The sequence below is a fragment of the Cyanobium sp. Copco_Reservoir_LC18 genome, assembly GCF_009834675.1.
GTDB classification, from domain to species: Bacteria; Cyanobacteriota; Cyanobacteriia; order PCC-6307; family Cyanobiaceae; genus Cyanobium; species Cyanobium minutissimum.
In genome coordinates, this window is the sequence record NZ_ASAC01000014.1 from 110183 (window position 1) to 220299 (window position 110117).

The window sequence follows — 110117 nt, forward strand, 5'->3', positions numbered from 1 at the left end:
CGCGGGGCGCCGGACGGCTGTCGGGTTCGGCATCGGCCCGGCCCTTGTAGGCCGGGGTGCCGGCCGGCGCGGGCTGCACCAGGCAGATGATCAGCGGGTCCACCTGCAGCTCCCGGCGCAGGCGGCGCTGCAGGCCCACCTCCACCTCCCGCTGCACACCCACCCAGTCGACATCGGGGGCCTTGCCGCCGGTGTTGCGGGCCAGCTGATTCCAGCGGTTCTCCAGCACCCAGGTGATCTCCCGCTCGGCCCAGACCGAGAGTTTGCGGGCATCGGCGGCCGTGACCACGCCGCGCAGGTTCACCCGTGGCGGCGCCGCCATCACACCGTCGGTGGTGATGACCGCCAGCAGGGTGATGACGCCGTCCTCCGCCAGTTGCTGGCGCTCCTTGAGCACCCGGGCATCGACGATGCCGTTGCGGGAGGCGTCGAGCAGCTCGATGCCGGCCTTCACCGGCTCACCCTTGTGGATGGTGTCGGGGGTGAGTTCGACCACGTCGCCGTTGTCGATGATCAGGATGTGATCGGCCGGGATGCCCATTGACTGGGCCGTCTTGGAATGGCAGACGAGCATGCGGTGCTCGCCGTGCACGGGCACGAAGAATTTCGGCTTGGCCAGCGCCAGCATCAGCTTGTGGTCCTCCTGGCAGCCGTGGCCGGAGACGTGGATGCCCTCGCCCTTGCCGTAGACCACCTTGGCGCCCATCATCATCAGCCGGTCGATGGTGTTCACCACCGAGATGGTGTTGCCGGGGATCGGGCTTGCGGAGAAGATGATCGTGTCGGTGGACTTCACCTGCACCTGGGGATGTTCGCCGCGGGAGATGCGGCTCAGGGCGGCCAGCGGTTCGCCCTGGCTGCCGGTCATCAGCAACAGGGTTTCCCGGTCGGGCAGGTCCCGGATCTGCTTGATGGGAACGAACAGATCATCGGGGGCCCGCATGTAGCCGAGTTCGCGGGCCTTGGCGATCACGTTGAGCATGGAGCGGCCCAGCAGCCCCACCTTGCGCCCATTCTTCATCGCCAGTTCCAGAATCATCGACACCCGATGAATCGAGCTGGCGAAGGTGGTGATGATCACCCGGCCTTCGGCCTGGCTGATGTGGCGATCCAGGTTCGGGAACACGGCCCGCTCCGGCGGGGTGAAACCGGGGATCTCGGCGTTGGTGGAGTCGCTGAACAGACACAGAACACCCTGCTCGCCGTAATGGGCCAGGCGCTGCAGGTCGAAGGCCTCCCCATCCACCGGGGTGTGGTCGAACTTGAAGTCACCGGTGAAGATGACCACGCCGACGGGGGTGGTGATGGCCAGCGTGAAGCTGTCGGCCATCGAGTGGGTGTTGCGGATGAACTCCACCTTGAAGTGCTGGCCCACATGCACCACATCCCGCGGACCCACCGTCTGGATGGTGGTGCGGTCGGTGACGCCCGCCTCCTCCATCTTCCCCTGCAGCATCGACATGGCCAGGCGGGGGCCGTAGATGATGGGGATGTTGAAGTTCTTGAGGTGGTGCGGGATGCCGCCGATATGATCTTCATGGCCGTGGGTGACCACCATGCCGCGGATGCGCTTCTGGTTCTCGCGCAGGTAGCTGGTGTCGGGCATCACCACGTTGACGCCATGCATGCCATCGCTGGGGAAGGCGAGGCCGGCATCGACGAGCATCAGCTCATCGCCGTATTCGAAGACGCAGGTGTTCTTGCCGATCTCGTGCAGGCCGCCCAGGGGGATGACGCGCAGGCCCTGGTGCCTGGCTTTGGCGCCGTTGCCGGAGCGGACGATGGGATTGGCGTTCTGACTGGACATGTAGGGAAGCACTCAGGGGGTTGATGAAACGGAACGTGGAGCGGAAGCGGAAGTGACTCTGGACATCAGCCTTGGCGTCAGGTGGGACGCAGGGCAGCCAGAATCGAGGAAAGGCGCTGTCGCACGGCGGTATCGGCGGAAAGCAGGGGAAGTCGGGGGGCACCCACCGGCCAGCCGAAGATCTCCAGGGCGGCTTTGACGGGAATGGGATTGGTGGTGCAGAAGAGGGCCCTGCACAGGGGCAGCAGTTGCTGGTGCTCGTCGAGGGCGGTGGCGACGTCGCCGCTCAGGTAGGCCTGGAGCATGGCCCGGATCCTGGGGCCCACCAGATGGCTGGCCACGCTGACCACGCCCACCGCACCCACCGCCAGCATCGGCAGGGTGAGGGCGTCGTCGCCGCTGTAGATCGCCAGGCGATCGCCGCACAGCTCCCGCAGCCGGCTGACCTCCTCGGTGGTGCCGCTGGCGGCCTTGAAGCCCACCACATTGGCCTCATCGAGCAGGCGGGCCGTGGTGTCCGGGGCCAGGCTGCAGCCGGTGCGGCCGGGGATGTTGTAAAGCATCAGGGGCAGCTCAGGAGCGGCCCGGGCCACGGCGCGGAAATGGGCTTCCAGGCCCTCCTGGGGCGGCTTGTTGTAGTAGGGCACCACCACGAGAGCGCCGTCGGCACCGAGGGCGGCGGCCTCACCGGTGGCTTCCACGGCTTCGGCGGTGCAGTTGCTGCCGCTGCCGGCCAGCAGGGTGGCGCGGCTGCCCACCGCCCCCTTCACGGCGGCGAACAGTTCATGCTGCTCCCGCCAGGTGAGGGTGGGGGACTCGCCGGTGGTGCCGCAGAGCACCAGGCCATCGGAGCCGTGGCGGACCAGATGGTCCGCCAGCCGGGCCGCCAGCTCCAGATCGACGGCCCCGTCCGGCTGGAAGGGGGTCACCATGGCGGTGAGCACCCGCCCGAAGGGGGCCTCGGGGGAGGGAGCCGTGCTCGGCGCCTGCAGGGTGGCCGTGCTCAAGCGGCACCTCCGGCGGCGGCGGGATCCCGCAGCAGTTCGGCGATCTGGATGGCGTTGAGGGCGGCACCCTTGCGGATCTGGTCACCGCACAGCCACAGCTCCAGGGCGCAGGGATCGCTCAGGTCCTGGCGGATGCGGCCCACGGCCACCGGATCCCGGCCCGTGACGTCGGTGGGCATGGGGAAGCGGTTGGTCTCGAAGTTCTCGATCAGCTCCACCCCGGGGGCGACCGCCAGCAGCTCGCGGGCCTCCGCCACGGGGAAGGGCTCCTCAAACTCAATGTTGACGGCCTCGGAGTGGGCCCGCAGGACCGGCACCCGCACGCAGGTGGCCGTCAGGCGCAGTTCGGGCAGACCCATGATCTTGCGGGTCTCGTGGAGCATCTTGAGCTCCTCCTCGCAGTAGCCGCTGGGCTGCAGGGGGGAGTTGTGCAGGAAGAGGTTGAAGGCCAGCGAATGGGGCAGCACCGCGCTCACCGGCTCGCCCCCGTCCAGCACCGTGCGGCTCAGGTCGCGCAGTTCCTCCATGGCCCGGGCCCCGGCGCCGCTGGCCGACTGGTAGGTGCTGACCACCACGCGGCGGAGCGGCCGCCGGGCCGCCAGGGGGGCCAGGGCCAGGGTGAGAAGGATGGTGGTGCAGTTGGGATTGGCGATGATCCCGCTGTGGGCGAAGGCGGCCTGGGGGTTGACCTCGGGCACCACCAGGGGCACGGCCGGATCCATCCGGAAGGCGCTGGAGTTGTCGATCACCACCGCTCCGGCGGCCACGGCCACCGGCGCCCACTGCCGGGAGACCGAACCGCCGGCCGAGGCCAGCACCAGGTCGATGCCCTCGAAGGCGTCGGCGCCGACCGGCTGCACCCGAAGGCGCTCGCCCTGCCAGTCCAGGTCCTGGCCGGCCGAGCGCGGCGAGGCCAGCGGCCGCAGCTCCGCCACCGGAAAGCCCCGCTCCTGGAGGAGCACCAGGAGTTCCTGGCCCACGGCTCCGGTGGCGCCGAGGATGGCGATGCGCAACGGCCGTGAAGGCAGGTGGCGCGGAGGGGAGGGAAGGGTCGCTGAGACGGTCAACGGGGGGAAACGGGACAGGTGGCGGGGCGGGAGCGGGCCTGCTGACGGGAGACGGGGCCCTGAGGGAAACCCTGGAAAGGGACGTGGAACGGATGGGGCTGGAGGCTCCGGGAACGGGAGCCTGAGACAAAACCTCCAGCCTGGGGGCCGGACGGAACTCTTCAGTTGGAGATATGGGCGCGCCGGTGCGTCGATTGCACAATACGTGGCGGAGGCCCGGAACGGCCAGTTTCTAGGATGGGGGGCTGCCCCGAGCGAGCCCCGTTTCATGAGCCCTGCCGCCAGCACCGAAGCCAACCTCCGGGTGAGCACCTCCCCGCGCCCCGGAAGCCGTCTGGCGGGGGAGGTCGCCGTGCCTGCGGGGCGCAGCCAGAAGAGCTACGAGGCCGCCCTCGAGAAGCTGAGCCGCAGCGTCAAGCTGCCCGGCTTCCGCAAGGGACGGGTGCCCCGGCCGGTGCTCCTGCAGCAGATCGGCCCGCTGCGGATCCGCGCCACCGCCCTCGAGGACCTGGTCGATGCGGTCGTGCGGGAGGCGATGCAGCAGGAGGCCATCGAGGCCATCGGCCGGCCCGAACTCAGCGAAGCCTTCGAGCAGGTCCTGGAACGCTTCACGCCCGGGGAGGAGCTCACCATCACCCTGGAGATGGACGTGGAGCCCACCCCCACCCTGCGCAGCACCAAAGGCTTCAAGGCCGAGGCGGAGCCCGTCCCCTTCGACCCGGCCCGGGTGGACGAACTGATCGAGCAGTCGCGCCGCCAGCTGGCCACCCTGGTGCCGGTGGAGGACCGGCCCGCCGCCGAAGGTGACGTGGCCCAGATCGCCTTCCGCGGCACCTTCGTCGACACCGGCGAGGCCATCGAGGGCGGCAGCAGCGAAGGGATGGAGGTGGAGCTGGAGGAGGGCCGCATGATCCCCGGCTTCGTCGCCGGCATCCTCGGCATGGCCGTCGGCGACAGCCGCGACGTCTCCTGCCGCTTCCCCGACAGCTACCCCCAGGAGACGGCGGCGGGCCGGGAGGCCCTCTTCGCCATCACCCTGCTGGACCTGAAGACCCGGGAACTGCCGGCCCTCGACGACGCCTTCGCCCAGCAGGCCAGCGACAAGCCGACCCTCGCCGAGCTCCGCGCCGACCTGGAGAAGCGCCTGCGGGAGGACGCCGAGCGCCGCCATCGCGCCAACCGCCATGAGGCCCTGCTGGCGGTCCTGGTGGAGGAGCTGGAGGTGGAGCTGCCCGAGACCCTGATCCAGCAGGAGGTGCGCAACCTGATCGAGCAGACCGCCGGTCAGATCTCCCAGCAGGGCATGGACGTCAAGAAGCTGTTCACCCCCGATCTGGTGCGCAGCCTCATGGACACCTCCCGGCCCGAGGCCGAGCAGCGGCTGCGGCGCAGCCTGGCGCTCAAGGCCCTGGCCGCGGCCGAGAAGATCGAGGTGGCCGCCGCCGACCTGGAGGCCAGGCTGGTCGAGATCCGCCAGGGCCTGAGCGACAGTGCCGCCATCGACCCGGAGCGGCTGCGGCTGGCGGTGGCCGAGGACCTGCTGAAGGAGAAGCTGCTGGAGTGGCTCGAGGCCAACAGCACCATCACCGACAAGGCCCCGGCCGCGGACGGGCCCGAGGAGGCGGCGCCGGCCACCGGCGAAGAGCCGCCGAAGCCGGCCAGGGCCGCCAAGGCGAAGAAGGCCGCCACGGGAGCCGAGGCCCGGGAGGACGGCACCCAGCCATAGATTGAGCCCACTCCCCCGTCCGCCAGCGAAACCGCGTGATCGACGCCCGACCGCCCCTGATCCCCGACTGGCTGCCCGCCGCCCTGGCGGGCCCGTCGGGGGCGCTGCCCCACCCCGTGACCAACCTCTGGCAGGGGCCGATGCCCTGGAACGGGATGGTCACTCCGGGCCCCACCGCCGCTCCGGGGGTGCTGCCCACGGTGGTGGAGCAGTCCGGCCGCGGCGACCGGGCCTTCGACATCTATTCCCGACTGCTGCGGGAGCGGATCATCTTCCTCGGCACCGGCATCGACGACCAGGTGGCCGACTCCCTGGTGGCCCAGCTGCTCTTCCTGGAGGCCGAGGACCCCGAGAAGGACATCCAGATCTACATCAACTCCCCGGGCGGCTCGGTGACATCCGGCCTGGCCATCTACGACACCATGCAGCAGGTGGCGCCGGACGTGGTCACGATCTGCTACGGACTGGCCGCCAGCATGGGGGCCTTCCTGCTCACCGGCGGGGCGCCCGGCAAGCGGATGGCCCTCCCCAATGCCCGGATCATGATCCACCAGCCCCTTGGGGGCGCCCAGGGCCAGGCGGTGGACATTGAGATCCAGGCCCGGGAGATCCTCTTTCTGAAGGACACCCTCAACGGCCTGATGGCGGAACACACCGGCCAGCCGCTGGACAAGATCGCTGAAGATACGGACAGGGACTACTTCCTTTCCCCGGCGGAGGCGGTTGAATACGGACTCATCGACCGGGTGGTCGATGACGCCCCAGCCCCCGTCGTCCCCTAGCGCCTCTGGCCAGGACGTCACCGATCACCGCTCCGAACTTCAGGAACGACTGACAAATCGACGGCTGGGGTCGATCCTGGAGGCAGGTCCATCCCGCCGCCATTCCCAGGGCGACCACCGCCGCTCCCGCCGCCTCCTTGCCGATGGCCAAGTTCGACGCCCATCTGAAGTGCTCCTTCTGCGGCAAGTCCCAGGAACAGGTGCGCAAGCTGATCGCCGGGCCTGGCGTCTACATCTGCGACGAGTGCATCGATCTCTGCAACGAGATCCTCGACGAGGAACTGGTCGAGCACCACGGCCATGGCCCACCGGGCCGGCCCATGGCCGATGGGGGCCGCAAGGCCCCAGCCAAGAAATCGACCAGGCCGGCCCCCACCCTGGCCACCATCCCCAGGCCCCAGGAGATCAAGAGCTTCCTCGACCAGCAGGTGGTGGGCCAGGAGGAGGCCAAGAAGGTGCTGGCCGTGGCCGTCTACAACCACTACAAGCGGCTGGCCTGGCAGGGGGACGGCAAGGGTGAGACGGACCAGACGGCCACCCGCCTGCACAAATCGAACATCCTGCTGATCGGCCCCACCGGCTGCGGCAAGACCCTCCTGGCCCAGTCCCTGGCGGAGATGCTGGATGTGCCCTTCGCGGTGGCCGATGCCACCACCCTCACCGAGGCGGGCTACGTGGGCGAGGACGTGGAGAACATCCTGCTGCGCCTGCTGCAGAAAGCGGATCTGGACGTCGAGCAGGCCCAGCGGGGCATCATCTACATCGACGAGATCGACAAGATCGCCCGCAAGAGCGAGAACCCCTCGATCACCCGTGACGTCTCCGGTGAGGGGGTGCAGCAGGCCCTGCTGAAGATGCTGGAGGGCACCGTCGCCAACGTGCCCCCCCAGGGCGGCCGCAAACACCCCTATCAGGACTGCATCCAGATCGACACCAGCCAGGTGCTGTTCATCTGCGGCGGCGCCTTCGTGGGACTGGAGGACCTGGTCCAGAAGCGGATGGGCCGCAACGCGATCGGCTTCCTGCCGGCCGATGGCCGCAGCCGGGTGCGCGCCGGCAAGGAGAAGCACTCCAGCGAAGTGATGCGCCACCTCGAACCGGAGGATCTGGTGCGCTACGGCCTGATTCCCGAGTTCATCGGCCGGTTGCCGGTGAGCGCGGTGCTGGAGCCCCTCGACACCAGCGCCCTGGAGGCGATCCTCACCGAACCGCGGGACGCCCTGGTGAAGCAGTTCCAGACGCTGCTGAGCATGGACAACGTGCGGCTCGAGTTCGAGCCGGGGGCCGTCGAGGCCATCGCCGCCGAAGCCCACCGCCGCAAGACCGGCGCCCGGGCCCTGCGGGGCATCGTCGAGGAGCTGATGCTCGACGTCATGTACGACCTGCCCTCCCGCCGCGATGTCCAGACCTTCACCATCACCCGGGAGCTGGTGGAGCAGCGCAGCAAGGCCAAGGTGCTGCCGATCAGTGCCGCCGCCGACCTTGACGGCCACCGGGGGGAACAGGCCACGGCCTGAGCCGCGGCTGTGCTCGATCAGGCGGTCTACCTCGTCACGGTGCCCGAAGGGTCGCAGGTCTACGCCGATATGGCGCTGGTCTCGATCCTGTCGCTGCAGATCACCAATCCCTCCCTGCCCGTCCGGCTGCTCTGCGACAGCGAGAGCGCACGACGGCTCCAGGAGAGCGGCCATCGTCTGCCGGGACTCTGCGACAGCGTCGAGGCGGTGGAGACGCCGCCGGGGTCACTGGTCTACCGCCATCGCTGGATCAAGACCCAGCTGCCCCGCTTCCTGCGTGGGGGCGGCATCCATCTCGACGCCGACACCCTGGTCCGGGGCTCCCTCACGGCCCTTCCCCCAGGCGACTGGGACTTCGCTGCCGTTCCTGACTACAACCGCTGGGACATGGGCGAGCACCTGCGGACCCTTCCCCATGTCATCCAGGCCCAGGAGCTGGGCTGGCCGCTGGACCTGACGCGCTACTTCAACTCCGGCGTCTTCTGCTGGGAGGACACCCCCGCCGTCCATGCCTTCTTTGCCGAATGGCACCGGCTCTGGCACGAGGGCGTGGAGGCCGCGGAGCTGCTGAAGGATCAGCCCTCCTTCAATGCCACCCTGCAGCGCGGCCTGGTGACGAGCGCCACGCTGCCGCATGCCTTCAACACCATGGTGCTGCCGGCCTGGGAGCTCTCCCCGGAGGCCGTGGTCTGGCACTTCTGGTCGGCGGGAGGCTGGAGCGATCACTCCTTCGCCCAGCTGGTGGATCGGGCGAAGCACCTGAGCACGCAGCGGCTGACGGCAACGGTGCGACGGGCGATCCGGTTCTCGCGGCCCTGGCGGAACTCCGGCCGCGGTCTGGCCCGCCTGCTCGACTGGCGCGGCCACCGCTACGGCGGTTACCGGACGGTGGAGCGGCTCTGGCTCTCCGGGCAGCGGCGGGCCAGCCTTCTCCACCTCCTGAAACGCGTCCAGGGAGTCGTCCAGCGCGGCGGCCCACCCGGGCGAGCGGCTATCCCCACTCCCGGAGGGAAACCCCGGCCGCACCGGTGACGCGATGCTGATCCCATTCCCCTTGCTCCGCCCCACGCCTTGGCCGCCGCCGACCACCTGCAGGCCCCCCGCCAGCACGGCCTGTTCCTGCACCACGGCATCGACCTGGGGGACGGCACCGTGGCCCACTACCTGGAGGGTCGGGAAATCCTGCGCAGCCCCCTGCAGGAGTTCAGCCGCGGGGAGCCCGTCAGCGCCGTGACCTATCCGGAGGGGGCCTGCTCGCCGGTGGGGGTGACCCTGCGGCGGGCCATGGGCCGCATCGGGGAGCAGCGGTACAACCTGCTGTTCAACAACTGCGAGCATTTCGCCCACTGGTGCAAGACCGGTCGGCATCGCAGCGCCCAGGTGGAGGACTGGCTGCACACCGGCAGCCTCGGCGCCCTGGCCCTGGGCCAGTTCGTGCCGGCGGCCCTGCTCACCGGGGCGCGGGTGCTGCTGCGCCAGGGCCAGTCCCTCGCCGAGACCCTGGCCAGCGGCCTCGATCCCGAGCAGCTGGCCCGGGGTCGGGAGCTGGCCCGCCGCAGCCTGGAGCAGCTCGATGGCCTGCGGCAGCGACTGCAGGAGCGCCTGGAGGAGGAGCTCGCCCGGGCCGAACGGCGCTGGGGCGAAGGGGATCGGGATGGCAGCCTCGCCACCGGCAGCGACCCCTACGAGCGGCTGCGCCTGGCGGGGCAGAACCTGGCCGACCAGCTGGCGGCGGTGGAGGAGATGGAGGACCGGCTGCAGCGCCTGCTGGAGCCGGGGGGGCCCGCCGAGGGCCCGGCTCAGTCGTAACCCAGCGTCGCGAAATCCACCGCCCACAGCTGCCTCACCCGCGCCTCGGCCTCCGGCTCGAAGGCCTCGCCGGGCGGCAGGTGATCGGTGGCGTTCAGGTGCGGCAGGGTCAGCTGGCAGCCGAGCCGGCGGCTGACGCTCTCGAAGTCAGCGGCGAGGGTTTCGAAGCGGCCGATGAAGTCCACGATCACCTCGCCGTCGGGACTGCAGACGTAGGAGGTCTGGAGCAGGGTCGGGGCCATCGGCAGTCCCCGATAGCGGTGCAGCTGGCCGTGGAGAAGGTTGACGTCCTCCAGCGTGAAGCGTCTCCGGGCCACGGGCGGAGGCGGCTGGGCCGGGAGCGGGGTCGCCGGGCGATCGACCCGCCGGCCCGCCAGGCGCCGCAGCACCGACCGGGCCCTCCCGGGGGGCTCCACCGCCGGGGGCGAACCGCGGCGCGGCGCCAGGTTGTAGGCGAACTGGGAGGTGAACCAGTCGAGGGGATGGCGCACGAAGACGAACTTGAAGCAGGACTCCCAGACAGGACCGGGCAGCAGGGCGCGCAGAACCGCCGGCGGCATGTGCTTGTTGGCCCAGAGACCCGGCAGACCGGTGTTGAGTCCGTCCACATCACCGTAGGGGCCCAACTGATTCTCGATGGATGTTGTTCCGGTCTTGCCGTTGGAGATGAAGATGAACTTCTTTTCCAGGGAAATGATCGCCACCGGGAAAGACTCTGTCGGCCAAATGTCCTCGCCACCCTACAGGATCGACCCGGTTCCTTCGGTCTTTCTGTCGGCGGCCATGGCAACGCCCCCGCCACAGAACGGCGGCCGCCGAAGTGAGAACATCAGCATGGATGCGGCCCGATTGCGCATGCGATGTAGGATCAACCCAGAACCATCCTTTGGGATGCGTGAAGAATCTCATCATCACCTCTTCCTTCGGTTATCACCCTGTCCAGCTGATCCCGTTTCTGGAGTCGGCACAGCGGTCCTGCAAGGAAGCCGAGGTGACGATCATCACCTCGCCGTCCGATGCGGTGCGCTACGCCATCCTCAGCGAGCGCTATCCCAACCTCCGGTTCTTCCAGATCCCCGAAAGGAAGCGATCACGCCGGCCGGGAGAGAACGGAACGGCCAGCCAGCTCCGGCAACGCCTGAAGAAGGCCAAGCTCATCGCCCTGCTGCTGCTGAAGAGCAAGCTGGGCCTGCGGCCGATCATCCGCCACGACCGGCCGTCCGTTCTCGGCCTCAGCCTGCTCAACGTCCATGTCTGCCTGCGCCGTTACTTCGCCGCCCGGGACCTGCTGGCTGAGCGCGACGACGGGGACATCGGCTCCGTCCTGCTGGCCGATGTGCGTGATGTGATCTTTCAATCCGACCCGTTTGCCCATGTGGGTTCCGGTCGCTACACGGGAGACGAGATCCTCAGGGTCAGGGACTGCCACTCCAACGCGGTCTGGATCAGGGCGGCCTACGGCGAGGAGATCTTCCGGCAGCTCGCCGACAGGGTCTCGGTCTGCTCGGGGGTTTCGATCGGCACCATCGGGTCGATGCGGGAGTACCTCGACGCCTTCTGCCGGGAAACCATCCGGGTGATGCAGGACAAGTGCCTCGACACCCTGCCGGTCTGGGATCAGGCCTTTCACATCAAGATGCTTCTCCTCGACGGCTTCCCCTTCCAGACGGTGCCGTGGAACGGCTTCGTCGCCACCGTCGCCCAGGCGGGGGGGGAGCACCTGCGGGTGAATGGCGACGGGCTCGTGGAGGTGGATGGTCGGGTTCCGGCGATCCTGCATCAGTACGACCGCCATCCGCCGATCCAGGAGCACATCCACGCCACCTACCGCTGAGCGGCCCCGCCGATCCGCCCGCAGGCGGTCCGCCTTAGGCTCCCTGTCCGGTCAGGGCAGGGTGCATGGTCCAGGCCTACGAGCCCCTTCATCACAAGTACCGGCCCCAGCGCTTCGACCAGCTGGTGGGCCAGAAGGCGGTGGCCGACACCCTCAGCCAGGCCCTGCTGCAGAACCGGATCGCCCCCGCCTACCTGTTCAGCGGGCCCCGGGGCACGGGCAAGACCTCCAGCGCCCGGATCCTGGCCCGCTCGCTCAACTGTCTGGCCAGCCCGGGCCCGACCCCGGAGCCCTGCGGGCGCTGCCAGCTGTGCCTCGACATCGCCGCCGGCAACGCCCTGGATGTGATCGAGATCGACGCCGCCTCCAACACCGGCGTCGACAACATCCGGGAGTTGATCGAACGCTCCCGCTTCGCCCCGGTCCAGGCGCGCTGGAAGGTCTACGTGGTGGACGAGTGCCACATGCTCTCCACCGCGGCCTTCAACGCCCTGCTCAAGACCCTGGAGGAACCCCCGCCACGGGTGGTGTTCGTGCTGGCCACCACCGACCCCCAGCGGGTGCTGCCCACCATCCTGAGCCGCTGCCAGCGCTTCGATTTCCGCCGCATTCCCCTGGAGGCCCTGGTGGGTCATCTGGAGTGGATCGCCGCCGAGGAGTCCATCGGCATCACCCCGGAGGCCCTGCACCTGGTGGCCCAGCGCTCCCAGGGGGGTCTGCGGGACGCGGAGAGCCTGCTCGACCAGCTCAGCCTGCTGCCGGCGCCGATCGCCGCCGCCGCGGTGTGGGACCTGCTGGGGGCGGTGCCGGAGGTGGAACTGCTGCAGCTGGCCGAGGCCATGGCGCAGGCGGATCCCCTCCAGGTGGTGGAGGGCTGCCGGGAACTGCTCGACCGGGGGCGGGAACCGGCCGCCGTGCTCCAGGGGCTGGTGAGCCTGCTGCGGGATCTGCTGCTGGCGGGGGTGGCCCCCGACCGGCTGGAGCTCACCAGCGTGACGCCCGAGCTGCGGCCGCGGCTGCCGGAGGTGGCGCGCCGGATCGGCAAGGCCCGCCTGCTGCGATGGCAGTCCCAGCTGAAAGGCAGCGAACAGCAGCTGCGCCACAGCGTCCAGCCGCGGCTGTGGCTGGAGGTGCTGCTGCTGGGCCTGCTCGCCGAACCGGCCGCCGTGGCCGCCGCACCCGCCGCCGCCCCGCAGGCCGCGCACCAGACCGGAGCCGAAAGCCCGCGGGTCGCCCGCAGCCCGGAGCCCGTGCCGGCCACCCCGGCATCACCACCGCCGGCACCCCCGGATCCGACCCCGGCCATGGCCCCGGCGACCGCCCCGGAGGGACCGGGCCCCGCCGGCGAGGATCTGGCCGAACTGTGGCAGCAGATCCTCGCCGGGCTGGAACTGCCCTCCACCCGGATGCTGCTCTCCCAGCAGGCCCAGCTGCTGCGGCTGGATGAGCGGCGGGCGGTGGTGCGGGTGGCCGGAACCTGGATGGCCATGGTTCAGAGCCGCCTGCCCCTGCTGGAGAAGGCGGTGGCCAGCGCCCTGGGGAGCCCGCGCCAGCTGACCCTGGAGGCGGGGAGCGACGCCCCCGGCGCCCGGCCGACCAGCCCCCAGGCTCCACCGGCCTCGGCCCGCCCCCCCGTGGCCTCCCCCACCCGGCCCGCCACAGCCGCAGCCACCAGCAACGCCACCACCACCACCGCCAGCGTTGCTCCGGCCACCGCCGCTCCGGCCGCAGCCAGGCCCTCCACCCCCGGCCCCCCGGCGGCCGATCACCGGCCCGCTCCCCCGGCGACGCCGCCCCCGGCGGCCAGGGAACAGCCCGACGAACCCAGGGCCGTGCCGGCGGCCATCGATGCCCAGGCCACGCGCCTGGCCGAGTTCTTCAATGGGGAGGTGATCAGCGGCCTCAACGGCGATGCCGAACTGATCTGATCGCGAACGGCCGCACCGGCCCGGAGCCTCAGGGCCTCAGGGCCTCAGGGCGACGTCCGACCACCCCGCAGCCGCCGGGGGACATGGCCGGCCCAGCGCGCCAGCTTGCCGGTGAGCAGCAGCAGACGCACGACCGGGTTGATGGTGATCGGCGGGTTGCCGTAGACGTGGCCGGCCGGATCCCAGAGATACTCGACGATCATCAGTCGAATCGTCTCGCAGAGAGACAGAAACACCCTGGCCGCCAGCACGGGATGCTCCAGTCGGGCCAGCAGGGCCAGCTTGAACTCCAGCAGGGCGAACAGGCGACGCAGCTTGTGCCTGACAAAAGCGGTGGTCTTGGAATCGGGATGGACGCGGTAGCCGGTGAGGGGCTGGTCCAGATACAGAAAGCGGCCCCGCTGGGCCAGCAGAGCCCAGCACAGCCAGTCGCCGAAACCCAGCACCAGATTCGTCGCCCAGGAAATCGATCGCAGGGCCTCCGCCCTGACGAGAACCGAGGAATTGCAGATCCTGTTCCTGATCAGATACTCGGAGAGATGGGAGAAGCGATAGGGACCCTCCGGATTGTTGTTGAAGTGGGACTGGAAGTAGCTGGACCGGCTCGTGTCCCCCACCACCTCCACCGCCGTATGGCAGAGCACGACATCGGGGTGCTGGCCCAGGGCCTGCAGCTGACGCTCCAGCTTCCCGGGCCGGAACAGGTCGTCGGCATCGAGCACCGCGATGAACTGGCCCGACGCCCTGCCCAGCGCCAGGGCCCGGGCGATCGTCTCGCCCCGGTTCTCACGACCCGGGTGACACAGAACCACCAGCTCCGGAAACGTGCTGGCCTGAAGCTGCTCCAGCAGCTCCCAGGAACCGTCCGTCGAGCCGTCATCGACGACGATCACCTCCAGGGGTCGGTGCGCCTGCGCATAGACGGAGGCAATGGTGTCCTGGATGTAGCGAATCGCGTTGTAACTGGGGATGATCACGGACACCAGCGGTGCCGGTGACGGTGGGGCTGGACCCTCCTGCCGCTCGCGGTGCCACCGACCGCTGCTCACGGCGACCCGCCCGGCCAGCGGGCTGCCGGGCCCTCAGACATGGCTGGCTTCCGAGGCGAGTTCCGGATCGGAATCCGCCGCCCCCTCGCCGGGGTCGGCCGGGGCCAGCGGATCGCCATGGTCCTGGCCCAGATGCAGGGTCTTGACCCAGACCAGCTTCTTGGGCAGCAGGGCCATCTTCAGGGTCACCCAGGGGATCACCAGGAACCAGTGGACCAGGTAGAGGATGCCGAGACCGGCACTGAGGGGGTTGATCGCCGGCAGGGGGGGACCCTCCGACGGCCGGCGGCACCCCGTGGCGATCGCCATGCCCGAGAGGGCCAGGGCCACGATCGAGAACGGCCACATGGTGGGGGCCGTGCGGGTGAGCAGGGTGCCGATCAGATCGGCGCTGGCCACCACCGGCAGCACGTACTGCAGCAGGAAGAAGCAGGTGAGATCGAGTTTCTGGCTGAACCCGAGCCGGTCGGAGACCAGGCCGGGGCCGTAGTCGAAGAAGCGCTGCAGACCGCCCTCGGCCCAGCGCTGGCGCTGGCGCCAGAGGGCCGGCAGGGTCAGCACGGCCTCCTCCTGCACCGGCGGATCCCAGAGCACGCCGATCGGCAGGCCTTCGAGCAGCAGCCGGAAGCTCAGGTCGAGATCGTCCGTCACCGTGTCCTCGTTGAAGCCGCCGACCTTCAGCAGCGCCTCCCGTGACAGCAGCTGGCCGTTGCCCCGCAGTTCGGCCACGCCGCCGTTGGCCAGACGCCCCTCCTGGATCATGGCGTCGAAGGCCATCTCCATCGCCTGGGCGGTGGTGAGCAGGTTGGTCGGGGCATTGGCCACCGCCTTGCGCAGCTGCACCGCCGCCCAGCCCCCGGCCTCCGCCCAGGGAACGAGGCGCTCCAGCAGATCCGGCTGCAGATCGGCGTCGGCGTCGAGCACGAGCATCCAGCGGCCGCCCAGCTGCTGCAGCACCAGGTTCAGGGCCCCCGACTTGCCGCCGCCCGCATCCCTGGGCCGGCGCAGCACCCGCAGGAAGGGATGGCGACCCTGGAGATCGGCCAGCAGCTCGGGCGTGCGATCGTCGCTGCCGTCATCCACCACCCACAGGGTCAGCTGCCCCTGGGGCCAGCGCAGGGAGGCGATGCGCTCCACCAGCCGGGCGATCACCGCCTGCTCATCACGGGCGGCCACCACCACATCGACGGCCGGGCCGTCCGCCGTCGGGGCCGCCGCCGCGGGAGCCACGCTGGGGCTGCGGCGGAAGGCCTGCAGCAGAACGGTCCTGAGGCTGTAACCGCCGAGCAGGGTCGCCAGGGTGAGGGCCGGCACCAGGCTGCGGCCCGGTGGCAACCAGTGGGGGGCGATCCCCACCAGGCCGCAGAAGGCGAGGAACAGGGCCGCCTTGGCACGGCGGCGATCGCTGTCACTGCCGCCGGCAGCCATGGTGAACCTCATGCAGGCGGTGACTCTAGGGGGAATCGCCGCCGGCACCCAGGGGCTGCAGCGAGGTGCCCGGGTAGTAGTGCGCCAGGATCCGCCGGGCACTCCAGCCGCGACCGGCCAGATCGATCGCCCCCGCCTGGGAGAGCCCGGCCCCGTGGCCGAAGCCCCCGCCGGAGAGCTGCCAGACCCCCTCGCCGGCCGGCCGCAGGGTGAACAGGGTGCTGGGCAGGGTGCGCAGGGTGCGCCGGATCGCATCCAGCCGCAGCACCGTGCGGCCCGAGGTTCCCCGCACCTCCAGGGCCAGCACCCGGCCGCTGGGGCCCCGCGCCAGCACCTTCAGGGCGGTGGGACGCCCCACCGCCCGCCCCGGCCCGAGGGCGGCGGCAACCTGGTCCGCCGTGAGCCGCCGCTGCCAGCGGAAGACGGGATGGTCAGCCCCCCAGGCCGCCTGGCCGTCGCGCAGCAGCGTCGGCAGGGCCGTGGCGGCCAGGGGCACCGGGAACCGGGCCTGGAAGGGAGCAGGCCCGTCGGGGAAGGGGTTCAGGTACGGGACCGGCGGCCCGCTCCAGGCCTCCTGGTAGCCGGCACTGATGCCGCCGTTGCTGGCGTGGTAGACGGCGTGGATGGGTCCATCGGCGCCCATCAGCACGGCCAGCCGGGTGGCGGCGATGGCCCGGCGCACGGCGGCGCCGGCATCGCGCGGGTCGCTGTACACCTGGCACTGGGTGTCGGCGCAGAGGTGGTAGCCATCCGCCGCGAAGCGGTGCTGGTTGCGCACCGCCCAGGTGCGGGCCAGCACGGCCTGGGCCTCCAGGGCCGCCGCCGGCACCCCGGCCCCGATCTCATGGGGCACCACCCCCTCCAGGTAGCGCTCCAGGGGGACCTGCTCCACCAGGCTCCAGCCGCCGTGGGCGTCGCTCAGCAGCTGGAAGGGGCCGGCGTAGACCCCCTGGTTCCACAGCAGGCCGCCGGGGGCCTCGATCCGGATCGGCCCCGCCAGGGGCACCACCCCCTGGGCCCGGCGCAGCTCCAGGCCGACGCGCTCGCTGACCGTCCGTTCGTACGCCTGCAGCCGCAGCCCCTCGGGCAGCGCAGCGGGGTCGGGGGCCCCGGCCGGGGCCCACACCTCCCACTCGCGGGGCCGGGCGATCACGGCCGCCACACCCACCGAACGCCACAACCCGGCCGCCTGCTCGGCGCTCTCGAAGCTGGCGAACGGACCCAGCACCCGGCGCCGCAGCGCCACGGGCCCTGGCAGCGCCTGCCGGCGCCAGTGCAGCACCAGGGAGGGCGCCTGGAAGCGCTGGCCATTGGCGTCGATCAGGGTGAGCAGGCCCTCGTGGCTGCGCAGGCGCAGGGGCGCCGCGGCGGGGGCGTCTCCAGGCGCCGGACCCAGGCGGGCCGCCAGGGCCACCGCCAGCACCGGACGGGCCGCCGTGACCGGTTCCGGCCGGGCCACCGGCCAGTGCATCAGGCTGGTCTCCCCAGGGGAACGGGCGTCCGGAGGGGGTGGCGGCGTCAGGGCGGGCGGCCCCTGGTCGGCCCGGCAGCCGACCGGGAACAGGAGCGCCGCCGCCAGCAGCAGCCGGGGCAGGACGCGGGGACGCAGCGACATCGACGGGCAAGGGGGGGTTGGAGGAGGGTTCACCCGCGTCGTAGTGTGCTTGTTTGTGCTTGCGCCTACCGAGATGCCGAAGCTCAAGACCCGCAAAGCGGCCGCGAAGCGGTTCAAGGCCACCGGCACCGGCAAGTTCATGCGCCGGCGTGCCTTCCTCAACCACCTGCTCGATCACAAGAGCCCCAAGCGCAAGCGCTACCTGGGGACCATGGCGCTGGTTGACGATCGTGACCACGACAACGTGGCCCGGATGCTGCCCTACGCCGGCTGAGTCCGGTCGGACTCCCTTCGGAGCGTCCGCCTTCCCGTTTCTCCACCCCGTTTCCTACCCCAAGCTCACCTCCCATGGCCCGCGTCAAGAGGGGCAACGTCGCCCGCAAACGCCGCAACAAGATCCTTCGCCTCGCCCGCGGCTTCCAGGGGAGCAACGGCAGCCTGTTCCGCACCGCCAACCAGCGGGTCATGAAGGCCCTCTGCAATGCCTACCGCGACCGTCGCCGCCGCAAGCGTGACTTCCGCCGCCTCTGGATCGCCCGGATCAACGCCGCCGCCCGCATGAACGGCCTCAGCTACAGCAAGCTGATCGGCGGCCTCAAGCGGGCCGACGTGCGCCTGAACCGCAAGATGCTGGCCCAGCTGGCCGTCGCCGATCCCGCCAGCTTCACCGCCGTGGCCACCGCGGCAGGCCACTGACGCCGTCCCCCCAGCCCCGACCGTCCGGCCGGACACGATGACCGATCTGCTGCCCCAGGCCTACCTGCTCGGCCTGATCGCCCTGCTGGGCGTGGCCGCCATCGTGGTCGGCCGCCAGATCCTGCGGGTGCGGCGCGATGAGCTTGCGCTGGCCCGCCTCGGAGGCAACGACAAGGCCGCCGGCGGCCCCAGGGATGCCTCCACCCTCTATGAGCTCGCCTCGGTGCAGCTGCGCAAGCGCCTCTACAGCGAGGCCCAGGGCAACCTCAAGCAGGCCCTGAAGCTGGCCGACGCCGAGAAGGTGCCTGCCGAGGCGCGGGCCCTGATGGAGAACGCCCTCGGCTTCACCCTGGCGGCCCAGAACAACTACAGCGCCGCCGTGCGTCACTACCGGGCGGCCCTGCGGGCCAAGGCCGACTACCCGGTGGCCCTCAACAATCTGGCCTTCGCCCTCGAGAAGCAGTCGAAGGCCGACGAGGCCCGCAGCCTCTACGAGAAGGTGCTGGAGCTGGAGGCCACCAACAAGACGGCCCGCAAGCGGCTCGCGATCCTGGAACGGCGCAGTGGTCGTGAGGCGGGCGAGAAGGGCAAGGCCTCCTGATGCCCACCGGCCGGCCTGGCTGCCGGCCCCATGGCTTGGCTCACCAGAGGCCGCGCACCGGGGCCGGATCGGCGGCGGCGGGGGCCTGGGCAGTGCGCTCCGGCACCAGCTGCAGCCGGCCGCCGGGGGTGGTCAGACGGGGCGCGCGCCAGCCGCTCAGCGCCAGGCCCTGCACGCTCTGAAAGGCGCCACCGGGCTCCAGGGCGCCACCGAGGGGATCCCCCAGCAGCAGCAGGTCGAGCTGGTCGGACTTGGCGTTCAGGTTGCCCTGCACGGGGGATTCGACCCCGCCGACGGCCATCGCCCCCCGCAGATCCACCATCTGGCCGATCGGGGTGGCCCCGTCGATCCGCAGCTGGACGGGGACGGCGGGCCCGCCGCTGAAGGACTGGTAGCGGCCGCTCCAGCGGCGGGGCATCTGCTCGGCGATCAGCCGGGCCCGGGCGATGGGATCGAAGGTCTCCACTTCGCCGTTGGTGCCACCGTCCTGGCCGATCACCTGGGCCTCGGGGGCCGTGAAGGGCACGAATCCATCCGCCGGCAGAGGGCTGGAGGCAAGCACCGGGCTGGCGGCGACCAGCAGGGGCACGGCGGCCAGGGGCACCGGCATGGCGTGGGTCTCAGGGGCAGAAGGCAGACTAATCGGGATGCGCCCGTCCGCCGCAGGCCCCCGACCGTGACCGCCATCGCCCCCCTGACCTCCCGTGACGATCTGGTGATCGCCGGCCGCCACTTCCGCAGCCGCCTGATGACCGGCACCGGCAAGTACCCGAGCCTGGAGACGATGCAGGCCAGCCTGGAGGCCAGTGGCTGCGAGATCGTCACCGTGGCGGTGCGGCGGGTGCAGAGCGGCGCCCCAGGCCACGGCGGCCTGATGGAGGCAATCGACTGGAACCGCATCTGGATGCTGCCCAACACGGCCGGCTGCGCCACCGCCGAGGAGGCCGTGCGGGTGGCGCGGCTGGGCCGGGAGCTGGCGCGGCTGGCGGGCCAGGAGGACAACAATTTCGTCAAGCTGGAGGTGATCCCCGACTCCCGCCACCTGCTCCCGGATCCCTTCGGCACCCTCGAGGCGGCGGAGCAGCTGGTGAAGGAAGGCTTCGCCGTGCTGCCCTACATCAACGCCGATCCGCTGCTGGCCAAGCGGCTGGAGGAGGCCGGCTGCGCCACGGTGATGCCGCTGGGGTCGCCGATCGGTTCCGGCCAGGGCCTCCGCAACGCCGCCAACATCGCCCTGATCATCGAGAACGCCGGCGTGCCGGTGGTGGTGGATGCGGGGCTGGGGGTGCCCAGCGAGGCCGCCCAGGCCATGGAGATGGGCGCCGACGCCCTGCTGATCAACAGCGCCATCGCCCTGGCGGGGGATCCGCCGGCGATGGCACGGGCGATGGCCCTGGCCACCGAAGCCGGTCGCACCGCCCTGCTGGCGGGCCGGCTGCCGCAGCGGGCCGAGGCCCGGGCCAGTTCTCCCCTGGAGGGGCGTGTGACGAAGCATTGACGATCGGGCCGATCGCCGGCCCGCTCCATAGGGTTTGCCGCAAACCGATCCCCAGCCATGCAGGTCACCGAAGAAGACGGCGGCAAGCTCAACGCCTTCGCCAAGGAGCCCCGCATGGTGCTCCAGGAGGCGGGGGAGACCAGCGGCGCCAACCGCATGCTGCTGATCGGCGGCCTGGTGCTGGTGGCCGTGATGGTGGCGGTGGCGGCCGGCATCAGCTGAGGGCTGGGCCTCTGAGGCCTGTAGTAGCTTGCCCGTCTGAGCAACTGCTCGTTCAGGAGTCTGGGGTGAAGGTTCTCGTTCTCGGCGGCGACGGCTTCTGTGGTTGGCCCTGTGCCGTGAACCTGGCGGAAGCCGGACATGACGTCGTCATCGTCGACAACCTGAGTCGTCGCAAGATCGACATCGACCTGGGCGTCGAGTCCCTGACGCCCATCGCCACGATCCAGGACCGCCTGCGGGCCTGGGAGCAGGTGGGCGGCCGGGCCATGACCTTCGTGCACCTGGACATCGCCCGGGAGTACGACCGGCTGCTGGAACTGCTGCGCAGCGAGCGCCCGGCGGCGATCGTCCACTTCGCCGAGCAGCGGGCCGCCCCCTACTCGATGAAGAGCAGCGCCACCAAGCGCTACACCGTCGACAACAACGTCAACGGCACCCACAACCTGCTGGCGGCCATCGTCGACAGCGGCCTCGACGTCCACATCGTGCACCTGGGCACCATGGGCGTCTATGGCTACGGGTCCCACCGGGGCGCCACGATCCCGGAGGGCTACCTGACGGTGGAAGTGCCCCAGCCGGACGGCACCTGCTTCACCGAGAAGATCCTGCACCCCACGGATCCCGGCAGCGTCTACCACATGACCAAGACGCTGGATCAGCTGCTGTTCTTCTACTACAACAAGAACGACGCGATCCGGGTCACCGACCTGCACCAGGGGATCGTCTGGGGCACCAACACCGAGCTCACCCAGCGGGATCCCCGGCTCACCAATCGCTTCGACTACGACGGCGACTACGGCACCGTCCTCAACCGCTTCCTGATGCAGGCGGCGATCGGCTACCCCCTCACCGTCCACGGCACCGGCGGCCAGACCCGGGCCTTCATCCACATCCGCGATTCGGTGCGCTGTGTCCAGCTGGCGCTGGAGCACCCCCCCGAGCCGGGCGAGAAGGTGAAGATCTTCAACCAGATGACCGAGAGCCACCAGGTGGGCGAACTGGCCCGCAAGGTGGCGGCCCTCACCGGCGCCGAGATCAACTACCTCCCCAACCCCCGCAAGGAGGCGATCGAGAACGATCTGATCGTCGACAACCGCTGCTTCATCGAACTGGGCCTCAAGCCCACCACCCTCGATGACGGCCTGCTGGCCGAGGTGGTCGACGTGGCCCGCCGCTGGGCCGACCGTTGCGACCGCTCCAAGATCCCCTGCCTCTCCGCCTGGACCCAGCGCCAGGCCGAAGCGATCAAGGCCTTCGCCTGATCTCCCCCCTGTGAAGATCGCCTTTTTCACCGAAACCTTCCTGCCGAAGGTCGACGGCATCGTCACGCGGCTCACCAAGACGGTGCAGCAGCTGGTGCTGGCCGGCGACGAGGTGCTGATCTTCTGCCCCGAGGGCGCTCCCGATGGCTACATGGGGGCCCGGGTGGTGGGGGTGCCGGCCATGCCGCTGCCCCTGTATCCCGAGCTGAAGCTGGCCCTGCCGCGGCCGGCGGTCTCGGAGGCCCTCGACCGCTTCGGCCCCGATCTGGTGCACGTCGTCAATCCGGCCGTGCTGGGGCTGGGCGGCATCTGGCTGGCCCGCAGCCGCGGCCTGCCCCTGGTGGCCAGCTACCACACCCATCTGCCCAAATACCTGGAGCACTACGGCATGGGGATGCTGGAGCCCCTGCTGTGGGAACTGCTCAAGGCCGCCCACAACCAGGCCCAGCTCAACCTCTGCACCTCCACCGCCATGGTCGAGGAGCTGGCGGCCCGGGGCATCCAGCACACGGCCCTCTGGCAGCGGGGCGTCGACACCGACCTGTTCCGCCCCGAACTGGCCTCCGGCGCCATGCGTGAGCGGCTCCACGGCGGCCACGACGACACCGGCCATCTGCTCCTGTACATCGGCCGGCTCTCGGCGGAGAAGCAGATCGAACGCATCCGGCCGGTGCTGGAAGCCATGCCCCAGGCCCGGCTCGCCCTGGTGGGGGATGGTCCCCACCGTCAGCAGCTGGAGCGCCATTTCGACGGCACCGCCACCACCTTCGTGGGCTATCTGGCCGGCCAGGAGCTGGCCTCGGCCTACGCCAGCGGCGACGCCTTCCTGTTCCCCTCCAGCACCGAAACCCTCGGACTGGTGCTGCTGGAGGCGATGGCCGCCGGCTGCCCGGTGGTGGGGGCCAACCGGGGCGGCATCCCCGACATCGTCAGCGACGGCGTCAACGGCTGCCTCTACGACCCCGACCAGCCCGCCAGCCTGACCACGGCCGTGCAGCGGCTGCTGGGGGATCCGGCGGCCCGCCGCCAGCTGCGTCTGGCCGCCCGCGAGGAGGCCGAACGCTGGGGTTGGGCCGGTGCCACCGCCCAGCTGCAGGGCTACTACCACCAGGTGCTCCAGCAGGGCCGCTTGCCCCAGGCCGCCTGAGGGTCCTCAGCCCGGCCGGGCCACCACCGGCGGCTTGACGCCGCGGAACCAGACGGTCATCAGGGCCTTCACCATCGGAGCGGCCACGGTGCCGCCGTAGCCGCCGGAGTTCTCGCCGAAGGCGACGATCACCAGGGTGGGCTTACCGGTGGCCGGGGCGTAGCCGCCGAACCAGGCATGGTCGGGACGGGGCGGATCCTCGGCGGTGCCGGTCTTGCCGGCCACGGGCGGCAGGCTGGGGTCGTTGAGGATGGTGGCCGTGCCACTGGTGACCGCCTGGCGCAGACCGGCGTGGAGCACCCGCAGGGTGGCCGGCTTCAGCCCGATCCACGTCCGGGGGTAGTCCCGTTCCACCAGGTGCGGGGTGACCAGCCAACCGCCGTTGGCCACGGCGGCATAGAGGCGGGCCATCTGGATCGGCGTCACCGTCACCGCCCCCTGGCCGATCGAGGAGGTGATCGTGTCGACCGGGGTCCAGGGTTCGCCCAGCACCTCCTTCTTCCAGGCCGGGTCTCCGAGCAGTCCCGGGGATTCCTCGGCGGACAGCTCGCTGCCCGTGCGGCGGCCGAAACCCAGGCGCCGGGCGGCCTTGAACATCTCGTCGGGGCCCACCATCAGCCCCACCTTGTAGAAGAAGCTGTTGCTGCTCACCGCGAGGGCGAAGGGGAAGCCGATGCTGCCGAAGGAGCCGTGGTCGGCGTAGCACTGGCCGTAGTAACAGAAGGAACCCACCGTCGGCACGGTGGAGTTCTCGTTGAGTTTGCCGGACTCGATGCCGGCGATCGTGGTGATGACCTTGAAGGTGCTGGCCGGGGGGAAGCCCTGGAAGGCCCGGTTCAGCATCGGCGCCTCCGGCCGGTTGAGGGCGTTCCACTGGGCGGTGGTGGGGCCGTCGGAGAAGATGTTGGGATCGAAGTTGGGCCGGCTGGCCATCGCCCGCACGGCGCCGGTCTGGGGGTCCATGGCCACGATCGCCCCCTTGCGCACCCCATCGAGGGCCTTCTCCGCCGCCCGCTGCAGGTCGAGGTCGAGGGTGAGGCGCAGATCCTTGCCGGCCTTGGCGGGCTTGTCCCCCAGCACCCGCTGCACCTGGCCTTCGGCGTTGACCTCCAGCTGCTGGCCGCCCCACTCGCCGCGCAGGTGGGTTTCGTAGACCTTCTCCAGGCCGCTGCGGCCGATGCGATCGCTGATGCGGTATCCGTGGTCCTTGAGGGCGGCGTACTCCTCCTCGGTGATGCTGCTCGTGTAGCCCATCACGTGGGCCCCCAGGCTGCCGTCGGGATAGGCCCGCAGCACGTCCTCGGACACCTCCGCCCCCTGCAGCGACCCGGCCTGCTCCCGGAAGCGCAGCACCTGCACCGGCGTGAGCGAGAGGGCCAGGGGAATCCGGAACCCCTGGGCGTTGGCGCCGCGCTTGCGCGCGGCCTCAAGCCGGTCGGCGGGGATCGCCAGCAGGCCGGCGAGCCGGTCGCGCAGCCCGGGCCAGCCGCGGTCGTCCACCTGGAGGGGCTGGAGGTAGAGGTTGTAGGTGAGCCGGTTGGTGGCCAGCACCCGCCCCTTGCGATCCAGCAGGCGGCCCCGCACCGGGTTGCGCGGCAGCAGGCGGATGCGGTTCTCGTCGGCCATCGCCCGGTTCTCGGCCCCATGCAGCAGCTGGAGCCAGGCGAGGCGCCCGAGGATCGCCGCCAGCACCAGCAGCATGAACGTGAGCAGCAGGGCGGCCTGGTGGCCGGTCCCTGTGTGGCGGGTGGAGCCGGCCCCGACCCCGCCGCCGGCAGCGCGCACCATCAGCCGAGTCGGCTCTGGAGCAGGGCCAGGCGCGTCTCGATGCGCTCCAGGGCCGCCAGCAGCTCGGCCGGATCCGCCGGGTCGGCTGGCGGGGGGGCGTCCCAGGCGGGTGGGGCGGCGCCGGGGAACGGGCCAGCGGCGCCCTCCTCGGCGCCGACATCGCGCACCTCCACCTTCATCACGGGGTTGCCCAGGCCCGGCTGGAAGCGATCCAGGTTCTCCCTCACCTGGCTGGCCGCAGGCTCCCCCTCCTGGCGCAGCTGACCGAGGGGATCGGCGCTGGTGCCGTCGAAAGCGGCGAGCACCTCGGCCGGGCCCCCCTTGCGGACCCGCTCCACCACCGCCAGTCCCACCGGCAGCACGTCCTGCATCAGGGCCAGGCGCAGGGAATCGAGGGGATCGGCAGCCATGACGTCGGAACCCGGACCGGGCCCTCCAGTCTGACGTGTGGAACGGCCCCGCTCAGGGTGCGGGTCGCTGAACCCCGGGATCGACGATCACCTGGCCGCAGAAGCGGGTGCTGCCCAGCCACCAGCCGCCGCCGACGGCCAGCACCAGCAGCACGCTGAAGGGGAGCAGGGCCTGGCGGGTGCCCTCGAGGGACAGCCACTCCATCCAGCCGCGCAGCCAGCGGTCACGGTCGAAGCGGCGCCGCTCCCTGAGGCTCTCCTTGCCGCGACGGTCGAGGGCCCGGGCCACCCAGCGCTCGAAGGCCTTCTTCTTGGTGACGGCCATCTTGCGCTCCACCTCCAGCAGGTGGCCGGCGCTGAGGTCGGGGTTGAAGGTGCTGATCAGCTCCAGGCTCTTGAGGAACATCTCCACCGCCCCCTCCTTGATCGCCAGGTCGGCCGGATCGAGGGCGTCCCAGTCGACCTCGGGATAGAAGCGCAACCGGTTGCTGCGGATCTGCTCCTCCGGCAGCTGGCCGGGTTCCCGCAGCCAGCGGTCGGTGTTGGCATCGAAACGACGCCAGTAGAGGAAAGGGTTGAGAAAGACGGTCTTGCCGGCCAGCAGGATGCTGTCCTGCTGCAGGCGGCGGTGCATCTGGGGGTCCTGCTCAGCCCCGGCAGGGCTGCCAGCGACGGCGGGGGAGACGGGAGGCACGGAGCGAACGGCCGGGTGCCGAGATTATCGAAGCCGGCCCCTGGGGGCCAGCCCGGCTCTCCCGCCTACTCCCACTCGATCGTGCCGGGGGGCTTGCTGGTGATGTCGAGCACCACCCGGTTCACCCCCCGCACCTCGTTGACGATGCGGTTGGAGATCAGTTCCAGCAGGTCGTAGGGCAGCCGCGACCAGTCGGCGGTCATGCCGTCCTCGGAGGAGACGCAGCGCAGCACGATCGGGTAGGCGTAGGTGCGCTTGTCGCCCATCACCCCGACGCTGCGCACCGGCAGCAGCACGGCGAAGGCCTGCCAGATCTCGTCGTAGAGGCCGGCGTCGCGCACCTCCTCCCGCACGATCAGGTCAGCGTCCCGCAGGATGTCGAGCTTGTCGTCGGTGACCTCCCCCAGGATGCGGATCGCCAGGCCGGGGCCCGGGAAGGGGTGGCGGCCGACGATCTCCTGGGGCAGGCCGAGGCTGCGGCCCACCTTGCGCACCTCGTCCTTGAACAGACGCCGCAGCGGCTCCACCAGCTTGAACTGCAGGTCCTTCGGCAGCCCGCCCACGTTGTGGTGGCTCTTGATCTTCACCGCCACCCGCTCGCCCGTCTTGGGGTCCACGTTGGTGCCGGCGCTCTCGATCACATCCGGATAGAGGGTGCCCTGGGCGAGGTAGTCGAAGGGGCCGAGGCGACGGCTCTCCTCCTCGAACACGCGGATGAACTCGGTGCCGATGATCTTGCGCTTCTCCTCCGGATCGGTGATGCCGGCGAGCTTGGAGATGAAGCGCTCACGGGCATTGATGTACTCCACGTTGATGTGGAACTGACGATCGAAGAAATCCATCAGGAACTCCGGCTCGCCTTTGCGCATGAAGCCCTGGTCGATGAACATGCAGGTGAGGCGATCGCCGATCGCCTGGTGCAGCAGGAAGGCCAGGGTGGAGGAATCGACCCCGCCCGAGAGGGCCAGCAGCACCCGTTTCTCGCCCACCTGGGCACGCACCTCGCCGATGGCTTCATCGATGAAGGCAGCCGTGGTCCAGTCGGGGATGCAGCCGCAGATGTGGTAAACGAAGTTGCGGATCATCACCATGCCGCAGGTGGAATGCACCACCTCGGGATGGAACTGCACCCCGTACAGGCGGCGGGCATGGTGGGCCACCGCGGCCTCGGGGGTGTTGTCGGTGTGGGCGAGGCGCACGAAACCTTCCGGCAGCGACTCCACCGAATCGCCGTGGCTCATCCACATCGTCGAGCCCTCCTCGACGTTGGTGAGCAGGTCGACCGGGTCGTCGACGTGCAGCGGCGCCTTGCCGTACTCGGCCCGGCCGGCGGCCACCACCGATCCGCCCAGCTGCTGCACCATCAGCTGCATGCCGTAGCAGACCCCCAGCACCGGGATGCCCAGGTCCCAGAGGCCGGGGTCGCAGGTGGGGGCCCCCTCCTCGTAGACGGAGCTGGGGCCGCCGCTGAGGATGATTCCCTTCGGCTGGAGGGCCTTCAGTTCCGCGGCGCTGGTGGTGTAGCCCATCACCAGGGAGAAGACCTCCGTTTCCCGCACCCGACGGGCGATCAGCTCGGAGTACTGGGAGCCGAAATCCAGGATGACGATGGCCGGGTGACGGCGGGAACCGCTGGCGTGGTCCCGTTCCGAACCCGGTGGTGCGGTCTGCGTCGTTTGGGACATCGGCTCGATGGAGGCCTGGGCCTGGGCCCGGTGATCGGTGCCAGCACCCTAGGTCGCGCCCCTGAAGCGTTCCATCAGCGCCGCCCCCACCGGCCCGCAGACCCGCAGCCGGCGCTGGCGGTCGAACAGGGCCGCCCCCACGGCGGCCGGTGGGGCGCCATGGCTGGCCAGGTAGGCCCGGCAGCGGCCCTCGATGGCGGCGGCGATCCGGGCCCGCAGGCGCCCGGCCAGGTCGGGATCGGCCTGCTCCAGAGCGGCCAGGGCGGCCTCCACCGTGGCGGCCCCGTGGAGGGCCGCGAGGGTGGCGCCACCGGCCCCCTCCAGGGCGGCCAGGGCGGTGAGCACCTCGGCACGGCCGTCGGCCAGGTGGTGGTGGGTGTGGAAGATGCCGCCGGCCAGCTTGATCAGCTTGCCCTGGTAGCCGAACAGCAACAGCCGCTCCACCCCCGCCTCGGCGGCCGCCACCAGCACGGGGCCGAGCCAGTTGCCCGCCTTGATCAGCAGCTCCGGCGGCAGGCCCAGCCGGGGGGCCAGATCGAGGCCGTTCTCGCCGATCACCAGCACCAGATCGCCACCGGCCCCCGGAGCGGCCATCCGCGCCGCCAACGCCGCCAGGGTGCGGGCCAGCTGGTCCGGGTCGGCGCCGGCCTGCACCTCGGCCTGGGTGCCGATCAGTGCCAGCCCGTCCACCACCCCGAAGGCGGCGTTGCTGGTGCGCTCCGCCAGGCGGCGGCCGGCGGGGAGCACCAAAGTGAGCCCCAGGCGGCGGCCGGCGGGCACCAGGGGCCGCAGGTTGGCCTCCAGCAGCTGCCGGGCATAGGCGGAGAGACAGGCCTCCCCGGTCGCCGCGTGCACCCCCACCCCTTCGCCGGGCTCCAGCTGCAGCCAGGGGCCGTCGCCCGGGAGCCAGCGGGCCAGCACCCAGACCACCAGGCCGCGGGTGAGATCCAGCCCCTCGCCCGGATCACAGCAGCTTTCCCCCAGGGCCAGACCGTCCCCCAGCGGCGCGGCGGCCCGCACCGGGATCGGCACCACCCCCGGCGGCTGCAGCAGTTCCAGGGACACGGCGGCGTGGAAGGGCTCCCCCTGCAGGGCCCCGAGGGCGGCACGGGCCGCGGCCGCCAGCCACACCGGCAGGGTGAATCCCCGCGGAGGCGCGGAGGGGGGGCGCAGGGAATCGATGGCCGGCGGGAACGCTGTTTTTTATGGTGGTCGATCGCCTTGCCTTCGCCGGGCCCGCGCTCCTTCGTTCCCCACCGCTCATGCAGGACAAGCTCACTCTGATGATCCCCGGCCCCACCCCGGTGCCGGAGACCGTCCTGCAGGCCATGGCCCGCCATCCGATCGGCCACCGCAGCGGCGATTTCCAGAAGATCGTGCGCCGCACCACCGAGCAGCTGCAGTGGCTGCACCAGACCAGGGGCCACGTGCTGGTGCTCACCGGCAGCGGCACCGCGGCGATGGAGGCGGCGATCGTCAACACCCTCAGCCGCGGCGACAGGGTGCTCTGCGGCGACAACGGCAAGTTCGGCGAACGCTGGGTGAAGGTGGCGAAGGCCTACGGGCTGACCGTGGAGGTGATCAAGGCGGAGTGGGGCCAGCCCCTGGATCCGGAGGCCTTCCGCGCCGCCCTCGAGGCCGACACCGCCAGGGAGATCCGCGGGGTGATCCTCACCCACTCGGAAACCTCCACCGGGGTGATCAACGACCTGCAGGCCATCGCCGGCCATGTGAAGGCCCACGGCACGGCCCTCACCATCGCCGACTGCGTCACCAGCCTCGGCGCCTGTGACGTGCCCATGGATGACTGGGGCGTGGACGTGGTGGGCTCCGGCTCCCAGAAGGGCTACATGATGCCGCCGGGCCTGAGCTTCGTGGCCATGAGCGAGCGGGCCTGGACGGCCTACGAGCGCTCCGATCTGCCGAAGTTCTATCTGGATCTGGGCAAGTACCGCAAAGCCGCCGACGACGACAGCAACCCCTTCACCCCGGCGATCAACCTCTACTTCGCCCTCGAGGCCGCCCTGGGAATGATGCAGAAGGAGGGGCTGGAGGCGATCTTCGCCCGCCACGACCGCCATCGCCGGGCCACCCAGGCGGCGATGAAGGCCATCGGCCTGCCCCTCTATGCGGCCGAGGGCCACGGCAGCCCGGCGATCACGGCGGTGGCGCCGGAGGGCATCGATGCCGAGGCCCTGCGCAAGCAGGTGAAGGAACGGTTCGACATCCTGCTGGCCGGCGGCCAGGACCACCTCAAGGGCAAGGTGTTCCGCATCGGCCACCTGGGCTTCGTCTGCGACCGCGACGTGCTCACCGCCGTGGCGGCCATCGAGGCCACCCTGCAGGACCTGGGGCTGGCCAAGGCTCCGATCGGCGCCGGGGTGGCGGCGGCGGCGGCGGCCCTGGCCGGCTGAGCCGCTGGTCAGCCACCCCGGGGCTGCGGACCCCGGGGTGGTGTCCGCAGCCCTTGCTAAGGTGAGGCTTGGATTGACAAAACGCGGGTGTAATTCAGTGGTAGAATGTCAGCTTCCCAAGCTGAACGTCGCCGGTTCGAGTCCGGTCACCCGCTTGATCAACCAGTTCGGGATTGAAGGCCCAAGCCCGACATCCGGCCGAGTCATAACTCCGTGAGTTTGCCGGGTCCTGGCCCCGTTCCTGCAACGGGCAGCTTCCTTTTCCGGAATCCAACGTCGTGGGTCTGGGATAGAAGAGAACCCTGTGCTCCAGGGAAGTCCCAACGGGATTCGCAATTCAGGTCCGGGGCTTGATCAGCTGCAGCACCTGCAGCCCAAGACCACCGGCCCGGCGCTCACAGTCGAGGGCCTGCAGAATCGCCCGGGCGGACCCTTCCATATCCCCCTCGCTGGCGGCCGCACGGGCCTGCTCATTCAGTTCCGCCGCCTGCAGCAGCAGACGCTGACGCGCTGCCGGATCCGACAGTGGGGACACGCCGGACCTTGGCCGTGCGGGTGTTTCCAGCGTCAAGGTAACGGGGGTCGGTGGGCTGGCAACGATCATGACCGGTGAGGATGTCGCAGCATCGAAAACAGGAAAAAAGGGCCTGTCGGCATCCAACGGACCCTTTGCTGTTTTCATCTTACGGGAAACAGTAACAGTCTGTCCCGCCGGGGAAGGAAGGCAGGGAGAAAGAGAGGATCACCCTCCACCCGGCCACGGATCATTCGATTCGCTCGGTGCCGGCTGCCGGCGGGCTCAGGTGCCCGGCTCCTCCCGATTGCCACCCAGGGCGGCGATCTGGGAGCGCAGCTGGTCGGAGCGCTGCAGGTCGCCCCGGGTGAGGGCGACGGCGAGAGCGAATTCCAGCTTCTCGAGCTGGTGGTCGCCCTCTTCCTGGGAATGGGTACGGAGCTGGCAGTGGGGCGCCGGGCTGGAGCTCCGTGGGGCGGCACCCTGGCCGTGCAGAGCGGCGGAAGATGACTGGTAAGGGGAAGTGGGGAAGGCCATGACCCGCTTTCTTTTCATTTTGACACCCTTGACCAGGGGGGCGCGATTCAGGCGGCGGTGGGGTAAGTGATGTCCTCCTGGCTGTCGAACGCCGCGGGGGCCTCGGAGGCGATGGGCGCCTCGGAAGCGGGCACGATCTCCAGCAGGTGGCGGCAGTCCTGCAGCAGCCGCTCGACGTTGTCGAGGCTGGCCAGCTCCTGGGGGTCCGGCCTGGCCTGGTTGGAGGCCTGCAGTTCCACCGCCGCCAGGCGCTGCTCCAGGGTCACCAGACGCTGGGAGAGGGCATGGATGGTTTCGGCGAGATCTTCGGCATTGCGGCTGATGCGGAACGACACCGAGGCGGGGGCCATGGCGGGGAAAGCGACTGGGCTGTGCCGCATGACAACACACCCGGAGCACCCCCTCAAGCACCTGTGGCGCGGATCTCCCAGAGTGGGCCCCGTGGATCGGGCCCAACGTCGGATGAACCATGCCTGGCATCTGCTGATGTACGCGCTGGCCGGACTTGCCGGCGGCCTGCTGGCCCTGCGCACCGGGATCCCGGCGGCCCCCCTGGCCGGGGCCCTGCTGGGGGCCGCCCTGGTCAGCGTCACGGGGCGGCTGGAGGTGGCCCAGTGGCCGGTCGGCACCCGCACCCTGCTGGAGATCGGCATCGGCACCGTGATCGGCACGGGCCTCACCGGCACGGCCCTGCTGGAACTGCGCCAGCTGTGGCGACCGGCCCTTCTGATCACGGTCACCCTGGTGCTCACCGGGCTGGTGGTGGGGCTGGGCTGCAGCCGGCTGATGGGCGTCAATCCGGTGGTGGCCCTGCTGGGGGCGGCCCCGGGGGGCATCAGCGGCATGAGCCTGGTCGGCGCCGAGTTCGGCGTCGGGGCGGCCGTGGCCACCCTCCACGCGGTACGCCTGATCACGGTGCTGGTGATCCTGCCCCTGGTGGTGCGGCTGGTGCTGCCGGCGGCCGCCACCCCACCGGGCGGCTGACCGCCCTGGACAGCGCCGCTGGGGTCGATACGTTGGGCCACCTCGTTCTTCCCTTCCGGTCCGATGGCCACACGCCACTCTCTCTCTCACCGACTGGCCCCGGCCGTCCTGGCGGCGGCGGCCGTCCTGCTGGCCGCTGCCGGCACCGCCCAGAGCGCCCGCGCCGGCAATGACATCGAAGGTCCCGGGGGCAAGGGGGCCCAGGTGTACTGCTTCATGCGCAACAACGGCAACGTCCACGAGGTGAGCTGGAACGCCGCCTATGCGCTGATCAAGCGCCAGAGCGCCGGCCTGTTCAAGACCTCCCCCGAACACGCGGCGGTGATGATCACCGAGGCCGTGGTCCAGAACCCCGGCACCTTCCCCGACTGCGGCCGCTTCCTCGGAGAACTGTTTGCGCCGCGCAGCTCCGGCAGCACCGCGGCCAGCCCGGAACCCGGCCCCACCTCCATCTCGGTCGTCGGCGGTGGTAAGGCTGGTGGCAGCGGCATGACCCGGAGTGAGCGTTACAACTGAGCGGGCCCGCCTGCATCCCTCCATCGGCCCCCTGGGCCTGCTGCTGATCCTGCTGCTGGGCGGCTGTGCCGAGGAGCCCCTGCCCCAGCGGCCGATCACCCGGGAGGACTGCCTGCGGACCGTGAAGCTGGAGGACCTGCCCGGGGCCCTGAGCCAGTGCGACCGGGTGGTGGCGGCCTTTCCCAAGGATCCCGGGCCCCTCAACGAGCGCTTCCTGCTCCATACCCTGGCCGGCAACACCACCGCGGCCTGCCGGGACATCGCCCAGGCGACGGTGCTGGCCGCCGCGGTACCGAAGGACAAGCTGGATCCGATCCTGCGCCAGGACCTGGAGGTGCGCCGCAGCAGCTGCGCCGACGACGCCCCCGCCCGCCCGGGGGGCTGAGGGCGGGCTGGGGCTCAACCGCTCTCCAGCCACTGGCGCACCAGCGCCGGCAGGGCCCGCTGGCGACGCAGGCTGTCCTGGCCCTGCAGCAGCAGGGAGATCCGCTCGGCCTTGCTGGCGATCAGGTCGTCCACGAGCCGGTCGGCCACACCCAGCTGCAGCCAGTGGCTGGTGAGCGCGGCCCCCATGCCGATCCGGTGGCAGCGGTCCTCCGCCTGCTCGGCGTCTCCCGGCGTCCAGGGCCGCTCCACCAGCACCACATGCCGGGCCCGGTGCAGGGTGAAGCCGAGGCCACCGGTGCCATAGGTGGCGATCAGCACGGGGTTCCGGCCCGCCTGAAAGGCATCCACCAGCTGCTGCCGCCGCCGCGGCGGCACGGCGCCCACCAGGGGGCCCCCGTCCCCCGGTCGGCCGAGCTGCCGGTGCAGCGCCAGGGCGGTGGCCACAAAGGCCGTGAACACCACCACCGGCTCGCCGGCCGCCACCAGCTCGGCCACCAGGGTGGCGGTGGCGTCCAGCTTGTGGTGCGAAGCGATCTGGCGCAGGGCCGTGAACACCGCCAGGGCCTCGGCGTCGCGGCGCACCTCGCCGGCCATGGCCCGGCGGCGGTAGTCGTCGATCCGCCCCTGCAGGGCGCGCTCGAAGGCCTCGGCGGCGGCAGGATCGAGGCTGACGGGCCGCTCGAGGCGACGTTTCGGGGGGAGATCCAGACACTGGCCCTTGCGGCGATGGAGCACCAGGGGGCGCACCAGCCGCTGCAGCTCCTCCAGCTGGCTGGCGCCGCTGGCCTGCCAGATCCGCCGTCCCCCCTGCTCCCGCCAGTGCCCCTGGCAGTAGCGCTCCTCGAAGTGGCGCTGGTCGGCCGCCAGGGGATGGCCGATGGCCGCCAGCAGGGGAAAGAGCTGGACCGGCCGGCCGTTCTTCATCGGCGTGCCGGTGAGCAGCCAGATCGCCCGCAGGCGCGGATGGCGGGCCAGACGCAGGAAGGCCTGGGTGCGGGCGGCCTGGAGCGACTGGGCGAAATGGGCCTCGTCGGCGATCAGCACGGTGCCGGCGGCCGGCAGTTCGGCCGGCAGCCGGGCCCAGCTGTGCAGCTCCAGGCGCAGGCCCAGGGCCGCCGCCTCCTGGCGCCAGTGGTGATGCAGCCCCGCCGGGGCCACCACCACCAGCCGGCAGTCGGCCAGGCGCACCAGGGCGCGGCCGGCCACCAGGGCACTGAGGGTCTTGCCGAGACCCATGGCATCGGCCAGCACGGCGCCGCGGCGGGCCAGAAGCCAGCGCACCGCCAGCCGCTGGTGGCGGAACAGCCGCCGGCCGTCGGGAAGGTCATCGTCGGCGGCGGCCGCCGCCACCAGGGCCCGGTGGGGGGGCAGGGGCGGCAGGGGCTGGCCCAGCCAGCCGAACCAGCGGGCCAGTTCCGGGGTGAGCGGAAAGCGGCCGGCGCACTGCTGCTGCAGCGCCGCGGCCGCCTCGAGGGGGAACTGCCAGCAGCCGCGGCGGCTGAGCCACTGGCCCCGGGGGCGGATGGCCCGCAGCTGCGCCTGGGTGACCGCGTCGAACGGACTGACCACCTCGATCAGACCCGAGGCGCCCAGGCGCATCTGCACCAGGGGGGTGGCCAATGCGGCAAAAAGCAATCATGAACACATTGACACCCGGGACGCTGAGGGCAAACTTCCGCCAACCGAGGCGCGCTGATGCAGGCCAGGGATGGAGTCTTTCTCGAAGACCTCTGCCCCAAGCTGCGAGCGCGTCGATGGCGACAGTCGCTGCACCGGATGACCGGCCGCCGCTGCCTCTACTGCGGTGAGGCGTCGGAATCCATCGACCACGTGCATCCGCTCAGCCGCGGCGGCCAGAGCATCACCGAGAACTGCGTGCCGGCCTGCCTGGGCTGCAACGGCCGCAAGGGGGACAGCGATGCGTTTGTGTGGTACCGGAGCCAGCCCTTCTACGACCCGCGCCGGGCGATGGCCCTGCGGGCCTGGACCGACGGCGATCTGCGCCTGGCCCTGCGCCTGCTCCAGTGGGTGGCCCCCGCCGAACCGGAGACGGCCACGGCCGCCGAAGCGGAGGTGACTCACCAGACGCGGCAGGCCTCCACGCCGTTGTGGCGGTGGCAGATGGCCTCCTGATCGAGGGGCTGCTCCGGCGCCAGCACCACGGCCCCCAGCACCAGCGCCACGGCCAGCAGCAGCGGGGCGGCGGCACGGTGGTGGCGCGCCGGGGCCCGGCGGAGGGGGCGGGAGGGCACCAGGCCGGCAGGGAGACTGGCACCGAACGACGAGGTGGTCACGGGATGGGGAAACGGACAGTGATACAGATGTACTGATGACGGTGGATTCTGTCAACCCGGGGGCCGACGGCGGCCGGATCGACCACCCGGCCCTGCCCGCGGCCGCCGCCGCCATCGACCGGATGCTGGTGCTCGGCGGCGGCTACACCGGCCGCCGCCTCGCCCTGGCGCTGGAGGCGGCCGGCGTGCCGGTGCTGCTCAGCCATCGCCAGCCGGCCCCGCCGGGCGACGCCCGGGGCTGGCTGCACTTCGATCCCGACCAGGGCGCCCTGCCCAGCCAGGCCGACCTGGCCGGGGTCAGCCACGTGCTGGTGACGATCCCGCCCGATGCCGGCGGCCGCGATCCGGTGCTGGAGTCCCTCGAGACCCGCCTGCGTCAGCTGGCACCGGTCTGGGTGGGCTATCTCTCCACCACCGGGGTCTACGGCGACACCGGCGGCGCCTGGGTGGACGAGACCAGCCCCACCCGGCCGCTGCTGGAGCGCAGCCAGGCCCGGCTGGCCTGCGAGCAGGCCTGGCGCCGCAGCGGCCTGCCGGTGCAGCTGTTGCGGCTGCCGGCCATCTACGGCCCCGGCCGCAACCCGATGGTGAGCCTGCGGAACGGCACGGCCCGGCTCATCCACAAGCCCGGCCAGGTGTTCTCGCGGGTGCACGTCGACGACATCGTCGGCGCGGTGCTGCACACCATCGCCCTGTCCCCCGAGACCAGGCCCGACACCCTGATCCTGGCGGACAGCTTCCCCTGCCCCTCCAGCGAGATCCTTGGCATGGCCGCCCATCTGCTGGGCTGCCGGCTGCCGGAGGTGCAGCGCTACGACGACGTGGCCGCGGCGATGGGAGCCATGGCCCGCAGCTTCTGGAGCGAGAATCGACGGGCCAGCAGCCGGAGGCTCAGGGACGACCTCGGCTACCGCCTGCTCTACCCCACCTACCGGGAGGGGTTGGCATCCTGCAGCGGCGACTTCTTCTGAGCGCCGAAGATCGAAGGATCGATCAGGGAGGACAGCCCCGTGTCCTTGCCCATCTTGTCCCAGTCGACCACGACCCACTCATTGCGGAAGGCGAGCCCACCACCCAGCAGGAGCACCCCCAGCACCAGCAAGCGGACCATGAACCGACCCCGACAACGCCCGATGGCATGAAAACTACTGCGGATCGCCTCGTCATCGCCCTGGGGGATCCCGCCGGCATCGGCGCCGAGGTGACCCTCAAGGCCCTCGCCCGGCCCCGGCCCGCCGGCCAGGAGGTGGTGCTGGTGGGCTGCGGCCGCTGGCTTCAGGACTGCCACCGCCAGCTGCTGGCCCGCAGCGACGCGCCCCTGGCCGACCCCGATGCGTTCCCCCTGGTGGACATCCCCCTTGAGCAGCCGGTGGTCCCGGGGGTGAGCAGCCCCGCCGCCGGTGCCGCCAGCTTCGCCTGGCTGTCCGCGGCCGTGGCGCTGGTGGGCGCCGGCGGCGGCCGGGCCCTGGTGACGGCCCCGATCGCCAAGGCCAGCTGGCAGGCGGCGGGCCATGCCTACCCAGGCCAGACCGAGCGGCTGGCGGAACTGACCGGCGCCAGCGACGCCGGGATGCTGTTCACCGCCGTGGCCCCCGCCGGCGGCTGGCGGCTCAACACGCTCCTGGCCACCACCCACATCCCCCTGACGGAGGTGAGCGCCCGGCTCGGCCCACAGCTGGTGCACCAGCGGCTGGAGGCCCTGCTGGCCTTCTGCCGCCGCTTCCGGAGCCGGCCCCGGCTGGTGGTGGCGGGCCTGAACCCCCATGCGGGCGAGGGGGGCCACCTGGGGCGGGAGGAGCAGGACTGGCTGATTCCCGCCCTGCGGGAGTGGCAGGGCCGGCATCCCGAGGTGCGGCTGGAGGGACCGGTGCCGCCGGACACCTGCTGGCTGGAGGCGGCCGCCGCCTGGAGGGGCCAGGGCGAAGGGGCGGACGGCTACCTGGCGCTATACCACGACCAGGGGCTGATCCCGGTGAAGCTGCTGGCCTTCGACGCCGCCGTCAACACCACCCTGGGGCTGCCGTTCCTGCGCACCTCCCCCGACCACGGCACCGCCTTCGCCATCGCCGGCCGGGGCATCGCCAGGGCCGACAGCATGGCGGCGGCGATCCAGACCGCCTGGGAGCTGGGCCCGCCCCCGGAGACGTTCGCCCTCAGCCGGCCTTGATCCGCATCAGCACCTGGCCGAATTCCACCGGCGTGCCGTTCTCCACCAGGATCTCCACCACCTCGCCGCTGAACTCGCACTCCAGCTCGTTCATCAGCTTCATCGCCTCGAGGATGCAGACGGGCTGGCCGGCGCTGATGCGGCTGCCCACCTCCACGAAGGGGGCCTCCCCCGGAGCCGAGGAGCGGTAGAAGGTGCCCACCATCGGCGCCGTGACGGCCTGCAGATCACTGCGCACGGAGGCGGCGGGCGGCGGGGGTGCCGAAGGCCCCGGGGCAGGGGCGACCGCGGCCGCGGGGGCGGGAGCCGGCGGTGGGGCCCCGGCCGGTGCCTGCACCATGGTGACCGTCGCCGGCGCAGGAGCCGGCAGGTTGCGGCGCACCTCCAGACGGAAGTCATCGCCTTCGAGCCGGAGTTCCTGGATGTCACTGTCCCCGAGCAGGGCCAGCAGCTGGCGCAGTTGGTCGTGATCGAGCTGCATGGCGATCAGGACTCCCGGCCCAGATAGCTGTCGGTGCGGGTGTCGACCTTGATCTTCTCGCCGATCGTGATGAACAGGGGCACCATCACCTGGGCACCGGTCTCGACGATGGCCGGCTTGGTGCCGCCGGTGGCGGTGTCGCCCTTGACGCCGGGGTCGGTCTGGGTGACCTCGAGCACCACCGAATTGGGCAGCTCCACCTCGAGGGGTTTGCCGTTCCAGGAGACGACGCTCACCTCCATGCCTTCCTTGAGGTACTTGCGGCCGTCACCGATCTGCTTTGCGGTCAGGCGGGTCTCCTCGTAGGAGGCCATGTCCATGAAGACATAGTCGTCGCCTTCCATGTAGGTGTGCTGAAGGGTCGACTTCTCCAGCTGGGCCTGGGGCATGGTCTCCCCGGCGCGGAAGGTCTTCTCGACCACGTTGCCGCTCTGGACCCCCTTGAGCTTGGTGCGCACGAAGGCCGAGCCCTTGCCGGGCTTGACGTGAAGGAATTCGACGACGCGCCAGACCTGGCCATCCAGCTCAATCGTTGTGCCGGTGCGAAAGTCGTTGCTGGAGATCATTCCGGCGGATCGGATCGGGGGATTGTACGTCTGGCTACAGGCCCACCCGCGGACGGCCTCGCCGGAGGCCCGGGCCGGTTGTGCCAAAGTCCAGGCAGTCACAGGGGAAGCATGGACCGGCGACGCAGGCGCATCGGGTTCACCACCACGCTGGCCGCCCGGCTGGGGGCCGCCCTGACCCTCGTTCTCACCCTGCTGCTGGCGGTCCCCGCCGCCTGGGCCTACCTGCCCCAGGGCAATGCCGTCAGTGATCCCACCGCCCTGCTGCGCAATGCCCTTCCCATGGAGCAGGGCGACCTGCAGGGGCTCCAGCACCGCCTCGAGGACACCAGCGATGACCTGCGGGCCAAGCGCTGGAGCAGCCTGACCGGCTCCGTCCGCCGGGCCGAGTCCCAGCTCGGCGGCAGCCGGGAGCGGATCCTGGCCAGCTTCGATCCTGCCGACCGGCCCACCGCCGAAGCCCTGCTGGCCGACACAGCGGTGCATCTGCAGGAGCTGGCGGCCGCCGGTGAGGCCCAGGACCGGGACCGGTTCCTGGCCGCCCGCCGGGAGGCCCTCGCCGACATCGGCCAGGCCGAAGCGCTGCTGGTGGGCCCCTTCCCGTTCACGATTCCCGCCGAATTCGACGGGCTGCCGCGGCTGCTGGGCCGCGCCACCGTGCGGCTCACCACCACCAAAGGCGACCTGACCACCGTCGTGGACGGCTACAACGCCCCCCTGACCGCCGGCGCCTTCGTGGACCTGGTGCAGCGCGGCTTCTACGACGGCCTGCCCTTCAACCGCGCCGAGGACTTCTACGTGCTCCAGACCGGCGATCCAGCCGGCCCGGCCACCGGCTACGTGGATCCGGTCAGCAAGCAGGAGCGCACCGTGCCCCTGGAGATCATGGTGCCCGGCCAGGAGGCCCCCTTCTACAACCAGACCTTCGAGGACCTGGGGATGTTCAAGGCCGAACCGGTGCTGCCCTTCGCCAGCAAGGGCACCCTGGGGTGGGCCCACTCCGACGAGGCCCTGGGCGACGGCTCCTCCCAGTTCTTCCTGTTCCTGTTCGAGCCGGAGCTCACCCCGGCGGGCCTCAACCTCATCGACGGGCGCTATGCCGCCTTCGGCTACGTGGTGGACGGCTTCGACGTGCTCGAGGAGCTCACCGCCGACGACGGCATCGTCAAGGCGACGGTGGTCGAGGGGGCCGACAACCTGCGCCCCCATGCCTGAGGGGCCCACCCTGGCGCAGCTGGGGGAAGGGGAGCTGATCCGGCGCCTCGGCGCCTTCGCCCCCCCGGGGCAGTTCGACGATGACGCCGCCCTTCTGGGAGCGGCCCTGCTGGGGGCGCACCCGCCGGGGGATCGGCCGCTGGTGCTGAACACCGACGTGCTGGTGGAGGACGTCCACTTCAGTGCGGAGACGATGGGGGCCGCCGATGTGGGCTGGCGGGCGGCGGCGGCCAACCTCTCCGATCTGGCGGCCATGGGCTGCCGCGGCGCCGTGGGCATCACCGTCGCCCTGGTGGCCCCTGGGGACACGCCCTGGGCCTGGGTGGAAGGGGCCTACGGCGGCATGGCGGAGCTGCTGGCAGCCCATGGCGGCGTGTTGCTCGGGGGCGACTGCAGCGGCGGCCGCCAGCGCCTGCTGGCCGTCACCGCCCTGGGCCGGCTCCCGGCGGGGGGAGGCCCGATCCGCCGCGGGGACGGTCGGCCGGGAGATGCGCTGGTCAGCACCGGCGCCCATGGGCTCAGCCGCCTGGGCCTGGCCCTGCTGCGGGGCGAGGCGTTGCCGGACCTGCCCGCATCCGGCCGGGAGCGGGCGATCCATGCCCACCGCAGGCCCGTGCCCCGGTTCGATGCGGTGACGGCCCTGGGAGAATGTCGCCCGGCGGCCCTGGACTGGCGGGTGGCCGGCTGCGACAGCAGTGACGGCCTGGCGGCCGCGGCCTCCTGCCTGGCCGCCGCCAGCGGCTGCACGGCCCTGCTGTGCCGGGACGCCCTGCCCCTGGCGGCGGAACTGGAGGGCCAGGACGCCGGCGAGGACTGGTGCCTCTGGGGAGGTGAAGATTTCGAACTGGTGCTGGCTGTGGAGCCGGCCTGGGCCGAGGCCCTGGTGGAACGGCTGGCGGGCGCCCGCCGGATCGGCCGGCTGGTGGAACCCCAGCCCTGCGGAGCACTGGGATGGGCCGAGGGGGGAGACCCTGTCGCCCCCCCGGCCGCCGCGTTCCGCCATTTCGGCTGACGGAATCAGCGGACAGAGTCAGCGGACGGAGTCAGCCGCCGGCAGGGTGCCGACTCACTTCCAGTTGCGGGCCACCACCTCGGCCAGGTCGACCACGCGCTGGCTGTAGCCCCACTCGTTGTCGTACCAGGCGATGACCTTGACCATGTTGTCGCCCATCACCAGGGTGAGGTCGGAATCGACGATCGCCGACTCGTCGGTGCCGGCGTGGTCGGTGGAGACCAGGGGCAGGTCGCAGTACTTGATGATCCCCTTCATGCCGTTCTCGGAGGCGGCCTTGAGGGTGGCGTTCACCTCCTCCTTGGTGGTGCCGCGGCTCACTTCGAGCACCAGATCGACCACCGAGACGTTGGGGGTGGGCACCCGCAGGGCGATGCCGTTGAGCTTGCCCTTCATCGGCGGATACACCAGGGCCACCGCCTTGGCGGCGCCGGTGGAGGTGGGAACAATGTTGACGGCGGCAGCCCGGGCGCGGCGCAGATCGCGGTGGCTGGCGTCGAGAATGCGCTGGTCCCCGGTGTAGCTGTGGGTGGTGGTCATCGTGCCCTTGACGATGCCGAAGGCCTGGTCGAGCACTTTCACCACCGGCGCCATGCAGTTGGTGGTGCAGCTGGCGTTGCTGATGATGGCGAAGTCCTCGTGGCGGTACTGATCGGCGTTGACGCCGACCACGAAGGTGCCGACGCCGTCGCCCTTGCCGGGGGCCGTGATCAGGACCTTGCTGGCCCCGGCTTCGATGTGCTTGCCGGCCCCCTTCTCATCGATGAAGACCCCGGTGGCCTCGATCACCAGGTCCACGCCCCACTCCTTCCAGGGAAGGTTGAGGGGATTGCGGTCGGAAAAGCACTTGATGTGCTTGCCATTGACCACAATGGTGTCGTCGGTATGGCTCACTTCCGCATTGCGGATGTGGCCGAGCATCGTGTCGTACTGGAGCAGGTGGGCGTTGGTCTTCGGATCGGAGGTGTCGTTCAGGCCCACCACTTCGATGCCGGTGTTCTCACCGCGGCTCAGCCAGCAGCGCATGAAATTCCGACCGATTCGGCCAAATCCATTGATCGCAACGCGCAAGGTCATGGCAGAAAGCGGTGGAACCCGCTAGCAAGGGGGGATTTTGGCTGCCGATCATACAGAAATGGGGGTCCTGCTCTTTCCCGCAGCCACAGGCCCCGGATCGGACGGTCGGCAAAGCGAAGTATCCCGCAGAGGGGGGAGGGCCGATCTGCCGTTATTTTCGGCGTGGCCTGGAGTCCCCCTTGATCCCGAAGCTCGATCGCCGTCAGCCGCTCCATTTCATCGGGGCCGGGGGGATCGGCATGTCCGCCCTGGCAGGGATCCTGGCGGAGAGGGGCTTCCTGGTGAGCGGCTCCGACCCCCGTCCCAGTCCGGTGCTGGAGCGGCTCGAATCCGCCGGGGTGCGGGTATTCCAGGAGCAGACCGCCGCCACGATCACCGCGGTGCTCGCCGGTCTCGACGGGGCGGTGACGGATCCCCTGGTGGTGATCAGCTCGGCGGTGCCCGCCGCCAACGAGGAGCTGGCCGAGGCCCGGCGGCGCGGGCTGTCAATCGTGCACCGCTCCGACGTGCTGGCGGCCCTGATCAATGCCCAGCCGTCGATCGCGGTGGCCGGCAGCCACGGCAAGACCACCACCAGCACCCTGATCGCCACGCTCCTGGAAGCCGTCGGCGAGGACCCCACCGCCGTGATCGGGGGGATCGTGCCCGCCTTCGGCAGCAACGGCCGCCACGGCCGCGGCCGGCTGCTGGTGGCCGAGGCCGACGAATCGGACGGCTCCCTGGTGAAGTTCCGGCCCCGGCTGGGGGTGCTCACCAATGTGGAGCTCGACCACACCGACCATTACCCGGATCTGGCCGCCCTGGTGGCCACCCTGCAGCGCTTCGCCGACGGCTGCACCACCCTGCTGGCCAACCGCGACTGTCCGGTGCTGCGGGAGCACTTCCAGGCCGCCAGCTGGTGGTCGACCCGCAGCAGCGAAGCCGTCGACTTCGCCGCCATTCCTCTGGAGGAGCGGGGTGACGGCACCCTGGCCACCTGGTACGAGCACGGGGAGGCGCTCGGCACCCTGGAGGTACCCCTGCCCGGTCGCCACAACCTGAGCAACACCGTGGCCGCCATGGCGGCCTGCCGGCTGGAGGGCGTGCCCTTCGAGGACCTGCGCCGGGCGGTGGCCGGGCTGCGCCCACCCGGACGGCGCTTCGACTGCCGCGGCCTGTGGCAGGACCGGGCGATCGTCGACGATTACGCCCACCATCCCAGCGAAGTGGCCGCCACCATCGCCATGGCCCGGCTGATGGTGGAGAGCGGCCGCAGCCCGCTGCCGCTGGTGCCCCGGCGGCTGGTGGCGGTGTTCCAGCCCCACCGCTACACCCGCACCGCCCAGTTCCTGGACGATTTCGCCGCTGCCCTCACCGAGGCCGACGCGGTGCTGCTGGCGCCCCTGTACGCCGCCGGCGAGGCCCCGGTGGCGGGGATCTCCAGCCAGGCCCTGGCGGAGTCGGTGCGCTCCCTCGCCCCCGACCTGCCGGTGGCGGTGGCGGCCAGCATGGAGGCGCTGGCGGAACTGGTGGCCGGCGGCACCGGGCCGGGCGACCTGGTGCTGGCCATGGGGGCCGGCGACGTCAACAGCCTCTGGGACCGCCTGGGGGCCCTCGACGAACGGGGTCGCCCCACGGCGCTGGTGGCCTGAGGGGATGGCGACGGCTCCGCCCAGCCAGCCCCGGGCAGGGGTCGCCCTGCGGGACTACACCACCTGGAAGGTCGGCGGGCCGGCCGCCTGGTTCGCCGAACCCGCCGACCAGGGGGAGCTGATCGCCCACGCCGCCTGGGCGGCGGCCTCGGGTCTTCCCTTCCGCTGCATCGGTGCGGGCTCCAACCTGCTGATCGCCGACGGCGGCCTGGACGGCCTCACCCTCTGCAACCGGCGCCTGCAGGGCAGCCGCCTGGATCCGGGCGAAGGCTGGGTGGAGGCCGAGGCGGGCGAACCGATCCCCACCCTGGCCCGCAAGGCGGCCCGCGGCGGCCTGCGGGGTCTGGAGTGGGCCGTCGGCATCCCCGGCACGGTGGGGGGGGCGGTGGTGATGAACGCGGGCGCCCAGGGGGGCTGCACCGCCGAGTGGCTGGTGTCGGTGCGGGTGCTGGATCCCCGCCGGCCCGATGCCCCCTTCGAGCTGGCCGCCGCTGACCTGGCCTTCGCCTACCGCCACAGCCGCCTGCAGGCGGAGCCCCTGCTGGTGCTCTCGGCCCGTTTCCGGCTGGAGCCCGGCCACGACCCGGCGGTGCTCAGCGCCCGCACCAGCGCCAACCTGCAGAGCCGCACCAGCACCCAGCCCTATCAGCAACCCAGCTGCGGCAGCGTGTTCCGCAATCCCGAACCGCTCAAGGCCGGCCAGCTGATCGAATCCCTCGGCCTCAAGGGGCTCGCCATCGGCGATGCCCAGGTGTCGCCGATCCACGCCAATTTCATCGTCAACACCGGCGCCGCCACCGCCGCCGACATCGACGCCCTGATCCGGCTGGTGCAGCAGCGGGTGCTGGAGGACCGCGGGGTGCGGCTGCACCCGGAGGTCCAGCGGCTGGGGTTCTAGCCTGCCCCCAGACGACGACCCCCCTGGCATGGCCGGCTTCGGACTTCCCAATTTCGGACAGCTGACCGAGGCCTTCCGCAAGGCCCAGCAGATTCAGCAGGACGCCCAGAAGCTCCAGGAGGAGCTCGATGCCATGGAGCTGCAGGGCAGCGACCCGGAGGGCCGCGCCAGTGTCTGGCTCTCCGGCAACCAGCAGCCCCTGCGGGTCGAGCTGAGCCCCGAGCTGCTCACCGAGCCCGTGGAGACGGTCGAGGCGGCCGTGCTGGCGGCGCTCTGCAAGGCCTACGAGGTCTCCACCGGCACCATGCGCGAGCGCATGGAAACCCTCACCGGGGGTCTGGATCTGAACCTTCCCGGTCTGGGGAACTGAGCTCCGCCTCCAGGCCCGGCAGGTCCTGCTCCAGCCCCTGGCGCCGGGTGCTGCGGGAGGAGCGGCGCAGCTGGGGATCGAGCAGGGGTTCGAGGCGGTCGCCCCGCTGACGCAGGCCCCGCTCCCCCTGGCGCCCCTGGCCGCCGCGGGTACGGGCCGCCGCGGCCTCCACCTCCTCGAGGCAGCGGCCGTAGATCAGCTGACGGTCCCAGCCGTCCCCCATGGCACAGCCCGGGTCGCCCAGGTGGCGGCAGTTGGCGAAACGGCAGGGGATGGCCCTGAGGCGGGCCAGCAGCTCCGGGAAGGCCGCCGCCAGGACCTGGGGGTCGGTGGGGAGGGCGGGGGTGTTGAAGCCGGGGGAATCGGCCACCAGGGCCCCCGGCGCCACGGAGAACAGCTCGACATGGCGGGTCGTGTGGCGTCCGCGGCGCAACCGGCCGGAGACGGCGGCGACGCGCAGCTCCAGGGCTGGAGCCAGGGCATTGAGCAGGCTGCTCTTGCCCACGCCGGAGGGGCCGCAGAGCACGGCGATGCCCGGTTTGGCCAGCTGGCGGCGAAGCGCCTCCAGACCCTCGCCGCTGCGGGTGGAGACCGCCACCGTGCCGTAGCCCCAGCCCTTCAGCCGCCGGCACCAGGCCGCCACCTCGGCCGGCGGCAGCAGGTCGGCCTTGCTGAGCACCACCTGCACCGGCTGGCCGGTGGCCTCGGCGGTGATCAGGAACCGGGTCAGCTGCAGGGGGTCGAGGCCGGGTTCGGCCACGGCCACCACCACCACCACCCGGTTCACGTTGGCGACCGCCGGCCGCTCCAGCAGGCTGTGGCGGGGCTCGAGGCCCACCACCGCCCCCCGCCGCGCCCGCCAGTCGACGGCGGCCACCGTCACCCGATCCCCCACGCACACCTGCAGGCCGCTCTTGTCGAGGCGGGTGCGACGGGTGCACAGCAGGCGGCCGTCGTCACCGAGCTCCGAGGGACCATCGAGGCTCACCAGGCAGTAGTTGGCCTGCAGGGCCACCACCCGACCCGGCAGCGGCTCAGGCCCCATCCCGTCGCACCAGCAGCCGCACCCCCTCCCCGGGGGCGAACGGCGACGGCTCGACCCGTTGCACGTCGTGACCCTCGCTGCGCAGCCCCTCGGACACCATCTGCTCCGGTTCCCCCCCGTCCAGGTCGATCCGCAGCAAGCTCCCCGGCGGCAGGGGCTCGAGGGCCAGGCGGGCCCGGATGAAGTTGACCGGGCAGGGCGTTCCCCGCAGATCGAGGGCCACCGGCTCGCTCAACCGAACAGACCCCCGAACAGGCCGCTCTTGTGGTGGTGGCGCTGGCCCTTGCTGGTGTGGTGTCCGGCCAGCTGCTCCAGCAGCTGCCGCTCCTCGCCGTTGAGCTTGGTGGGCAGCTGCACCTTGATGGTGAACTGGTGGTTGCCGCGGGCCACCGGGTTGCCGAGCCGGGGGACCCCCTTGCCCTGGAGGGTGATGACGGCCCCGGGCTGGGTGCCGGCGGGAATCTCCAGCGGCTCGTGGCCGTCGACGGTCTCGACCTCGATCGTGTCGCCCAGGATCGCCTGGAGGTAGTTGAGCGACACCTCGGAATGGACCGTGACCCCGTCCCGCCGCAGGTGGGGGTGGGACTGGACGGTGAGGAAGACGTAGAGATCCCCGGCCGGCCCGCCCCGCTGGCCGGCGTTGCCCTCCTGGCCCACCCGCAGGCGGGTGCCGGTGTCGACGCCGGCGGGGATGTTGATGCGCAGCTTCTTGCGCACCTGCTGCAGGCCCTGGCCGCCGCAGGCGTTGCAGGGGTCGGCGATCACCTGGCCGGTGCCGTCGCAGGTGGGGCAGGGGGCCACCTGGGTGAAGCTGCCGAAGGGGGTGCGGGTGGCACGGCGCACCTGGCCGGCGCCGCCGCAGGTGCCGCAGGTGGTGGGGCCGCTGCCCGCCTTGGCGCCGGAACCGTTGCAGGTGGTGCAGGTCTCGAGATGGCGGATCTGGACGTCCTTCTCGGCGCCGAAGACGGCCTCGCTGAAGCTGATGGTGAGATCGAGGCGCAGGTCGTCGCCCTGGCGGGGGCCGCGGCGGCGCGCCCCGGCCGCGGCGCCACCGCCGGCCCCGCCGAAACCGCTGAAGAAGGTCTCGAAGAGGTCGGCGAAGCCGCCCATGTCGCCCATGTCGGGCATGCCGCCGCCGCCGCCCAGGCCGGCCTCGCCGAACTGGTCGTAGCGGGCCCGGGCCTGGGGATCGCTGAGCACCTCATAGGCCCGGCCGATCTCCTTGAAGCGGTCCTCCGCCGCCGGATCCTTGTTGACGTCCGGGTGGTACTGGCGCGCCAGCCGCCGGTAGGCCTTCTTGAGGCTGTCGGCATCCACGTCCCGGCTGACACCGAGCAGCTCGTAGTAATCGGCCATCAGTCGGATGTCCCTTCGCTGGGTGGCGCCGATGCATCGGAACGGGACCCACCGGCCGGGCCGGGACCCATCGACACCTTGACCAGGGCATGCCGCAGCACGCGGCCGTCGAGGTGGTAGCCCCGCTGCAGCTCCTCGATCACCACGTCCTCCGGATGCTCCTCACTGGGTTCGCGCAGCACGGCCTCGTGAAGCGAGGGGTCGAAGGGCTCACCCTCCACCCGCATCGGCGACACCCCCAGCTGCTTGAACACATCAACCAGCTGTTTATAGAGGTTCTGGTAACTGCGATGCAGGCTCTGGGCCTCCTCGCTCTGGGGGTTGAGCTGCTGGCGGGCCCGGTCGAAGTTGTCGACCACCGGCAGGATCTCGGTGAGGGTGGTGCAGGTGATGTGCAGGCGCTGGTCCTCCTTGTCGCGGGACTGGCGCTTGCGGAAGTTGTCGAAATCGGCGGCGATGCGCATGTACTGGCCCTTCAGCGACTCGTTCTCGCTGCGCAGGGCCGCCAGCTCGGCCTCCAGCTGGCTGACGCGGTCTGCGCCGCCGTCTGGGGCTTCCGGCGTGGCGGCGGCGGCGGCGTCCGGGGCCCCGGTGCCCTCGGCGGGGGGCGTGACGTCCGGGCCGCCGTCGGGATTCACCGGCAGGGTCTCGAGGAGCTCCTCCACCCGGGCTGCGTCGACCGCGCCCTCCCGGGGATCGATCCGTTCCTCATGGGGGGGAGTGTTGTCGCCGGTCATGCGTTCTGGCAGGGATGTCAGATGCCGTTATGTTGAAGGTTGAGGAGCCCTCTCCACAAGCGGTGGAAGCCCGCACCTCAGCCACGCTCCACCCCAGGGCTCCAGTTCAAGGCTCTCCAGCCAGGCTTCGCTTCCGATCCTTCCCGTCGATGCCATCAGAAGGTCTCACCCAGCGCCCGCAGGTCACCGGTGCGGAGCACACCTCCCTCTTCCGGGACCTTGACCTGGGTCAGGCCGCCACCCCCCAGGGGCCGAGCACACCGGAAACCGAGGACCTGGAAGCCAGCAGCTCGGGCGAGGGGATCTCGCCGGTGATGAGCCTGGTGGATCGGATCCTGATCGAGTCGCTCACCAGCGGCGCCAGCGACATCCACGTGGAACCCCAGGAGGACGGTCTGCTGGTCCGCTTCCGCCAGGACGGTGTGCTGCGCAGCATCGACAAGCTGCCCCGAACCCTGATTCCCGCGGTCACCTCCCGCTTCAAGATCATGGCCGACCTGGACATCGCCGAACGGCGGATGCCCCAGGACGGCCGGATCCGCCGCAACTTCCGCGGCCGCACCATGGACTTCCGGGTCAGCACCCTGCCCGGCCGCTACGGCGAGAAGGTGGTGCTGCGGCTGCTCGACAGCGGCGCCACCCAGCTGGGTCTGGACACCCTGATCACCGACGAGGAAGCCCGCTCCACCCTGCGGGACATCGGCTCCAAACCCTTCGGCATGATCCTGGTCACCGGGCCGACGGGTTCCGGCAAGTCGACCACCCTCTACGCCCTGCTCTCGGAGCGCAACGACCCCTCGATCAACATCTCCACGGTCGAGGATCCGATCGAATACACCCTCCAGGGCATCACCCAGACCCAGGTGAACCGGGAGAAGGGCTACGACTTCAGCTCCGCGCTGCGCGCCTTCATGCGCCAGGACCCGGACGTGCTGCTGGTGGGGGAGACCCGCGACCTGGAGACCGCCCGCACCGCCATCGAGGCGGCCCTGACCGGCCACCTGGTGCTCACCACCCTGCACTGCAACGACGCCGCCAGCGCCTTCGCCCGGCTCGACGAGATGGGCATGGAGCCCTTCCTGGTCAGCGCCTCGCTGCTGGGGATCGTCTCCCAGCGCCTGCTGCGCCGCCTGTGCAGCGAGTGCCGGATCCCCTACCACCCGAACCACAGCGAACTGGCCCGTTTCGGCCTGGTGGCCTCCGACGAGACCGACATCTCCTTCTACCGGGCCAACACGGTGCTGCCGGGCTCGGAGGGCTGCTGCAGCGCCTGCCAGGGGCGGGGCTACAAGGGCCGGGTGGGGGTCTACGAGATCCTGCGCATGAACGAGACCCTCTCCGCCGCCGTGGCCAAGCGGGCGACGACCGAGGAGCTGCGGCGCCTGGCCCTGGAGAGCGGTATGAAAACGCTCCTCGGCTACGGCCTCGATCTGGTGCGGGAGGGGCTGACCACCCTCGAGGAGGTGGAGCGCATGCTGCTCACCGACACGGGCCTGGAATCGGAACGGCGCGCCCGGGCCCTGAGCACCCTCACCTGCCGCAGCTGCGGGGCGGGGCTGGAGGACGAATGGTTGGAATGTCCCTACTGTCTGTGCGTTCGGAGCTGAGCAGGATGGATCTCCTCATCGAAGACCTGATGCAGGAACTGGTGAAGGCCGGAGGCAGCGACCTGCACCTGTCCGCGGGCAATCCTCCCTACGGCCGCTTCAGCGGCCAGCTGCGGCCCATCATCCAGGACACCCAGCTCACCGAGGAGAGCTGCAACCGACTGATCTTCTCCCTGCTCAACAACGCCCAGCGCAAGAACCTGGAGCAGAACTGGGAACTCGACTGTTCCTACGGCCTCAAGGGCGTGGCGCGGTTCCGGATCAACGTGTACCGCCAGCGGGGCACCTACGCGGCCTGCCTGCGGGCGCTGGGCAACTCCATCCCCAGCCTCGAGAAACTCGGCCTGCCCCCCATCGTCGAGGAGATCAGCAGCAAGCCCAAGGGGCTGGTCCTGGTCACCGGACCGACGGGCTCCGGCAAGACCACCACCCTGGCGGCGCTGATCGAGCACATCAACGCCTCCCGCTCGGAGCACATTCTCACCATCGAGGATCCGATCGAGTTCACCTACAGGAACGACAAATCGATCATTCACCAGCGCGAACTGAATGAGGACACCCGCAGCTTCTCGAACGCCCTGCGGGCGGCCCTGCGGGAAGATCCGGATGTGATCCTGGTGGGGGAACTGCGCGACCTGGAGACCATCCAGCTGGCGATCACCGCCGCCGAGACCGGCCACCTCGTCTTCGGCACCCTGCACACCAGCTCCGCCGGCCAGACCGTTGACCGGATGGTGGATGTGTTCCCGGCCGGCCAGCAGACCCAGATCCGCGTGCAGCTGAGCGGCAGCCTGCTGGCGGTCTTCTCCCAGACCCTCTGCAAGAGCGCCCAGCCCACCGGCAACGGCGCCTTCGGCCGGGTGATGGCCCAGGAGATCATGATCAACACCCCCGCCATCGCCAACCTGATCCGGGAAGGCAAGAGCTCCCAGCTCTATTCCCAGATCCAGACCGGCGCCAGCCAGGGCATGCAGACCCTCGAACGGGCGCTCGCCAACCTCGTGGAGGAGGGCAGGGTCACCCGCGAGGAGGCCCTGCTCAAGACCACCAAGCCGGAGGAGCTCCTCCGGCTGCTCGACCGCTGAGGCCCGCCATGACCGCCTTCGTCGTCACCTACACCACCAAGTCCGGCCAGCGCCGGGAGATGACGCTGAACGCCGACAGCCCCTCGGTCGCCCGGCGGGAACTGCGCCGCCGCGGCATCCTGGCCAACACCCTGGTGCGCAAGGAGACCCCCAAGGTCCCCCAGGCGGCCCCGAGGAAGGCGGCCTCCTCCTTCAGCGGCCTGTCCGACCTGCTCGAAGGCCCGGTGACCATCCGCGACAAGGCCCTGTTCGCCAACAAGCTCTCCGCCCTGGTGGATGCGGGCGTGCCGATCCTGCGCAGCCTCGACCTGATGCGGGTCCAGCAGCGCTCCAACAAGATGCGCCAGGCCCTGGCGGGCATGACCCAGGACGTCAACCAGGGCGACAGCCTGGGCAACGCCATGCGGCGCTGGCCGAAGGTGTTCGACAACCTCAGCATCGCCCTGGTGGAGGCGGGTGAGGCCGGTGGCGTCCTGGACGACACCCTCAAGCGCTTGGCCAAGCTGCTGGAGGACAACGCCAAGCTCCAGAACCAGATCAAGGGGGCCATGAGCTACCCGGTCACGGTGCTGGTGATCGCCATCGCGGTGTTCCTGGGCATGACGATCTTCCTGATCCCCACCTTCTCGAGCGTCTTCGAGCAGCTGGGGGCGGAACTGCCCCTGTTCACCCAGATGATGCTGAATCTGAGTGAGTTCCTGCGCTCCTGGCGGGCCCTGATCCTGCTGGCGGCCCTGGTGGGCTTCGCCTTCTGGGTGGTGTCCACCTACAACACACCGATGGGCCGTCGCCAGATCGACGGCCTGCTGCTGAAACTGCCCCTGTTCGGGGAACTGCTGCAGAAATCGGCCAGTGCCCAGTTCTGCCGCACCCTGAGTTCCCTCTCCAAGGCGGGGGTGCCGATCCTGCTTTCCCTGGAGATCGTGAGGGAGACGGCCACCAATTCGGTGATCTCCGATGCCATCATCTCCTCCAAGAATGAGGTGAGCGAGGGCATGCCCCTCAGCGCGGCCCTGCGGCTGAAGAACGTGTTTCCGGAGATGTGCGTCAACATGCTCGCCATCGGCGAGGAAACCGGCGAAATGGACGCCATGCTCTCCAAGGTGGCCGACTTCTACGAAGACGAGGTCAGCACGATGGTGAAGGCCATGACCTCCATGCTGGAGCCGGCGATGATCGTGCTGGTGGGCATCATCGTGGGTTCGGTGCTGCTGGCCATGTATCTGCCGATGTTCTCCATCTACGAACACGTGCGCTGAGCCCTAGGCGCCCGGGAGCTGAGCCGCCAGGGCCTGGCCCGCCAGCCAGCCCGAACTCCAGCAGTGCTGGAAGTTGAAGCCACCCGTCACCCCGTCCACGTCCAGCAGTTCCCCCACCAGGAACAGGCCGGGCCGCAGGCGGCTCTCCATCGTGGCCAGGTTGACCTCCGCCAGGGGGATGCCGCCGGCGGTGACGAACTCTTCGCCGAAGGGGCCGCGGCCGGAGACCCGGTAACGGCTGTCCCGCAGGGCCGTGACCAGGGCCTGCTCCCCGCGGCGGGGGAGATCGGCCCAGCGCAGGCTGGCGTCCAGTCCCGCCAGGGCCAGCAGGTGCAGCCAGAGGCGGCGGCTGAGGTCGGGCCAGGGCCGCCAGTTGCCGAGCTGCCGCCGGGCCTGTTCGCGGCGCGCCGCGGCGAACCAGCCCTCGAGCTCCGCCGGCCTGCGGCCGCCGGTCCAGTCGACCCGCAGATCGGCCCGGTAGCGGCGCTCCCGCAGGGCCCGGGCGGCGAAGGCCGTGAGCCGCAGGGTGGCCGGCCCGCTGAGGCCCCAGTGGGTGATCAGCACGGGCCCCCGCTGCCGCTGGGGCCTGGCGGCGGCAGCGGCCGCAGGAGCGTTGGCGGTGTCCTCCAGGGGCGTCAGCAGCAGCTCCAGCTGCACCGGATCCATCGCCACCCCGGCCAGGTCCACCAGGGGGTGGTCGGCCAGGGTCAGGGTGAACAGGGAGGGCACCGGCGCCACCAGGCCATGGCCCAGGGCGGCGGCGATGCGGTGGCCGCTGGGGTGGCTGCCCGTGGCCAGCACGAGGCGATCGGCGAGCAGCTCGGCCCCCGAGCGCAGCCGCAGCCGGAACCCGCCGCCGGGCAGGGCCTCCGCCGTCTGGCCCGCCTCGGCCGTGTGCACCGCCACCCCGGCGGCGGCGGCGGCCCGGCGCAGGGTGTCGATCACCGAGGCGGAACGGTTGGAGCGGGGGAACAGGCGCCCGTCGGGTTCCTCCACCAGCTGCAGGCCATGGGCCTGGAACCAGGCCACCGTGTCACCGGGGGCGAAGCGGGAGAAGGGGCCGCGCAGGGCCTTGCCGCCGCGCGGGTAGTGGTCCACCAGCAGCCGCGGATCCCAGCAGGCGTGGGTGACGTTGCAGCGGCCGCCGCCGCTGATCAGCACCTTGTGCAGCGGCTCGGGGGTGGACTCCAGCAGCAGCACCCCCCCGGCCAGCTGGCCGGCGGCCGCTTCGGCGGCGGCGATGGCGGCCATGAAGCCCGCCGGGCCCCCTCCCACCACCACCACGGAGGCACGGCTGGGCAGCATGGGGCGATGGAGCACAACTACCGCTTCAGTGTGGCGCCCATGCTGGACTGCACCGATCGGCACTTCCGGGTGCTGATGCGGCAGGTCAGCCGGCACTGCCTGCTCTACTCCGAGATGGTGGTGGCCCGGGCCCTGCACCACATCGCCCAGGACGGCTCCCCCTCCCGGATGGGGGAGACGCAGCAGCGGCTGGAACGGCTGCTGGGGTTCGACCCGGGCGAACACCCCCTGGCCCTGCAGCTCGGCGGCGACGACCCGGAGCTGCTGGCGGAGGCCGCCCGGATGGGGGCCGACTGGGGCTACGACGAGATCAACCTCAACGTGGGTTGTCCCAGCGAGAAGGTGCAGCAGGGCCGCTTCGGGGCCTGCCTGATGGCGGAGCCGGAGCGGGTGGCCCGCTGCGTGGCGGCGATGGCGGCGGCCGCGCCCCTGCCGGTGACGGTGAAGCACCGCATCGGCATCGACGAGCGGGACTCCTACGAGGAACTGCTGGCCTTCGTCGACAGCCTGGCGGCGGCCGGCGCCGCCCGCTTCGCGGTGCACGCCCGCAAGGCCTGGCTGAACGGCCTCGACCCGAAACAGAACCGCACCGTGCCGCCCCTGCGCTGGGACCTGGTGCACCGCCTCAAACGGGAGCGGCCCCAGCTGACGATCGAACTGAACGGGGGGCTGGAGGACCTGGACCCCTGCCAGGAGCAGCTGGCCCTGGTGGACGGGGTGATGGTGGGCCGGGCCGCCTACGCCCACCCCCTGCGCTGGGCGGCGGTGGACCGCCGGATCTTCGGGGACGCCGGCGGCGGGGAGCCGCGGGCCTCGACGGTGCTGAGGGGGGTGCTGCCCCATGCCGAACGCTGGTGCGCCTCGGGGGGACGGCTCTGGCCGATCGCCCGGCACCTGGTGCACGTGGTGGAGGGGGTCAGCGGGGCCCGCCACTGGCGCGGCTGGCTGACCAGGGAGGCCGGCCAGGCGGACGCCGGCCCCGCCGTGCTGGAGGCCGCCGCCCGCCAGCTGGAGGAACGGGGCCTGTGAGGTCGCTCAGCCCGCGGCCGGGCGCGCCTCAGACCTCGGCGCCGCCGTAGTCGCCGCCGCCGCCGCCGTAGTCACCACCGCCACCACCGCTGCGGCGCCGGCGGGAGCGGCCCGCCTCGAAGGCATCGGGGGCGGCACCGCCGCCACCGGCGCCACCGCCGCCGTAGCTGCGGTCCTCCCAGCCCCTGGCCCCGGAACCGCGGTCGGCGCCGTAGCCGCCGCCACCCCCGCCGTAGCCGCCACCTCCGTAGCCACCACCACCGCCGCCGTAGCCGCCGCCGCGGCGCGGACCACCGCCGCCACCACCGCCGCTGCGGGGCTCGGCCTTGTTGATGCGCAGGGGACGGCCCATCAGTTCGGCCCCCTGCAGGGCATCGATGGCCCTGGTCTCGGTGTCGGCATCCGCCATCTCGATGAAGGCGAAGCCGCGCTTGCGGCCGGTGTCGCGCTCCAGCGGCAGGGAGCAGTTGACCACTTCGCCGAAGGGCGCGAACAGTTCAGCCACGTCTTCCTGCTCGGCGCGGAAGGGAAGATTGCCGACGAAAATACTCACTGACCGATGAGGGGGAACCGATGGGGCGCACGGGCGCCCGAGACCCCCCAAGATTAGACGTAGACCCGCGATTCCAACGCCCGCCGCAGAAGCTCAGGGGGTGCGATCGAGGCGCTCCCGTGCCAGAGCCAGCTGCTCGGCCACCCGCTCGAAGCCCGTGCCGCCCTCACTGCGGCGGGCCGCCACCACCTGCCGCGGGGCGATCGCCTGATGGATGTCCGCCTCGAAGGCGGGATGGAGCTGCTGCCAGCGCTCCAGGGGCAGATCGGCCAGCAGGCGCTGCTCCAGCAGGCAGGCCTTCACCAGCCCGCCCACCAGCTGGTAGGCCTCCCGGAACGGCACACCCCGGGCCACCAGATAGTCGGCCACATCGGTGGCATTGGAGTAATCGGCGGCCACGGCGGCCTCCAGCCGGGCGGGGCGGAAGTCGAGCCCCTCCTCGAACAGCACGGCCATCGCCTCCAGGCAGTCGAGGCAGGTGCGCACCCCGTCAAAAAGGGCTTCCTTGTCCTCCTGGAAGTCCTTGTTGTAGGCGAGGGGCAGACCCTTGATCATCGTCAGCAGCCCCATCAGATGACCGAACACCCGGCCGCTCTTGCCGCGCACCAGTTCGGGCACATCGGGATTCTTCTTCTGGGGCATCAGGCTGCTGCCGGTGGCGCAGCGGTCGGTGAGCCCCACGAAGCCGAACTCCTCGCTGGCCCAGAGGATCACCTCCTCCGCCAGGCGGCTGAGATGGGCCATCACCAACGACAGCGCCGCCATCGTCTCGACGGCGAAGTCCCGGTCGCTGACCGCATCGAGGCTGTTGGCGTAGATCGCCTCGAAGCCCAGCTCGGCGGCGGTCTGGCGGCGGTCGATCGGCACCGGCGTCCCGGCCAGGGCGGCCGCCCCGAGGGGGCAGATGTTGACGCGGCGGCGCACGTCGGCCAGGCGCTGGCGGTCGCGCTCGGCCATCTCGACGTAGGCGAGCAGGTGGTGGGCCAGGCAGACCGGCTGGGCCCGCTGCAGGTGGGTGTAGCCGGGGATCAGGGTGTCGGGGTGGGCCTCGGCCCGCACCAGCAGGGCCCGCTCGAAGCGCACCAGGGCGGTGTCGATGGCATCGATGCGGCGCCGCAGCCAGAGGCGCAGGTCGGTGCCCACCTGGTCGTTGCGGCTGCGGCCGGTGTGCAGCTTCTTGCCCAGGGGGCCGAGCAGCTCGATCAGACGCCGTTCCACGGCGAAATGCACGTCCTCCGCCTCCAGGCCCGGGGTGAACTGCCCGGCGGCCGCCTCGGCGCGGATCGCCTCGAGCCCCTCGATCAGGCGCTCCGCCTCCGGCTCGCTGATCACCCCGCAGCGGCCCAGCATGCGGGCGTGGGCGATGGAGCCGTCGAGATCCTCCTGGAGCAGGGCGATGTCGAAACCGATCGAGGCGTTGAACCGCTCGATCGCCGGATGCAGACCCTGCTCGAAGCGATCGCTCCAGGGGGGGGGGGGGGGTCGGCGACCATCAGGGCATTCCGCTCAGCCCCTCAGCTTGCCATTCGTCTCAGGTGGCGGGCAGGGTGGGCAGCACCACCCCGTCCCGCACCTTCAGCACCACCATCGAGGCGTCGTCCTCGAGCCGGCGGTCGCTGCCGACGAAACGGTCGAGGCGTTCGAACAGCCGGTCCAGGATCGCCTGGGCGTCGTGGACGGCCCGGCAGGCGCCCTGGAAGGCCTTCACCAGCCGCTCCTCATCGAAGCGCTCGCCGCTGAAGCCGCTGGCCTCGGTGACGCCATCGGTGTAATAGAGGATCACGTCGCCGGGCTCCAGCTGCAGCTCGCCGCAGCCATACTCGGCCTCGCTCTGCAGCCCGATCAGCAGGCCGGGGGTGTCGAGCCGCTCCACCCGGCCCGAGTGGCGCCGCCAGACCAGGGGCGGGTTGTGGGCGGCGTTGGCGTAGCGCAGCAGGCGGGTGCGGGGGTCGTAGTCGGAATAGAAGAGGGTGACGAAGCGGTGCGAGTGGGCCAGGTCCTCCTGGGCCAGCTGGTTGAGGTCGTGGAGGATGCGGTCGGGCGGCAGTCCGCTGAGCACCTCGGCCCGCAGCATGCCCCGCAGCAGGGTCATCAGCAGGCCCGCCGGCACCCCCTTGCCCATCACATCCCCCATCACCAGCGCCCAGGGGGCCTGTTCGCGCCGGTGGCCGCTGAGCTGGGGCTGGGTGGGGATGAAGTCGTAGTAGTCGCCGCCCACCTGGAAGGCGGGGCGGCAGAGGGCCGCCAGCTCGACGCCGTCGATCACGGGGCAGTGGTCGGGCAGCAGCTGGGACTGGACCTCGGCGCCGATGCTCAGCTGGCGGTCGAGCCGCTCATGGCGGCGCCGGTCCTGCTGCAGCACCTCGTTCTCGAGGGCCACACCGGTGAGGTCGGCCACCAGCTGCAGGTGGCGGCGACGCACGTCGCTCCAGCTGAAGCCGCGCCGGTCGCTGAACACGTACAGCCGGCCCCGCTGGCGGCTGCGGGCCACCACGGAGGTGGCGAACACCTGGTGGGCGCCGAGCAGGCGCTGGATCAGGGGGTCGAGCAGCACCGCGACGGCCTCGTCGCCCTCCTGGCTCTGGAGCTGCCCATCGGGCAGGGCCGCCAGCTGGCGCAGCACCTCGGCGCTGCGCTCACCGGGCGTGGCCTGGAGCTGCTCGCGCCAGAGGCGGCCATCGGCGTGGAACACCACGAGCAGGCTGCCCTCCCCTTCCACCAGGCGCGCGGCCACCAGGGGCACCAGCTCAAGGAAGCGCTTGAGGTTGGTGTAGCTGCGCAGGGCGAAGGAGAGGGACGCCAGCAGCTCCAGGTTGCGGCGCTGCTCCCGGCCGAGGCTGTCGAGCAGCTGGCGCAGCGAGGCCGCGACGGACAGCCCCTGACCGGGACGGGACGCCGTGGTGGGGGTGGGATGGGGCTGCGGGGGCGGCGTGCTGCTCACCGAGCGGCCGCAAAGGACACGCAAGGTAGCAGCGGCAGGCGGCTTCAGGAGGCGAGCAGGGCCTCAGGAGGCCAGCAGCGCCTCGACGAACTCGAAGCTGTTGAAGGGCCGCAGGTCGCGGATGCCCTCGCCGGCCCCGATGAAGCGGATCGGCAGACCCGCCTCGGAGGCCACCGCCAGGGCGACGCCGCCGCGGGCGCTGCCGTCCAGCTTGGTGAGCACCACCCCGGTGAGGCCGGCGGCACTGGCGAAGGCCATCGCCTGGCGCAGGCCGTTCTGGCCCTGGCTGGCATCGAGCACCAGCAGCGATTCCACCGCCGCCTCCGGCGCCAGCCTGGTGATCGTGCGCCGCACCTTGCCCAGCTCCTCCATCAGGTTGTGCTTGGTCTGCAGACGGCCGGCCGTGTCCACCAGCACCAGCTCGGTGCCCTTGGAGCGGGCGGCGCCGATGGCATCGAAGACGACGGCCGCCGGGTCGGCGTTGGCGCTGGGGTTGGCCACCACGGGCACGCCGCTGCGCTCCCCCCAGACGCTCACCTGCTGGACCGCCGCGGCCCGGAAGGTGTCGGCGGCGGCGATCAGGCAGCTGTAGCCGCTGCGCACCGCCAGGTTGGCCAGCTTGCCGAGGGTGGTGGTCTTGCCGACGCCGTTGACACCGACCAGCAGCCAGACGTTGAGCCGGTCGCGCTGGGGGGCCAGCAGGGGGGTGCCGCCGGCCCGGATCGGCTCCTCCAGCAGGCCGACCAGCTGCTCCTTCAGGAAGCGCAGCCCCTCGGCCGGGTCGACCACCTCCTCGTTGAGGCGGCGGCGCAGGGCTTCCAGCACCTGGTCGGTGGCCTTCACGCCCACGTCGGCGCGCAGCAGGGTGGACTCGAGGTCGTCGAGCACCGCCGGGGTGAGGGGGTCGTCGCCGAGGTTCTCCAGCAGCTGGGTGACGAAACCCTTGCGGGTCTTCTCAAGGCCGCGCCGCAGCCGGCCCAGCCAGTCGATCTCCTCCAGCGACACGTCTTCGACGCTGCGCCCCTGGGCCGCCAGCACCTCCGCCGACCAGGTGAAGGTGTCATCGAAGGCGCCGAGGCTGGGGTCGGCGGCATCGGCGTCCGCGGCTGCGGGGGTCGCCGCGGCGGGCTCGGCGGGGGCGGTGATCTCCTGGAGGCGCTGCCGGCGCTGGGCCGCGGCCTGCTCCAGCAGCGAGAGGCCGCTCGCCACGGACGGGGCGGCGGGTGCGGGGGCCGGCGGCGGTTCGGGAGCGGCTTCAGGAGCGGGTGGTGCCTCGGCGGCCGGTGCCGGTGTGGGGGCAGGGGCCGGAGCGGGCGGCGCGGCCTGGCTGGCGGCCTCCTGCTGGGCCTTCAGCCGGGCATAGGCCTGGCGGGCCCAGGCCAGGGCGTCCTCATCGACCCCCGGGCCGGCGGGGGCGGCAGGGGCTGCGGCAGCAGCCGGCGCGGCGGCATCGGCAGCAGCGGGCGCGGCCTCCGCCTCGGCGGGGGACTCGGGCTCCGGCTCCGGCAGGGGCGCCGGGGCGGGCTCGGGCTCCGGCGTCGGGGCGGGTTGGGCCAGGGCCCGTTTGAACCAATCGAAGACCATCGCGTTCCTGGTCAGACCCGGGCGGCGGTGAAGCGCCGCAGCACACCGTTGATCATGCGCCGCCCCTGCTCGTCGCTGTAGCGGTTGGCCAGCTCCACCGCCTCATTGCAAGCCACGGCCGCGGGGGTGCCGAAATCCTCCAGATCCACCACCGCCAGCCGCAGGATGTCCCGGTCGACCCGGGGCAGGCGGGTGAGGCGCCAGCCCTCCATCACCGCATCGATGCGGCCGTCGAGGGCTTCGCGGTCGCGCAGCACCGCCCGGATCCGGCCGATGGCGTCGCGCTGCACCGCCTCCTGGTCGGCCAGCAGCAGCAGGCGCGGCAGCTCCAAGCTGGCGGAGAGGCGGTTGAGGGCGTGCTCGGCGTGGGTGAGGCCCTCCTGCAGGTGGCGCCGCACCGTCGGCAGCTGCTTCTCCCCCTGGTCCTGCAGCTCGCTGTCGAGCAGCCGCTGCTGGGCCTGCTGGAGATCCTCGGCGGAACGGTCGAGGGCCTCGCGCACGTGCTGGCTGAGGCTGGTGACGGCCTGCTGCAGCAGAAGATCGAAGGAGCCGGAGGGGGCCTCGGCGCCGCTGCCGCGGTCGCTGACCTGACCCAGCATCAGCAGGGCCAGTTCACGGGCAAGGGTGCGACTCTGCATCAGGAGGGTTGGGGGGCGCGCAGCTGGGCCAGGAGGCTGGCGAAGCTGCGGTTGGAGGTGGGTTCCCGTTCGTCGGGGCTGACGATGCCGGCGGAGATGATCGTGCGGAAGGCATCCTCGACGCTCAGCTCGATGTCCTTGACCAGGCGCTCGGGCACCACCGCATACCAGCCGGTGGTGGGGTTGGGGGCGGTGGGAATGAAGACGCTGAGCATGGTCTCGCCGAAATCGGCCTGGATGGCCGTGCCCAGCACCCCGGTGACGAAGCCGACGGCATAGAGCCCCTCGCGGGGGTACTCCACCAGCACCACCCGCCGGAAGCGGGCCGAATTGCCCTGAAGGAAGGTTTCCAGCAGCTGCTTGAGGGTCTTGTAGACGGAGCCCGCCAGGGGGATCCGCAGCAGGGTGCCCTCACCGAACTCCAGCAGCCAGCGGCCGACGATGTTGCGGGCCATCAGACCGATCAGCAGGATGCCCAGGAGCGGCACCAGCAGACCCACCCCCAGGTTGATCAGGTCCTGGAGGAGGGGGTTGAGGGTGTTGAACGGGTTGAACTGCTTGGGGATCGACGTCAGGAAGGCCAGAACGAAGCGGCTCACCGTGGTGGCGAGCCAGATCGTGGTGGCCAGCGGAATGACCACCAGCAGGCCGGCGATCAGATCGTTCTTGAGATCCTGCTGCAGCCGGTTGCCCAGGGGCTGATCGGAACTGGGACTACTGGATGGGACCAATGGATGGGGTCCGGAGGGGCGAAACCCTAACGGTAACGATCCACGGGGGTCTTACAGGACACTGCCGAGGCAAAGGATCGTGAAGGCGATGATCAGCACCACCGCGCCGAGGGATCCGCCGTAGCGGCGCTGGCTGAGGGTGACCTTGCTGGTCTGCTCGGTCTGCTTGAACTGGGTCTCGAGCTGGTCGAGCTGGCGATCGACGAACGCCCGGGCCGACTGGGTCTTCTGCTCCTCGGTGGCGCCCGGGGGCACCTGGCCGGTGGCCTCGGCCTGCTTGATCAGCTGCTGGAGCAGGGCGGGATCCTTGCTCTGCTGCCGGGCCATCTCCAGCTGGCCGCGCTTGGCGGCGAGCTGCTGGTCGGCCTGCTGCTGCATCTGCTGGTCACCGCCGAAGCTGATCGGCAGCGAGGCGGTCAGCAGCACGGCCAGCAGACCGCTGATGATGCAGACGGTCCAGAGGACGGGGGTGCGCTCCTCCGACGGGTCTTCCAGACGGGAGGAGAGGTACATGAGCAGCAGGCCGATCAGACCCATCGGGGCCTGGCCGATCAGTCGCTCCACCACCAGCTGGCGGAAGGCCTCCTCCTGCCAGTCCCAGAGGGTGAGCACGGCGACCAGCTGCAGGACGAGCAGCACCACCAGGGTGAGGCCCATCCAGCGCAGCAGGGGACTGAAGCGGGAGGAGGAACTGGCTGCCACACAGGGGAGGTCGGATTCGTGGGACTCTACCGGCAGCCCTTGACCGATCCCGGCACCCTTAGCGCACTGGCGGCGGCACTGCGGGCCCGGGCCGAAGGGCTCGGCTTCGCCCCGGTGGGGCTGGCGGCGGTGCCGGGTGGCCCGCGGCTGCCCCTGCGCACGGCCGCCCTGGAGCGGTGGCTGGCGGCGGGCCACCAGGCGGGGATGGGCTGGATGGAGGATCCCCGCCGCCGCCGGATCGAGGCCCTGCTGCCGGGGGTGCGCAGCGTGCTGGCGGTGGGCTGGAACTACCACGTGGCCCGGGAACGGGCGCCGGGCAGCCTGCGGGTGGCCCGCTACGGCTGGGGGCGCGATTACCACCGGGTGATCGACGGCCGCCTGCGGCAGCTGGGGCGCTGGCTGGAGCAGGCGGCGCCGGGCACCACCTGGCGGGCCTGCGTGGACAGCGCCCCCCTGCTCGACAAGGCCTGGGCGGAGGAGGCGGGCCTGGGCTGGATCGGCAAGAACGGCAACCTGATCCATCGCCGTCGGGGCTCCTGGATGCTGCTGGGCCACCTGCTGACCAGCCTCGACCTGCCCCCCGACCGCCCGGCCGAGCCCCTGTGCGGCGCCTGCACCGCCTGCATCGACGCCTGCCCCACCGGCGCCCTCGACGAGCCGTTCGTGGTCGATGCCCGCCGCTGCCTCGCGTACCACACGATCGAGAACCGCCAGGAGGCGCTGCCGGCGGCGATCGCGGGGCGGCTGGAGGGCTGGGTGGCCGGCTGCGACATCTGCCAGGAGGTCTGCCCCTGGAACCGGCGGCCCCTGCCCGTCGCCACCGACGCCGACGTGCAGCCGCGCCCGTGGCTGCTGGATCTGCGCGGCGCGGAGGCCCTGGGCTGGAGCGACGGCGACTGGGACGAGCGGCTGCGGGCCTCGGCCCTGCGGCGGATCCGGCCGGCCATGTGGCGGCGCAACATCCGGGCGGCGCTGGCGGCCGGCTGGGGACAACGGGGGACGGCTCCCTAGGCTGGGGCGATTCGGGGTGATTCCGTGGGCCGGCGGTTCTGGCGACTGTTCTCCTCCCTCTGCCTGGCCATGCCGCTGACAGCCACCCCCCTGGTGGGCTACGCCCTGCCGGCGCGGGCCCTGGTGCCGTTCGTGTACCTGCCGCAGGAGAAGGAGCTGGAGGGGGCGGGGCTGGGCATCGCCCAGGCGGCGGCACGGCTGCTGCGCCTCGGCCAGGCGGAGGACGCGGCCCGGCTGGCGGAACTGACGGTGCGGCTGCTGCCCCAGGACCCCCGCGGCTGGGTGCTGCTGGCGGAGGCGGAGCTGCGCAGCAACCAGATGGAGAAGGCCAAGGTGGCCCTGGCCCGGGCCAAGGAGCTGGATCCCAACAACGCCGGCATCTGGTTCGCCGAGGGTTCGCTGGCGCTGCGGGACGGCAAGCCCCAGGACGCCATCGGCCTGCTGCGGCGGGGGCTGGAGCTGGACAGCAGGAACGCGGGTGCGTACTTCGATCTGGGCAATGCCCAGATCCTGCTGGGCAACAGCCAGGAGGCCCTGGGGTCGTTCGAGCGGGCCGCGGGCCTGCGCAAGGACTTCTGGGAGGCGATCAACAACCAGGGGCTGGTGCTGTACGAGACCGGCCGGGTCAACGACGCCATCGGCCGCTGGCAGCGGGTGCTGAAGATCAAGCCGGACATCGCCGAGACGTCCCTGGCCCTGGCGGCGGCCCTGTTCGAGCGGGGACCGGCGGAGCGGGCCCAGGCCCTGAAGCTGGCCGAGACCGCCCTGGCGGAGGAACCCAACTACGTGAAGGAGAAATTCCAGAAGGAGCAGCTGTGGGGGCCGAAGCTGCGGGCGGTGACCGCCCAGCTGCTGGCCCTGCCGGAGCTGAAGGCGGCGGTGGAGCGGGCCCTGGCCAATGCCACCGACGGTGACGGCGGCAGCGGCGACGAGTCCTGAGCCCGGGGGGCCCGGGCGCCATCTGTAGGCTGAGCGCCCTGAGCCGCTGCCCCAAAGGACCGGATGCCGGACGAGCGCGTCCAACCGATCGCCCTGCATCAGGAAATGCAGCGCTCGTCCCTCGAGTACGCGATGAGCGTGATCGTGGGGCGGGCCCTGCCGGACGTGCGCGACGGGCTCAAGCCGGTGCAGCGGCGCATCCTCTACGCGATGCACGAGCTGGGGCTGACCCCCGACCGGCCCTACCGCAAGTGCGCCCGCGTGGTGGGCGACGTGCTCGGCAAGTACCACCCCCACGGCGACCAGGCCGTCTACGACGCCCTGGTGCGGCTGGTGCAGACCTTCGCCAGCCGCCATCCGCTGCTGGACGGCCACGGCAACTTCGGCTCGGTGGACGACGACCCGCCGGCCGCGATGCGGTACACGGAAACCCGGCTGGCGCCGATCGCCAACGAGGCGATGCTCGATGAGATCGGCAGCGACACGGTCGATTTCGCCCCCAACTTCGACGGCTCCCAGCAGGAGCCGACGGTGCTGCCGGCCCAGCTGCCCTTCCTGCTGCTCAACGGCTGTACCGGCATCGCCGTGGGCATGGCCACCAGCATCCCGCCCCACAACCTCGGCGAGGTGGTGGAGGCCCTGATCGCCCTGATCCGCAAACCCGACCTGCCGGAGGAGAAGCTGCTGGCGATGGTGCCGGGCCCGGATTTCCCCACCGGCGGCGAGGTGCTGCTGGGCAGCGGTGTGCGCGACACCTATGCCACCGGCCGGGGCAGCATCCCGATGCGGGGCGTGGCCCACATCGAGGAGGTGCAGCCCGGCAAGGGGCGCCACCGCCGCGGCGCCGTGGTGGTGACGGAACTGCCGTACCAGCTGAGCAAGGCGGGCTGGATCGAGAAACTGGCCGAGCAGGTGAACGACGGCAAGATCGGCGGCATCGCCGACATCCGCGACGAGAGCGACCGCGAGGGGATGCGGGTGGTGATCGAGCTGCGGCGCGACGCCGAACCCCAGAAGGTGCTGGAGGAACTGCAGCGCCGCACGGCCCTGCAGAGCAACTTCGGCGCCATCCTGCTGACGCTGGTGAACGGCCAGCCCCAGCAGCTGAACCTGCGCCAGATGCTGCAGCAGTTCCTGGAGTACCGGGAGCTGACGATCATCCGGCGCACCAACCACGCCCTCAAGCGCTGCGAAGACCGTCTCGAGGTGGTGCAGGGGCTGATCCGGGCCCTCGACGACCTCAAACGCGTGATCGAGATGATCAGCGAGGCGCGGGATGCCGCCACGGCCCGGGCCAGCCTGCAGGTGCACCTGGACCTGAGCGAGCGCCAGGCCGATGCGGTGCTGGCGATGCCGCTGCGGCGGCTCACGGGCCTGGAGCAGGAGGGGCTGCGCAAGGAGGCGGCCGACCTGGAGCAGGAGCGCACCCGGCTGCGGCACCTGCTCGACGACCGCACCGCCCTGCTGGACACGATGGTCAGCGAGCTCAAGGGGCTGAAGAAGCGCTATGCCACCCCCCGCCGCACCCGGCTGGTGGAGGGGGGCGACGCCCTGGTGGCCCAGCGGGCGGCGGCGGTGCGGCCCAACACCGAACTGCAGCGGCAGCAGGCCTTCGAGGCCCTGGCCGGCGACGGCCGCCTGCTGATCCAGACCGACGGGGCGGTGCGGATCGTGACGCCCCAGATGCTGGGCCGGCTGCACCTGGATCAGGCGGCCGAGCTGGGGGAGCTGCCACCGCCGGCGCGCCTGATCCTGCCGGTGGCCGGGCAGCCGGCCTTGCTGGCCTTCAGCGCCGGCGGCAGGGTGGCCCTGCTGCGCTGGGAATTCGCCGGCCAGAACCCCGGCAGGCTGGAGCGCTTCCTGCCCGACAGCCTGCACGGGGAGACGGTGGTGCAGGTGCTGCCGCTGCCCCAGCCGCCGGCGGGAAGCATCGGGCTGCTGAGCACCGATGGGCGCTTCAAGCGGCTGCCGATCGAGGACTTCCTGGAGCTCTCGGGCCGTCCCGCCACGGTGCTGAAGCTGAAGGAGGGGGTGGCCCTGCAGCGGGTGGTGCCCTGTCGGGAGGGGGAGGATCTGGTGGTGGCCACCAGCACCGGACGGATGCTGCGGCTGGCGATCAACGACACCAACCTGCCGGTGCTGGGCCGCACCGCCCAGGGGCCGATGCTGCTGCGGCTGCTGCCCGGCGAACGGGTGGTGGGGGCGGCGCGGGCGGCGGCGGGCGGCAACGTGCTGCTGGCCAGCCGCCGCGGCCAGGTGAAGCGGCTGCAGCTCGACAGCCTGCGGCCCTGCCAGCGGGGCGCCATGGGCCAGATCGGCCTGCGCTTCCTGGAGCGCGACGACGCCCTGGTGGACCTGCAGGCGGGCGAGGCCGGCGTGATCGGCGTGACCCTGGAGGGCGGCGAGGGCCGCAGCCTGCGGCTGGGCGCCGACCAGCTGCCAGCGGAGGACTGCGGCGGTTCCGGCGTGGCGCTGGAGCTGAAGGCCGGCGATGCGGTGCGGGAACTGGTGCCGCTGCTCGGGGGGCCCTAGGCCGGCCGCCGGAAGATCAGCACGTGCTCGCTGGCCATGGCGGCGGAGTTCTCCACGAAGATCTGAACCAGTTCCCAGCCACGGGCGGCCTGGTCATGGATGGCGTGCTCGTACGGGGACGGATCGATCTGGCCGGCGGCGTAGGCCACCGGGACCCGCAGGAAGGTGTAGGTGTTCATCGAGAAGCCAGCCGAGCGACCTGTTCGGCCATGGTGACCCTCGGGTCGTCGCGGCTGATGTCGGCGGCGATGCTGAAGAGCCAGGTGGCGGTGATCGTCTCGCTGTAACCGTCCGGGTCGCCGCAGGCCAGGTTGTAGGCCTGGATGCGCTCCCGCATCCGCTGCAGGGCTCCAGCCAGGCCCCGATGGCGAACGTAGTGAACGCCCACCGCCAGATGGGCGCGGTGCGTCCAGTGGGCACGGGGAAGCGTCAGGGCCTCGAACTCGCGGACCAGCCGTTCGATCGCGGCGTCGTCCTCAAGGGGCAGCTCCTGTTTCACCCCTCCAGTTCGATGCGCATCTCCACCATGGTGGGGCGCAGTCCGGCGCGCTCGAACAGCTGCCGGGCGGCGGCATTCCGCGACGACGCACTGAGCATCAGGCTGCCGGAGCCCAGGGCGATGGCGGCCTCCTTGGCCGCCGCGAGCAGCCGGCGGCCGATCCCGCCGCTCCTGGCCTCGGGATCCACGTAGAGGTCGTGCAGCCAGGCTCCGGCACTGCGCAGCTCCACCAGGCTCATCGGCTCCATCCGCACGAAGGCGTAGCCCACCGGTCGGGTACCGACCTCGGCGATCAGCAGCACCACCTCCGGACGCTGGAGCTCCGCCTGGAAGAACGCCGCATAGGCGCCCTCGCCACCCGGCGGCACGGCGAAACGTTCGCCATCAAAACCGACATGCAGCCGTGCGAGGGCGACGCCGTAGCGGGCCAGCACCGGCAGGTCCGTGGCCGTCGCCCGGCGCACCGTCAGGAGCGGTTCGTTCACACCACCTCGCCACAACACCGGCCAACGTGGCACACGTCAGGTCCGGGCGGCTCCGCCGTCCCCCTGCCGACGTTCGAGCAGGGTGCGCATCAGCTCCTGGCCCCTGCCGGGTGTGCTCCAGGGGCAGACCTCGATGCAGATGCCGCAGCCGCGGGTTTCGGCGAAATAGGGAGCGCACTTGTCGAAATTCACATACCAGCGCCGCTGGCCACGCACCAGCTGCTTCTCCGGAAACAGCGCGTGCGGGGGGCAGTTGGTTTCACAGATGCGGCAGTGGGCGCAGAGGTCGTCCACACCGATGTCCCTCGGCTGATCGACGGCCAGGGGCAGATCCGTGAGCACGGTGGCCAGACGGACATTCGAGCCGAATTCGGGCGTGATCATCGAGCCGTGCTTGCCCAGCTGGCCGAGGCCGGCCGCGATGGCGATGGGCACATGCAGCACCTCCGTGCTGGAGCCCGGCGCCAGATTGGTGGACGCCTGGGCCGGATAGCCCAGGGCACGGATGGCGTGGGCCAGCCGGATCGCCACCCGGTTCACGTCCAGGTAGGTCCGCATGATCTGTTGATTGGACCGCTCACTGGGGGTATGCAGCATCTCCTCCCGATCCATCGGCACGGCGACCGCAATGGCGTAGGTGAAGTCGGGATTGGAGTCGTGATAGCAGAACTCAGGCCGCAGGCGGGTGATGCCCACCAATCCGGCACCGATCCGGGTGGCCAGGGCCTTGATGTGGGCGGAGGCCTCTTCCGGAGTGCCCAGGGTGGTGACGCTGGGTGCCACAGGTCCGACCCGGGCCCGGTCCTGCCAGAACATCCGCACGATCAGCCGATGAATGGCGGTGGGCTCCATCACCTGGAAGTACCAGTCGAGCTTTCCCCAGGCCCGCTTGTAGGAATCACCGAAGAACACGTGGTCGGGCCGGCGGGGGCGCTCCTCCCCCAGGCCATTGATGGCGTTCCCGGAGATGGGTGGCTGGCGATAGGCGAAGGGATAGGCGGTGGCGGGATACTCCACCTTCATGAACCGCGCCCGTTTGCGGACCGGACCGGGGTTGGGGGTGATGTCGGCCGGCACGAAGGCCAGATGGTCGAAGCGCTGGCTCTGGGGTGGCCCCGGCATGTCCTCCAGCCAGATCACCCCGCCGCTGAGAATCCGGCGCTGCTGCATCCAGCGCAGCAGGGGAAACACGGTGTGGGTGGCGATCGCCACCGCGATGGTGAAAGCCTGCAGGCCGGCGCCATGGATCAGCAATCGCCAGCGATCGGCGAGGACGTCCCCGGGACCTGTGGGTGGAACGAACTTGTGCATGGCCATGGCGCTCGGGGTCAGCTCAGGAAGGGGTGGGGTGGTCGCCCGGCGGCAGGGCGGAACCCTGGCCCGCCAGAAAGGTGCCCACGCAGGCCTCGCTCCAGGCCCCGGGGTCGGGGAACGGTTGCGCCGTCAGGCCGAGCAGGGCACGGATGAAGCCGAAGCCCTCCCAGAGGCCCAGCAGCTGCTCGGCCAGCACCGCGGCCGGGAGGCTGGAGCGCAGGTCGCCGCGGTCGAGGCCCTGCTGGATCAGCTGGGCCAGGTCGTTCTGGGTGCGCCCGTAGGCGGAGTGGTAGAAGTCGCCGGCCAGGCCCGCGTTGCCGCGCGCCTCCTCGAACATCAGCTGGGCGAAGCGGATGATGTCGGGCTGGTTGAGAAAGTCGAGCAGGTTGGTGCCGAACCGCACCAGGGCGGCTCGGAACGCTGCCGCGGTGCCCACGGTGATGGGGACGCCCCGCTCGAACCCATCCACCTCACGCTCGACAACGGCCCGGAGCACGGCCTCCATGCTGGGGAAATGCTTGTAGAGCGTGGCCTTGGATACGGCCGCCGCCCGGGCGAGGGCATCGGTCGACACCGCTGCGAAACCGTGCTGAAAGAACAGCTCCCGGGCGGCCGAGAGGAGGCGGTCTCGGGGTGGGGCGTCGGGGGCCATCGGCGCGAGGTGGGGGGAACAGGGACAGTCCACCAACCCATCCGAAGAGAACAGTACCGTACCGTACCCATCTGACGCGTGCCGTTCACGAGGTCCGCTGACAGGTGCCGGTGACGGTGTCCCGAGGGAGGCCGGCACAGGTCCTCAGGGCCCCCGGCAATCGACGCGCAGGTAGCGCAGGGCGATGCGGGCCTCATTGCGCAGGCGGGACGCGTCCGGGAAGCGGATCAGCAGGTCGGTGAAGCGCGGTCGCGCCCGGCCACCACCAGGGCATCGCCCCTCACCAGGGCCTCCTGGCAGGCGGCCGGCGTCGGGCTGGCGAAACAGGCCGCGGCCGCGGCGGCGAGGGAGGCGAAGAGCAGCAGCGGAACGGCCGTCCCGGGCCGATGGCGACGGCTGCGGCGGCGGATCATGGCGCGGGATGGAAGAAGCGTCGGGCCGCGGCGCTGCGGAGCAGCCGGAAGGCCAGGAAGCCCAGGGCCAGGGAGGGAAACAGGTCCGCGAGGACCGGCCAGCCCAGATCGGGAAGGCCGGTGTGGCCGCAGAGGTCGGTGAGCGGGCCGAAGGGGTGGGGGCAGGGAGCGCGCGGATCCGGCAGAGGGCCTCCCCCTGGAAGAAGGGAGAGCACGATCACCCGGAGCGCCCTGGGCAGCGGGCTGTCGATGACGCCCACGAGCGCGCCGCCGGCGAGCAGGATCACCGCCAGCCCCCGGCCGAGGCGCCGGCGCCGCTGCAGTCCCAGAAAGGCCAGGGACACCAGCAGGTCGGCCAGGCTCACCGGTGTGGGGCAGCGGCTGGCCGGAGCCGCCGGCAGACAGCGGACGAGGCCCAGCAGCAGGGCGACGGCCATGTTGAGGAAGGCGAGCAGCAGCAGCACCTGCGTCACCCAGACGCTGGGGGGTCGCCGGGGCGGTGACGCGCTCATGGCTCGCTGCTCACGGAGGTGCAGGACACGGCGAGCACCAGGGAGGCGCCGTAGGCCAGGGCCATGGTGTGGAAGTTGTTCTCCACCAGCGACCAATGGGGGGCTCGGCTCGATCCGCCGGCCGGGGCCCGTCCCATCAGCACCTGAAGATTGGAGTAGCAGCGGTTGCCCTGTTTCCAGGCGTAGCAGTTGCCGGGAGAGGCCAGGATCGTGGCCAGCTGCAGCACCAGCACGACGGCCCAGAGGCCGCGGCGCAGCCGCACCGTTCGGGCGGGGATCTGCGCGGCCACCAGCCACCAGATCAGCACCACCAGCCCATAGAGCGGGATCAGGATGAAGCCGTGGATGATCCAGCCGAGGGTGGTGAACGACGTCGCCAGAAACAGGACCAGGCTCAGAAGGCCGTAGCCCGTGAGCAGGAACCCGAAGTCAACGGTCGTCATCGGCTTCGGGCCCCGCGGAATGGATCAGGTCTGGGGTTCCAGGTCGCCCGGTTGCCAGGTCTGGTCGAACCAGGGCTCCAGCGGCCCGTAGAGCCGCAGGATGAGGTTGTAGCCCCGGCCCGGCATCGTCTGCACCCAGTTGGCGGCCTTGCCCGCCGGGGCCTTGGGCCCGAACCAGATCGTGGCGCCGCCATCGGCGTTGCGCTGCAGTCCGGTGGCGTTGCTGTCGACCCCGGCCGACCTCTGATCGGTGGGCAGCAGGGAGCGGGTCTGGTTGTCGTAGACGGTGAAGGCCCAGAAATCCTTGGCGGGAATGGGCCCGGGCAGGGTCACCTTGTAGGTGCGCCCGCCATCGAGGAAGGCGCCGGCCCCATCGCGGAAGGTGAGGGCGTAGGCCGAACCGGTGCCGGGCCTGGCCTCGCTCATGGCCGGCGTGATGCCGGTGGCGAGGTAGAAGAACATCGCCCTGGCCTCCAGCAGCCGCTCCGATCCCGAGAGGAACTGGTAGCTGCCCCCCACGAACGGGGTGAGCCACTGCCGGTCCTTGAAGATCCGGGTGCGGGGATCCCGCGAGGCGAAGGCATTGGAGCGGGCATAGGCATTGCCCACCGCGACGGCCTCGGTGAGGGTCTGCCTGAGGCGCGCATCCGGCGCGAACGGCTGGCCCTTGCGGATGCCGATCGCGGCGTAGAGACCCACCGTGTCGGGGTCCACCCAGTCGGCCGGCTCGTTCTGCACCGCGGCGTTGAGCTCCTCGTAGAAGCTGAAGTCGTTGGCACTGACCGTGTTGAACTTCCGGCCGGAGAGATTGACGAACGTGGTCGGCGGGGGCGCCGCCGCCTGCGACAACGGGAACACCGCCGCGTTGGAGCGGACAGTGGCCGTCGCCGCCGCGAGGTCGCCCTTCTCGACGAAGACGCGATAGAAGATCACCACCCGGTTGGTGCGCGGCCGGGCCACGTGGAAGCCCGTGGCGGGCAGCGCGCCGGTGAAGCCCGGGGGCACGAAGAGATAGGCCCCGCCGGCGCCCTTGTCGGGCCCGGTCACCCCCACGTCCGTCACCCAGCGGAAGTCGGCGTCATCGACCGGCCCCAGCGCCCGTGGCGGCACCCGCACGACCATCGGCCCGTCCCTGAGGTTGAGGCACTGGAGGACGTAGACGGTGGTGGTGTTGGGCGTCAGGAACAGCGAGCGGGCATCCATCAGCTGCTCGGTGATGCCGATGCCGCTGTTCGCCTTCACACCCGCCTGCTCCAGGCCGTTGCAGATGGCGAACACCGACGTGGCCGACATGCCCCGTACGAAGGCATCGATGCCGCGGCTGAAATCGATCTGGTCGTAGGCGAGCCGCACCGTCTCCGGATCGGGCGCGCCGTCCTTGAAGCGCAGGGTGCCGATGCGGGTCCTGACGCTGTCCGGCGTGGTGATCTTCGCCGGCACCTCGGGGGCGTAGGTCGGGGGCTGGGCGAAGACGGCCCCCGGAGCGACGGCGATCGTCGCCGCAACGGCGGCCCCCAGCCAGCGGCACTCCTGCCACAGCAGCGGTTTGTACAGCTGGCGTTGCGGCTGATGGTGCAGCTGATTCATCCTGGGAGACGCGGTGTCAGGCCTTCCTGGTCAGGCTAGAAATCGCGGTTAAGCCGGTCAATGTCCACGTCAGGCTCTCAGGGTTCTCGGCACACCGCATAGTGACACTGAACGAATCCGAACGGATACGCTGTCGATGACAACAGACGCAGATTCGTGTCGGCTGGCCGATCACCAAACAGCTTGATTCCTGAGCCGAGAAGGATCGGGATGAGCGTGATCGTCAGCTCAGTGATCAGCCCAGCCTTCAGGAAACCCTGGATGGTGCGCCCGCCATCGATGTAGAGATGGTGGTGGCCCGCTGCAGCGGCCCGTTCCACCACCTCGTGGGGCGTGGCCGAAAGCACCTGGACGGAGTCCGGCACTCCGGCAGGACGGCTTCGCAAGCTGGTGCTGAGCACATACACCGGCAGGCTGCCGTAGGGCCATTCGGGAAAGCTCAGGACCTTGTCGAAGGTGGCCCGTCCCATGACGATCGCATCGACCGTCTGGATGAAGTCGGCATAGCCGCAGTCTTCACCGGCGGGTACGGCGGCGTTGGCGCGCTCCAGCCAGTCGATGGAGCCGTCACTGCGGGCGATGCAGCCATCGAGACTGGTGGCGATGAAGACGGAGCACCGGGTGGATGCATACGCTTCAGGATGGCAGAACTCCCGCTTCTTCCCCTCAAAGGAGTCATACAACGCCCGGTGCCTGGCGAGTCCGTACTCGTCGGAGCGGGTGTCGTAGGAGCCCACCCACTGCAGGAGGTTGTCGAGATTCGCATCCTGCTCCTGGCGGGAGCTGAATTTCTCGGGCTCCCAGGGCCTGGAGCGGCAGTGGGCCAGGCAGGCCTCGACGCCGGGATTCAGAAAGATCAGTTCATCCGCACAGGCCAGGACGGGCTCCAGGATGTCCGCGTAGCAGCCTTCGATGATCCAGCTGTCGTGCTCGGAGATCCAACGCCTGACGTCCTCGACACTCTCCTGCAGGGGACGCCGTTCGGTTCCGCCCTGGAACGCGACCTCATCCAGCGATAACCGGGCGGCCGGCTGCCTGGCGATCAGCGTCATGGCCAGGGTGCTCTTGCCGGCCCCGGCGTTGCCGAGAATGATGACCTTCATCCAACTACTGGCGCAGGGGTCAAACAGCAGAAAAGGCTATCCCATCAGGAGGCAAGATCGAGAGGCCATCGGAGTCCTGATCGACAGCGTTGAGTTACAACCCAGATCTACTGCCCTCTTTGCAGAAACCAGGCCATCGCCTTTCCCTGATGCTCACGGATGAAACTCTCCTTGAAGCTGTTGTAGTCAAGTGGGTCCTCGAAATCCATTTCCGCAATCTTGAGTTTCAAGCTTTCATACGCAAGTCTCACCTCCACATGCGCCCGCAGGTAGTCGCGAAAGGCGATGTGTCGCCTCCAGTGATCAGTCCCGCGCTCCATCACATGAATGTTGGCGATGGAGTCGTAATCACGGCCGAAGGCCAGCGAATCTGCTGGTCCGATGACGCAAGGCAGGGGCTTGGCCGACAGGGCCCTGAGACTGACAAAGAAGCGCCTGTAGGGCATGGCGCCCGTGAACGCTTCCACATAGGTGTAGCCGGCGGCCAGCAGGGGATCGATGACCGCATCCAGTGGGGATAGGTCCGCCAGGCCGACAAGGATGTCGATGATCGGCTTGGCGCTGATGTCGGCGAGGGATGTGCTGCCGATGTGATCGATGGACAGCCCTGGTATCGGCAGGGCTTCCAGGAGGCATGCCCGGTGCCGTTCGAAGGCCTCCGTCCAGGCCAGGTTGGGGGGTTCGAGCCTGATTTTCATAGTCGTGTCAGACGCTTTCGCTCAGCGGCAAGGTGAGCCCTGCTGGGCTGCCACGGCATGGGGGGCCGGCGCCTGAAGATCACGACGCAACAGCCAGACGGCGCTTTCCAGCTTGCCGGCTGTGGCCACCATCTCCCTCTCCACGGCGAATCCCTGGCGCTCCCAGAACCGACGAGCCCGGGGATTCTGTTGTTGAACGATGAGTCGCACGGTGGTGGCCCCCTCCCGGGTCATCCGTTGGCGCAGGTGGTCCCAGATGGCCGTTCCGGCTCCGGCTCCGCGCCGCTCGGGATGAAGCAGGAGCAGACCGACGTACCACTCCTGCGGCCCAGGAAAGCCAGCCAACAGCTCCACCACCCCCACCAGTTCACGGCCGATCTCCACGCCAACAAGGCTTTTCTCTCCGCTGCTCACGTCCGGCGTGAGGGGTCCGAGAAGCTCGGCCGCTGTTTCGCGGCCACCGGGCTGACCTTCGATGCACTCGAAGAAGTCGCTGCAGGCGATGCACAGGGTCTGGAGGCGTCGGCGGTCGGCCGGCGTCAGGGGCCTGTAGGAAAGGGCGGAAGGCATGGCGGTGGCGCCTGAGGTACGCGGGAGGCTTCAGTCGCCGCCGTCCAGGGCCAGGAGCTGGCGGCGCAGCAGCCCGGCCAGGAGCTCATGCTCCTCGGAGGTGGTGCACTGCTCCAGCCGCTCCCGCTCGCTGCCCAGGACCTGGGGCAGCACCGTCTCCACCAGCTGGGCCCCCTTGGCCGTGAGCCGCACCAGGACGCTGCGCCGGTCGGTGGTTTCACGGTGCCTCTCCACCAGGCCGTCGGCCTCGAGGCGGTCGATCCGGTTGGTCATGGCGCCGGAAGACAGCATCAAAGCGCCGTAGAGCTCGGTGGGGGTGAGCTGGTGCGGTGGGGGCTGGCGCCGGAGGGTGGCCAGCACATCGAACGACCAGAGGCTGAGCCCATGGGGGGCCAGCAGGGCTTCGCGCTGGCGCTCCAGCAGCCGGGCGAGGCGCAGGATCCGGCCCACCACAGCCAGGGCGGAGACATCCAGGGCCGGGGAGGCCTGCTGCCACTGGCCCTGGATCAGGTCGATGCGGTCGGAGGCCATGGCCCGAGGATAGCTTGACGTCAAGACAACTCACCCTTAGCTTCGAATCAAGTCTCTTGATATCGAGATGTCCTGCCTGTCCCTGCCCCGCTCGCCGGCGCCCGTCGTCCCCGTCTCCTCGGCCATGGCGATCGCCCTGGCCCTGCTGGCCGGCGCCCTGCTGCCGGTGCAGGCGGCCATGAACGCCCGGCTGGCCCAGTCGCTCCAGTCCGTTCCCCTGGCCGCCCTCCACTCCTACCTGCTGGGTTCGCTCACCCTGATCGGGCTGCTGCTCAGCGGCCTGCTGCCGGCCCCCGACTGGCGGGCGATCGGCACGGCGCCGCGCTGGACCTTGCTGGCCGGGGTGCTCGGCGCCTGGTACGTGAGCTCCAGCACCCTGGTGATCCCCCGACTCGGCGCCACCCTCACCCTCGGGCTGGTGGTGGCCGGCAAGGCGGTCGCCGGCCTCGTGATGGATCACCACGGCTGGCTGGGGGTGCGCCGCCAGCGCCTCGGCGCCCGGGGCTGGGCGGCCATGGCGCTGTTCCTGGCGGCCATGGTCCTGCTCACCCAGTCGGGGGGTGGGCGATGAACCCCCTTTCCGCCGTGCTCTGTGCCTTCTCGGCGGGCAGTCTTCTCTCAGTGGGCGGGGCCGCCAATGCGCGCCTGGGCGGCACGCTGCGCTCCGCCGTGGCCGCCGCCACGGTCAACTTCCTGGTGGGTGCCGCCGCCCTCGGCCTGCTGCTGGCCCTGGGGGGTTTCCGCGCCGGCCCCATCGAGCGGCTCGCCGCCGTGCCGCCCTGGGCCCTGGGCGGCGGCCTGCTCGGCGCCCTCTACGTCACCCTCTCCACCCTGGTGATTCCCCGGCTCGGGCTCACCGCCACCACCATGACGGTGGTCTGCAGCCAGCTGATCGGCTCGCTGCTGATCGACCACTGGGGCTGGCTGGGGGTCCCCCAGCAGCCGAACGGACCCGGCCGCTGGCTGGCGGTGCTGCTGCTGCTGGTCGCCGTCGCCCTGCGCCGCCGTGATGGCTGACGCAGCGAGCGACCTGCGGATGGGGGTGGCCTGTGCCGCCTTTGTGGTGATCGGCGCGGTGGAGGCCGCCCTCGGCGTGCTGGTGCCCTCCCTGCTGGACACCTTCACGCTGAGCACCGGGTCGGTGACGCTGCTGCTGGTCAGCCAGATCGGTGGCTACCTGCTGGCGGCCCTGCTGAACGGCGTGGTGAACGGCCGCCTCGGTCTGGACCGGCTGCTGCTGCTGGCCTTCACGCTGCTGGCGTCGGCCCTGCTGCTCTATGCCCTCACCCCCCGCTGGGACCTGATGGTGGCCACGGGGGTGGCGGTGGGCCTGGGCATCGGCCTGGTCGACGCCGGCCTCAACACGGCCGTGGCGCAGCACGAGGCCGGCGCCCGGCTGATCGGCCCGCTGCATGGCTTCTACGGCGTCGGCGCCGTCACGGGACCGGCGATCGCCACCACGGTGCTGGCCCTGGGGGGCGGCTGGCGCCAGGTGTATCTGGTGCTGGCCGGCCTGGGCGGCCTGGTGCTGCTGTGGCTCTGGCGGCACCGGCGGGCCGGCCCGGGGCCGCGTCCCGCCGGGGCCGCCGGCGGCGACTGGCGTGTGCTGGGGCAGGCCCTGCGGCGGCCGGCCGTGGGGCTGAGCGGGCTGGTGCTGCTGGCGGCGGTGGGCCTCGAGGCCTCGATCGGCACCTGGGCCTTCAGCGTCCAGCACCTGGGTCGCTCCCAGGCGGCGGTGGCGGCCGGCATCGGCGTCAGCCTTTACTGGCTGGGGCTGACGGCGGGCCGCTTCGGTTTCGGCGGGCTGGTGGGGCGGCTGGGGGTGATCCGGTGGATCAGCGGCTCGCTGGCCCTGCTGCTGGCGGCTTTGATCGGCTGGTCCGGCGGGGCCGCGCCCTGGCTCGCCCTGCCGCTGGCGGGGTTCGGCCTGGCCGGGATCTTTCCCGCCACGATCCTGCTGATCCCGCGGCGCCTGCCCGTCGCCCTGGTGCCGGCCGCCGTCGGCCTGGCCACCAGTGCCGCCAGTGCCGGTGCGGTGGCCGTGCCCACCTCGCTGGGCTGGATCGCCGCTGACCTGGGGCTGGCCGCCGTGCCCGCCCTGCTGATCCCCGTGGGGCTGGCCCTGGCCGGCCTCCATGTCCTTCTCCTGCCTCGCCATGGTTGACATCGGACTGACCCATGTGGCTCTTCGGCCTGGCCACCACCCCCACCCCTGCGACGCCATGAACCTCGAGACCGACCTGCACTGGCTGAACGAGCCGCCGCGATGGGAGCGGGAGGCCGCCACCGGCCGCCTGCGGCTGTGGCCGGCGGCCCGCACCGACTTCTGGCAGCGCACCCACTACGGCTTCGAGGCCGACAACGGCCATGCCCTGCTGCGGGAGATGGACGGCGATGGGGTGCTCACCTGCCGGGTGACGGCCCATCCGCGGCACCGCTACGACCAGGCCGGACTGCTGCTGCGGCTGTCGCCGGCCTGCTGGATCAAGACCTCGGTGGAATTCGAACCGGACGGCCCCAACCGGCTCGGCGCGGTGGTGACCAACGCCCAGGCTTCCGACTGGTCGACCCAGCCCCTGGCCCGGGAGATCAGCACCGTGTGGTTGCGGCTGCGCCGCGAGGGCCGCGATGTGATCGCCGACGCCAGCCTGGATAGGGAGGACTGGCAGCAACTGCGGATGGCCCGGCTGCAGGAGCTGGGCGAGACAGGACCGGCACAGATCGGCCTCTATGCCTGCAGCCCGACGGCGGCGGGTTTCCTGGCTGAATTCGATCACGTCGACTGGCAGCCGGGAAGAATGTCGTAGTGCATGACGTCTTCCCGGGTGCCGAGCTTGGTGTAGAGCGCGACCGCTGGGTCATCGCCGTAATCCGCCTGCACAAAGATGACGTAGATGCCGCGCTGATGGGCGGTGCGCCTGATGGTGTTGATGAGTGCGGTGGCGATGCCCCGGCGCCTGAACTCCTCCGCGACCGCCAGGTCGTAGATGTAGAACTCGCTGCGCTCTTGCTCAAACTTGGGGAGCACGTAGCCGGCCAGGCCGCCGACCATCTGGTCTGCCGCGAAGGCCGCGACGGCGATGAAGGTATCGCTGGCCAGGAGCCTGGTGAGGTAGGCGTCACTGGGTTGATGGTGGAGGTAGGACTCGGGGTCGTCGAAGACGTCGCTGAAGAGGCCCAGCATCTGGCGAAGCGCCGGGGCGTCCGTGGGGCCGAGGACCCGGATCGAAGCGGGGCGATGGCTCATCGCAGGGCCAGATAGGCAGCGAGGACCAGGAAGCCGACACCAAACGACAACCAATAGGGCCAATCCGACGGTGCCGTGTTGTCGAGGACGGCGGAGGCCGGATGGCGTGGGTTGTAGTAGACCCTGACCCTGCTTCCCTGGGGGTAGGGCTTGATGACCGCCTCCATCGCCGCTCGGCTGACGCCGTACCCGGAGAAGGAAGCACGGAAGCCGACGTAGGTCTGGCCGTTAACGTCATAGCGATAGCGCAGAACGGGCTTCGTTGTTTCCAGGCTTGCGTCGTCGACGCGAGATTCGGTGACGCGACCCATGACGCTGGGCCACCGCAGGCACTGGTGAGAGCGAAGCTTCAACCACAATGACAACCACACCAGGGCGGCACCGGCGAGGAGCGAGAACGCAGCGAACACCATCGGCACAGAGGCGAAGCCTGATGTTGATGCTACGTATTCCCGGGTGATGCCGTACCGCCTGGATGAGATGGGTTGCAGCAAGCTGCCTCTGTCACAGCGACGCAGAGACCATCAAACGGTACCGTTCTCGGGCAGAGCTTCTGAAGCGTGGCGAGAGAGATCCTCTTTTGTCTCATGCACTGTTGGTCGAGAACGGACGTGGCGAGAACATAGAACTCCCACTGATTGACGTTGAGCGGATCGATCGACGCCTGGTCCGTATGGAAGTGAACGGCAAAGACATAAACATCCGCTGGCCTGCAGGCTTCTGTTGCGGACATATTCGTGGAAGCATCCCAGCCAAGCTTGGGGGCGATGTCGAATCCAACGCTCGATAGCTTCTCCTGCGCCCAGGACTGAACGAAGCCCGAGGCCTTGACCTCGACCTTGATACCGGCAGCGGTGACAACATCGTAGGCATCCCACTCGGTTCGAACACCCGTAACGACGCCGAGCGCTTGCGCCACCAGAAACTCAGCAAGGATCCCGCGCTGAGAGTTGCTGACGAGATCCGAGCCTGACCATTGCCAGAACTCCTGCAAGGAGACACCCAGGGGGGAGCCATTGGCGTGGAGGGGCTCTGCCCCGCTCTTGCGCTGAGTTTCGATGCGCCCGAGTTTCATCTGTAAACGCCTCCTGCCTGGCCACCGACCCCGCTCATCAGCGGCGGGGGCGAGTGAGCCGAGAAATCCCAAAAACCTACATCGCTCCCCCGTCTGCTGCAGCGTCTTGTTCGGCCGCCATTAGCTCTGCTCCCGCATCCGATGATGACGGCCACGACCGGTGGGTGAACGCTCATCCCGTGCTTCGAGCCAAGGGGGTGTAATCCGTGTACCCGTGGTCGTCGCCGCCGTAAAAGGTGTTGACGTCCCAGGGATTCAAAGGCGCATCGAGCCGGAGCCGGTCCACAAGGTCGGGATTGGAAATGAACGGGCGACCGAACACGATGGCTTCCGCCCGACCGGCGGCAAGGGCGGCCTCCCCCGTTCCCTTCAGGAACCCGCCCACCGCCAACAGGTTGCCGGTGTACGCCGGACGGAGGAGGTCAATCGGGTTGAACGGCGGGGCCGTCCCTCGCCCGTAACCGCTGTCGTAACCGACGTGCAGATAGGCAAGACCCATCCGGTTCAGGGACCGAGTGAGGAAAAGATAGGTCTCCGCGGGGTCGTCGTCGAACGTGTCGTTCACGGTGAAGCCAGGGGCGATCTTGACGCCGACCCGATCGGCGCCCCGCACGTCGCAGAGTGCCTTGACCACCTCCAACGTGAAGCGAGACCGGTTCTCCACCGAGCCTCCGTAGGCGTCGGATCGCTGGTTCGACCCCGAGACCTGGAACTGATTGGGGAGGTAGCCAGTCGCCGCATGGAGTTCCACACCGTCGAAACCGGCGACGATCGACAATTCCGCGGCGCGGCGATACTCCTCGACGATGCCGGGGATCTCCTCCGTTTCCAGCGCGCGGGGCGTCTCGAACGGCACGCTGCCGGCAAAGGTGTGGACGTGGCCAGAAACGGCGATGGCCGACGGGGCCACGGGCAGGGCGTTGCCCGGCAGCAGCGACGAGTGCGAGACCCGCCCTGCGTGCATGAGTTGGACGACGATGCGACCACCGGCTGCATGGACCGCGTTGGTCACGTTCCGCCAGCCCATCGCCTGCTCCTCGGTGTGCAGGCCGGGTGGGTAGGTGTAGCCGCGCCCCATGGGGCTGGGGTGCGTCCCCTCGGTGATGATCAGGCCTGCCGAAGCGCGCTGCGCGTAGTACCGGACCATCCGCTCGGAAGGGATGCAACCCTCGCCCGCCCGGATGCGGGTCATGGGAGACATGATGATCCGGTTGGCCAGTTCGAGCGCCCCGAGTATCACAGGTGTGAACAGCATGATTACCATCGACATCGCCAATCCACGCCATCTTGCCGTCTAACGCCCCAGATCAGAAGCGGGCTGAGATCACAGCATAGAAACCAACCTCAGCTCCCGTCTTCTGCATCTGGATGTTAGGCTTTGAATTTACGCTTCTTATTTGCATAGCCGAGCATCTTGTTGGAAATCCATGTTTTGACTAAGCCCGTTAGATTATACTCCAGCCAACTAATCTCTGGAGCTTTAAGCACTCTATCGGGAACCTCGACCCATTTAGAGGGATCTAGTACCTCTACTGAGTCAAAATTGACATTCCCTTTACTCCGTTGCAATTCAAAGAACTTCTTTATGGATTCCATATCTTTTAGATCGGTCTCTGAAAGCTGGAAGCCTTTGAATCGGATATACTTGTATTCATCAGACCTGATCATCAGGATCTGTTCGCTATCCTTATAGTTCAACAATACCAGGAACTTGGCTCGGGGATCAACAAACTGGTCTTTATACTTTACAGTTTTGGGCTGAATAATCGCGGTCATATGGTTTCGAAAGAACAATCCCACAGGGGACCACCGCCTAATTGAGTTTTTAACGACATACTTGCCATCAGAGGTTGCAAGTACGATAAACTTCTTCCGTTTTGAAGTCCGATTATCTTTCTTTAGCTCAAAGAGATTATTAAGATCAATTCTCTTGAGGTTAATACTGTAAAAGTGAACCTGTCCATATTCTCTTACGACTGAAGAATACGGAGCCGGTATAAGCGGTTCTCCCTCGAGGTCCTCCAGCTGAATAAAATAGTTTGGCGAAATCATAAGATAGACGGCGTAAATTGTTACAGCGCGATCTTTCTTGTTGTCAAGGAATATCTTGCTGACGTAAGCGTTGGAAGTAGGGCTTCCAAGGGAGTAGATTATTGAGCCGGAGATGCTGATATTGCTCTTCCTTCTAAAGTTAAGAATAGTAGTGGCCAGCGCTACCAAGGAAATTCCAATCGCCACAAACGAAGTGGTTGTGCTATGCAAAGTCATTCATTTCCACCTTTGCTCTTATAGAGGAATGCATAAGCCTAACGCTCGCCATCACCTGGCCGCAAAGTGAAATTGGGACATACAGGGCTCATGTGGCGGCGGCTCAGGTGAATGGTGATGTTAGAAGTCAGTCCTTAAACTTCTCAAAGTACACAGGATCTACATCGTAGACAGTCCTCTTGAATACACCCAGCTCAACCCGCTGGAACATTTCAACCAATTCGTCCCCGTCGACCAACTCAACTTGAGGTGCACCCTCCCTGCTCGCTTCCTGGATAGCCGCATTACTAAATCCTGATGTGGTTATGATGATTCCCGTTTCAGCTCTTCCGAGCATGGTGTTGCGGAAATCACCAACTTGAGCGCGAGAGACCAGATTGCCTTTTGCATAGCGCTTGCATTGGAAGAGAACTCTGAAGCTAACAAATGGGTTGATCTCAAGAGTTCCATAGCCATCAATTCCGCCGTCAGCAGAGCCACCCGTAACCTCAACATTCTCAAAGCCTGACTCTCTGAGAAGCTCTCTACACACCTTCTCGAAGCCCGTAGGGCTGGTTGACTGCAGAGTACTCAAAAGATCAAGCTTCTCAGTATCTTCTTTATCTTCTACTCTACCCTCAGACGGGAGCACTTCCTCTTCAGCTTCTTGAGCATCTCGTTTCTGCTTTCGATTCTCGGCGTGAATGGAAACCCATTTCAGGAATATTTCTCGTGCTTCCTTGTCGCCAAGATGTGCATTTCGTCCCTTCTCTGTAAGGGTCCAAGTTCCATGCTTAGACGAATCCAGCAGACCTTCCCACACTAAATACTGCCTTGCCCAGGCAACCTGGTTATGGAACTTGCTTCCACCTGATTTGAGTGTCTGGTCTAGAAGCTCATCTGGAAGGTTTAAGTTCTTTGAGATGCGTGCAGACACTTCTCTCGGGCGACCCGAATCGCCAAGATCCCGAAGGGCATCCAGTAGTGGGCCGAACCACCGAATGAATTCAGCCTGAGCTTTCTTTGCCATTGAGAGCAGGGAGTCTCGTCAGTGTAGATGACCTGCATCGATCAGGCTTTCCTGTACTTCTAACGCTCAAGATCAGCGGCGGGCAGAAGCTCTATGCGCACTTCAGGCATGATTTGACCCGCCCGCTGGATCTTGATGTTATACAGCTCGGTTCCAAGAATCAGAAGACTTCCATTCATCGAATGATACCCCGTCAAGGTTGGCATTGGCGTACGGCCCCAGCTGGCGATCTCTAAAGTCAATCCACTGGTAGAACTCCTTCATCTTTGCATAGTGATTGCCAATCAGTTTGCCAATTGGAATTGAACTGTTTGCCTCAATGAAGCGTCGTGTTGATGCTCTCCAATCAAAGTCTCTGATATCATCTGGATGAAAGTTGAAATGCCAACCTGCTCCATCTTGGTCGAATATGAAATAGAGTTTTGGGACCGGAAGGCTTTTGTGCTGAGCCATTCGCCGTAGGTCATTTATGAAATCATTTTCAACTGTGTCTCTCAAGGAGTCCTTGAGTCTTTCGGCATACTCAGCCGGAAACCTTCGAAGATCATCTGATGAATGCTCCTCTAGCCTGTTAACAATTGCTCTTGTGTGATCCACAAGCGATTTCCAGCCAGCCGCGTAGTTATGAGTTCTTCTGGCAATCTCAATTCCTCCACGGAGGCCAAGAGTGATGTGCTTGTCCTGATTCTCTAGATATTCTTGGCTGTTGACGGCTGTCGTGTATTGGTCAATCGATCTCTTGAATTCAAGGTAGTTAATGTGATAAACATACCAGCTACCTATCAAGACTCCCCCAAACGTCAAGCCCATCTGCACTCCATGTGGTATTGATTGGTTACAGAACTCTAGCTATGCCAAGGAGACCGGCGTAGCGGTTTCACTAGAGCTGCCAAGGACATCAGCCTTCCCAGTCGGCTGCCTGATTGATCTGTATAACGCTGCCGCTCAGTGGTGGGCATGAGCAAACGGGCTTGATCCTTCTTGGGCCTCAATGAATTGACGCCTCCCATCCACTGCAGCGGCATGTTAGAGCTTTGTTGCGATAATGATGCCACTTGCCCAAGACATCTTAGTGACATGGAACCTACAATCGCCATCCAAGTAGTTAATTAGATCCTCGACCTTGGCGGCGTGGCCATCAGGCCAGTTTGGCTGCGGAAGCATATCGTCAATAACGTAAAGGCCTCCAGGCTTAATCAACTCAAGCGCCTCATCAAGAAAGCGGTATTTTCCTGACCATGTATCTGCAAAAATGAAGTCATAATGCTCATCGTCCGGCGATTGCAAGAAAGAGTCACCGTCAGCGCAAACAATCTCCAAGCGCGGATCAGAGCCTAGATGCTTCGTGAGAATTTCAATCGATGACTCATCATTGTCGACTGTAACCAAAGAAGAAGACTGATCCATGCCATCAAGAATCCATGCTGTTGAAAGACCAGTTCCAGAGCCAAGCTCAAGAAATCGAGCTGAAGCCTTTGAAGCCGCAAGCGTCCTCAGCAGCGAGCAAGTCAGTGGGTCTGACGCCATAGAGAAACCCGCTGCCACAGAGTCATTCCATATGCCCTCTACAGCCTTGGGTTCGTTCAATCTGTCTCGGTCGTTCATGGAAGTCACTTAATAGCTCTAACTCTTTATTGGGAGGTTCCGTGAACCACAGAACTTTCTGCGCCCCTTTCCGTGAACCACAGCTGACACCAGCGAAACATCGGACGAGAATCCTTTCCTGCATAGCGATCTTAGTTGGAAGGCCAAGTCTTTTGGCAGTGGTTCACGGGTCCGATAACCACATGTAGCCATGGCTACATCATGTCCGCTGGGCTGCAAACACCGAGCGGCCCCCTATTCAGCATATGGGTGTAGATCATGGTGGTGCTCACGTCTTGATGTCCAAGCAGTTCCTGGATCGTGCGGATGTCCTGGCCCCGTTCCAGCAGGTGGGTCGCGAAGGAGTGACGGAAGGTATGGCAGCTGGCCGCTTTCGTGACTCCCGCCTCGGCCACCGCAAGCTTCACAGCCTTCTGCACCACGCTCGGATCGAGATGGTGGCGGCCCTGGGTTCCTGAGTCCCGGTCTCGCCAGCGGTTCTGCTGAGGAAACACCCACTGCCAGGCCCACTCCCGGTCCGCGTTCGGGTACTTCCTGGCCAGGGCATAGGGCATCACCACCCGGCCCCAGCCCGCCGCCAGATCAACCCAATGCAGCCGACGCATCCTAATCTGTACAGACCCCATGTACAGACGCCCACCATGGCGCGCGTCTCCGTGACCCACCTGCGCCAGAACCTGCCGGCCTGGCTCAAGCGTGTGCAGGCCGGGGAAGCGATTCAGGTCACCTCCCACGGCCGGGTGATTGCCCGCATCGAGCCGGAACAGGACCCGGCCGAGGAGGCCCGCCGCTGGCTGGAGGGGCTGGGCGGCAGCGTCACCCTGGGGGATGTCATCGCCCCGATCGCCGCTGGCGACGCCGATCTCGAAGGCGCCGGTGATGCTGACCATCTGTGACACCCATGTCCTGCTGTTCTGGGCGCATGAACCGGCCCGGCTCTCCCGCCGCGCCGCGGCGGCCCTGGAGCAGGGGCGCGCCCAGGGTCAGCTGGCCATCGCCGACATCAGCCTCTGGGAGCTGGCCCTGCTCCACGAACGTGGACGCCTGAGCCTGCCGGACGACGTGCCCCCGGCCCTCTACCTGCGCCGCCTGCTCGAAGCCCTGCGGCTGGAGGTGCTGCCGATCACCGCCGAGATCGCCCTGCTCTCCCGGGGCCCCCAGTTCCGCCATGGCGACCCGGCCGACCGTCTCATCGCCGCCACGGCCCTGCAGGGCCGCCGGCCCCTGATCAGCGCCGACGAGACGCTCCGCGCCATTCCCGGGCTGGAGACGATCTGGTGAGTGCTCCCCTCACCATCCGCCCCCTGCAGAGCGCCGACATCCCCACCGTCACCGGCTGGGCGCGGCGGGAGGGGTTCGCGCCGGGGGGGGGCGATGTGGCCATCTACCGCCAGACCGACCGCCAGGGCCTCTGGGTGGGCTGGCTCGGCGACGAGCCGGTGGGGTGCATCGCCGGGGTCCGCTACAACCCCGCCTACGGCTTCATCGGCCTGTTCCTGGTGGTGCCCGCCCAGCGGGGCCGGGGCTACGGGGTGCAGCTGTGGAAGCAGGCGCTGGCCCATCTGGCCGACGTGCCCTGCATCGGCCTGGAGGCCGCCTCCGACCGGATCGACGACTACGCCGGCTGGGGCTTCGTGCCCGCCTCCCCCACCACCCGCTGGCAGCGGCTCGTCGCCGGCGACCACCCGGCCCCGCCGGCCGCCGCGCCGGAGCCCCCCTGGTGCCTGCTGGAGGGCGGCGCCATTCCGGCCGCCGCCGTGCAGCGCTTCGATGCCGAGCGGGAACCCTCGCCCCGCCCCCACTTCCTGCGCCAGTGGCTGCGGCATCCGGCCGGCACCGTGCTGGCCCTGGTGGATCGCTCCGGCGCCTGCCACGGCTTCGGCCGGGTGCGGCCCTGCCTGCTGGCCGATGGCGACGGCTGGCGCCTCGGGCCCCTGGTGGCGGACAGCCCCGCCGCCGCCCGGGCCCTGCTCGAAGGCCTGCTGCAGCGCCATCCCGGCACGGTGCTGATCGATGCCCCCGGCGCCAATGCCGCCGCCGCCCCCCTGCTGGCGTCGCTGGGGTTCACCCCGGCCTCCCGCACGTTGCGCATGTACCGGGGCGTGCCGCCGGCGGTGTCGCTGGCGGACGTGTACGGGCTGGCCTGCCTGGAGCTGGGGTGATCGGTGTCCCCCAGTAGTACCACCTGCCAGTACCATGCTTCAATGAAGCGGAAGCACCAGCGCACTCTTGAGCTGATCTTTTCCCGACCTGTCAGCGGCAATGTGCCGTGGAAGGACGTTGAAGCCCTCTTTCTTGAGCTGGGCGGGGATGTCATGGAGAGGGCAGGCAGCCGCGTCGCGGTCGTCCTCTTTGGCGAAGTCAGGGTCTTCCATAGACCCCACCCATCGCCAGATACAGACAAGGGTGCTGTTGCATCGATCCGCAAATGGCTTGAAGAACACGGAGTGATGCCATGAATCTCATGACAATGGATGGCTACCAAGCCAAGATTGAATACGACCCGGACACGGATCAGTTTCGTGGGGAAATTCTTGGTCTGTCTGGAGGAGCCGACTTCTATGGATCCAATCCCGAAGAACTTCGCCAGGAATTCAAGAAGTCGTTGGAGGTTTTCCTTGAGGTCTGCAAGGAACAGGGAATCCAGCCACGAAAACAGTTTTCCGGACGATTCAATCTAAGAATTCCGCCTGAGCTTCACAAGACCCTGGCGATCACTGCGGAAGCGCAGGGAAAGAGTCTCAATACGCTCGCCCAGGAAGCCCTTCAGAAAAGTGTCACGACACAGAGGAATGGAAAACACCTCCCCTGAGGGGACAGTGCCTCACAGATTGCCTGCGTGGGCTCCAAAGACCCTGGCCGGAGCTGGGCTGGTCCCCCCAGCACTGCAATTGGTCCCCTACCTTCCTCCCAGGGCCGCCCTGCTCCAGCACCCTTCACCGCCGTGATCACGCGCAAGCCATCCCCACTCCCCGGCCTGGTGCTGCTGTCGCTGGCCCTGGCGGCGCCGTTGGCGGCGGGGCGCCTGCGGGCCGCGCCGATCCCCCTGATGGAGCCGGCGGGCATGGAGCTGCTGGTGGCCAGCGGCGCCCGCGCCGACTACGGCCCCCTGGCGGAGCAGTTCCTCACCCAGGCCAACCTCGCCTACTGCGGCGTGGCCAGTGCCGCCATGGTGCTCAACAGCCTGGCCGTGCCCGCCCCCGCCGTGCCGGGCTACGGCCGTTACCGCTTCTGGACCCAGGAGAACGTCTTCGAGGTGCCGGCCGGCCGCACGGTGGTGAGCGCCGAGGTGGTGCGGCGCCAGGGCATGACCCTGGCCGAGCTGGCCGGCCTGCTGGCGGCCCACGGCGTGAAGGCCGAAGCGATCCATGGCGACCAGCTGAGCCTCGAGCAGTTCCGCGCCCTGCTGCGCACCAACCTCAGCCGGCCCGGCGACCGCCTGCTGGCCAACTACCTGCGCCCCTCCCTGGGCCAGGCCGGTGGCGGCCACATCGCCCCGCTGGCCGCCTTCCACGCCCCCAGCGACCGGGTGCTGATCCTCGATGTGGCCCGCTACCGCTACCCCTCGGTGTGGGTGCCGGTGGCCGACCTCTGGAAGGCGATCCGCACCCTTGATTCCACCTCGGGCCGCAGCCGCGGCCTGGTCGTGATCCAGAGGCCAGCCGGCGGGTGATGCCGGACGAGGGGAGTCACGGCGGCACCCCTGCCGTCCGTTAGCGACTCATGGCCTGGAAGCAAAAAGAATCGTCCAACGACGGGACAATCTTCTGGTGATCTGCTCCGTTGCAGAGGAAAGCGCCCGAATGGGATAGCCATTCAATGCAGCCAGCAGGCAGGACCTGAGCCCATGGAAAAAATAGTTGTTGTTGAAGTAAGCCTGGGCGAATCCAAGCTGGTTTGTGGCATGGATCCGATGGATCGGGGGGATCTGATCCCGCATCGCTGCACCATAGCGAGCATAAAACCCATCCACGCGGGACATCACACTTCGTTCCCTGAGCCGAAGATTCCTGGGATTGGTCAGCTGATCAGCCGATCCCTCATTCTTGATCACCAGCGGCAGCTCCGTGAAGGCCGTGGTGAATCCGGCCCCCAGGCAACGCAGATACAGATCGATGTCACCGCCAACCCGGTGTCGCTCCTCAAAGAGACCGACCTCATCAAAGACACGACGGCAGAGCAGCAGGGCCGAGGGACCGGAGCGCAGAAAATGCCTGCCGATGAGCAATGTCTGATGCATCGGCGACAGGTAGCGATCGACATCAGGTGTCTGGGAATCAAACTCCGATTGACCGTTCCAGCGCACCTCCACGCCGCTGAGGGCCATGCCATGGTCTGGCTGTCTCTGCAGCGATGAGATCTGAACCCTCAGGTAGTCAGGTCTCCAGAGATCATCGGAATCAAGAAAGGCAATGTATTGCCCCCGGGCAACTCGGATGCCATGATTGCGTGCGGCACCATGGCCGACGTTGGTGCTCAGGCTGAGCAGTCGCACATCCGGATAGTTCTGCTGAATGAAGCTGACGGTATTGTCCAGCGAACAATCATCAACAACGATGATCTCAACATAGCCGTCATAGGTTTGGGCACAAACAGATTGAAGTGCCTCATTCAGCTTATGGACACGATTGTATGTGGGCAGAATGACAGTGACATCGACATCCGTCATTCGATTACGTCTTGCTGATGGGATGACCCTCGTGCCTGGAGTCCAATGGCTCCAGAGCTGAGGCTGTGATCGCCCTCTGGATGCACGGCAGGCAAGCGCCTTCGGCCTCTGGCAGTGGCACGTCCAGCAGGCGCGCCAGGGTAGGGGCGAAATCGAGGGCGGAGATGGATGGACTGATCTCTCCGGCAGGCACGCCCGGCCCCGTCACAAAGACGATGCCTTCCGGCCTGTGATCGCCGGTACGGACACCGGAATAGGAATTGGGGAGCCGGCCGATCTTCGCGGACTCAACCGAACGCGGGGACTCCTTGCGATTCCACTCCACGATCAGATCCGGGAGATCGGCGAGGTGATGGCCCTGGTAATGGTGGGAGGTGCGCAGGACCTCCTTCACCACCGGCTCCCCTGTGTCCACATAAACAATCGCCTTCAGATCCTCCACCAGCTGCTGGCAGACCTGCTCATACGGCTCACCCATTGCCACCTTTCCCCGCGGCTCTCTGCCGACCACATTGACGCGGATCGCTCCACAGGCGTCGTTGTTGCTCAGCATGAAGAACCGGCGGTCCTCCACATGAAGCGTCACTGCCGCGAAGTCGGGCACGGGAAACCGCAGGCCTGGGTCCAGGACCTTTCTGAGTCGCCACCACAGCAGCTCCGGGTTTCTTGCATAGGTGCGAACCTTCCTGGCAAGGCGATCAGCCAGGCTCGTCGGTGCCGGTGTGGGCCGCCTGGCTGCATCGTGGTGGTCCAGACGCAGGAGGATGCGCTCCAGGAAGGAATTCACCCCGTCCTGCGGGCCCATGCCATGGCTGCTGTAGACAAAGACGTAGCTGTCCTTGTCCACTTCCGAAATCAGACGTCCGATGGAAGCATCCAGCGCCCTGTAGCCCGCCAGCAGGGGATCGCCAAGCGACGCGGCCAGGAGCGGGTCATGATCCGCATGCCTGGAATCATGGAGATGCCAGCATTGATGGCCGACACAATGGGGCTCGGTGAAGACGGTGAGAAACAGATCCCAAGGTCCCTGTCGTAGATACTTCGTTGAGAGTTTTTCCTTGGCATTGGTTCGCGCGATCATGGCCTCCACGAACTGCTGGAAGCCCTCGGGCGTGCGATCGATGTCGTTGCACCGGGGAATCGGATTCTTTCCAAACTCAGCTTCCACCTCGGAGGCCAGCGCGGGAGGGTAGGCGTGGAAGACATCCTGCTTGTTGGCTTTGTGCACCCCCCAGTCCGTGATCTGCATGCCATGGATCCGCTCCGACGGGGGCGTCAGGGGGACATCGATGATGGCCACCCGTTTGCCTGCTGAACTCAGAACATCCCAGAACCGCTCACCCTCAAGATCAAAGCTGTTGTGCCGATAGGTCTCATACGTTCCCGTTTTCAGCTGGCTGAAGTTGTAGCGGCCATGGCGGGCCGCTGAGACACCTGTGGCGAACGACGGCCACACGGCACCCACATAGAAACCGACGGGCGTGGTGGTGACACCCCAGGCGGATTGTTCCAGCAATCGTGAAAAGGTCGGCAGCAGGCCCACGGACGACCACTGCAGGATCAGATCTTTCTCTGCCGAATCGATGCCGATGAACAGAATCCGGGTGGGGCTGGCCACGGAAGATCAACGTGAACGTAGAGGTGGCTCAATCAATCGAGCCTAAGGCTGATGAAGAGGAAATTCCGTTCTCCCCGGCCCGCTCAGCCACCGACGACGAAAGGACCAGGATGGAGGAAGACAGCCTGCCGGCAACCGGATCAACCTGGGTCCCGTGTCGGCGCCAGCGCAGAGTCAACCGCCTCCAGGAACCGTTCCGCCACCCGGTCCCAGCGGAAGGGCGCCACGTGCCCGCGGCCGTAGGCGCGGCAGCGTGCCTTCAGCTCGGCATCGGTGAGCAACTGCAGCAGGGCCTCGGCCAGGGCCGCCGGATCCCGCGGCGGCACCAGCAGCCCGGCCCGGCCGTGGGGCACCACCTCGGGGATCGCCGTGGCCGTGGTGCTCACCACCGGCAGCCCGCTGGCCATCGCCTCGAGGAACACGATGCCGAAGCCCTCCTGGATCGACGGCAGGCAGAACACCGCGCTGCGGCGGTACCAGTCCCGCACCGCACCGTCGTCGGCCAGGGCCCCCAGCAGCTGCACCACCGCCCCCAGCTCCAGCCGCTCCACCAGCTCCCGCAGGGCCCCGTGCTCCGGCCCGTCGCCGATCACCACCAGCCGGGCGCTCGGCAGCCGCTGGTGCAAGGCCGCAAACGCCGTGATCAGATCGGCCACCCGCTTGCGCGGGTACTGGCGCGCCACGCACAGCACGGTGTGGGGCTCGCGGGCCCCATCCAGGACGGCCAGGGCGGCAGGGTCTTCGGCCTCCGGATTCCAGAGCCCGGTGTCGATCCCCTCCGGCACCAGCCGCAGCCGCCCCGCCGGCACGCCGTAGTGGGCTTCGATGCGCTCGCAGCAGTAGCGGCTGGTGGAGAGCACCAGGGGCGCCCGGCGGGCGTTGAGGCGCTCCAGCCGGGAGAGGCCCCAGAGCATCAGCCGGGGCCAGCCGCTCTCGCAGCGCGATTCCTCCGCCAGCACCCCCTTGATGCAGCACACGTAGGGCACCGGGCAGCGGTGCGCCACCCGGAAGCCGTCGATGTCGAAGCCCACCACCAGGTCGTAGCGACCCGCCGCCGCGGCCAACCGCTGGGGCAGGGTGAGGTTGAACCAGAGGCGGCGCAGCAGCAGATTCCGCGGCCAGGACCCCTCAGGCACCAGCCGCTCGACCGTGTGGCCCCGGGCGACCAGGGCACCCGCCAGGCCGCCGATCGCCGCCGCCGTGCCGCTGCCCTCGGCCACGTCCTGCAGCCAGGAATCCAGGAAGGCGATGCGCATGCTGGGGCCGGCCGCCGGGCCTACACCCGCGCCGCCAGGCCGGTGGGCTCGAGCATCAGCTTGCTGTTGCGCACCTCGTCATCCATCTCGATCGGGTACTGGCCGTCGAAGCAGGCGGTGCAGAAGTGGCTCGAGTGGGCCTGGGCCGCCTCCACCATGCCGCCCTTGGTGAGGTAGGCCAGCGAATCCACCCCCAGGTGCCGCTCGATCTCCTCCAGCGTCAGCCGCGCCGCGATCAGGTGGTCCTGGGTGTCGGTGTCGATGCCGTAGAAGCAGGGGTGGGTGACGGGCGGTGAGCTGATCCGCATGTGCACCTCGGTGGCGCCCGCGTCCCGCAGGGCCTGCACCAGCTTGCGGCTGGTGGTGCCGCGCACGATCGAGTCGTCGATCACCACCACCCGCTTGCCGAAGAGCACATCGGGCAGGGGGTTGAGCTTCACCCGGATGCCCGCCTCCCGCATCGCCTGGGTGGGCTGGATGAAGGTGCGGCCCACATAGCGGTTCTTGATCAGGCCATCGGCGAAGGGGATGCCACTCACGTGCGAATAACCGATCGCCGCCGGGATGCCCGAATCGGGCACGCCGATCACAATGTCGGCCTCCACGGGCGTTTCCCGGGCCAGCACCTCGCCGATCCGCACCCGATAGCTGTAGAGCGACTCGCCGAAGAAGCGGCTGTCGGGCCGGGCGAAGTAGATCATCTCGAAGACGCACAGCTTGGGCGGCTCCTCGCACCAGCGCTGCCGCTCGGGAATCGGATCGGCCTGGCGGAAGTGGATCAGCTCGCCGGGCTGCACATCATCCACAAAGCTGGCGCCGATGATGTCGAGGCCGCAGGTCTCGCTGCTGGCCACCCACTGGCCCTGCTCCGGTTCGCCCAGCAGGCCGAACACCAGCGGCCGGATGCCGTGGCCGTCGCGCAGGGCGAACAGGCCGTCGGGGGTGCCGATCACCAGGCTGAAGGCGCCGCGGCAGCGGCCGGCGGCCTTGCGGATCGCCGCGTTCCAGCCCAGGCCGGAATCCACCGCCTCCTGCAGCGCGAAGGCGATCAGCTCCGAGTCGGTGGTGGAGGTGAACTCCCCAGCCATGTGCGCGAGCGAGTCCCGCAGCTCCGCCGCGTTCACCAGGTTGCCGTTGTGGGCCAGGGCCAGGGGCCCCAGGCGCGTCATCAGCACCACGGGCTGGGCATTGCAGACCTTGCTGCTGCCGGTGGTGGAATAGCGGTTGTGGCCGATCGCCAGCTGGCCCGGCATCCGCTCCAGCACCTCCTGGTCGAACACCTGGCTCACCAGGCCCATGTCCTTGTGCAGCCGCACCTTCACATCGTCGAAGACGGCGATGCCCGCCGACTCCTGGCCCCGGTGCTGCAGGGCGTAGAGGCCGAAATAGGTAAGGTTGGCCACCGCCTGACCCGACGCCAGCACGGCGAACACGCCGCAGGCCTCCTCCGGCTTGTCGGGGCGGTCGCCCCCAGGGCCCCCAAGGGGCTCGGTGTCGGTGGTCAGCGGACCGTGCGCATCGCGTTGATCGGCGCAGGGCACGGCAGGCTCAGACCAAGGACCGGTTTCATCTTGGCCCATTACCTGTCGGGCGGGGGGCCGGCCTTGCCCAGGCGGGCGGGGATCGCCTGCTCGTAGGTGTGGCGCAGCGGCTCCACCGCCAGCGCCAGCAGGGGCTCGCCGCCCCGGGCCACCACCAGGCGGGAATCCGCCGAAACCGTGCCGAGGCGCCCGGCCGGCACGGGCTCACCCGCCTCGGCCGCCGCCGCCAGGGCCTCCCGCCAGGCCGCCTCCCGCTCCGGCGCCACGCTCACCAGCACCCGGCCCCCCCCCTCGGCGAACAGCAGCCGGTCCGGGCGTCCCGCGCCGGCGGGCAGATCCACCGCGGCCCCCAGGCCGGAGGCGATGCAGCTCTCCGCCAGCGCCACCGCCAGGCCGCCATCCGAAAGGTCGTGGGCGGAGCGCACCAGGCCCGCGGCGATGGCCGCCCGCAGGAAGCCCTGCACCCGCCCCTCCAGGGCCAGATCCGTCAGCGGCGGGCGGCCCGTGAGCTGCCCGTGCACCACCTCCAGGTAGCTGCTGCCCCCCAGCCCCAGGCGCTCGTCACCGTTCTCATCGAGCGGCACCCCCAGCAGCCAGATGGCATCGCCGGCCTGGCGCCAGGCCAGCCCCGTCACGTGGGCCAGGTCGTGCACCAGCCCCACCATGCCCACCACCGGGGTGGGGTGGATGGGCTGCATGCGGCCGTCCGGCAGGCGGGTCTCGTTGTACAGCGAGACGTTGCCGCCGGTGACGGGCGTGGCCAGGGCGCTGCAGGCCGCCGAGAGGCCCCGGCAGGCCATGGCCAGCTGCCAGTAGCCGGTGGCGGTGTCGGGGGAGGGGAAGTTGAGGTTGTCGGTGACCGCCAGGGGTTCGGCGCCCGTGCAGGAGAGGTTGCGGGCCGCCTCCGCCACCGCCGCCATGGCGCCCCGCTCCGGATCGAGGGCCACCCAGCGGTTGGGGCAGTCCACCGTGGCCGCCACGCCGCGGGTCGCGGCCTCCATCGCCCCGGGCCCCTGCTGGGGCCGCAGCCGCACCACCGCCGCATCGGCGCCGCCGGGCAGCACCACGGTGTTGGCCTGCACCTGGTGGTCGTACTGGCGGTACACCCAGCGCTTGCTGGCGATGGTGGGGTCATCCAGCAGCCGCAGCAGCGCGTCGCCCCAGACCAGCGCTCCGTCGGCCATCTCCAGGCCGCCGCTGGTCGCCGCCGGCAGCTGGGCTTCGCTCCACCTCCAGTGGGCCTGGATGTCGGCGGGGGGTTCGGCCAGCAGTTCGTGGTGGTTGATCGGCGTGTCGTCCGCCAGGGCGCTGGCGGGCACCTCGGCCGCCACCTCGCCGTGCTGGAGCACCCGCACCACGTTCTCCTGGAGCACCCGGCCCACCACCGCCGCCTGCAGGCCCCAGCGGCGGAAGCGCTCCATCAGCGGCTCCTCCCGCCCCGCCGCCACCACGAACAGCATCCGCTCCTGGGATTCGCTCAGCAGGAACTCGTAGGCGCTCATGCCGGCCTCGCGGGCGGGCACCCGGTCGAGGTCCAGTTCGATGCCCAGGCCCCCCTTGGCGGCCATCTCCGAGCAGCTGCAGGTGAGGCCGGCGGCGCCCATGTCCTGGGCCGCCACCACATCGCCGCTCTGGAACGCCTCCAGGCAGGCCTCGATCAGCCCCTTCTCCAGAAACGGATCGCCCACCTGCACGGCGGGCCGGTCGTCGAGGGAGGCCTCGGTGAGCTCGGCGGACGCGAAGCTGGCGCCGCCCATGCCGTCGCGGCCCGTGGTGCTGCCCACGTAGACCACCGGATTGCCCACGCCCACCGCCCCGGAGCAGACGATGTCGTCGGTCTCCATCAGACCCAGGGCCATGGCGTTCACCAGCGGGTTGCCGCCGTAGCTGGGGTCAAACGCCACCTCACCGCCCACCGTCGGCACGCCGACGCAGTTGCCGTAGTGGGCGATGCCGGCCACCACCCCCTCCATCAGGCCCACGTTGCGCTCGTCCTCCAGCGGCCCGAAGCGCAGGGCGTTGAGCAGGGCGATCGGGCGGGCCCCCATGGTGAAGATGTCCCGCAGGATGCCCCCCACCCCGGTGGCCGCCCCCTGGAAGGGCTCCACCGCCGAGGGGTGGTTGTGGCTCTCGATCTTGAAGGCCAGCCGCTGGCCCTCGCCCAGGTCGACCACGCCGGCGTTCTCGCCCGGCCCCACCAGGATGCGGGGGCCGCTGGTGGGGAACTGGCCCAGCAGGGGGCGGGAGTTGCGGTAGCAGCAGTGCTCCGACCACATCACCCCGAACATGCCCAGCTCGGCCCGGTTGGGGGGCCGGCCGAGGCGACGCACGATCTCGTCGTAATCGCCCTGGCTCAGGCCCTCCTTGCGCAGGGCCTCGGGCACCGAGAAGGACGGGGTCGAGACAGGAACCACCGGGGGGCGCGGCAACGGCCCTCCAGTATCAGATCCAGGGGTCGTCGTCCCCGTGGGGTTCACGGCCCCGGTAGCGGTCGCGGCGCGGCGCCGGCTCCACCGGGGGCGCTTCCCGGAACTCCCGGGGCGGTTCCTGGGGCTCCTCCTCCTCGGGCCAGTCCTCGAGGGGGTCGGGTTCGTCCGGCTCGTCGGCGTAGCGCTCCTGGGGATAGGGGTCGGCCCCGCCGGGGTCGTCGTCGTAGGGGTCGCGGCGCGGCCGCGCAGGGTCGGGGTCCCGGTCGGGCCAAGGCCGCTCCTCGCGGAAGGCGTCGGGCCACGGGGGCTCCTCCAGCCAGCCCTCCAGCCGCTCCTCGACACGGCCGCCCACCTCCTGCACCTGCTCCTTCCAGCGCCGCGAGCGGCGCAGCAGCTGCTGGCGCACGCTGGCGCGGGCCACCGGCAGGTCGTCGAGGCCCCGCAGGGCGGTGAACACCCGGCCGGGCTGCTGGTCGACGATCCGGTCGGGGCTCAGGCGCCAGCGGCTGGTGCCCGGCAGCCGCGGGTCGCTGCGGGCCACCAGGTAATGCAGGATGCGACCGCTGCGCAGCTCCACGGCGGCGTCGGCCACCAGCCCCAGGGGCACGTCATCGGCGCCGGTGAGGGCCGCATCGATCAGGGTGGGCAGCCGCTCCAGGGTGGCGGCGTCGGTCTCCGCCGGCTCCCCCTTCACGAACACCTCCTGCTCCCCCAGCCCCCGCAGCTGGTCCAGCCGCCAGACGAGCCGCTTCTGGGCGAAGGCCGAGGGCCGGCTGGCCCAGCCCAGCAGCCGGTGCACCGGCGGGTGCATCCAGGCCAGCACCCCGGCGCCCCGCTCGAGGCCCTGATCGCACCGCACCTGCCGCCGCAGCAGATCGCTCAGCAGCAGCTGGTCGGGAAGACCCACGGGCTCAGCTGGTGCGGATCTGGACCGGCATCACCAGGTAGGTGAACGCCTCATCGGCCCCCACCGGCGCCAGCACGGCCGGGGTGGTGGCGGCGTTGCACTGCAGCACCACCTGGTCGGAGCCCATGGCCTTGAGGCCATCGAGCAGGTAGCGGACGTTGAAGGCGATCTCGATCGCCTCCCCCTCGATCATGACCGCCAGCGATTCCGAACCGCTGCCCACGTCCTGGGCGTCGGCCCGGATCGTCGCCGTGCCAGCGCCCGGGTCGGCGCTGATCTTGACCACGTTGTTGTGCTGGTCGGCCAGCACCGCCACCCGCTCGAGGGCAGCGATGAAGGCGCGGCGGTCGAGCACCAGGCGGCGCTGGAAGGAGGCCGGGATCAGCTGGCGGTAGTTGGGGTAGGTGCCGTCGAGGCTGCGGCTGGTGAGCACCTGGTCGGCGGAGAGCACCACCACCTGGCCGCGCTCGCAGAACAGGCTCAGGGGCTCCTGGGAACCGCGGCCCGAGAGGATCCGCTCCAGCTCCCGCAGGGAGCGGGCCGGCACGGTGACGGCGAAGTCCTCGCCATCGGCGGCCGGCTGGTCGGTGGCCTCCACCGCGTGGGAGAGGCGCTGCACCGCCAGGCGGTGGCCGTCGGTGGCGGCGCACTCCAGGCCTTCGCCGTCCAGGCGCAGGTGCACCCCCGTCAGCAGCTGCTTGTTCTCATCGGGGCTGCTGGCGAACAGGGTGGCCCGCAGGCCCTTCACCAGGGCCTCGGCGTGGAAGCGGATCGGCGTGCCGCTCTGGGCCAGGGGCAGGTCCGGGTAGTCGTCGGCGGGCATCCCCCGCATCCTGTAGCTGCCGGAGAGGTTGGTCAGCTCCAGCTGCTCCTCGCCCTCCGGGCAGCTGAGGCTGATGGGGCTGTCGGTGGCCAGGCGGGCCACGATCTCGCCGAACATCTTCGCCGGCAGGGTGATGGCGCCGCTGGTCTCGACGGCGGCGGGCAGGCTCGTCTGGATGCCGAGGCTGAGGTCGAAGCCGGTGAGACTGAGCCGGCCGGTGCCGGCATCGGCGGTGAGCAGCACGTTGGCCAGCACCGGATGGGTGGGGCGGGTCGCCACCGCCCGGCTGACCAGCTGGAGGCTGGCGCTGAGTTCAGCCTGGGAGCAGACCAGCTTCATGGCGGGGGCCGGCGAGGGCGGCACGGCGTTCGTGAGGCCCCACGGTTTCACAGGGCGCGCCAAAGCGCAACGGGTGGTCCCCCGACTGTTCAGAGGATCAATCAAGGATTGAGAAGAAGAAAAACAGCCCGTCGTCGTAGGGGCGGGGGAAAACGGGTAAACAGGCTGTCTTCCCTTGGCACCACTGATGTCTGCCGGGCGGATGGCTGGGGAATGGGGCGCGGAAATGGCCCATTTCGAGGGGTTTTCCACCGATTCCCGGGCCTGGGGAAACCGTGGACCGCCCACGGGGGTTTTCCCTCCCCCGGCTCTCCCGGTCGGCGGTGGGGAATGTCCCAGGATTTCCCCAGACGGTTGGCCCGGCGTCAGCGGCTCAGAAGCCCATCACCTTGGCCACGGTCTCGGTTTCGGGGGCGATGCCGGTGTGGAAGGTGGCGTCGTTGTTCTCGATCGCCGTCGTCGGGTCCTTGAGGCCGTTGCCGGTGAGCACGCACACCACCGTGGCGCCCACCGGCACCTCCTCCCGCCGCTTGATCAGGCCCGCCACCGAGGCGGCGCTGGCCGGCTCGCAGAACACCCCTTCCCCCTGGCCCAGCAGCTTGTAGGCCTCGATGATCTCGGCGTCCGTCACCGCCATGAAGTCGCCGTTGCTCTCGGTTCGGGCGTTGAGGGCGTTCTCCTTGTTGACCGGATTGCCGATGCGGATCGCCGTGGCGATCGTGTCCGGTTGCTCCACCGTGTGCCCCAGCACCATCGGGGCGGCGCCGGCGGCCTGGAAGCCCATCATCCGCGGCAGCACCGTGCTGTGGCCCGCCTGGCGGTACTCCTTGAAGCCCATCCAGTAGGCGCTGATGTTGCCGGCGTTGCCCACCGGGATGCAGAGCCAGTCGGGGGCCTCGCCGAGGGCGTCGACCACCTCGAAGGCGGCCGTCTTCTGGCCCTGCAGCCGGTAGGGGTTGAGGGAGTTGACCAGGGTGACCGGGTAGCGGTCGGCCACGTCGCGCACGATCGCCAGGGCCCGGTCGAAGTTGCCCTGCACCGCCAGCACCTCGGCGCCGTAGAGCAGGGCCTGGGCGAGCTTGCCCTGGGCCACGTAGCCGTCGGGGATGAGCACGAAGGCCCGCATCCCGCCCCGTCGCGCGTAGGCCGCCGCCGCCGCCGAGGTGTTGCCGGTGCTGGCGCAGATCACCGCCTCCGAGCCCGCCTCCTTGGCCTTGCTGATGGCCATCGTCATGCCCCGGTCCTTGAAGGAGCCGGTGGGGTTGAGGCCGTCGTACTTGAGGAACACCTTGACGCCACGGCCCACCCGTTCGGCGATCACCGGCGCCGGAATCAGGGGGGTGGCCCCCTCCCGCAGGGTCACCACCGGCGTGGCGTCGCTGACCGGCAGCCAGCTGCGGTACGCCTCGATCAGTCCCGGCCAGTCCTGCATGGTGGGCTGCCGGCCCAGGCGTCGCAGGGCTCGTAGCAGGGGCACGGGGGACAGCGGCGTGGCTGACGTCAATGTAGGGCTCCGGTCCGGGGCGTCAGGGGGCGGGGGCGGGGGCGGCCGGCGCCGGCGCCGGCGCGGCGGGTGCCGGCGCCGGGGTCGCCTGGGGTTCGCTGCCCCGCAGCCCGTCCAGCGGCGATTCGGAGAAGAAGCGCACCAGTTCGCTGATCGAGGAGGCCTTGGACGCCAGCGCCATCAGGGCCGGGATGCTCACCTCCAGCTCCCGGGTCGGGTAGGCCCGCAGGAAGGTGATGGCCGACAGCGACCCCTTGCCCTCGTAGGTGCCCAGCACCATGGCGGCCCGCAGGGCGGGCACGCCGGCCTCCGGGGCCCGCAGGGGGAACAGGATCCGGGCCAGGCGGGCCAGGATCGCCTCACCGATGCGGGTGTTGAGCAGGCGGCTCATCAGCACGATCGGCAGCTTCACCGATTCGTTCAGCAGCTTGCTGACCTGCTTGGGGTCCTGGCGGCCCAGCCGCAGCACGTCGGCCAGCAGTCCGCGGGCCTCACCGGTGGTGGCCAGGTGCTCAAGGTCGGCCACCGGGATCGAGCGCCGGAAGGCCCCGCTGGTGAACACCAGGTTCTCGGTGGCCATGGCCGCGGGAGTCGCGCAGCACAGTCCCAGACCCAGGACAGCGGCCAGGAGCCTTCGCCGCTTGTTCACGCTTGTCTCCCTGTGGGTTCTGTTGACTCTACGGATCTCAGGCGCCGGAGACACCGGCGGCCTGACGCACCGCCGGCGTCACCAGCACATCGCGCAGCAGGTGCACCACGCCCCGCTCCGCCAGCCCCTTCGCCACCTGCAGTCCCATGCGGCGCAGATCCGGTTCCCCCAGCACCCGGGGCAGGCGCTTCAGCAGCAGCGACGGCTCGAAGCCGGGCAGGTCGCGCAGGATGGCCAGAAGCTCCTGGATCGGCTCCAGATCCAGCAGCGGTGGGCCCGCCGGGGTGGGCGGCAGGGCCCGCAGCCCGGGCGGCAGCAGGCGGGTGGGCAGCCGCCGGCCGAGCCGCAGGGTGGTGTTCCAGGCCAGGGCATCCATCTGCTGCACCAGCGCATCAACGAGCTGCTGGCGCAGCAGTCCGCCGTTGGGGGAGAAGAGGAAATCCAGCACCTGATCGAGCAGGCCGTCGAGGTCGAGCTGGTCCTGCAGTGAGGCACTGGCCACCAGGCTCTCCAGCCGCTGCCAGCGGAACTCGTCGCCGTCGTAGAGCATCTCCCGCAGGCTGCGGCGCAGCTGGGGATCGGGATCCTCCATCAGCCGGCGGGCGAAGTAGGGGTAGGCGGCGCCGAGGATCTTGAAATCCGGATCCACACTCAGGGCGATGCCCTCCAGAGTCACCAGCGAGCGGATGATCAGGGCGTAGTACGGCGGCACCTGGAACGGGAAGCGGTACATGACCCCGGAGAGGTCGTCGGTGACCGCCTTGAAGTCCATGCGGCTCACCCCCATCTCCAGGGCCTGGCCGAACACCGTCTCGAAGGCCGGCACGATCGGCTCCAGGTCCACCGCTTCCCCCAGGAAGCCCAGCTGCACGAAGTCCTTGGAGAGGGCACCGAAGTTGCGGTTCACCAGGTGCACCACCGCCTGGATCAGCCCGGTGCGCGCCTCCCGCGACACCTCGCTCATCATGCCGAAATCCAGGTAGGCCAGGCGTCCGTCGGGCAGGGCCAGCAGGTTGCCGGGGTGGGGATCGGCGTGGAAGAAACCATCCTCCAGCAGCTGCTTCAGGCTGCAGTTGACCCCCACCTCCACCATGTCGTCGGGGTCGACCCCCAGGGCCCGCACCGCGTCGAGGTTGGTGAGCTTGACGCCGTCGATCCACTCCATGGTCAGCACCCGGCGGCTGGTGGCCTGGCGGTAGATGGCGGGGACGGCGATGCGGGGGTTGTGGCTGTGGAGGCGGGCGAAGGTCTCGGCGTTGGTGGCCTCGTTGATGTAGTCCATCTCCTCGAAGACCCGCTTGCCGAGTTCATCGATCAGACCGACCAGATCGCTCTTGATCAGCCCCACATTCCGGTTCAGCCAGGCGGCGATGTTGCGGACGATGTAGAGGTCGAGGGTGATCTGCTCCCGCAGGCCGGGTCGCTGCACCTTCACCGCCACCCGCTCGCCGCTCATCAGCACGCCCCGGTGCACCTGGCCGAGGGAGGCGGCGGAGATTGGCTCCTTCTCCAGGGAGGCGAAGATCGTCTCCACCGGAGCGCCGAGGTCCTCCTCGATGCAGGCCATGGCCAGGGCGCTGTCGAAGCCCGGCAGCTGGTCCTGCAGCTGGGCAAGCTCCTCCAGCAGCACCGGCGGAATGATGTCGGGCCGGGTGGAGAGGGCCTGGCCCGCCTTGATGAAGGCGGGGCCGAGGGCCACCAGCAGTTCGGCGCACTCCCGGGCCCGTTCCCGCGCCCGGGCGGGGTTGGCCAACTGGCCGGTGGACCAGTCGACGCCCACCCCCAGCAGGTAGAGGCCGATCGGCACCAGGGTCTGCCAGACCCGCCGCACCAGGCGCATCGGGTGGCCGGCGTAGATGCGGGTGATGGCGGCCGGGTCGTAGCTGAGCAGGCCCGCCGCCTCCAGGAAGTCCCCCATCTCGACGCCCGTCTCGACGGTGGCGCCCGGGCGCTCGGGGGTCGCGGCGGGGGCGGGGGGTGAGGAGACCATGGCTGGGGGGCACCGCCGCGGCGCCGGCGGGCGGAACCCCCTTCTAAACGAAAGTCACAGCCGCTACGGTCGGGCCACGTACCGATCGCTCGCCGGAGGCCTGGGTGCTCACGGGTCTGCGCCTCGAGAACATCGCCCTGATCGAGCGCCTGGAGCTGGTGTTCTCGGCGGGCTTCACCGTGCTCACCGGCGAGACCGGCGCCGGCAAGTCGATCCTGCTCGATGCCCTCGACGCCCTGCTCGGCGGTGCCCAGGGCAGCCAGGGGGCCCGGCTGCTGCGACGCGGCGCCGAGCGGGGCCGCATCGAGGCCAGCTTCCGCCTGACGGCCCCGGTGCGCGACTGGCTGGAGCGCCAGGAGCTCGAGGCCGAGGACGACGAGCTGCTGCTCAGCCGCGACTGGCGCCTGCAGGACGACCGTCTCACCAGCCGCCACCGGCTCAACGGGGTGGTGGTGAGCCGCAGCCAGGTGCTGGAGCTGCGCCCCCTGCTGCTCGACCTCACCGTCCAGGGCCAGACCCAGCAGCTGGGTCGCCCCGGGCAGCAGCGCCGCTGGCTGGATCGCTTCGCCGGCGAGGAGCTGGCCGCCCTTCTGGAGGCCACCCGCGCCGCCTGGCAGCTCTGGAAGGGGGAGGCCGACGCCCTGGCGCGGGCCCGCGCCGACCGGGAGCGCTTCGCCCGGGATCGGCAACGGCAGGAGGAGCTGCTGGCGGAACTGGAGGCGGCGGAGCTGGACGACCCCGCCGAGCGCCAGCGGCTCCAGGGCGAGCAGGACCGGCTCGCCCACGGCGTGCGCCTGCAGGAGGGGGTGATGACCCTGATCGGCCGGTTGGTGGAGGGGGCCGAGGGTGCTCCTTCGGTGCTGGATCACCTGGCGGCCTGCGACCAGGAGCTGCAGACCATGGCCGGCCTCGACGCCGGTGTCGCGCCCCTGCACGGCGCCTGCGCCGAGGCCCTGGCCGGCCTGCAGGATCTGGCCCGGGATCTGGATCGCTACGGCTCCCTGCTGGAGAGCGATCCCGACAGCCTGGCCCTGCTGCAGGAGCGCATGGCCCAGCTCAAGGCCCTGGAGCGCCGCCATGGCCAGACCCTGGCCGAACTGATCGCCCGGCGCGACGAGCTGCGCGATCAGCTGGCCGGGGCGGATGCCCAGGCGGCCCTGGCGGGCCTGGAGGCCGCCGAAGCCGCCGCCCGCCAGCGGCGCGACCGGGCCAATGCCGCCCTCACCCAGGCCCGCCGCGCCGCCGCCCGCGGCCTCGAGGAGCAGCTGATGGCGGCCCTTCGCCCCATGGGCCTCGCCAACGTGCGCTTCGCCGTGGCCCTCAGCCCCGCCGAGGCCGGCGAGGAGGGGGCCGATGCGGTGCAGTTCCTGTTCTCCGCCAACCCGGGCCAGCCGCCGGCACCCCTGGCGGAGGTGGCCTCGGGCGGTGAGATGAGCCGCTTCCTGCTGGCGCTGAAAACCTGCCTGGCCGCGGCCGACCCCCACGTCACCCTGCTGTTCGATGAGATCGATGCGGGGGTGAGCGGCCGCGTCAGTGGTGCCATGGCCCAGCTGCTGCGGCGCCTCGCCGAGCAGCGCCAGGTGTTCTGCATCACCCACCAGCCCCTGGTGGCCGCCGCCGCCCAGCACCACTTCCGGGTCAGCAAGAGCGTCGAGGCCGGCCTCACCCACACGCGGGTGTCCCACCTGCGGGACACTCAGGAGCGCCAGGCGGAGCTGGCGGAACTGGCCGGCGGCGACTCCGGCGAGGCCCACAGCTATGCGGCCAGCCTGCTGGGCTCAGGGGCGGCGGCCTGAAGCGGTGTCCGTGTCCAGGAGCGACCCGCGCCGGCAGGGCTCATCCGGGCACCAGCTGAATCGCGCACCGCGGTCCTGGCCCCCTGGCCAGGCGCCGATCCGCGCTCAGCAGCGGGCAGCCGAGCGATTCCGCCAGGGCCACATAGGAGGCGTCATAGGCGGTGAGGTTTCCCCGCAGACCCCAGATCCGAGGCAACAGTCCGGTGCCGCCATGGCGCCGGATCCCGAGGTGGGCCAGGGCGTCGATCATCGCCTCGGCGAGGTGCGGATCCAGCCGGCCAGCCAGAGTGAGGCGCCGCAGCACCGAAAGCACCTCCGCATCCACGAGATGGGGCGCATGGACCGGCTGGGAGGCGAGGCTCCGCCGCGCCGGCCCGTCATTGAGGAGGGCCGCCACCACGGCGGAGGCATCGGCCACGATCACCCGGCGTCCCTCTCCGCATCGATGGCGGCCACGATGGCGTCGGAGGGCACCCCCAGATCGGGGAGGGCGGCCAGAAGATCCGCTGCGTTCGCCCGTCGGGAGGCCTCGGCGAGTTCCCTGACGGCGAACGAGCTCAAGGGCAGGCCCGCCTCGGCCGCCAGCCGTTCGAGCCGCTCCACGACGTCATCGGGAACGTTGCGCAGATAGAGCGTTCGCATTGGGCTAGCTGATTGCTTACAGGCTGCTAGCACTGTAGGGACCCCGCTGGTCCAGCCCGGTGCCACTCTTTCGGCTCTGGATTCCGTGACGATCCCCCCCATGCCCCGGGGGCTGCATCGCCCAGGCCTGGTCGGTGGCTCAGGTGCCGGCGGCCTGGACGGCGATCAGTGGTGGAACCCCGAGGCCGTCGCTTCGCTGAGGGCGTTGTGGCCGGGGTGGCTGGCGAAGAAGTCGAGCGACTGGCGGATGTTCTCCAGCAGCAGATCGGCCAGATCGCGGCTGACGCCATGGCGCACCAGGATCCGTTGCACCGTGATGTCCTGGCAGTGGGCCGGCAGGCTGTAGGCGGGCACCTGCCAGCCGCGCACCCGCAGGCGATCGGCGAGGGCGTAGAGGTTGAAGGTCACCTCGCTTCCCTCCCGGATCCTCCAGGTGAGAGCGGGAATGCCCGCCTGGTCGTCGCCGCCGAACAGGATCTCGAACGGACCCAGCCGGCCGATCTCCGCCGCCAGGTACTGGGCCGTGGCGTAGCAGGCGGCATGCACCTTGCGGTAGCCCTCCCGGCCCAGGCGCAGGAAGTTGTAGTACTGACACACCACCTGCCCCCCCGGCCTGGAGAAGTTGAGGGTGAGATCGCGCATGTTGCCGCCCAGGTAGTTCACCCAGAACACCATCTCCTCTGGAAGATCGGCGGCCTGCCGCCACAGCACCCAGCCCACGCCCAGGGGCGCCAGGCCGAATTTGTGGCCGGAGGCATTGATCGAGCGCACCCGCGGCAGGCGGAAGTCCCAGACCAGATCGGGGGCGCAGAAGGGGGCCAGGAAGCCGCCGCTGGCGGCGTCCACGTGGATGGGGATGTCGAGGCCGGTGCGGGCCTCCAGATCATCGAGGGCGGCCGCCAGCGCCTCCACCGGTTCCTACTGGCCGGTGAAGGTGACCCCCAGGGTGGGCACCACACCGATGGTGTTCTCGTCGCAGTAGCCGAGTGCCGCCTCGGGACTGAGGATCAGCTGGTCGGGCTGCATCGGGATCTCGCGGTGCTCGATGTCCCAGTAGCGGCAGAACTTGTGCCAGCAGATCTGCACCGGCCCGGTCACCAGGTTGGGCCGGTGGCTGGGTTTCCCCTCCCCCTGGCGCCGGGCCTCCCAGCGGCGCTTCATCGCCAGGCCCCCGAGCATGGCGGCCTCGCTGGAGCCGGTGGTGGAGCAGCCGATGGCGCCGTCGACCGAGGGGGCATGCCAGAGATCGGCCACCATGCGGGCGCAGCGGGCTTCGATCTCGGCGGTCTGGGGATATTCGTCCTTGTCCTCGATGTTCTTGTCGATGCACAGATCCATCAGGGCATGGACTTCGTCCTCCACCCAGGTCTGGCAGAAGGTGGCCAGGTTCTGGCGGGAATTGCCATCCAGCATCAGCTCGTCGCGGATCGCGGCGAACACGGCGCGGGGGTTGTGCTCCTTCCTCGGAAAATGGCTCTTGGGCAGGGTGACCGAGAGATCGGAGGAGGAGTAGATGTCGTCCTCCAGCGAGTACCGGGCTGCCGCTCTGTCGTGGAGGGTCATCAATCGCACCGGCGCGCACCTGGCCCGTTCACGCTAGGAGCGCCTTCGCAGGACAGTTCCATGGGGATCCGGCTCCCGCGCTGCACCCGTCGGCGACGGAGCATGGAGCCGTGATGCCGGAACCCGCCATCGGTTCGCCCTCCGCAGCTCCGATGACCCCGGAGGCGGCCTTCGCCCGCTTCGATGCCCTGCCGGCGGTGGAGATCGACGACCTGCTGGGGGCCTGGCGGGGGGAGAGCGTCCCCACCGGCCATCCGCTCGACGGCGCCCTGGAGGCCTTCCACTGGCATGGGAAGCGTTTCGACAGCGCCGAGGAGGTCCATCCGCTGGTGTTCCGCAGCCTCGGCGGCGGCCTCACCTGCCTGGAGCCGAGGGCCATGGGGCCCGGGCTGCGCCTGAGCGGGCGCGTGCCGATCCCGACCTCGCCGCTGGCCGGCCGCCTGTTCCAGCTGCTGCTGCCCCTGCTCAGCACCCGCCGCTCCCGGGCCCGGCTGCGGATGACCCGCTACCGCGGTGTGGTGAGCGCGACCATGCAGTACGACCACCTCCCCATCAACGATGTCTTCCGCAGGGTGGATGACGACACCGTGCTGGGGGTGATGGACCTCAAGGGCATGGAGACGCCCTTCTTCTTCCTGCTGCGCCGGGAAGGACCGCAGCCGTCACATTCCGTTACGATTTCAGCGGGGCAGGCCGTCTCCGGCTGATGGCTTCCCCCCGAACGCTTCTCGCTTCCTGATCACCATGCGCTGGACCGTCGCCGACATCCCTGACCAGTCCGGCCGCATCGCCCTGGTCACCGGGGCCAACAGTGGCCTGGGCCTGGAGACGGCCCGGGCGCTGGCGGCCCGGGGCGCCACCGTGCTGCTGGCCTGCCGTTCCCTCGCCAGGGCGGAGCTGGCCCGCGAGCAGCTGCTCACCGCCGCCGCCTCCACCGGCGCCCTCGACCTGGTGCCCCTGGATCTGGCCGATCTGGCCAGCGTGGCCGCCGCCGCCGTCACCGTCGCCGAGCGCTACGGCCGCCTCGACCTGCTGATCAACAACGCCGGCGTGATGGCGCCGCCCCGGACCCTCACCCGCCAGGGTTTCGAGCTCCAGTTCGGCACCAACCACCTGGGCCACGTCGCCCTCACCCTCGCCCTGCTGCCCCTGCTGCGCGACCGGCCCGGCGCCCGGGTGGTCACCGTCACCTCCGGGGCCCAGTACTTCGGCCGCATCGCCTTCGACGATCTCCAGGGCGAGCGCCGCTACGACCGCTGGCGGGCCTACGGCCAGAGCAAGCTGGCCAACGTGATGTTCGCCCTGGAGCTGCAGCGGCGCCTCGCCGACCAGGGCAGCCCCGTCCTGTCGCTGGCGGCCCACCCCGGTTTCGCCCGCACCAACCTCCAGCCCGCCTCGATCGCCGCCACCGGCTCTTGGTTCGAGCCCCTGGCCTACCGGCTGATGGATCCGCTCTTCCAGAGCGCCGCCATGGGGGCCCTGCCCCAGCTGTTCGCCGCCACCGCGCCCGAGGCCAGGCCGGGTGGCCACTACGGACCCGACCAGTGGGGCGGCCTGCGGGGCTGGCCCACGGAGGTGCGCATCGCCCCGGCCGCCCTTGATGCCGACCAGTGCCGGCGCCTCTGGGACGTGAGCCTGGAGCTCTGCGGCGCCGCCGCCCCCCTGCCGGCCCTGGCCTGAGCCTGTCCCAGGGCCATCCCCCGTAGACTCATCGGCTGCCGACCGCCCCCCATGCCCCGTGCCCGCGTCGGATCCTCCAGCAAGAGCGCGGCTCCCGGCAACGGCACCTCCGGCAAGCTCCCGGAGGATGCCGCCCCCTCACCCGACATCGCCCTGCGCACCCTCACCGGCGGCAGCCTCGAGGATGTGATCCGGGTCCGCGGGGCCCGGCAGCACAACCTGCGCAACGTCGATCTCACCATCCCGCGCAACCGGATGGTGGTGTTCACCGGCGTGAGCGGCAGCGGCAAGAGCTCCCTCGCCTTCGACACGATCTTCGCCGAGGGCCAGCGGCGCTACGTGGAGAGCCTCTCCGCCTACGCCCGCCAGTTCCTCGGCCAGGTGGACAAGCCGGACGTGGATGCGATCGAGGGGCTCTCGCCCGCCATCTCGATCGACCAGAAGTCCCCCAGCCACAACCCCCGCTCCACCGTCGGCACGGTGACGGAGATCCAGGACTATCTGCGGCTCCTCTACGGCCGCGCCGGCGAACCCCACTGCCCCCAGTGCGACCGCTCGATCAAGCCCCAGTCCATCGACGAGATGGTGGACCAGATCCTCACCCTGCCGGAGGGCACCCGCTACCAGCTGCTGGCGCCCGTGGTGCGGGGCAAGAAGGGCACCCACGTGAAGCTGCTGGCCGGCCTGGTGGCCGAGGGCTTCGCCCGGGTGCGGATCAACGGCGAGGTGCGCGAGCTGGCCGACAACATCGAGCTCGACAAGAACCACGCCCACCACATCGAGGTGGTGGTCGACCGGCTGGTGGCCCGCGAGGGAATCAACGAGCGGCTCACCGATTCCCTGCGCACCGCCCTCAAGCGGGGCGAGGGCCTGGCCCTGGTGGAGGTGGTGCCCAAGGCCGATGAATCCCTGCCCGAGGGGGTGGAGCGGGAGCGGCTCTACTCCGAGAACTTCGCCTGCCCCGTGCACGGGGCGGTGATGGAGGAGCTCTCGCCCCGGCTGTTCTCCTTCAACAGCCCCTACGGCGCCTGCCCCGACTGCCACGGCATCGGCCACCTGCGCAAGTTCACGGTGGAGCGGGTGGTGCCCGATCCCTCCCTGCCGGTGTACGCCGCCATCGCCCCCTGGAGCGACAAGGAGAACAGCTACTACTTCTCCCTGCTGTTCAGCGTCGGCGAGGCCTTCGGATTCGAGCTCAAGACCCCCTGGAACCAGCTCACCGACGCCCAGCGCACGGTGCTGCTGCACGGCAGCCAGGAGCCGATCGCCATCAAGGCCGACAGCCGCTACCGCAAGAGCGAGGGCTATGTGCGGCCCTTCGAGGGGATCCTGCCGATCCTGGAGCGCCAGCTGCGCGATGCCAGCGGCGAATCGGTGCGCCAGAAGCTGGAGAAGTACCTGGAGCTGGTGCCCTGCGCCAGCTGCCACGGCCTGCGGCTGCGCCCCGAAGCCCTGGCGGTGCGGGTGGGTCCCTACGCCATCCATGAGCTCACGTCCGTGAGCGTGGCCGACAGCCTGGAGCGGATCGAGGCCCTGATGGGGGTGGGTGCCCATGAAGGGGCCGAGCCCCTGCTCAGCAGCCGCCAGATCCAGATCGGCGACCTGGTGCTGCGGGAGATCCGCATGCGGCTGAAGTTCCTGCTGGATGTGGGCCTGGATTACCTGAGCCTGGATCGGCCCGCCATGACCCTCTCCGGCGGGGAGGCCCAGCGGATCCGCCTGGCCACCCAGATCGGTGCCGGCCTCACCGGCGTTCTGTACGTGCTCGACGAGCCCAGCATCGGCCTGCACCAGCGCGACAACGACCGCCTGCTGGCCACCCTCACCAAGCTGCGCGACCTGGGCAACACCCTGATCGTGGTGGAGCACGACGAGGACACGATCCGCGCCGCCGATTACCTGGTGGACATCGGTCCCGGCGCCGGCGTCCATGGCGGCCACATCGTCGCCGAGGGCTCCCTGGAGAACCTTCTGGCCGCCGAGGCCTCCCTCACCGGGGCCTACCTGAGCGGTCGCCGCTCCATCCCCACCCCCGCCGAGCGCCGCGATGCCGGCAGCCGCCGGCTCACCCTGGTGAACTGCAGCCGCAACAACCTCCAGGGCATCGACGTGGAGATCCCCCTCGGCCGGCTGGTGTGCGTCACCGGGGTGAGCGGCAGCGGCAAGAGCACCCTGGTGAACGAGCTGCTGCACCCGGCCCTCGAGAACCGCCTGGGCATGAAGGTGCCCTTTCCCACCGGACTCGAGGAGCTGCGGGGCATCAAGGCGATCGACAAGGTGATCGTCATCGACCAGTCGCCGATCGGCCGCACCCCCCGCTCCAACCCCGCCACCTACACCGGCGCCTTCGATCCCATCCGCCAGGTGTTCGCCGCCACGGTGGAGGCCAAGGCCCGCGGCTATCAGGTGGGCCAGTTCAGCTTCAATGTCAAGGGCGGCCGCTGCGAGGCCTGCAGCGGCCAGGGGGTGAACGTGATCGAGATGAACTTCCTCCCCGACGTCTATGTCCAGTGCGACGTCTGCAAGGGGGCCCGCTACAACCGCGAGACCCTGCAGGTCACCTTCCGGGGCCACACCATCGCCGACGTGCTGGAGATGACGGTGGAGCAGGCCGCCGAGGTGTTCGCCGCCATCCCCCAGGCCGGCGACCGCCTCAGCACCCTGGTGGACGTGGGCCTCGGCTACATCAAGCTGGGCCAGCCCGCCCCCACCCTCTCCGGCGGTGAGGCCCAGCGGGTGAAGCTGGCCACCGAGCTCTCCCGCCGCGCCACCGGCAAGACCCTCTACCTGATCGACGAACCCACCACGGGCCTGAGCTTCTACGACGTCCACAAGCTCATGGACGTGATGCAGCGTCTGGTGGACAAGGGCAATTCGATCCTGGTGATCGAGCACAACCTGGATGTGATCCGCTGCGCCGACTGGCTGGTCGACCTGGGGCCCGAGGGCGGGGACAAGGGGGGCCGGATCGTGGCCGTCGGCACCCCCGAGACCGTGGCCCAGAACCCCGC

Annotated in this window: 114 protein-coding genes, 1 tRNA gene and 2 pseudogenes (2 of these 117 running past the window's edge); 48 read left to right on the forward strand and 69 right to left on the reverse strand. The window is 69.7% G+C overall.

The genetic code is table 11. The annotated features are described in order from the left end of the window. The 3 genes from L107_RS08025 to L107_RS08035 all read right to left on the reverse strand — a co-directional run. Positions 1-1807, reverse strand: the 5' portion of a protein-coding gene (locus L107_RS08025; protein WP_236550577.1) for a ribonuclease J. It extends 206 nt beyond the left edge of the window; 1807 of the gene's 2013 nt are visible here — the first part of the coding sequence; its start codon is at positions 1805-1807; its stop codon lies off the left edge, out of view. Between the two features lie 77 nt (positions 1808-1884). Continuing rightward, complete coding sequence (gene dapA, locus L107_RS08030; protein ID WP_159817724.1) at positions 1885-2814, reverse strand: 4-hydroxy-tetrahydrodipicolinate synthase; 930 nt, start codon at positions 2812-2814, stop codon at positions 1885-1887. Further along, on the reverse strand, positions 2811-3881 hold the full coding sequence (locus L107_RS08035; RefSeq protein WP_159817726.1) for an aspartate-semialdehyde dehydrogenase: 1071 nt from the start codon (positions 3879-3881) through the stop codon (positions 2811-2813). Before L107_RS08035 ends, dapA begins: the two co-directional genes overlap by 4 nt. Positions 3882-4149: 268 nt before the next feature. Between L107_RS08035 and tig the strand changes: the two genes are divergently transcribed. From tig to L107_RS08060, 5 genes are all read left to right on the forward strand, one after another. Continuing rightward, a complete protein-coding gene (gene tig, locus L107_RS08040; RefSeq protein ID WP_159817728.1) occupies positions 4150-5607 on the forward strand; it encodes a trigger factor in 1458 nt (485 codons plus the stop codon). Between the two features lie 140 nt (positions 5608-5747). Further along, on the forward strand, positions 5748-6389 hold the full coding sequence (gene clpP, locus L107_RS08045) for an ATP-dependent Clp endopeptidase proteolytic subunit ClpP (protein WP_159818092.1): 642 nt from the start codon (positions 5748-5750) through the stop codon (positions 6387-6389). A 143-nt stretch (positions 6390-6532) separates the two neighbouring features. Beyond that, positions 6533-7906 carry an ATP-dependent protease ATP-binding subunit ClpX gene (gene clpX / locus L107_RS08050; protein ID WP_159817730.1) on the forward strand — a complete coding sequence of 458 codons (1374 nt, stop codon included), beginning with the start codon at positions 6533-6535 and terminating at the stop codon, positions 7904-7906. Positions 7907-7915: 9 nt separating this feature from the next. Beyond that, positions 7916-8938 carry a hypothetical protein gene (locus L107_RS08055; protein ID WP_159817732.1) on the forward strand — a complete coding sequence of 341 codons (1023 nt, stop codon included), beginning with the start codon at positions 7916-7918 and terminating at the stop codon, positions 8936-8938. Positions 8939-8977: 39 nt separating this feature from the next. Beyond that, positions 8978-9715 carry a lecithin retinol acyltransferase family protein gene (locus tag L107_RS08060; RefSeq protein WP_159817734.1) on the forward strand — a complete coding sequence of 246 codons (738 nt, stop codon included), beginning with the start codon at positions 8978-8980 and terminating at the stop codon, positions 9713-9715. Here the strand turns inward: L107_RS08060 and L107_RS08065 are convergent. Continuing rightward, positions 9706-10419 (reverse strand): hypothetical protein, encoded by a 714-nt coding sequence (locus tag L107_RS08065; protein ID WP_159817736.1) that lies wholly within the window; start codon positions 10417-10419, stop codon positions 9706-9708. The two genes, L107_RS08060 and L107_RS08065, sit on opposite strands and share 10 nt — an antisense overlap. 191 nt (positions 10420-10610) lie before the next feature. Here L107_RS08065 and L107_RS08070 point away from each other — a divergent pair, with 191 nt between their 5' ends. Together L107_RS08070 and L107_RS08075 are read left to right on the forward strand one after the other, a co-directional pair. Continuing rightward, on the forward strand, positions 10611-11549 hold the full coding sequence (locus L107_RS08070) for a hypothetical protein (RefSeq protein WP_159817738.1): 939 nt from the start codon (positions 10611-10613) through the stop codon (positions 11547-11549). Positions 11550-11614: 65 nt separating this feature from the next. Next, positions 11615-13477, forward strand: a complete 1863-nt coding sequence (locus tag L107_RS08075) for a DNA polymerase III subunit gamma/tau (RefSeq protein ID WP_159817740.1) — start codon at positions 11615-11617, stop codon at positions 13475-13477. Between the two features lie 44 nt (positions 13478-13521). Here L107_RS08075 and L107_RS08080 read toward each other — a convergent pair whose 3' ends face one another. The 3 genes from L107_RS08080 to L107_RS08090 are packed head-to-tail and all read right to left on the reverse strand — an operon-like array spanning position 13522 to position 17569. After that, the gene (locus L107_RS08080) at positions 13522-14526 is read right to left on the reverse strand and encodes a glycosyltransferase family 2 protein (RefSeq protein ID WP_159817742.1); all 1005 of its coding nucleotides are present in this window, start codon (positions 14524-14526) and stop codon (positions 13522-13524) included. 33 nt (positions 14527-14559) lie between these two features. Continuing rightward, positions 14560-15954, reverse strand: a complete 1395-nt coding sequence (locus L107_RS08085) for a glycosyltransferase family 2 protein (RefSeq protein ID WP_236550578.1) — start codon at positions 15952-15954, stop codon at positions 14560-14562. A gap of 25 nt (positions 15955-15979) precedes the next feature. Then, entirely contained in the window at positions 15980-17569 is a 1590-nt protein-coding gene (locus tag L107_RS08090) for a SpoIID/LytB domain-containing protein (protein WP_159817744.1), read from the reverse strand. A gap of 73 nt (positions 17570-17642) precedes the next feature. Here L107_RS08090 and rpmI point away from each other — a divergent pair, with 73 nt between their 5' ends. The 3 genes from rpmI (at position 17643) to L107_RS08105 (ending at position 18866) form a co-directional block, all read left to right on the forward strand. Beyond that, positions 17643-17843 (forward strand): 50S ribosomal protein L35, encoded by a 201-nt coding sequence (gene rpmI / locus L107_RS08095; protein ID WP_159817746.1) that lies wholly within the window; start codon positions 17643-17645, stop codon positions 17841-17843. Positions 17844-17917: 74 nt separating this feature from the next. After that, positions 17918-18265 (forward strand): 50S ribosomal protein L20, encoded by a 348-nt coding sequence (gene rplT / locus L107_RS08100; protein WP_015109852.1) that lies wholly within the window; start codon positions 17918-17920, stop codon positions 18263-18265. Between the two features lie 37 nt (positions 18266-18302). Then, the gene (locus L107_RS08105) at positions 18303-18866 is read left to right on the forward strand and encodes a tetratricopeptide repeat protein (protein ID WP_159817748.1); all 564 of its coding nucleotides are present in this window, start codon (positions 18303-18305) and stop codon (positions 18864-18866) included. A gap of 40 nt (positions 18867-18906) precedes the next feature. On the opposite strand, the gene L107_RS08110 is transcribed toward L107_RS08105, so the two are convergent. After that, positions 18907-19476 carry a hypothetical protein gene (locus tag L107_RS08110; protein WP_159817750.1) on the reverse strand — a complete coding sequence of 190 codons (570 nt, stop codon included), beginning with the start codon at positions 19474-19476 and terminating at the stop codon, positions 18907-18909. Positions 19477-19542: 66 nt separating this feature from the next. Between L107_RS08110 and L107_RS08115 the strand changes: the two genes are divergently transcribed. The 4 genes from L107_RS08115 to L107_RS08130 all read left to right on the forward strand — a co-directional run bounded on the left by L107_RS08115 (position 19543) and on the right by L107_RS08130 (position 22995). After that, entirely contained in the window at positions 19543-20364 is an 822-nt protein-coding gene (locus L107_RS08115; protein WP_370515442.1) for a thiazole synthase, read from the forward strand. Between the two features lie 57 nt (positions 20365-20421). Beyond that, positions 20422-20586 carry a photosystem II assembly protein Psb34 gene (psb34, locus tag L107_RS08120; protein ID WP_106222129.1) on the forward strand — a complete coding sequence of 55 codons (165 nt, stop codon included), beginning with the start codon at positions 20422-20424 and terminating at the stop codon, positions 20584-20586. A gap of 65 nt (positions 20587-20651) precedes the next feature. Further along, positions 20652-21848 (forward strand): NAD-dependent epimerase/dehydratase family protein, encoded by a 1197-nt coding sequence (locus tag L107_RS08125; protein ID WP_106222131.1) that lies wholly within the window; start codon positions 20652-20654, stop codon positions 21846-21848. A 10-nt stretch (positions 21849-21858) separates the two neighbouring features. Continuing rightward, entirely contained in the window at positions 21859-22995 is a 1137-nt protein-coding gene (locus L107_RS08130; protein ID WP_159817752.1) for a glycosyltransferase family 1 protein, read from the forward strand. 6 nt (positions 22996-23001) lie between these two features. Here the strand turns inward: L107_RS08130 and mrdA are convergent, their stop codons facing one another. The 5 genes from mrdA to cbiD form a co-directional block, all read right to left on the reverse strand. Then, a complete protein-coding gene (gene mrdA, locus L107_RS08135; RefSeq protein ID WP_159817754.1) occupies positions 23002-24783 on the reverse strand; it encodes a penicillin-binding protein 2 in 1782 nt (593 codons plus the stop codon). After that, on the reverse strand, positions 24783-25193 hold the full coding sequence (locus L107_RS08140; protein WP_159817756.1) for a hypothetical protein: 411 nt from the start codon (positions 25191-25193) through the stop codon (positions 24783-24785). The genes mrdA and L107_RS08140 overlap by 1 nt, the downstream gene beginning before the upstream one ends. Positions 25194-25245: 52 nt before the next feature. After that, on the reverse strand, positions 25246-25827 hold the full coding sequence (locus tag L107_RS08145; RefSeq protein ID WP_015109861.1) for a hypothetical protein: 582 nt from the start codon (positions 25825-25827) through the stop codon (positions 25246-25248). 125 nt (positions 25828-25952) lie between these two features. Further along, a complete protein-coding gene (guaA, locus tag L107_RS08150; protein WP_159817758.1) occupies positions 25953-27572 on the reverse strand; it encodes a glutamine-hydrolyzing GMP synthase in 1620 nt (539 codons plus the stop codon). A 48-nt stretch (positions 27573-27620) separates the two neighbouring features. Next, positions 27621-28754, reverse strand: a complete 1134-nt coding sequence (cbiD, locus tag L107_RS08155) for a cobalt-precorrin-5B (C(1))-methyltransferase CbiD (protein WP_159818096.1) — start codon at positions 28752-28754, stop codon at positions 27621-27623. A gap of 80 nt (positions 28755-28834) precedes the next feature. Between cbiD and L107_RS08160 the strand changes: the two genes are divergently transcribed. Both L107_RS08160 and L107_RS08165 read left to right on the forward strand, forming a co-directional pair. Next, positions 28835-29986 carry an alanine--glyoxylate aminotransferase family protein gene (locus tag L107_RS08160; protein ID WP_159817760.1) on the forward strand — a complete coding sequence of 384 codons (1152 nt, stop codon included), beginning with the start codon at positions 28835-28837 and terminating at the stop codon, positions 29984-29986. 83 nt (positions 29987-30069) lie between these two features. Beyond that, positions 30070-30141: transfer RNA gene (locus L107_RS08165), tRNA-Gly, on the forward strand. A 182-nt stretch (positions 30142-30323) separates the two neighbouring features. Here the strand turns inward: L107_RS08165 and L107_RS08170 are convergent. The 3 genes from L107_RS08170 to L107_RS08180 all read right to left on the reverse strand — a co-directional run bounded on the left by L107_RS08170 (position 30324) and on the right by L107_RS08180 (position 31387). Beyond that, positions 30324-30521, reverse strand: coding sequence for a hypothetical protein (locus tag L107_RS08170; protein ID WP_159817762.1), 198 nt, complete (start codon positions 30519-30521; stop codon positions 30324-30326). A gap of 264 nt (positions 30522-30785) precedes the next feature. Further along, on the reverse strand, positions 30786-31037 hold the full coding sequence (locus L107_RS08175; RefSeq protein ID WP_159817764.1) for a hypothetical protein: 252 nt from the start codon (positions 31035-31037) through the stop codon (positions 30786-30788). 47 nt (positions 31038-31084) lie between these two features. Next, a complete protein-coding gene (locus L107_RS08180) occupies positions 31085-31387 on the reverse strand; it encodes a hypothetical protein (RefSeq protein ID WP_159817766.1) in 303 nt (100 codons plus the stop codon). Between the two features lie 28 nt (positions 31388-31415). Between L107_RS08180 and L107_RS08185 the strand changes: the two genes are divergently transcribed. The 3 genes from L107_RS08185 to L107_RS08195 all read left to right on the forward strand — a co-directional run bounded on the left by L107_RS08185 (position 31416) and on the right by L107_RS08195 (position 32922). After that, positions 31416-32021, forward strand: a complete 606-nt coding sequence (locus tag L107_RS08185) for an AbrB family transcriptional regulator (protein ID WP_159817768.1) — start codon at positions 31416-31418, stop codon at positions 32019-32021. 63 nt (positions 32022-32084) lie between these two features. After that, entirely contained in the window at positions 32085-32537 is a 453-nt protein-coding gene (locus L107_RS08190; RefSeq protein WP_159817770.1) for a DUF6554 family protein, read from the forward strand. Then, positions 32521-32922, forward strand: coding sequence for a hypothetical protein (locus L107_RS08195; protein ID WP_159817772.1), 402 nt, complete (start codon positions 32521-32523; stop codon positions 32920-32922). The genes L107_RS08190 and L107_RS08195 overlap by 17 nt, the downstream gene beginning before the upstream one ends. Positions 32923-32936: 14 nt before the next feature. On the opposite strand, the gene L107_RS08200 is transcribed toward L107_RS08195, so the two are convergent. Beyond that, positions 32937-34523 (reverse strand): DEAD/DEAH box helicase, encoded by a 1587-nt coding sequence (locus L107_RS08200; protein WP_159818098.1) that lies wholly within the window; start codon positions 34521-34523, stop codon positions 32937-32939. A 96-nt stretch (positions 34524-34619) separates the two neighbouring features. Between L107_RS08200 and L107_RS08205 the strand changes: the two genes are divergently transcribed. Beyond that, positions 34620-35057 (forward strand): HNH endonuclease, encoded by a 438-nt coding sequence (locus L107_RS08205; RefSeq protein WP_094587030.1) that lies wholly within the window; start codon positions 34620-34622, stop codon positions 35055-35057. On the opposite strand, the gene L107_RS08210 is transcribed toward L107_RS08205, so the two are convergent. Next, positions 35003-35218: a serine protease inhibitor gene (locus L107_RS08210; RefSeq protein WP_159817774.1), complete on the reverse strand. Its 216-nt coding sequence runs from the start codon at positions 35216-35218 to the stop codon at positions 35003-35005. The genes L107_RS08205 and L107_RS08210 overlap by 55 nt on opposite strands. Before the next feature lie 35 nt (positions 35219-35253). Here L107_RS08210 and L107_RS08215 point away from each other — a divergent pair, with 35 nt between their 5' ends. Next, positions 35254-36189, forward strand: coding sequence for an SDR family oxidoreductase (locus L107_RS08215; RefSeq protein WP_159817776.1), 936 nt, complete (start codon positions 35254-35256; stop codon positions 36187-36189). Here L107_RS08215 and L107_RS08220 read toward each other — a convergent pair. Then, entirely contained in the window at positions 36147-36329 is a 183-nt protein-coding gene (locus L107_RS08220) for a hypothetical protein (protein ID WP_159817778.1), read from the reverse strand. The two genes, L107_RS08215 and L107_RS08220, sit on opposite strands and share 43 nt — an antisense overlap. Positions 36330-36356: 27 nt before the next feature. On the opposite strand from L107_RS08220, the gene pdxA reads away from it, so the two are divergent. After that, a complete protein-coding gene (gene pdxA, locus L107_RS08225; protein WP_159817780.1) occupies positions 36357-37385 on the forward strand; it encodes a 4-hydroxythreonine-4-phosphate dehydrogenase PdxA in 1029 nt (342 codons plus the stop codon). Here the strand turns inward: pdxA and accB are convergent. Together accB and efp are read right to left on the reverse strand one after the other, a co-directional pair. After that, positions 37372-37866, reverse strand: a complete 495-nt coding sequence (gene accB, locus L107_RS08230; RefSeq protein WP_181280171.1) for an acetyl-CoA carboxylase biotin carboxyl carrier protein — start codon at positions 37864-37866, stop codon at positions 37372-37374. The genes pdxA and accB overlap by 14 nt on opposite strands. A 5-nt stretch (positions 37867-37871) precedes the next feature. Continuing rightward, positions 37872-38432 (reverse strand): elongation factor P, encoded by a 561-nt coding sequence (gene efp, locus L107_RS08235; RefSeq protein ID WP_094587042.1) that lies wholly within the window; start codon positions 38430-38432, stop codon positions 37872-37874. Between the two features lie 111 nt (positions 38433-38543). Between efp and L107_RS08240 the strand changes: the two genes are divergently transcribed. Both L107_RS08240 and thiL read left to right on the forward strand, forming a co-directional pair. Beyond that, positions 38544-39647, forward strand: a complete 1104-nt coding sequence (locus L107_RS08240) for a peptidylprolyl isomerase (RefSeq protein WP_159817782.1) — start codon at positions 38544-38546, stop codon at positions 39645-39647. Then, entirely contained in the window at positions 39640-40659 is a 1020-nt protein-coding gene (gene thiL / locus L107_RS08245; protein WP_159817784.1) for a thiamine-phosphate kinase, read from the forward strand. Before L107_RS08240 ends, thiL begins: the two co-directional genes overlap by 8 nt. A gap of 54 nt (positions 40660-40713) precedes the next feature. On the opposite strand, the gene L107_RS08250 is transcribed toward thiL, so the two are convergent. Further along, on the reverse strand, positions 40714-41736 hold the full coding sequence (locus L107_RS08250) for a type I glyceraldehyde-3-phosphate dehydrogenase (RefSeq protein ID WP_159817786.1): 1023 nt from the start codon (positions 41734-41736) through the stop codon (positions 40714-40716). 182 nt (positions 41737-41918) lie between these two features. On the opposite strand from L107_RS08250, the gene murC reads away from it, so the two are divergent. From murC to L107_RS08265, 3 genes are read left to right on the forward strand one after another with little or no spacing between them, the layout of a single operon-like run. Beyond that, positions 41919-43367: a UDP-N-acetylmuramate--L-alanine ligase gene (gene murC / locus L107_RS08255; protein WP_159818100.1), complete on the forward strand. Its 1449-nt coding sequence runs from the start codon at positions 41919-41921 to the stop codon at positions 43365-43367. Positions 43368-43371: 4 nt separating this feature from the next. Next, positions 43372-44265, forward strand: a complete 894-nt coding sequence (murB, locus tag L107_RS08260) for a UDP-N-acetylmuramate dehydrogenase (RefSeq protein WP_159817788.1) — start codon at positions 43372-43374, stop codon at positions 44263-44265. 28 nt (positions 44266-44293) lie between these two features. Further along, positions 44294-44635: a YbaB/EbfC family nucleoid-associated protein gene (locus L107_RS08265; RefSeq protein WP_159817790.1), complete on the forward strand. Its 342-nt coding sequence runs from the start codon at positions 44294-44296 to the stop codon at positions 44633-44635. Here the strand turns inward: L107_RS08265 and rsgA are convergent. From rsgA to grpE, 4 genes are read right to left on the reverse strand one after another with little or no spacing between them, the layout of a single operon-like run. Continuing rightward, positions 44592-45680 (reverse strand): ribosome small subunit-dependent GTPase A, encoded by a 1089-nt coding sequence (rsgA, locus tag L107_RS08270; protein ID WP_159817792.1) that lies wholly within the window; start codon positions 45678-45680, stop codon positions 44592-44594. The two genes, L107_RS08265 and rsgA, sit on opposite strands and share 44 nt — an antisense overlap. Continuing rightward, positions 45670-45915 (reverse strand): sulfurtransferase TusA family protein, encoded by a 246-nt coding sequence (locus tag L107_RS08275; protein ID WP_159817794.1) that lies wholly within the window; start codon positions 45913-45915, stop codon positions 45670-45672. Before L107_RS08275 ends, rsgA begins: the two co-directional genes overlap by 11 nt. After that, entirely contained in the window at positions 45912-47036 is a 1125-nt protein-coding gene (gene dnaJ / locus L107_RS08280; protein WP_159817796.1) for a molecular chaperone DnaJ, read from the reverse strand. The genes L107_RS08275 and dnaJ overlap by 4 nt, the downstream gene beginning before the upstream one ends. After that, positions 47036-47773 (reverse strand): nucleotide exchange factor GrpE, encoded by a 738-nt coding sequence (grpE, locus tag L107_RS08285; RefSeq protein ID WP_159817798.1) that lies wholly within the window; start codon positions 47771-47773, stop codon positions 47036-47038. Before grpE ends, dnaJ begins: the two co-directional genes overlap by 1 nt. Before the next feature lie 14 nt (positions 47774-47787). Between grpE and L107_RS08290 the strand changes: the two genes are divergently transcribed. From L107_RS08290 to L107_RS08300, 3 genes are read left to right on the forward strand one after another with little or no spacing between them, the layout of a single operon-like run. Beyond that, entirely contained in the window at positions 47788-49380 is a 1593-nt protein-coding gene (locus L107_RS08290; RefSeq protein ID WP_370515444.1) for a GspE/PulE family protein, read from the forward strand. A gap of 5 nt (positions 49381-49385) precedes the next feature. Then, entirely contained in the window at positions 49386-50465 is a 1080-nt protein-coding gene (locus tag L107_RS08295; protein ID WP_159817800.1) for a type IV pilus twitching motility protein PilT, read from the forward strand. Between the two features lie 8 nt (positions 50466-50473). Further along, entirely contained in the window at positions 50474-51724 is a 1251-nt protein-coding gene (locus L107_RS08300; protein ID WP_159817802.1) for a type II secretion system F family protein, read from the forward strand. A 3-nt stretch (positions 51725-51727) separates the two neighbouring features. On the opposite strand, the gene L107_RS08305 is transcribed toward L107_RS08300, so the two are convergent. Beyond that, positions 51728-53029 (reverse strand): aminoacetone oxidase family FAD-binding enzyme, encoded by a 1302-nt coding sequence (locus tag L107_RS08305; protein ID WP_159817804.1) that lies wholly within the window; start codon positions 53027-53029, stop codon positions 51728-51730. A gap of 6 nt (positions 53030-53035) precedes the next feature. On the opposite strand from L107_RS08305, the gene dusA reads away from it, so the two are divergent. Then, entirely contained in the window at positions 53036-54058 is a 1023-nt protein-coding gene (gene dusA / locus L107_RS08310; protein ID WP_159817806.1) for a tRNA dihydrouridine(20/20a) synthase DusA, read from the forward strand. Between the two features lie 28 nt (positions 54059-54086). Here dusA and L107_RS08315 read toward each other — a convergent pair whose 3' ends face one another. The 7 genes and pseudogenes from L107_RS08315 to L107_RS08345 form a co-directional block, all read right to left on the reverse strand. After that, on the reverse strand, positions 54087-54611 hold the full coding sequence (locus tag L107_RS08315) for an RNA-binding protein (protein ID WP_159817808.1): 525 nt from the start codon (positions 54609-54611) through the stop codon (positions 54087-54089). A 93-nt stretch (positions 54612-54704) separates the two neighbouring features. Next, a pseudogene (argH, locus tag L107_RS08320) lies at positions 54705-56078 on the reverse strand (argininosuccinate lyase); the annotation flags it as partial. Between the two features lie 64 nt (positions 56079-56142). Next, entirely contained in the window at positions 56143-57576 is a 1434-nt protein-coding gene (locus L107_RS08325; protein WP_159817810.1) for a GAF domain-containing SpoIIE family protein phosphatase, read from the reverse strand. Positions 57577-57615: 39 nt separating this feature from the next. Next, positions 57616-59136, reverse strand: a complete 1521-nt coding sequence (gene ftsY / locus L107_RS08330; protein ID WP_159817812.1) for a signal recognition particle-docking protein FtsY — start codon at positions 59134-59136, stop codon at positions 57616-57618. Between the two features lie 11 nt (positions 59137-59147). Beyond that, entirely contained in the window at positions 59148-59774 is a 627-nt protein-coding gene (nusB, locus tag L107_RS08335; RefSeq protein ID WP_094586340.1) for a transcription antitermination factor NusB, read from the reverse strand. Then, positions 59774-60505, reverse strand: a complete 732-nt coding sequence (locus tag L107_RS08340) for a DUF502 domain-containing protein (RefSeq protein ID WP_015109897.1) — start codon at positions 60503-60505, stop codon at positions 59774-59776. Before L107_RS08340 ends, nusB begins: the two co-directional genes overlap by 1 nt. A 51-nt stretch (positions 60506-60556) precedes the next feature. Further along, positions 60557-61207 carry an HpsJ family protein gene (locus L107_RS08345; RefSeq protein WP_236550580.1) on the reverse strand — a complete coding sequence of 217 codons (651 nt, stop codon included), beginning with the start codon at positions 61205-61207 and terminating at the stop codon, positions 60557-60559. A 39-nt stretch (positions 61208-61246) separates the two neighbouring features. Between L107_RS08345 and queG the strand changes: the two genes are divergently transcribed. The 3 genes from queG (at position 61247) to L107_RS08360 (ending at position 65689) form a co-directional block, all read left to right on the forward strand. Continuing rightward, positions 61247-62218, forward strand: coding sequence for a tRNA epoxyqueuosine(34) reductase QueG (gene queG, locus L107_RS08350; protein ID WP_159817814.1), 972 nt, complete (start codon positions 61247-61249; stop codon positions 62216-62218). A gap of 69 nt (positions 62219-62287) precedes the next feature. Continuing rightward, positions 62288-63157, forward strand: coding sequence for a tetratricopeptide repeat protein (locus L107_RS08355; RefSeq protein WP_236550581.1), 870 nt, complete (start codon positions 62288-62290; stop codon positions 63155-63157). Positions 63158-63220: 63 nt separating this feature from the next. Further along, positions 63221-65689 carry a DNA topoisomerase (ATP-hydrolyzing) subunit A gene (locus tag L107_RS08360; protein ID WP_159817818.1) on the forward strand — a complete coding sequence of 823 codons (2469 nt, stop codon included), beginning with the start codon at positions 63221-63223 and terminating at the stop codon, positions 65687-65689. Here the strand turns inward: L107_RS08360 and L107_RS08365 are convergent. From L107_RS08365 to L107_RS08425, 13 genes are all read right to left on the reverse strand, one after another. Next, complete coding sequence (locus L107_RS08365; RefSeq protein WP_159817820.1) at positions 65686-65868, reverse strand: DUF4177 domain-containing protein; 183 nt, start codon at positions 65866-65868, stop codon at positions 65686-65688. The genes L107_RS08360 and L107_RS08365 overlap by 4 nt on opposite strands. After that, positions 65865-66188 (reverse strand): hypothetical protein, encoded by a 324-nt coding sequence (locus L107_RS08370; protein ID WP_159817822.1) that lies wholly within the window; start codon positions 66186-66188, stop codon positions 65865-65867. Before L107_RS08370 ends, L107_RS08365 begins: the two co-directional genes overlap by 4 nt. Continuing rightward, positions 66185-66673 (reverse strand): GNAT family N-acetyltransferase, encoded by a 489-nt coding sequence (locus L107_RS08375; protein ID WP_159817824.1) that lies wholly within the window; start codon positions 66671-66673, stop codon positions 66185-66187. The genes L107_RS08370 and L107_RS08375 overlap by 4 nt, the downstream gene beginning before the upstream one ends. 36 nt (positions 66674-66709) lie before the next feature. Next, positions 66710-67990 (reverse strand): reductive dehalogenase domain-containing protein, encoded by a 1281-nt coding sequence (locus L107_RS08380; RefSeq protein WP_159817826.1) that lies wholly within the window; start codon positions 67988-67990, stop codon positions 66710-66712. 16 nt (positions 67991-68006) lie between these two features. Continuing rightward, on the reverse strand, positions 68007-68639 hold the full coding sequence (locus L107_RS08385; RefSeq protein ID WP_159817828.1) for a TetR/AcrR family transcriptional regulator: 633 nt from the start codon (positions 68637-68639) through the stop codon (positions 68007-68009). A gap of 227 nt (positions 68640-68866) precedes the next feature. Further along, the gene (locus L107_RS08390) at positions 68867-69052 is read right to left on the reverse strand and encodes a hypothetical protein (RefSeq protein ID WP_159817830.1); all 186 of its coding nucleotides are present in this window, start codon (positions 69050-69052) and stop codon (positions 68867-68869) included. Further along, entirely contained in the window at positions 69049-69564 is a 516-nt protein-coding gene (locus L107_RS08395; protein WP_159817832.1) for a hypothetical protein, read from the reverse strand. The genes L107_RS08390 and L107_RS08395 overlap by 4 nt, the downstream gene beginning before the upstream one ends. Next, positions 69561-70007 carry a hypothetical protein gene (locus L107_RS08400; protein ID WP_159817834.1) on the reverse strand — a complete coding sequence of 149 codons (447 nt, stop codon included), beginning with the start codon at positions 70005-70007 and terminating at the stop codon, positions 69561-69563. The genes L107_RS08395 and L107_RS08400 overlap by 4 nt, the downstream gene beginning before the upstream one ends. 24 nt (positions 70008-70031) lie before the next feature. Next, on the reverse strand, positions 70032-71594 hold the full coding sequence (locus L107_RS08405; protein WP_159817836.1) for a DUF1254 domain-containing protein: 1563 nt from the start codon (positions 71592-71594) through the stop codon (positions 70032-70034). A gap of 77 nt (positions 71595-71671) precedes the next feature. Beyond that, positions 71672-72646 (reverse strand): dihydrofolate reductase family protein, encoded by a 975-nt coding sequence (locus tag L107_RS16360; RefSeq protein WP_201295840.1) that lies wholly within the window; start codon positions 72644-72646, stop codon positions 71672-71674. Between the two features lie 158 nt (positions 72647-72804). Beyond that, positions 72805-73395, reverse strand: coding sequence for a GrpB family protein (locus tag L107_RS08415; protein WP_159817837.1), 591 nt, complete (start codon positions 73393-73395; stop codon positions 72805-72807). A gap of 21 nt (positions 73396-73416) precedes the next feature. Further along, a complete protein-coding gene (locus tag L107_RS08420) occupies positions 73417-73965 on the reverse strand; it encodes a GNAT family N-acetyltransferase (RefSeq protein ID WP_159817839.1) in 549 nt (182 codons plus the stop codon). A gap of 30 nt (positions 73966-73995) precedes the next feature. Beyond that, complete coding sequence (locus L107_RS08425; RefSeq protein WP_159817841.1) at positions 73996-74496, reverse strand: MarR family winged helix-turn-helix transcriptional regulator; 501 nt, start codon at positions 74494-74496, stop codon at positions 73996-73998. A gap of 67 nt (positions 74497-74563) precedes the next feature. Here L107_RS08425 and L107_RS08430 point away from each other — a divergent pair, with 67 nt between their 5' ends. From L107_RS08430 to L107_RS08445, 4 genes are read left to right on the forward strand one after another with little or no spacing between them, the layout of a single operon-like run. Further along, positions 74564-75067, forward strand: a complete 504-nt coding sequence (locus tag L107_RS08430) for a DMT family transporter (RefSeq protein ID WP_236550582.1) — start codon at positions 74564-74566, stop codon at positions 75065-75067. Continuing rightward, positions 75064-75513: a DMT family transporter gene (locus tag L107_RS08435; RefSeq protein WP_159817843.1), complete on the forward strand. Its 450-nt coding sequence runs from the start codon at positions 75064-75066 to the stop codon at positions 75511-75513. Before L107_RS08430 ends, L107_RS08435 begins: the two co-directional genes overlap by 4 nt. Further along, a complete protein-coding gene (locus tag L107_RS08440) occupies positions 75506-76660 on the forward strand; it encodes a sugar MFS transporter (protein ID WP_159817845.1) in 1155 nt (384 codons plus the stop codon). The genes L107_RS08435 and L107_RS08440 overlap by 8 nt, the downstream gene beginning before the upstream one ends. Next, entirely contained in the window at positions 76653-77303 is a 651-nt protein-coding gene (locus tag L107_RS08445) for a DUF1349 domain-containing protein (RefSeq protein WP_236550583.1), read from the forward strand. Before L107_RS08440 ends, L107_RS08445 begins: the two co-directional genes overlap by 8 nt. Here the strand turns inward: L107_RS08445 and L107_RS08450 are convergent. The 9 genes from L107_RS08450 to L107_RS08490 all read right to left on the reverse strand — a co-directional run bounded on the left by L107_RS08450 (position 77270) and on the right by L107_RS08490 (position 84305). Next, on the reverse strand, positions 77270-77743 hold the full coding sequence (locus L107_RS08450) for an AAC(3)-I family aminoglycoside N-acetyltransferase (protein ID WP_159817847.1): 474 nt from the start codon (positions 77741-77743) through the stop codon (positions 77270-77272). The genes L107_RS08445 and L107_RS08450 overlap by 34 nt on opposite strands. Beyond that, positions 77740-78156, reverse strand: a complete 417-nt coding sequence (locus L107_RS08455) for a DUF3592 domain-containing protein (protein ID WP_159817849.1) — start codon at positions 78154-78156, stop codon at positions 77740-77742. Before L107_RS08455 ends, L107_RS08450 begins: the two co-directional genes overlap by 4 nt. A 29-nt stretch (positions 78157-78185) precedes the next feature. Next, on the reverse strand, positions 78186-78818 hold the full coding sequence (locus L107_RS08460) for a hypothetical protein (protein WP_159817851.1): 633 nt from the start codon (positions 78816-78818) through the stop codon (positions 78186-78188). Positions 78819-78990: 172 nt separating this feature from the next. Beyond that, positions 78991-80082 (reverse strand): alkene reductase, encoded by a 1092-nt coding sequence (locus tag L107_RS08465; RefSeq protein ID WP_236550584.1) that lies wholly within the window; start codon positions 80080-80082, stop codon positions 78991-78993. A gap of 107 nt (positions 80083-80189) precedes the next feature. Next, a complete protein-coding gene (locus L107_RS08470; RefSeq protein ID WP_159817855.1) occupies positions 80190-81038 on the reverse strand; it encodes a hypothetical protein in 849 nt (282 codons plus the stop codon). 175 nt (positions 81039-81213) lie between these two features. After that, complete coding sequence (locus L107_RS08475; protein ID WP_159817857.1) at positions 81214-82095, reverse strand: restriction endonuclease; 882 nt, start codon at positions 82093-82095, stop codon at positions 81214-81216. Between the two features lie 138 nt (positions 82096-82233). After that, positions 82234-82905: a hypothetical protein gene (locus L107_RS08480; protein WP_159817859.1), complete on the reverse strand. Its 672-nt coding sequence runs from the start codon at positions 82903-82905 to the stop codon at positions 82234-82236. 216 nt (positions 82906-83121) lie between these two features. Then, positions 83122-83682, reverse strand: a complete 561-nt coding sequence (locus L107_RS08485) for an O-methyltransferase (protein WP_201295841.1) — start codon at positions 83680-83682, stop codon at positions 83122-83124. Positions 83683-83894: 212 nt separating this feature from the next. Beyond that, positions 83895-84305: a tyrosine-type recombinase/integrase gene (locus L107_RS08490; RefSeq protein ID WP_304523547.1), complete on the reverse strand. Its 411-nt coding sequence runs from the start codon at positions 84303-84305 to the stop codon at positions 83895-83897. A gap of 36 nt (positions 84306-84341) precedes the next feature. On the opposite strand from L107_RS08490, the gene L107_RS08495 reads away from it, so the two are divergent. The 6 genes from L107_RS08495 to L107_RS08520 all read left to right on the forward strand — a co-directional run bounded on the left by L107_RS08495 (position 84342) and on the right by L107_RS08520 (position 87373). Continuing rightward, complete coding sequence (locus L107_RS08495; RefSeq protein ID WP_159817863.1) at positions 84342-84596, forward strand: type II toxin-antitoxin system Phd/YefM family antitoxin; 255 nt, start codon at positions 84342-84344, stop codon at positions 84594-84596. Further along, positions 84580-84981, forward strand: coding sequence for a type II toxin-antitoxin system VapC family toxin (locus L107_RS08500; RefSeq protein WP_159817865.1), 402 nt, complete (start codon positions 84580-84582; stop codon positions 84979-84981). Before L107_RS08495 ends, L107_RS08500 begins: the two co-directional genes overlap by 17 nt. After that, complete coding sequence (locus tag L107_RS08505; protein ID WP_159817867.1) at positions 84978-85862, forward strand: GNAT family N-acetyltransferase; 885 nt, start codon at positions 84978-84980, stop codon at positions 85860-85862. Before L107_RS08500 ends, L107_RS08505 begins: the two co-directional genes overlap by 4 nt. 42 nt (positions 85863-85904) lie before the next feature. Then, the gene (locus L107_RS08510) at positions 85905-86159 is read left to right on the forward strand and encodes a type II toxin-antitoxin system HicA family toxin (RefSeq protein WP_159817869.1); all 255 of its coding nucleotides are present in this window, start codon (positions 85905-85907) and stop codon (positions 86157-86159) included. Then, complete coding sequence (locus L107_RS08515) at positions 86156-86512, forward strand: type II toxin-antitoxin system HicB family antitoxin (protein WP_159817871.1); 357 nt, start codon at positions 86156-86158, stop codon at positions 86510-86512. Before L107_RS08510 ends, L107_RS08515 begins: the two co-directional genes overlap by 4 nt. Before the next feature lie 132 nt (positions 86513-86644). Continuing rightward, positions 86645-87373: a phytochelatin synthase family protein gene (locus L107_RS08520; RefSeq protein WP_236550585.1), complete on the forward strand. Its 729-nt coding sequence runs from the start codon at positions 86645-86647 to the stop codon at positions 87371-87373. A 48-nt stretch (positions 87374-87421) separates the two neighbouring features. Here the strand turns inward: L107_RS08520 and L107_RS08525 are convergent, their stop codons facing one another. The 10 genes from L107_RS08525 to L107_RS08570 all read right to left on the reverse strand — a co-directional run bounded on the left by L107_RS08525 (position 87422) and on the right by L107_RS08570 (position 101353). Beyond that, the gene (locus L107_RS08525; protein ID WP_159817873.1) at positions 87422-88369 is read right to left on the reverse strand and encodes a glycosyltransferase family 2 protein; all 948 of its coding nucleotides are present in this window, start codon (positions 88367-88369) and stop codon (positions 87422-87424) included. A 4-nt stretch (positions 88370-88373) separates the two neighbouring features. Beyond that, positions 88374-89987 carry an alkaline phosphatase family protein gene (locus L107_RS08530; RefSeq protein ID WP_159817875.1) on the reverse strand — a complete coding sequence of 538 codons (1614 nt, stop codon included), beginning with the start codon at positions 89985-89987 and terminating at the stop codon, positions 88374-88376. A 140-nt stretch (positions 89988-90127) separates the two neighbouring features. Continuing rightward, positions 90128-91243: a glycosyltransferase family 4 protein gene (locus tag L107_RS08535; RefSeq protein WP_159817877.1), complete on the reverse strand. Its 1116-nt coding sequence runs from the start codon at positions 91241-91243 to the stop codon at positions 90128-90130. A gap of 20 nt (positions 91244-91263) precedes the next feature. Then, positions 91264-92823, reverse strand: coding sequence for an amidophosphoribosyltransferase (gene purF / locus L107_RS08540; RefSeq protein ID WP_236550586.1), 1560 nt, complete (start codon positions 92821-92823; stop codon positions 91264-91266). Then, positions 92823-95198, reverse strand: a complete 2376-nt coding sequence (purL, locus tag L107_RS08545) for a phosphoribosylformylglycinamidine synthase subunit PurL (RefSeq protein ID WP_159817879.1) — start codon at positions 95196-95198, stop codon at positions 92823-92825. The genes purF and purL overlap by 1 nt, the downstream gene beginning before the upstream one ends. A gap of 28 nt (positions 95199-95226) precedes the next feature. Beyond that, the gene (locus L107_RS08550; RefSeq protein ID WP_159817881.1) at positions 95227-96120 is read right to left on the reverse strand and encodes an RNA methyltransferase; all 894 of its coding nucleotides are present in this window, start codon (positions 96118-96120) and stop codon (positions 95227-95229) included. A 4-nt stretch (positions 96121-96124) separates the two neighbouring features. Further along, positions 96125-97282: a DNA polymerase III subunit beta gene (gene dnaN / locus L107_RS08555; RefSeq protein ID WP_159817883.1), complete on the reverse strand. Its 1158-nt coding sequence runs from the start codon at positions 97280-97282 to the stop codon at positions 96125-96127. 373 nt (positions 97283-97655) lie between these two features. Then, the gene (gene thrC, locus L107_RS08560; protein ID WP_159818116.1) at positions 97656-98714 is read right to left on the reverse strand and encodes a threonine synthase; all 1059 of its coding nucleotides are present in this window, start codon (positions 98712-98714) and stop codon (positions 97656-97658) included. A gap of 94 nt (positions 98715-98808) precedes the next feature. Further along, positions 98809-99435, reverse strand: a complete 627-nt coding sequence (locus tag L107_RS08565) for an alpha/beta hydrolase (protein WP_159817885.1) — start codon at positions 99433-99435, stop codon at positions 98809-98811. Positions 99436-99472: 37 nt separating this feature from the next. Next, positions 99473-101353: an AarF/ABC1/UbiB kinase family protein gene (locus L107_RS08570; RefSeq protein ID WP_159818118.1), complete on the reverse strand. Its 1881-nt coding sequence runs from the start codon at positions 101351-101353 to the stop codon at positions 99473-99475. 176 nt (positions 101354-101529) lie between these two features. Between L107_RS08570 and recN the strand changes: the two genes are divergently transcribed. Next, a complete protein-coding gene (gene recN / locus L107_RS08575; protein WP_159817887.1) occupies positions 101530-103221 on the forward strand; it encodes a DNA repair protein RecN in 1692 nt (563 codons plus the stop codon). 40 nt (positions 103222-103261) lie between these two features. Here recN and L107_RS08580 read toward each other — a convergent pair whose 3' ends face one another. The 3 genes and pseudogenes from L107_RS08580 to L107_RS08590 form a co-directional block, all read right to left on the reverse strand. Then, positions 103262-103645, reverse strand: a complete 384-nt coding sequence (locus L107_RS08580; protein WP_159817889.1) for a type II toxin-antitoxin system VapC family toxin — start codon at positions 103643-103645, stop codon at positions 103262-103264. Continuing rightward, the gene (locus L107_RS08585) at positions 103642-103863 is read right to left on the reverse strand and encodes an antitoxin (RefSeq protein WP_159817891.1); all 222 of its coding nucleotides are present in this window, start codon (positions 103861-103863) and stop codon (positions 103642-103644) included. Before L107_RS08585 ends, L107_RS08580 begins: the two co-directional genes overlap by 4 nt. A 165-nt stretch (positions 103864-104028) precedes the next feature. After that, a pseudogene (locus tag L107_RS08590) lies at positions 104029-105426 on the reverse strand (glutamate decarboxylase). A 113-nt stretch (positions 105427-105539) separates the two neighbouring features. Here L107_RS08590 and L107_RS08595 point away from each other — a divergent pair. The 3 genes in view from L107_RS08595 to uvrA are tightly spaced (at most 51 nt apart) and all read left to right on the forward strand, a layout consistent with a single transcriptional unit that may run on beyond the window. Next, complete coding sequence (locus L107_RS08595; protein ID WP_236550587.1) at positions 105540-106133, forward strand: DUF4334 domain-containing protein; 594 nt, start codon at positions 105540-105542, stop codon at positions 106131-106133. Between the two features lie 37 nt (positions 106134-106170). Next, positions 106171-107106, forward strand: coding sequence for an oxidoreductase (locus L107_RS08600; protein WP_159817893.1), 936 nt, complete (start codon positions 106171-106173; stop codon positions 107104-107106). A gap of 51 nt (positions 107107-107157) precedes the next feature. After that, a protein-coding gene (uvrA, locus tag L107_RS08605; protein ID WP_236550588.1) for an excinuclease ABC subunit UvrA crosses the window boundary here: on the forward strand, positions 107158-110117 show its 5' portion. Its footprint extends 67 nt past the window's final position; 2960 of the gene's 3027 nt are visible here — the first part of the coding sequence; it begins with the start codon at positions 107158-107160; its stop codon lies beyond the right edge, outside the window.

Bases quoted from the DNA above. Each gene is read 5' to 3' on its own strand.
- tig (WP_159817728.1), top strand. From the start codon at position 4,150: ATGAGCCCTGCCGCCAGCACCGAAGCCAACCTCCGGGTGAGCACCTCC.
- clpP (WP_159818092.1), top strand. From the start codon at position 5,748: ATGCCCTGGAACGGGATGGTCACTCCGGGCCCCACCGCCGCTCCGGGG.
- clpX (WP_159817730.1), top strand. From the start codon at position 6,533: ATGGCCAAGTTCGACGCCCATCTGAAGTGCTCCTTCTGCGGCAAGTCC.
- L107_RS08075 (WP_159817740.1), top strand. From the start codon at position 11,615: ATGGTCCAGGCCTACGAGCCCCTTCATCACAAGTACCGGCCCCAGCGC.
- L107_RS08085 (WP_236550578.1), bottom strand. From the start codon at position 15,954: ATGGCTGCCGGCGGCAGTGACAGCGATCGCCGCCGTGCCAAGGCGGCC.
- L107_RS08090 (WP_159817744.1), bottom strand. From the start codon at position 17,569: ATGTCGCTGCGTCCCCGCGTCCTGCCCCGGCTGCTGCTGGCGGCGGCG.
- rpmI (WP_159817746.1), top strand. From the start codon at position 17,643: ATGCCGAAGCTCAAGACCCGCAAAGCGGCCGCGAAGCGGTTCAAGGCC.
- rplT (WP_015109852.1), top strand. From the start codon at position 17,918: ATGGCCCGCGTCAAGAGGGGCAACGTCGCCCGCAAACGCCGCAACAAG.
- L107_RS08105 (WP_159817748.1), top strand. From the start codon at position 18,303: ATGACCGATCTGCTGCCCCAGGCCTACCTGCTCGGCCTGATCGCCCTG.
- L107_RS08110 (WP_159817750.1), bottom strand. From the start codon at position 19,476: ATGCCGGTGCCCCTGGCCGCCGTGCCCCTGCTGGTCGCCGCCAGCCCG.
- psb34 (WP_106222129.1), top strand. From the start codon at position 20,422: ATGCAGGTCACCGAAGAAGACGGCGGCAAGCTCAACGCCTTCGCCAAG.
- mrdA (WP_159817754.1), bottom strand. From the start codon at position 24,783: ATGGTGCGCGCTGCCGGCGGCGGGGTCGGGGCCGGCTCCACCCGCCAC.
- L107_RS08140 (WP_159817756.1), bottom strand. From the start codon at position 25,193: ATGGCTGCCGATCCCCTCGATTCCCTGCGCCTGGCCCTGATGCAGGAC.
- L107_RS08145 (WP_015109861.1), bottom strand. From the start codon at position 25,827: ATGCACCGCCGCCTGCAGCAGGACAGCATCCTGCTGGCCGGCAAGACC.
- guaA (WP_159817758.1), bottom strand. From the start codon at position 27,572: ATGTCCCAAACGACGCAGACCGCACCACCGGGTTCGGAACGGGACCAC.
- L107_RS08160 (WP_159817760.1), top strand. From the start codon at position 28,835: ATGCAGGACAAGCTCACTCTGATGATCCCCGGCCCCACCCCGGTGCCG.
- L107_RS08175 (WP_159817764.1), bottom strand. From the start codon at position 31,037: ATGGCCTTCCCCACTTCCCCTTACCAGTCATCTTCCGCCGCTCTGCAC.
- L107_RS08180 (WP_159817766.1), bottom strand. From the start codon at position 31,387: ATGGCCCCCGCCTCGGTGTCGTTCCGCATCAGCCGCAATGCCGAAGAT.
- L107_RS08185 (WP_159817768.1), top strand. From the start codon at position 31,416: ATGACAACACACCCGGAGCACCCCCTCAAGCACCTGTGGCGCGGATCT.
- L107_RS08190 (WP_159817770.1), top strand. From the start codon at position 32,085: ATGGCCACACGCCACTCTCTCTCTCACCGACTGGCCCCGGCCGTCCTG.
- L107_RS08200 (WP_159818098.1), bottom strand. From the start codon at position 34,523: ATGCGCCTGGGCGCCTCGGGTCTGATCGAGGTGGTCAGTCCGTTCGAC.
- L107_RS08205 (WP_094587030.1), top strand. From the start codon at position 34,620: ATGCAGGCCAGGGATGGAGTCTTTCTCGAAGACCTCTGCCCCAAGCTG.
- L107_RS08215 (WP_159817776.1), top strand. From the start codon at position 35,254: ATGACGGTGGATTCTGTCAACCCGGGGGCCGACGGCGGCCGGATCGAC.
- L107_RS08220 (WP_159817778.1), bottom strand. From the start codon at position 36,329: ATGGTCCGCTTGCTGGTGCTGGGGGTGCTCCTGCTGGGTGGTGGGCTC.
- pdxA (WP_159817780.1), top strand. From the start codon at position 36,357: ATGAAAACTACTGCGGATCGCCTCGTCATCGCCCTGGGGGATCCCGCC.
- accB (WP_181280171.1), bottom strand. From the start codon at position 37,866: ATGCAGCTCGATCACGACCAACTGCGCCAGCTGCTGGCCCTGCTCGGG.
- efp (WP_094587042.1), bottom strand. From the start codon at position 38,432: ATGATCTCCAGCAACGACTTTCGCACCGGCACAACGATTGAGCTGGAT.
- L107_RS08240 (WP_159817782.1), top strand. From the start codon at position 38,544: ATGGACCGGCGACGCAGGCGCATCGGGTTCACCACCACGCTGGCCGCC.
- thiL (WP_159817784.1), top strand. From the start codon at position 39,640: ATGCCTGAGGGGCCCACCCTGGCGCAGCTGGGGGAAGGGGAGCTGATC.
- L107_RS08250 (WP_159817786.1), bottom strand. From the start codon at position 41,736: ATGACCTTGCGCGTTGCGATCAATGGATTTGGCCGAATCGGTCGGAAT.
- murB (WP_159817788.1), top strand. From the start codon at position 43,372: ATGGCGACGGCTCCGCCCAGCCAGCCCCGGGCAGGGGTCGCCCTGCGG.
- L107_RS08265 (WP_159817790.1), top strand. From the start codon at position 44,294: ATGGCCGGCTTCGGACTTCCCAATTTCGGACAGCTGACCGAGGCCTTC.
- rsgA (WP_159817792.1), bottom strand. From the start codon at position 45,680: ATGGGGCCTGAGCCGCTGCCGGGTCGGGTGGTGGCCCTGCAGGCCAAC.
- dnaJ (WP_159817796.1), bottom strand. From the start codon at position 47,036: ATGGCCGATTACTACGAGCTGCTCGGTGTCAGCCGGGACGTGGATGCC.
- grpE (WP_159817798.1), bottom strand. From the start codon at position 47,773: ATGACCGGCGACAACACTCCCCCCCATGAGGAACGGATCGATCCCCGG.
- L107_RS08290 (WP_370515444.1), top strand. From the start codon at position 47,788: ATGTCAGATGCCGTTATGTTGAAGGTTGAGGAGCCCTCTCCACAAGCG.
- L107_RS08295 (WP_159817800.1), top strand. From the start codon at position 49,386: ATGGATCTCCTCATCGAAGACCTGATGCAGGAACTGGTGAAGGCCGGA.
- L107_RS08300 (WP_159817802.1), top strand. From the start codon at position 50,474: ATGACCGCCTTCGTCGTCACCTACACCACCAAGTCCGGCCAGCGCCGG.
- L107_RS08305 (WP_159817804.1), bottom strand. From the start codon at position 53,029: ATGCTGCCCAGCCGTGCCTCCGTGGTGGTGGTGGGAGGGGGCCCGGCG.
- dusA (WP_159817806.1), top strand. From the start codon at position 53,036: ATGGAGCACAACTACCGCTTCAGTGTGGCGCCCATGCTGGACTGCACC.
- ftsY (WP_159817812.1), bottom strand. From the start codon at position 59,136: ATGGTCTTCGATTGGTTCAAACGGGCCCTGGCCCAACCCGCCCCGACG.
- nusB (WP_094586340.1), bottom strand. From the start codon at position 59,774: ATGCAGAGTCGCACCCTTGCCCGTGAACTGGCCCTGCTGATGCTGGGT.
- L107_RS08355 (WP_236550581.1), top strand. From the start codon at position 62,288: ATGCCGCTGACAGCCACCCCCCTGGTGGGCTACGCCCTGCCGGCGCGG.
- L107_RS08360 (WP_159817818.1), top strand. From the start codon at position 63,221: ATGCCGGACGAGCGCGTCCAACCGATCGCCCTGCATCAGGAAATGCAG.
- L107_RS08365 (WP_159817820.1), bottom strand. From the start codon at position 65,868: ATGAACACCTACACCTTCCTGCGGGTCCCGGTGGCCTACGCCGCCGGC.
- L107_RS08380 (WP_159817826.1), bottom strand. From the start codon at position 67,990: ATGGCCATGCACAAGTTCGTTCCACCCACAGGTCCCGGGGACGTCCTC.
- L107_RS08385 (WP_159817828.1), bottom strand. From the start codon at position 68,639: ATGGCCCCCGACGCCCCACCCCGAGACCGCCTCCTCTCGGCCGCCCGG.
- L107_RS08390 (WP_159817830.1), bottom strand. From the start codon at position 69,052: ATGATCCGCCGCCGCAGCCGTCGCCATCGGCCCGGGACGGCCGTTCCG.
- L107_RS08395 (WP_159817832.1), bottom strand. From the start codon at position 69,564: ATGAGCGCGTCACCGCCCCGGCGACCCCCCAGCGTCTGGGTGACGCAG.
- L107_RS08400 (WP_159817834.1), bottom strand. From the start codon at position 70,007: ATGACGACCGTTGACTTCGGGTTCCTGCTCACGGGCTACGGCCTTCTG.
- L107_RS08405 (WP_159817836.1), bottom strand. From the start codon at position 71,594: ATGAATCAGCTGCACCATCAGCCGCAACGCCAGCTGTACAAACCGCTG.
- L107_RS16360 (WP_201295840.1), bottom strand. From the start codon at position 72,646: ATGACGCTGATCGCCAGGCAGCCGGCCGCCCGGTTATCGCTGGATGAG.
- L107_RS08415 (WP_159817837.1), bottom strand. From the start codon at position 73,395: ATGAAAATCAGGCTCGAACCCCCCAACCTGGCCTGGACGGAGGCCTTC.
- L107_RS08420 (WP_159817839.1), bottom strand. From the start codon at position 73,965: ATGCCTTCCGCCCTTTCCTACAGGCCCCTGACGCCGGCCGACCGCCGA.
- L107_RS08425 (WP_159817841.1), bottom strand. From the start codon at position 74,496: ATGGCCTCCGACCGCATCGACCTGATCCAGGGCCAGTGGCAGCAGGCC.
- L107_RS08430 (WP_236550582.1), top strand. From the start codon at position 74,564: ATGTCCTGCCTGTCCCTGCCCCGCTCGCCGGCGCCCGTCGTCCCCGTC.
- L107_RS08435 (WP_159817843.1), top strand. From the start codon at position 75,064: ATGAACCCCCTTTCCGCCGTGCTCTGTGCCTTCTCGGCGGGCAGTCTT.
- L107_RS08440 (WP_159817845.1), top strand. From the start codon at position 75,506: ATGGCTGACGCAGCGAGCGACCTGCGGATGGGGGTGGCCTGTGCCGCC.
- L107_RS08445 (WP_236550583.1), top strand. From the start codon at position 76,653: ATGGTTGACATCGGACTGACCCATGTGGCTCTTCGGCCTGGCCACCAC.
- L107_RS08450 (WP_159817847.1), bottom strand. From the start codon at position 77,743: ATGAGCCATCGCCCCGCTTCGATCCGGGTCCTCGGCCCCACGGACGCC.
- L107_RS08455 (WP_159817849.1), bottom strand. From the start codon at position 78,156: ATGGTGTTCGCTGCGTTCTCGCTCCTCGCCGGTGCCGCCCTGGTGTGG.
- L107_RS08460 (WP_159817851.1), bottom strand. From the start codon at position 78,818: ATGAAACTCGGGCGCATCGAAACTCAGCGCAAGAGCGGGGCAGAGCCC.
- L107_RS08465 (WP_236550584.1), bottom strand. From the start codon at position 80,082: ATGGTAATCATGCTGTTCACACCTGTGATACTCGGGGCGCTCGAACTG.
- L107_RS08475 (WP_159817857.1), bottom strand. From the start codon at position 82,095: ATGGCAAAGAAAGCTCAGGCTGAATTCATTCGGTGGTTCGGCCCACTA.
- L107_RS08480 (WP_159817859.1), bottom strand. From the start codon at position 82,905: ATGGGCTTGACGTTTGGGGGAGTCTTGATAGGTAGCTGGTATGTTTAT.
- L107_RS08490 (WP_304523547.1), bottom strand. From the start codon at position 84,305: ATGCGTCGGCTGCATTGGGTTGATCTGGCGGCGGGCTGGGGCCGGGTG.
- L107_RS08495 (WP_159817863.1), top strand. From the start codon at position 84,342: ATGGCGCGCGTCTCCGTGACCCACCTGCGCCAGAACCTGCCGGCCTGG.
- L107_RS08500 (WP_159817865.1), top strand. From the start codon at position 84,580: ATGCTGACCATCTGTGACACCCATGTCCTGCTGTTCTGGGCGCATGAA.
- L107_RS08510 (WP_159817869.1), top strand. From the start codon at position 85,905: ATGAAGCGGAAGCACCAGCGCACTCTTGAGCTGATCTTTTCCCGACCT.
- L107_RS08515 (WP_159817871.1), top strand. From the start codon at position 86,156: ATGAATCTCATGACAATGGATGGCTACCAAGCCAAGATTGAATACGAC.
- L107_RS08525 (WP_159817873.1), bottom strand. From the start codon at position 88,369: ATGACGGATGTCGATGTCACTGTCATTCTGCCCACATACAATCGTGTC.
- L107_RS08535 (WP_159817877.1), bottom strand. From the start codon at position 91,243: ATGCGCATCGCCTTCCTGGATTCCTGGCTGCAGGACGTGGCCGAGGGC.
- purF (WP_236550586.1), bottom strand. From the start codon at position 92,823: ATGGGCCAAGATGAAACCGGTCCTTGGTCTGAGCCTGCCGTGCCCTGC.
- dnaN (WP_159817883.1), bottom strand. From the start codon at position 97,282: ATGAAGCTGGTCTGCTCCCAGGCTGAACTCAGCGCCAGCCTCCAGCTG.
- thrC (WP_159818116.1), bottom strand. From the start codon at position 98,714: ATGCAGGACTGGCCGGGACTGATCGAGGCGTACCGCAGCTGGCTGCCG.
- L107_RS08570 (WP_159818118.1), bottom strand. From the start codon at position 101,353: ATGGGGGACTTCCTGGAGGCGGCGGGCCTGCTCAGCTACGACCCGGCC.
- L107_RS08585 (WP_159817891.1), bottom strand. From the start codon at position 103,863: ATGCGAACGCTCTATCTGCGCAACGTTCCCGATGACGTCGTGGAGCGG.
- L107_RS08595 (WP_236550587.1), top strand. From the start codon at position 105,540: ATGCCGGAACCCGCCATCGGTTCGCCCTCCGCAGCTCCGATGACCCCG.
- L107_RS08600 (WP_159817893.1), top strand. From the start codon at position 106,171: ATGCGCTGGACCGTCGCCGACATCCCTGACCAGTCCGGCCGCATCGCC.